General features: G+C 73.2%; 113 protein-coding genes (2 of these 113 only partly in view). 65 read left to right on the top strand and 48 right to left on the bottom strand.

The window, feature by feature from the left end:
- Window positions 1–489, top strand: the 3' portion of a protein-coding gene (locus MICAU_RS05240) for a hypothetical protein (RefSeq protein ID WP_013284249.1). The gene continues 6 nt to the left of window position 1, outside the view; only the last 489 of its 495 coding nucleotides appear in the window; its start codon lies off the left edge, out of view; the stop codon is at window positions 487–489.
- 15 nt (window positions 490–504) lie between these two features.
- Here the strand turns inward: MICAU_RS05240 and MICAU_RS05245 are convergent, their stop codons facing one another.
- Entirely contained in the window at window positions 505–1578 is a 1074-nt protein-coding gene (locus tag MICAU_RS05245) for a GlxA family transcriptional regulator (protein WP_174361697.1), read from the bottom strand.
- Between the two features lie 70 nt (window positions 1579–1648).
- Here MICAU_RS05245 and MICAU_RS05250 point away from each other — a divergent pair, with 70 nt between their 5' ends.
- Window positions 1649–2947, top strand: coding sequence for an MFS transporter (locus MICAU_RS05250; protein WP_013284251.1), 1299 nt, complete (start codon window positions 1649–1651; stop codon window positions 2945–2947).
- 50 nt (window positions 2948–2997) lie between these two features.
- Here MICAU_RS05250 and MICAU_RS05255 read toward each other — a convergent pair whose 3' ends face one another.
- From MICAU_RS05255 to MICAU_RS05265, 3 genes are read right to left on the bottom strand one after another with little or no spacing between them, the layout of a single operon-like run.
- Window positions 2998–3720, bottom strand: a complete 723-nt coding sequence (locus tag MICAU_RS05255; RefSeq protein ID WP_013284252.1) for an RICIN domain-containing protein — start codon at window positions 3718–3720, stop codon at window positions 2998–3000.
- A gap of 58 nt (window positions 3721–3778) precedes the next feature.
- Window positions 3779–4063 carry a DUF427 domain-containing protein gene (locus MICAU_RS05260; RefSeq protein WP_013284253.1) on the bottom strand — a complete coding sequence of 95 codons (285 nt, stop codon included), beginning with the start codon at window positions 4061–4063 and terminating at the stop codon, window positions 3779–3781.
- A 40-nt stretch (window positions 4064–4103) separates the two neighbouring features.
- The gene (locus tag MICAU_RS05265) at window positions 4104–4574 is read right to left on the bottom strand and encodes an aminoacyl-tRNA deacylase (protein ID WP_114921202.1); all 471 of its coding nucleotides are present in this window, start codon (window positions 4572–4574) and stop codon (window positions 4104–4106) included.
- 93 nt (window positions 4575–4667) lie between these two features.
- Here MICAU_RS05265 and MICAU_RS05270 point away from each other — a divergent pair, with 93 nt between their 5' ends.
- From MICAU_RS05270 to MICAU_RS05300, 8 genes are all read left to right on the top strand, one after another.
- Window positions 4668–6053 carry an FAD-binding oxidoreductase gene (locus MICAU_RS05270; protein WP_013284255.1) on the top strand — a complete coding sequence of 462 codons (1386 nt, stop codon included), beginning with the start codon at window positions 4668–4670 and terminating at the stop codon, window positions 6051–6053.
- Entirely contained in the window at window positions 6050–7393 is a 1344-nt protein-coding gene (locus MICAU_RS05275; protein WP_013284256.1) for a class I SAM-dependent methyltransferase, read from the top strand. The genes MICAU_RS05270 and MICAU_RS05275 overlap by 4 nt, the downstream gene beginning before the upstream one ends.
- Before the next feature lie 91 nt (window positions 7394–7484).
- Window positions 7485–8045: a winged helix-turn-helix domain-containing protein gene (locus MICAU_RS05280; protein ID WP_013284257.1), complete on the top strand. Its 561-nt coding sequence runs from the start codon at window positions 7485–7487 to the stop codon at window positions 8043–8045.
- The gene (locus MICAU_RS05285; RefSeq protein ID WP_013284258.1) at window positions 8038–8865 is read left to right on the top strand and encodes an SRPBCC family protein; all 828 of its coding nucleotides are present in this window, start codon (window positions 8038–8040) and stop codon (window positions 8863–8865) included. The genes MICAU_RS05280 and MICAU_RS05285 overlap by 8 nt, the downstream gene beginning before the upstream one ends.
- A 78-nt stretch (window positions 8866–8943) precedes the next feature.
- Complete coding sequence (locus MICAU_RS05290) at window positions 8944–9177, top strand: zinc-ribbon domain-containing protein (protein ID WP_013284259.1); 234 nt, start codon at window positions 8944–8946, stop codon at window positions 9175–9177.
- A gap of 235 nt (window positions 9178–9412) precedes the next feature.
- Window positions 9413–9562: a hypothetical protein gene (locus tag MICAU_RS32355; RefSeq protein WP_157547397.1), complete on the top strand. Its 150-nt coding sequence runs from the start codon at window positions 9413–9415 to the stop codon at window positions 9560–9562.
- A 71-nt stretch (window positions 9563–9633) separates the two neighbouring features.
- Window positions 9634–10704 (top strand): hypothetical protein, encoded by a 1071-nt coding sequence (locus MICAU_RS05295; protein ID WP_013284260.1) that lies wholly within the window; start codon window positions 9634–9636, stop codon window positions 10702–10704.
- Complete coding sequence (locus MICAU_RS05300; protein WP_013284261.1) at window positions 10701–12206, top strand: hypothetical protein; 1506 nt, start codon at window positions 10701–10703, stop codon at window positions 12204–12206. The genes MICAU_RS05295 and MICAU_RS05300 overlap by 4 nt, the downstream gene beginning before the upstream one ends.
- Window positions 12207–12216: 10 nt before the next feature.
- On the opposite strand, the gene MICAU_RS05305 is transcribed toward MICAU_RS05300, so the two are convergent.
- The gene (locus tag MICAU_RS05305; protein ID WP_013284262.1) at window positions 12217–13170 is read right to left on the bottom strand and encodes a S41 family peptidase; all 954 of its coding nucleotides are present in this window, start codon (window positions 13168–13170) and stop codon (window positions 12217–12219) included.
- A 77-nt stretch (window positions 13171–13247) separates the two neighbouring features.
- Between MICAU_RS05305 and MICAU_RS05310 the strand changes: the two genes are divergently transcribed.
- The 5 genes from MICAU_RS05310 to MICAU_RS05330 all read left to right on the top strand — a co-directional run bounded on the left by MICAU_RS05310 (window position 13248) and on the right by MICAU_RS05330 (window position 18095).
- Window positions 13248–13745: an ArsR/SmtB family transcription factor gene (locus MICAU_RS05310; RefSeq protein ID WP_013284263.1), complete on the top strand. Its 498-nt coding sequence runs from the start codon at window positions 13248–13250 to the stop codon at window positions 13743–13745.
- A 129-nt stretch (window positions 13746–13874) separates the two neighbouring features.
- Window positions 13875–16154: a putative bifunctional diguanylate cyclase/phosphodiesterase gene (locus tag MICAU_RS05315; protein WP_225319768.1), complete on the top strand. Its 2280-nt coding sequence runs from the start codon at window positions 13875–13877 to the stop codon at window positions 16152–16154.
- A gap of 130 nt (window positions 16155–16284) precedes the next feature.
- On the top strand, window positions 16285–16917 hold the full coding sequence (locus MICAU_RS05320) for a hypothetical protein (protein ID WP_013284265.1): 633 nt from the start codon (window positions 16285–16287) through the stop codon (window positions 16915–16917).
- Window positions 16918–17024: 107 nt separating this feature from the next.
- Window positions 17025–17783, top strand: a complete 759-nt coding sequence (locus MICAU_RS05325; protein WP_013284266.1) for a MerR family transcriptional regulator — start codon at window positions 17025–17027, stop codon at window positions 17781–17783.
- A gap of 27 nt (window positions 17784–17810) precedes the next feature.
- Window positions 17811–18095 (top strand): putative quinol monooxygenase, encoded by a 285-nt coding sequence (locus MICAU_RS05330; protein ID WP_013284267.1) that lies wholly within the window; start codon window positions 17811–17813, stop codon window positions 18093–18095.
- A gap of 6 nt (window positions 18096–18101) precedes the next feature.
- Here the strand turns inward: MICAU_RS05330 and MICAU_RS05335 are convergent, their stop codons facing one another.
- Window positions 18102–19613: a GntT/GntP/DsdX family permease gene (locus MICAU_RS05335; protein ID WP_013284268.1), complete on the bottom strand. Its 1512-nt coding sequence runs from the start codon at window positions 19611–19613 to the stop codon at window positions 18102–18104.
- Window positions 19614–19635: 22 nt separating this feature from the next.
- On the bottom strand, window positions 19636–21177 hold the full coding sequence (locus MICAU_RS05340) for a gluconokinase (RefSeq protein ID WP_013284269.1): 1542 nt from the start codon (window positions 21175–21177) through the stop codon (window positions 19636–19638).
- 266 nt (window positions 21178–21443) lie between these two features.
- Between MICAU_RS05340 and MICAU_RS05345 the strand changes: the two genes are divergently transcribed.
- A complete protein-coding gene (locus MICAU_RS05345; protein WP_013284270.1) occupies window positions 21444–22598 on the top strand; it encodes a hypothetical protein in 1155 nt (384 codons plus the stop codon).
- A gap of 6 nt (window positions 22599–22604) precedes the next feature.
- Here MICAU_RS05345 and MICAU_RS05350 read toward each other — a convergent pair whose 3' ends face one another.
- Window positions 22605–23177 (bottom strand): hypothetical protein, encoded by a 573-nt coding sequence (locus MICAU_RS05350; RefSeq protein WP_013284271.1) that lies wholly within the window; start codon window positions 23175–23177, stop codon window positions 22605–22607.
- 108 nt (window positions 23178–23285) lie between these two features.
- On the opposite strand from MICAU_RS05350, the gene MICAU_RS05355 reads away from it, so the two are divergent.
- On the top strand, window positions 23286–24485 hold the full coding sequence (locus MICAU_RS05355; RefSeq protein WP_013284272.1) for a phosphotransferase family protein: 1200 nt from the start codon (window positions 23286–23288) through the stop codon (window positions 24483–24485).
- Here the strand turns inward: MICAU_RS05355 and MICAU_RS05360 are convergent.
- Window positions 24482–25342: an AraC family transcriptional regulator gene (locus MICAU_RS05360; protein ID WP_013284273.1), complete on the bottom strand. Its 861-nt coding sequence runs from the start codon at window positions 25340–25342 to the stop codon at window positions 24482–24484. The two genes, MICAU_RS05355 and MICAU_RS05360, sit on opposite strands and share 4 nt — an antisense overlap.
- Window positions 25343–25462: 120 nt before the next feature.
- Between MICAU_RS05360 and yidD the strand changes: the two genes are divergently transcribed.
- Complete coding sequence (gene yidD, locus MICAU_RS05365; protein WP_225319755.1) at window positions 25463–25834, top strand: membrane protein insertion efficiency factor YidD; 372 nt, start codon at window positions 25463–25465, stop codon at window positions 25832–25834.
- Between the two features lie 112 nt (window positions 25835–25946).
- Here the strand turns inward: yidD and MICAU_RS05370 are convergent, their stop codons facing one another.
- The 4 genes from MICAU_RS05370 to MICAU_RS05385 all read right to left on the bottom strand — a co-directional run bounded on the left by MICAU_RS05370 (window position 25947) and on the right by MICAU_RS05385 (window position 28476).
- A complete protein-coding gene (locus tag MICAU_RS05370; RefSeq protein WP_013284275.1) occupies window positions 25947–26681 on the bottom strand; it encodes a YqjF family protein in 735 nt (244 codons plus the stop codon).
- A 32-nt stretch (window positions 26682–26713) separates the two neighbouring features.
- On the bottom strand, window positions 26714–27079 hold the full coding sequence (locus MICAU_RS05375; protein WP_013284276.1) for a VOC family protein: 366 nt from the start codon (window positions 27077–27079) through the stop codon (window positions 26714–26716).
- A 108-nt stretch (window positions 27080–27187) separates the two neighbouring features.
- Complete coding sequence (locus tag MICAU_RS05380; RefSeq protein ID WP_013284277.1) at window positions 27188–27529, bottom strand: hypothetical protein; 342 nt, start codon at window positions 27527–27529, stop codon at window positions 27188–27190.
- Entirely contained in the window at window positions 27526–28476 is a 951-nt protein-coding gene (locus MICAU_RS05385) for a hypothetical protein (protein WP_013284278.1), read from the bottom strand. Before MICAU_RS05385 ends, MICAU_RS05380 begins: the two co-directional genes overlap by 4 nt.
- A 112-nt stretch (window positions 28477–28588) precedes the next feature.
- Between MICAU_RS05385 and MICAU_RS05390 the strand changes: the two genes are divergently transcribed.
- The gene (locus MICAU_RS05390; RefSeq protein WP_013284279.1) at window positions 28589–30748 is read left to right on the top strand and encodes an MMPL family transporter; all 2160 of its coding nucleotides are present in this window, start codon (window positions 28589–28591) and stop codon (window positions 30746–30748) included.
- A 22-nt stretch (window positions 30749–30770) separates the two neighbouring features.
- On the opposite strand, the gene MICAU_RS05395 is transcribed toward MICAU_RS05390, so the two are convergent.
- Both MICAU_RS05395 and MICAU_RS05400 read right to left on the bottom strand, forming a co-directional pair.
- Entirely contained in the window at window positions 30771–31433 is a 663-nt protein-coding gene (locus MICAU_RS05395) for a response regulator (RefSeq protein ID WP_013284280.1), read from the bottom strand.
- Window positions 31430–32623 (bottom strand): sensor histidine kinase, encoded by a 1194-nt coding sequence (locus tag MICAU_RS05400; RefSeq protein WP_013284281.1) that lies wholly within the window; start codon window positions 32621–32623, stop codon window positions 31430–31432. Before MICAU_RS05400 ends, MICAU_RS05395 begins: the two co-directional genes overlap by 4 nt.
- 170 nt (window positions 32624–32793) lie before the next feature.
- On the opposite strand from MICAU_RS05400, the gene MICAU_RS05405 reads away from it, so the two are divergent.
- Together MICAU_RS05405 and MICAU_RS05410 are read left to right on the top strand one after the other, a co-directional pair.
- Window positions 32794–33348 carry an anthrone oxygenase family protein gene (locus MICAU_RS05405; protein ID WP_013284282.1) on the top strand — a complete coding sequence of 185 codons (555 nt, stop codon included), beginning with the start codon at window positions 32794–32796 and terminating at the stop codon, window positions 33346–33348.
- Window positions 33345–33818 carry a hypothetical protein gene (locus MICAU_RS05410; RefSeq protein WP_013284283.1) on the top strand — a complete coding sequence of 158 codons (474 nt, stop codon included), beginning with the start codon at window positions 33345–33347 and terminating at the stop codon, window positions 33816–33818. Before MICAU_RS05405 ends, MICAU_RS05410 begins: the two co-directional genes overlap by 4 nt.
- A gap of 25 nt (window positions 33819–33843) precedes the next feature.
- On the opposite strand, the gene MICAU_RS05415 is transcribed toward MICAU_RS05410, so the two are convergent.
- The 4 genes from MICAU_RS05415 to MICAU_RS05430 form a co-directional block, all read right to left on the bottom strand.
- Window positions 33844–36918: a DEAD/DEAH box helicase gene (locus tag MICAU_RS05415; protein WP_013284284.1), complete on the bottom strand. Its 3075-nt coding sequence runs from the start codon at window positions 36916–36918 to the stop codon at window positions 33844–33846.
- Window positions 36919–37036: 118 nt separating this feature from the next.
- The gene (locus tag MICAU_RS05420; RefSeq protein ID WP_013284285.1) at window positions 37037–37585 is read right to left on the bottom strand and encodes a GNAT family N-acetyltransferase; all 549 of its coding nucleotides are present in this window, start codon (window positions 37583–37585) and stop codon (window positions 37037–37039) included.
- 45 nt (window positions 37586–37630) lie between these two features.
- A complete protein-coding gene (locus MICAU_RS05425; RefSeq protein ID WP_013284286.1) occupies window positions 37631–38530 on the bottom strand; it encodes a phosphotransferase family protein in 900 nt (299 codons plus the stop codon).
- Window positions 38527–39963 carry a helix-turn-helix domain-containing protein gene (locus MICAU_RS05430; RefSeq protein ID WP_013284287.1) on the bottom strand — a complete coding sequence of 479 codons (1437 nt, stop codon included), beginning with the start codon at window positions 39961–39963 and terminating at the stop codon, window positions 38527–38529. The genes MICAU_RS05425 and MICAU_RS05430 overlap by 4 nt, the downstream gene beginning before the upstream one ends.
- Before the next feature lie 310 nt (window positions 39964–40273).
- Between MICAU_RS05430 and MICAU_RS05435 the strand changes: the two genes are divergently transcribed.
- The 4 genes from MICAU_RS05435 (at window position 40274) to MICAU_RS05450 (ending at window position 41958) form a co-directional block, all read left to right on the top strand.
- Complete coding sequence (locus tag MICAU_RS05435; protein ID WP_013284288.1) at window positions 40274–40504, top strand: hypothetical protein; 231 nt, start codon at window positions 40274–40276, stop codon at window positions 40502–40504.
- The gene (locus tag MICAU_RS05440; protein WP_013284289.1) at window positions 40501–40743 is read left to right on the top strand and encodes a DivIVA domain-containing protein; all 243 of its coding nucleotides are present in this window, start codon (window positions 40501–40503) and stop codon (window positions 40741–40743) included. Before MICAU_RS05435 ends, MICAU_RS05440 begins: the two co-directional genes overlap by 4 nt.
- Window positions 40736–40990, top strand: coding sequence for a hypothetical protein (locus MICAU_RS05445; RefSeq protein ID WP_013284290.1), 255 nt, complete (start codon window positions 40736–40738; stop codon window positions 40988–40990). Before MICAU_RS05440 ends, MICAU_RS05445 begins: the two co-directional genes overlap by 8 nt.
- 140 nt (window positions 40991–41130) lie before the next feature.
- Window positions 41131–41958: an SAM-dependent methyltransferase gene (locus tag MICAU_RS05450; RefSeq protein WP_013284291.1), complete on the top strand. Its 828-nt coding sequence runs from the start codon at window positions 41131–41133 to the stop codon at window positions 41956–41958.
- Between the two features lie 32 nt (window positions 41959–41990).
- Here MICAU_RS05450 and MICAU_RS05455 read toward each other — a convergent pair whose 3' ends face one another.
- A complete protein-coding gene (locus MICAU_RS05455) occupies window positions 41991–42758 on the bottom strand; it encodes a hypothetical protein (protein WP_013284292.1) in 768 nt (255 codons plus the stop codon).
- A gap of 164 nt (window positions 42759–42922) precedes the next feature.
- Here MICAU_RS05455 and MICAU_RS05460 point away from each other — a divergent pair, with 164 nt between their 5' ends.
- A complete protein-coding gene (locus MICAU_RS05460; protein ID WP_013284293.1) occupies window positions 42923–44239 on the top strand; it encodes an AAA family ATPase in 1317 nt (438 codons plus the stop codon).
- 213 nt (window positions 44240–44452) lie between these two features.
- Complete coding sequence (locus MICAU_RS05465; RefSeq protein WP_013284294.1) at window positions 44453–44710, top strand: hypothetical protein; 258 nt, start codon at window positions 44453–44455, stop codon at window positions 44708–44710.
- On the opposite strand, the gene MICAU_RS05470 is transcribed toward MICAU_RS05465, so the two are convergent.
- The gene (locus tag MICAU_RS05470; RefSeq protein WP_013284295.1) at window positions 44695–45432 is read right to left on the bottom strand and encodes a hypothetical protein; all 738 of its coding nucleotides are present in this window, start codon (window positions 45430–45432) and stop codon (window positions 44695–44697) included. The two genes, MICAU_RS05465 and MICAU_RS05470, sit on opposite strands and share 16 nt — an antisense overlap.
- 8 nt (window positions 45433–45440) lie before the next feature.
- The gene (locus MICAU_RS05475; protein ID WP_013284296.1) at window positions 45441–46898 is read right to left on the bottom strand and encodes an NYN domain-containing protein; all 1458 of its coding nucleotides are present in this window, start codon (window positions 46896–46898) and stop codon (window positions 45441–45443) included.
- 226 nt (window positions 46899–47124) lie between these two features.
- Between MICAU_RS05475 and MICAU_RS05480 the strand changes: the two genes are divergently transcribed.
- The 5 genes from MICAU_RS05480 to MICAU_RS05500 are packed head-to-tail and all read left to right on the top strand — an operon-like array spanning window position 47125 to window position 53774.
- Window positions 47125–48717: a nuclease-related domain-containing DEAD/DEAH box helicase gene (locus MICAU_RS05480; protein ID WP_013284297.1), complete on the top strand. Its 1593-nt coding sequence runs from the start codon at window positions 47125–47127 to the stop codon at window positions 48715–48717.
- A complete protein-coding gene (locus tag MICAU_RS05485) occupies window positions 48714–51095 on the top strand; it encodes a pentapeptide repeat-containing protein (protein ID WP_013284298.1) in 2382 nt (793 codons plus the stop codon). The genes MICAU_RS05480 and MICAU_RS05485 overlap by 4 nt, the downstream gene beginning before the upstream one ends.
- Window positions 51096–51145: 50 nt before the next feature.
- Window positions 51146–51451 carry a DUF6403 family protein gene (locus tag MICAU_RS05490; protein WP_013284299.1) on the top strand — a complete coding sequence of 102 codons (306 nt, stop codon included), beginning with the start codon at window positions 51146–51148 and terminating at the stop codon, window positions 51449–51451.
- Window positions 51448–52797, top strand: a complete 1350-nt coding sequence (locus MICAU_RS05495) for a hypothetical protein (protein WP_013284300.1) — start codon at window positions 51448–51450, stop codon at window positions 52795–52797. Before MICAU_RS05490 ends, MICAU_RS05495 begins: the two co-directional genes overlap by 4 nt.
- Window positions 52794–53774 (top strand): hypothetical protein, encoded by a 981-nt coding sequence (locus MICAU_RS05500; protein WP_013284301.1) that lies wholly within the window; start codon window positions 52794–52796, stop codon window positions 53772–53774. Before MICAU_RS05495 ends, MICAU_RS05500 begins: the two co-directional genes overlap by 4 nt.
- Before the next feature lie 27 nt (window positions 53775–53801).
- Here the strand turns inward: MICAU_RS05500 and MICAU_RS05505 are convergent, their stop codons facing one another.
- Entirely contained in the window at window positions 53802–54368 is a 567-nt protein-coding gene (locus MICAU_RS05505; protein ID WP_013284302.1) for a snapalysin family zinc-dependent metalloprotease, read from the bottom strand.
- Between the two features lie 116 nt (window positions 54369–54484).
- Between MICAU_RS05505 and MICAU_RS05510 the strand changes: the two genes are divergently transcribed.
- The 5 genes from MICAU_RS05510 (at window position 54485) to MICAU_RS05530 (ending at window position 59828) form a co-directional block, all read left to right on the top strand.
- Window positions 54485–54874, top strand: coding sequence for a globin family protein (locus MICAU_RS05510; RefSeq protein ID WP_244879723.1), 390 nt, complete (start codon window positions 54485–54487; stop codon window positions 54872–54874).
- A 152-nt stretch (window positions 54875–55026) separates the two neighbouring features.
- The gene (locus MICAU_RS05515) at window positions 55027–55740 is read left to right on the top strand and encodes a hypothetical protein (protein WP_013284304.1); all 714 of its coding nucleotides are present in this window, start codon (window positions 55027–55029) and stop codon (window positions 55738–55740) included.
- A gap of 13 nt (window positions 55741–55753) precedes the next feature.
- A complete protein-coding gene (locus MICAU_RS05520) occupies window positions 55754–56014 on the top strand; it encodes a class I SAM-dependent methyltransferase (RefSeq protein ID WP_013284305.1) in 261 nt (86 codons plus the stop codon).
- Entirely contained in the window at window positions 56011–56418 is a 408-nt protein-coding gene (locus MICAU_RS05525) for a hypothetical protein (protein WP_013284306.1), read from the top strand. The genes MICAU_RS05520 and MICAU_RS05525 overlap by 4 nt, the downstream gene beginning before the upstream one ends.
- 44 nt (window positions 56419–56462) lie before the next feature.
- Complete coding sequence (locus MICAU_RS05530) at window positions 56463–59828, top strand: ATP-binding protein (protein ID WP_013284307.1); 3366 nt, start codon at window positions 56463–56465, stop codon at window positions 59826–59828.
- A gap of 45 nt (window positions 59829–59873) precedes the next feature.
- Here MICAU_RS05530 and MICAU_RS05535 read toward each other — a convergent pair whose 3' ends face one another.
- Window positions 59874–60728, bottom strand: coding sequence for an ABC transporter permease (locus tag MICAU_RS05535; RefSeq protein WP_013284308.1), 855 nt, complete (start codon window positions 60726–60728; stop codon window positions 59874–59876).
- Window positions 60725–61738, bottom strand: coding sequence for a daunorubicin resistance protein DrrA family ABC transporter ATP-binding protein (locus MICAU_RS05540; RefSeq protein ID WP_013284309.1), 1014 nt, complete (start codon window positions 61736–61738; stop codon window positions 60725–60727). The genes MICAU_RS05535 and MICAU_RS05540 overlap by 4 nt, the downstream gene beginning before the upstream one ends.
- Window positions 61739–62091: 353 nt before the next feature.
- Between MICAU_RS05540 and MICAU_RS05545 the strand changes: the two genes are divergently transcribed.
- Window positions 62092–62592: a hypothetical protein gene (locus MICAU_RS05545; RefSeq protein ID WP_013284310.1), complete on the top strand. Its 501-nt coding sequence runs from the start codon at window positions 62092–62094 to the stop codon at window positions 62590–62592.
- Window positions 62589–63638: a hypothetical protein gene (locus tag MICAU_RS05550; RefSeq protein WP_013284311.1), complete on the top strand. Its 1050-nt coding sequence runs from the start codon at window positions 62589–62591 to the stop codon at window positions 63636–63638. The genes MICAU_RS05545 and MICAU_RS05550 overlap by 4 nt, the downstream gene beginning before the upstream one ends.
- A gap of 45 nt (window positions 63639–63683) precedes the next feature.
- Here the strand turns inward: MICAU_RS05550 and MICAU_RS05555 are convergent, their stop codons facing one another.
- The 4 genes from MICAU_RS05555 to MICAU_RS05570 all read right to left on the bottom strand — a co-directional run bounded on the left by MICAU_RS05555 (window position 63684) and on the right by MICAU_RS05570 (window position 67940).
- The gene (locus MICAU_RS05555; protein ID WP_013284312.1) at window positions 63684–64667 is read right to left on the bottom strand and encodes an aldo/keto reductase; all 984 of its coding nucleotides are present in this window, start codon (window positions 64665–64667) and stop codon (window positions 63684–63686) included.
- 107 nt (window positions 64668–64774) lie between these two features.
- On the bottom strand, window positions 64775–65629 hold the full coding sequence (locus MICAU_RS05560; RefSeq protein ID WP_013284313.1) for an aldo/keto reductase: 855 nt from the start codon (window positions 65627–65629) through the stop codon (window positions 64775–64777).
- A 117-nt stretch (window positions 65630–65746) separates the two neighbouring features.
- On the bottom strand, window positions 65747–66922 hold the full coding sequence (locus MICAU_RS05565; protein WP_013284314.1) for an endonuclease: 1176 nt from the start codon (window positions 66920–66922) through the stop codon (window positions 65747–65749).
- 40 nt (window positions 66923–66962) lie between these two features.
- On the bottom strand, window positions 66963–67940 hold the full coding sequence (locus MICAU_RS05570) for a LysR substrate-binding domain-containing protein (protein WP_013284315.1): 978 nt from the start codon (window positions 67938–67940) through the stop codon (window positions 66963–66965).
- Window positions 67941–67978: 38 nt separating this feature from the next.
- Here MICAU_RS05570 and MICAU_RS05575 point away from each other — a divergent pair, with 38 nt between their 5' ends.
- Together MICAU_RS05575 and MICAU_RS05580 are read left to right on the top strand one after the other, a co-directional pair.
- On the top strand, window positions 67979–68860 hold the full coding sequence (locus MICAU_RS05575) for a serine hydrolase (protein ID WP_013284316.1): 882 nt from the start codon (window positions 67979–67981) through the stop codon (window positions 68858–68860).
- A gap of 140 nt (window positions 68861–69000) precedes the next feature.
- Window positions 69001–70002 (top strand): MBL fold metallo-hydrolase, encoded by a 1002-nt coding sequence (locus MICAU_RS05580; protein ID WP_013284317.1) that lies wholly within the window; start codon window positions 69001–69003, stop codon window positions 70000–70002.
- 9 nt (window positions 70003–70011) lie between these two features.
- Here MICAU_RS05580 and MICAU_RS05585 read toward each other — a convergent pair whose 3' ends face one another.
- The 7 genes from MICAU_RS05585 to MICAU_RS05615 form a co-directional block, all read right to left on the bottom strand.
- On the bottom strand, window positions 70012–70767 hold the full coding sequence (locus tag MICAU_RS05585) for an FkbM family methyltransferase (RefSeq protein ID WP_013284318.1): 756 nt from the start codon (window positions 70765–70767) through the stop codon (window positions 70012–70014).
- A 13-nt stretch (window positions 70768–70780) separates the two neighbouring features.
- A complete protein-coding gene (locus MICAU_RS05590; RefSeq protein WP_013284319.1) occupies window positions 70781–72595 on the bottom strand; it encodes an alkaline phosphatase family protein in 1815 nt (604 codons plus the stop codon).
- Window positions 72592–73413, bottom strand: a complete 822-nt coding sequence (locus MICAU_RS05595) for a CDP-alcohol phosphatidyltransferase family protein (RefSeq protein ID WP_244879724.1) — start codon at window positions 73411–73413, stop codon at window positions 72592–72594. The genes MICAU_RS05590 and MICAU_RS05595 overlap by 4 nt, the downstream gene beginning before the upstream one ends.
- Window positions 73414–73537: 124 nt before the next feature.
- Window positions 73538–73669, bottom strand: a complete 132-nt coding sequence (locus tag MICAU_RS33375) for a hypothetical protein (protein ID WP_013284321.1) — start codon at window positions 73667–73669, stop codon at window positions 73538–73540.
- A gap of 96 nt (window positions 73670–73765) precedes the next feature.
- Window positions 73766–74470, bottom strand: coding sequence for a YqeB family protein (locus MICAU_RS05605; RefSeq protein ID WP_013284322.1), 705 nt, complete (start codon window positions 74468–74470; stop codon window positions 73766–73768).
- A 2-nt stretch (window positions 74471–74472) separates the two neighbouring features.
- Window positions 74473–75258: a hypothetical protein gene (locus MICAU_RS05610; protein WP_013284323.1), complete on the bottom strand. Its 786-nt coding sequence runs from the start codon at window positions 75256–75258 to the stop codon at window positions 74473–74475.
- A complete protein-coding gene (locus MICAU_RS05615; RefSeq protein WP_013284324.1) occupies window positions 75255–76154 on the bottom strand; it encodes an ABC transporter ATP-binding protein in 900 nt (299 codons plus the stop codon). The genes MICAU_RS05610 and MICAU_RS05615 overlap by 4 nt, the downstream gene beginning before the upstream one ends.
- 132 nt (window positions 76155–76286) lie before the next feature.
- Here MICAU_RS05615 and MICAU_RS05620 point away from each other — a divergent pair, with 132 nt between their 5' ends.
- The 4 genes from MICAU_RS05620 (at window position 76287) to MICAU_RS05635 (ending at window position 80146) form a co-directional block, all read left to right on the top strand.
- Window positions 76287–77522 (top strand): sensor histidine kinase, encoded by a 1236-nt coding sequence (locus MICAU_RS05620; protein ID WP_013284325.1) that lies wholly within the window; start codon window positions 76287–76289, stop codon window positions 77520–77522.
- A complete protein-coding gene (locus MICAU_RS05625) occupies window positions 77498–78190 on the top strand; it encodes a response regulator (RefSeq protein ID WP_222947104.1) in 693 nt (230 codons plus the stop codon). The genes MICAU_RS05620 and MICAU_RS05625 overlap by 25 nt, the downstream gene beginning before the upstream one ends.
- 30 nt (window positions 78191–78220) lie before the next feature.
- Window positions 78221–79540 (top strand): ATP-binding protein, encoded by a 1320-nt coding sequence (locus MICAU_RS05630; protein WP_244879725.1) that lies wholly within the window; start codon window positions 78221–78223, stop codon window positions 79538–79540.
- 87 nt (window positions 79541–79627) lie between these two features.
- On the top strand, window positions 79628–80146 hold the full coding sequence (locus tag MICAU_RS05635) for a hypothetical protein (RefSeq protein ID WP_013284328.1): 519 nt from the start codon (window positions 79628–79630) through the stop codon (window positions 80144–80146).
- Window positions 80147–80386: 240 nt separating this feature from the next.
- Here the strand turns inward: MICAU_RS05635 and MICAU_RS05640 are convergent, their stop codons facing one another.
- Window positions 80387–81166 carry a D-Ala-D-Ala carboxypeptidase family metallohydrolase gene (locus MICAU_RS05640; RefSeq protein WP_013284329.1) on the bottom strand — a complete coding sequence of 260 codons (780 nt, stop codon included), beginning with the start codon at window positions 81164–81166 and terminating at the stop codon, window positions 80387–80389.
- Between the two features lie 257 nt (window positions 81167–81423).
- On the opposite strand from MICAU_RS05640, the gene MICAU_RS05645 reads away from it, so the two are divergent.
- Together MICAU_RS05645 and MICAU_RS05650 are read left to right on the top strand one after the other, a co-directional pair.
- Window positions 81424–82065, top strand: a complete 642-nt coding sequence (locus MICAU_RS05645; protein ID WP_041798825.1) for a DUF6642 family protein — start codon at window positions 81424–81426, stop codon at window positions 82063–82065.
- Window positions 82066–82097: 32 nt separating this feature from the next.
- The gene (locus MICAU_RS05650) at window positions 82098–82562 is read left to right on the top strand and encodes a PPOX class F420-dependent oxidoreductase (protein WP_013284331.1); all 465 of its coding nucleotides are present in this window, start codon (window positions 82098–82100) and stop codon (window positions 82560–82562) included.
- A 31-nt stretch (window positions 82563–82593) separates the two neighbouring features.
- Here the strand turns inward: MICAU_RS05650 and MICAU_RS05655 are convergent, their stop codons facing one another.
- Together MICAU_RS05655 and MICAU_RS05660 are read right to left on the bottom strand one after the other, a co-directional pair.
- Window positions 82594–83235 (bottom strand): NAD(P)-dependent oxidoreductase, encoded by a 642-nt coding sequence (locus MICAU_RS05655; RefSeq protein ID WP_013284332.1) that lies wholly within the window; start codon window positions 83233–83235, stop codon window positions 82594–82596.
- Window positions 83236–83289: 54 nt separating this feature from the next.
- Entirely contained in the window at window positions 83290–84522 is a 1233-nt protein-coding gene (locus MICAU_RS05660) for a serine hydrolase domain-containing protein (protein ID WP_013284333.1), read from the bottom strand.
- Between the two features lie 56 nt (window positions 84523–84578).
- Here MICAU_RS05660 and MICAU_RS05665 point away from each other — a divergent pair, with 56 nt between their 5' ends.
- The 5 genes from MICAU_RS05665 (at window position 84579) to MICAU_RS05685 (ending at window position 89034) form a co-directional block, all read left to right on the top strand.
- Window positions 84579–85172, top strand: a complete 594-nt coding sequence (locus MICAU_RS05665; RefSeq protein ID WP_013284334.1) for a pentapeptide repeat-containing protein — start codon at window positions 84579–84581, stop codon at window positions 85170–85172.
- A 54-nt stretch (window positions 85173–85226) separates the two neighbouring features.
- On the top strand, window positions 85227–85679 hold the full coding sequence (locus MICAU_RS05670; RefSeq protein ID WP_013284335.1) for a pyridoxamine 5'-phosphate oxidase family protein: 453 nt from the start codon (window positions 85227–85229) through the stop codon (window positions 85677–85679).
- 857 nt (window positions 85680–86536) lie between these two features.
- Window positions 86537–87604 (top strand): hypothetical protein, encoded by a 1068-nt coding sequence (locus MICAU_RS05675; RefSeq protein WP_244879726.1) that lies wholly within the window; start codon window positions 86537–86539, stop codon window positions 87602–87604.
- 125 nt (window positions 87605–87729) lie between these two features.
- Complete coding sequence (locus tag MICAU_RS05680; protein ID WP_232236733.1) at window positions 87730–88635, top strand: hypothetical protein; 906 nt, start codon at window positions 87730–87732, stop codon at window positions 88633–88635.
- An 87-nt stretch (window positions 88636–88722) separates the two neighbouring features.
- Window positions 88723–89034, top strand: coding sequence for a hypothetical protein (locus MICAU_RS05685; RefSeq protein WP_013284338.1), 312 nt, complete (start codon window positions 88723–88725; stop codon window positions 89032–89034).
- A gap of 22 nt (window positions 89035–89056) precedes the next feature.
- On the opposite strand, the gene dacB is transcribed toward MICAU_RS05685, so the two are convergent.
- On the bottom strand, window positions 89057–90640 hold the full coding sequence (gene dacB, locus MICAU_RS05690) for a D-alanyl-D-alanine carboxypeptidase/D-alanyl-D-alanine endopeptidase (protein WP_013284339.1): 1584 nt from the start codon (window positions 90638–90640) through the stop codon (window positions 89057–89059).
- Between the two features lie 317 nt (window positions 90641–90957).
- On the opposite strand from dacB, the gene MICAU_RS05695 reads away from it, so the two are divergent.
- The gene (locus tag MICAU_RS05695) at window positions 90958–91239 is read left to right on the top strand and encodes an iron-sulfur cluster biosynthesis family protein (RefSeq protein WP_013284340.1); all 282 of its coding nucleotides are present in this window, start codon (window positions 90958–90960) and stop codon (window positions 91237–91239) included.
- Between the two features lie 2 nt (window positions 91240–91241).
- Here MICAU_RS05695 and MICAU_RS05700 read toward each other — a convergent pair whose 3' ends face one another.
- A complete protein-coding gene (locus MICAU_RS05700; RefSeq protein WP_244879727.1) occupies window positions 91242–92258 on the bottom strand; it encodes a beta family protein in 1017 nt (338 codons plus the stop codon).
- Between the two features lie 279 nt (window positions 92259–92537).
- Here MICAU_RS05700 and MICAU_RS05705 point away from each other — a divergent pair, with 279 nt between their 5' ends.
- Window positions 92538–92942: a hypothetical protein gene (locus tag MICAU_RS05705; protein WP_013284342.1), complete on the top strand. Its 405-nt coding sequence runs from the start codon at window positions 92538–92540 to the stop codon at window positions 92940–92942.
- A gap of 249 nt (window positions 92943–93191) precedes the next feature.
- The gene (locus tag MICAU_RS05710) at window positions 93192–93584 is read left to right on the top strand and encodes a cupin domain-containing protein (protein WP_013284343.1); all 393 of its coding nucleotides are present in this window, start codon (window positions 93192–93194) and stop codon (window positions 93582–93584) included.
- Between the two features lie 48 nt (window positions 93585–93632).
- Here the strand turns inward: MICAU_RS05710 and MICAU_RS05715 are convergent, their stop codons facing one another.
- On the bottom strand, window positions 93633–94814 hold the full coding sequence (locus MICAU_RS05715) for a threonine synthase (protein WP_013284344.1): 1182 nt from the start codon (window positions 94812–94814) through the stop codon (window positions 93633–93635).
- An 8-nt stretch (window positions 94815–94822) separates the two neighbouring features.
- Window positions 94823–95857, bottom strand: coding sequence for a DNA polymerase ligase N-terminal domain-containing protein (locus MICAU_RS05720; RefSeq protein ID WP_013284345.1), 1035 nt, complete (start codon window positions 95855–95857; stop codon window positions 94823–94825).
- 78 nt (window positions 95858–95935) lie between these two features.
- On the opposite strand from MICAU_RS05720, the gene MICAU_RS05725 reads away from it, so the two are divergent.
- A complete protein-coding gene (locus MICAU_RS05725; RefSeq protein ID WP_013284346.1) occupies window positions 95936–96718 on the top strand; it encodes an aldo/keto reductase in 783 nt (260 codons plus the stop codon).
- A 61-nt stretch (window positions 96719–96779) separates the two neighbouring features.
- Here the strand turns inward: MICAU_RS05725 and MICAU_RS05730 are convergent, their stop codons facing one another.
- Window positions 96780–97928, bottom strand: coding sequence for a glycoside hydrolase family 12 protein (locus MICAU_RS05730; RefSeq protein WP_013284347.1), 1149 nt, complete (start codon window positions 97926–97928; stop codon window positions 96780–96782).
- 329 nt (window positions 97929–98257) lie between these two features.
- Here MICAU_RS05730 and MICAU_RS05735 point away from each other — a divergent pair, with 329 nt between their 5' ends.
- Both MICAU_RS05735 and ctaD read left to right on the top strand, forming a co-directional pair.
- The gene (locus MICAU_RS05735; RefSeq protein WP_041798828.1) at window positions 98258–99364 is read left to right on the top strand and encodes an FAD-dependent monooxygenase; all 1107 of its coding nucleotides are present in this window, start codon (window positions 98258–98260) and stop codon (window positions 99362–99364) included.
- 127 nt (window positions 99365–99491) lie between these two features.
- Window positions 99492–101249: an aa3-type cytochrome oxidase subunit I gene (gene ctaD / locus MICAU_RS05740; RefSeq protein WP_013284349.1), complete on the top strand. Its 1758-nt coding sequence runs from the start codon at window positions 99492–99494 to the stop codon at window positions 101247–101249.
- A gap of 235 nt (window positions 101250–101484) precedes the next feature.
- Here the strand turns inward: ctaD and MICAU_RS05745 are convergent, their stop codons facing one another.
- From MICAU_RS05745 to MICAU_RS05760, 4 genes are read right to left on the bottom strand one after another with little or no spacing between them, the layout of a single operon-like run.
- A complete protein-coding gene (locus MICAU_RS05745) occupies window positions 101485–102726 on the bottom strand; it encodes an MFS transporter (RefSeq protein ID WP_013284350.1) in 1242 nt (413 codons plus the stop codon).
- Between the two features lie 39 nt (window positions 102727–102765).
- The gene (locus MICAU_RS05750; protein WP_013284351.1) at window positions 102766–103347 is read right to left on the bottom strand and encodes an isochorismatase family protein; all 582 of its coding nucleotides are present in this window, start codon (window positions 103345–103347) and stop codon (window positions 102766–102768) included.
- A 15-nt stretch (window positions 103348–103362) separates the two neighbouring features.
- Window positions 103363–104649, bottom strand: a complete 1287-nt coding sequence (locus MICAU_RS05755; protein WP_013284352.1) for a nicotinate phosphoribosyltransferase — start codon at window positions 104647–104649, stop codon at window positions 103363–103365.
- A 16-nt stretch (window positions 104650–104665) separates the two neighbouring features.
- Window positions 104666–107338: a LuxR C-terminal-related transcriptional regulator gene (locus MICAU_RS05760; RefSeq protein ID WP_013284353.1), complete on the bottom strand. Its 2673-nt coding sequence runs from the start codon at window positions 107336–107338 to the stop codon at window positions 104666–104668.
- A gap of 223 nt (window positions 107339–107561) precedes the next feature.
- Here MICAU_RS05760 and MICAU_RS05765 point away from each other — a divergent pair, with 223 nt between their 5' ends.
- From MICAU_RS05765 to MICAU_RS05795, 7 genes are all read left to right on the top strand, one after another.
- Entirely contained in the window at window positions 107562–109073 is a 1512-nt protein-coding gene (locus MICAU_RS05765; protein WP_244879728.1) for a P-loop NTPase family protein, read from the top strand.
- A gap of 115 nt (window positions 109074–109188) precedes the next feature.
- A complete protein-coding gene (gene clpS / locus MICAU_RS05770) occupies window positions 109189–109479 on the top strand; it encodes an ATP-dependent Clp protease adapter ClpS (protein ID WP_018786685.1) in 291 nt (96 codons plus the stop codon).
- Window positions 109476–109979, top strand: a complete 504-nt coding sequence (locus MICAU_RS05775; RefSeq protein ID WP_013284356.1) for a DUF2017 domain-containing protein — start codon at window positions 109476–109478, stop codon at window positions 109977–109979. The genes clpS and MICAU_RS05775 overlap by 4 nt, the downstream gene beginning before the upstream one ends.
- Before the next feature lie 55 nt (window positions 109980–110034).
- Window positions 110035–110523, top strand: coding sequence for a M67 family metallopeptidase (locus MICAU_RS05780; RefSeq protein WP_013284357.1), 489 nt, complete (start codon window positions 110035–110037; stop codon window positions 110521–110523).
- A gap of 67 nt (window positions 110524–110590) precedes the next feature.
- Window positions 110591–110929 carry a MoaD family protein gene (locus MICAU_RS05785; RefSeq protein ID WP_013284358.1) on the top strand — a complete coding sequence of 113 codons (339 nt, stop codon included), beginning with the start codon at window positions 110591–110593 and terminating at the stop codon, window positions 110927–110929.
- A 10-nt stretch (window positions 110930–110939) separates the two neighbouring features.
- Window positions 110940–111905: a PLP-dependent cysteine synthase family protein gene (locus MICAU_RS05790; protein WP_013284359.1), complete on the top strand. Its 966-nt coding sequence runs from the start codon at window positions 110940–110942 to the stop codon at window positions 111903–111905.
- A 225-nt stretch (window positions 111906–112130) separates the two neighbouring features.
- Window positions 112131–112367: the 5' end (the start) of an MBL fold metallo-hydrolase gene (locus tag MICAU_RS05795; RefSeq protein ID WP_013284360.1), read on the top strand. It continues 510 nt past the right edge of the window; the window shows 237 of its 747 coding nt (coding positions 1–237); its start codon is at window positions 112131–112133; its stop codon lies off the right edge, out of view.

The following is a 112367-nucleotide window of genomic DNA, read 5'->3' on the forward strand; positions in this document are numbered from 1 at the left end:
GGCATGGACGAGGTGGACGCCCCGGCACTGCGGCAGGCGTACGAGGAGTTGTTCGCGGAGATCGACGCGGGCGGGTTCGGGCCGCCGCCCGAAGGTCAGCTGAGCGCCGAGCAGATCGTCGCGCACCTCGCCGCCAACGACGAGCTGATGAGCGAGGCGACCGAGGCGGTGCTGGCCGGCTCGCCGTTCGCGTACTACGACCTGGACACCATCCACCGGCCGCAACTGGACGCGCTCGTCTCCGAGTGCGGCGGGCTGGACGGTCTGGCCGCGCTGTTCCGGGCCACCAGCCAGAAGTTGTGCGCGTTGGCGGAGCGGCTCGGCCCGGCGGCGGAGACGCCGGTGGACACCGTGCTGCGCGAGGGCTTCGACCTGGACGTGGACGACTCGCTGCCCTGGGGCAGGGCGCTGGACCTGCACATCCGCGTGCACCTGCCGCTGCACCTGGCCCAGCTCCGCGCCCTGCGCCGCCAGCCCCACCTCGCCTGACCGGCAGATAATCGATCATGGAGTTGTGGCAGTGGACAACTCCGACATGCCTGGCCTTCCAGGCGCCACAACTCCAAGATCGACGGAAGCGGGCGCGGGCGGGGCGGGGGACGTCGCAGGGGGCGGATGGCGGAACGTGCGGCGGTAGGCGGTGGGGGATACGCCTACCCGCGCGTGGAAGTGCTGTCGCAGCGCGGCGGTGGTGCCGAAACCCGCGTCCCGGGCGATCCGGTCGACGCTCAGATCCGTCGTCTCCAGCAGCACCCGGGCGTGCTCGGTGCGCTGCTGGAGCAGCCACTGGGCCGGGCTGAGCCCGGTCTCGGACCGGAAGTGCCGGGTGAACGTACGGACGCTCATCCGCGCGTGCGCCGCCATCTCGCGCAGCGCCACCGGCTCGTGCAGCCGCTGCCGCGCCCACTCGCGGGTGGCCGCTGTGCCGTTGTCAGCGCCGCGGGGCACCGGCCGCTCGATGTACTGGGCCTGCCCACCGTCGCGCCACGGCGGCACCACGCAGCGCCGGGCGGCCCGGTTGGCCACCGCGCTGCCGTGGTCCGTGCGGACGACGTGCAGGCACAGGTCGATTCCGGCGGCCACCCCGGCCGAGGTGAGCACGCGGCCGTCGTCGACGAAGAGTACGTCGGGGTCGAGCCGTACGCCGGGGTGCAGGCGGCGGAAGCGCGACGCGTACGCCCAGTGCGTGGTGGCCGGGCGGCCGTCGAGCAGGCCGGCGGCGGCGAGCACGAACGCGCCGGTGCAGATGGACATGACGCGGGCGCCCCGGTCGTACGCGGCCCGCAGCGCCTGGGCCACCTCGGCGGCCACCGTGCCGTCGTGCAGCGGCGAGCCCGAGTGGATGCCGGGGACGATCACGGTGTCGGCGCTGTCCAGCAGTTCCAGCCCGTGGTCGGGGAGGACCTGGAAGCCGGCGCTGCTGCGTATCGGCAGGCCGCCGGGGGTGCAGGTCGCCACCGCGTACAGCGGGGTGCTGTCGTCGGCGCGGGCGGCGCCGAGGACCTGGGCGGGGGTGCCGAGGTCGAGCGCGACCACGCCGTCGAGGGCGAGGACGGCGACCCGGTGCGGTACGGACATGGCCCGATTATTGCGCACGATGGCTTTCCGGCCACTCGTCGCAGGAACCGCCAGGTCCGAGACTCGATTGGTGACACGATCCCGCCTGCACCCGGCCTGGCTCGTCGCCGCCGTGGCCTTCGTCGCGCTCGTCGGTGCCGCAGGTTTCCGCGCCACCCCGGGCGTGCTGCTGCACCCGCTGCACGCCGAGTTCGGCTGGCCGCTGGCGACCATCTCCGCCGCCGTGTCGGTCAACCTGCTGCTGTACGGCCTCACCGCGCCGTTCGCCGCCGCGCTGATGGACCGGTTCGGCATCCGCCGGGTGGTGGCCGGTGCGTTGGTGCTGGTGGCCGCCGGCAGCGGCCTGACCGTGGGGATGACCGAGAGCTGGCAGCTCCTGCTGTGCTGGGGCGTCCTCGTCGGGCTGGGCACCGGCTCGATGGCGCTGGCGTTCGTGGCGACGGTGACCGGGCGCTGGTTCGTCAAGCGGCGGGGACTGGTGACGGGTGTGCTCACCGCCGGGGGCGCGGCCGGGCAGCTCGTCTTCCTTCCGCTGCTCGCGGTGCTGGTGCGCGACCACGGCTGGCGCACGGCGGCACTCGTCGTCGCCGGGGCCGCGCTGGCGGTCGTACCCCTTGTGGTGTGGTTGTTGCGGGAGCATCCGGCGGACCTGGGGCGGCCCGCCTACGGCGCGACCGAGGTCGTGCCGCCGGCCCGGCCGGAGGGCGGCGCGGCGGCGCGGGCGGTCGGCGCGCTCGCCGCCGCCGCGCGGACGCGGCCGTTCTGGCTGCTCGCCGGCGGGTTCGCGATCTGCGGCGCGACCACGAACGGCCTGGTCGGTACGCACTTCGTGCCCGCCGCGCACGACCACGGCATGCCGGAGACCACAGCCGCCGGGCTGCTCGCCGTGGTCGGGCTCTTCGACATCGCCGGCTCGATCGCCTCCGGCTGGCTCACCGACCGGGTCGACGCCCGGCTGCTGCTCGGCGCCTACTACGCGTTGCGCGGGGCGTCGCTGCTGGTGCTGCCGAGCCTGTTCGCCGGTACGGCCGAGCCGAGCATGCTCGTCTTCATCGTCTTCTACGGGCTGGACTGGGTGGCGACGGTCCCGCCGACCGTGGCGCTGTGCCGGGAGTGGTTCGGCGCGTCCGGTGCCGTGGTGTTCGGCTGGGTGTTCGCCGCGCACCAGTTCGGCGCCGCGCTGGCGGCCACCGGCGCCGGTCTGGTCCGGGACCGGCTCGGCGACTACGCGCTGGCCTGGTACGTGGCCGGCGCGTTGTCGATCGGCGCGGCCGGGCTGTCGCTGCTGATGCGGCGCCGTGCCGCCGACGAGCCCGCGCTCGCGCTGCCCGTGGCGGCGGGCCGGCGGGCCTGGAGCTACCGCGGCTGACGGGTCGGCGCTACCGGGGCCGGCGGGGCGGCGCCACCGGGGCCGACCGGTCAGCCGGCCGCCCACTGCTGCTCGGGAGCGCCGCTGCACGGCGCCTGCTCCAGCTCGCGGCCGGGCTCGGTGCCCGCGTCGTCGACCTGCGCGCACTTGCCGCTGTGCACTGCCACAAGCAGCGCCGCACCGTCACCGGCCTGCTGGAACCGCCACTGCTGGTTGGCCTGCCCGTTGCACGACCACTGCTGCACGTCGACGCCGTCGTCGGTCTTCGCCTCGTTGACGTCCAGGCACTTGCCGCTCGCCGCGTTGACGAGCAGGTAGGTGTCGTTCGTGACCGGCGTGACCACCCACTGCTGCTCCGGCCCGCCGGTGCAGTCGGCCAGCGCCGCCTGCGCGCCCTCGGCCTCGTCGCCCGTCACGCCGAGGCAGCGTCCGGACGGCACGCCCCGGATCACCTTCGGCGTGGCCACAGGCGCGGCGGGTGTGCTCGGCGCCGCGCTCGGCGAGGGCGACGACGACGGCGTGGGCTCCGCCGTCGGTTCCGCGCTCGGCTCGCTCGGCTCCGCTGTGGGCACTGCCGCCGCCGGCACCACCGGCCGGTCGTCGCCGCCGCCGAGCACGCCGGTGGCGAAGAAGACCCCGAGGAGTACGCCCGCCACGCCGACGCCCAGCGCGATCCGCATCAGCGGGTCCTGGGGCAGCCGGACACCACGGGCGCCACGGGCGCGGCGGGCGCCGTAGACGGTGCCGGACGGGTCGGAGTGCGGGTCGGCCATGGGGGCATAGTGACCCACCGGGGCCGCCGGGTGCCAGTCGCCCCGGCGGCACGGTGACTCAGTCGACGACCCGGACGTCCTTCCAGAACGCCACCCGGTCGCGGACCATCTCCGCGTCCGGCTTGGGATCGGGGTAGTACCAGACGGCGTCCGGGCTGGTGGCGCCGCCGTGTTCGAGCGTGTAGTAGGAGGCCGTGCCCTTCCACGGGCAGACCGTGTGGGTGTCGGACTCCCGGATCAGGTCGTCGCGCAGCGCGGCACGGGGGAAGTAGTGGTTGCCCTCGACCACCACTGTGTCGTCGCTCTCGGCGACGACGAGGTCGTTCCAGACGGCTTTCGGCATGTCCTCCACGCTATGCCGGTGGGCGCGTGCCGGCCACCGCTCAGCGCGTCGGCTCCTCGTCCGTCACGTCGGCCACCGTCGCGCCGAGCGCGGCCAGCGCGGTGTCCGCGTCGACCGCGACGGCGAGGCCGTGCTCGCCCGCGCCGAGCGTGATCTCCCGGCCGCGCAGCCGCTCGTCGGCGACCACCGGCCAGGCGGTGGTGGCGCCGAACGGCGTGATGGTGCCGCGCGCGTACCCGGTGGCGGCCTTCGCCGCCTCGGCGTCGGGCATCGACAGCCGGCTCACCCCGAGCAGGGCGCGCAGCTTCGGCCAGGAGATCACCCGGCCGCCGGGCGTCAGCACGAACAGCAGGTCGCCCTCGCCGCGGCGGACCACGATCGTCTTGACCACGTCGGGCACCTCGACGCCGCGCGCCGCAGCCGCCTCGGCGAGGCTCGCGACCGGGCCGTGGCGGATCACCCGGTACGGCAGGCCGGCGTCGTCGAGTGCGGTGAGCGCGGGATTCGGCATGGCGGTCACGGTAACGCGCGCGTCGTCGGCCGGTCGCGGAATGGCCACCGTGGACATCCCACGAATTGTCGTACCCGAGCGTAAGGTGATCTCATGCACGCTGTCCGTGATCATGAACGGGCGGTGGACACGCTGCGGCGCTCCTACGCCGCGGTGCCCGCCGGGGAACCCGTACGGCTGGCCAAGCAGACCTCGAACCTGTTCCGGCCCCGCTCCGCGCCGCGTACGCCCGGCCTGGACGTGAGCGGCCTGACCGGGGTGCTCGCCGTGGACCCGGCGGCCCGCACCGCCGACGTGCAGGGCATGTGCACCTACGAGGATCTGGTCGACGCGACGCTGCCGCACGGCCTGATGCCGCTTGTCGTGCCGCAGTTGCGCACCATCACGCTGGGCGGGGCGGTGACCGGGCTGGGCATCGAGTCCACCTCCTTCCGCAACGGCCTGCCGCACGAGTCGGTGCTGGAGATGGACGTCCTCACCGGCGCGGGGGAGATCGTCACGACCCGGCCCCGGGGCGAGCACGCCGACCTGCACCGCGCCTTCCCCAACTCGCTCGGCAGCCTCGGCTACGCGACCCGGCTGCGCATCGAGCTGCAACCGGTCCGCCGGTACGTGTCACTGCGCAACATCCGGTTCACCCGGCTGGAGGAGCTGGTCGACGCGATCGGCGAGGTGGTCGCCAAGGGCGCCTGGGGCGGTGAGCCGGTCGACGCCATGGACGGGGTGGTGTTCAGCCCCGGCGAGGCGTACCTCGTGCTCGGCACGTTCACCGACGAGGCCGACGACGGCCCGTCCGACTACACCGGCCAGGAGATCTACTACCGCTCGCTGCGCCGGCGCACCCGGGACGCGCTCACCGCGTACGACTATCTCTGGCGCTGGGACACCGACTGGTTCTGGTGTTCGGCGGCGTTCGGGGTGCAGCACCCGGTGGTGCGGCGGCTGTGGCCGCGGCGCTACCGGCGCAGCGACGTCTACCACCGGATCGTGCGGCTGGAGCACCGGCACCAGGTGGCCGCCCGGGTCGACAGGTGGCGGGGCCGCCCGGCCCGCGAGCGGGTGGTGCAGGACGTGGAGGTCCCGCTCGACCGCACGCCCGAGTTCCTGCGCTGGTTCGCCGCCAACGTGGGCATGACGCCGGTGTGGCTGTGCCCGCTGCGGCTGCGGGAACCGTCCGGTCCCGGGTCGGCGAAGGCGTGGCCGCTATATCCGCTCCGACCGGGCGAAACGTATGTGAACATCGGCTTCTGGGGAAGCGTCGCCATCGCGGCGGGCGCCGCCGACGGCGACGTCAACCGCCAGATCGAGCGCATGGTGTCGGAGGTGGGCGGTCACAAGTCGCTCTACTCCGACGCGTACTACGACCGGGGGGAGTTCGACCGCCTCTACGGCGGGGACACCTGGCGTGCCGTGAAGGACCGCTACGACCCGGACCACCGACTCACCGGACTGTACGAGAAGGCGGTATCCCGAGCATGAGTCTGACCGACCGAACACCGGGGGCGGCGAGCGCCCCGGCCGGCCCGCCGGCGGGCGGGCGGCGTACCGGACCCACAGTCGCGGACGTGGTCCGCGCGGTCACCACCGGCGACCTGCCCGTCCGGGTCACCGGCTACGACGGCAGCGCGGTGGGCCCGGCCGACGCCGGGATCACCCTGGCGATCCGCACCGAGCGGGGCCTGTCCTACCTGCTCACCGCGCCGGGCGACCTGGGCATGGCCCGGGCCTACGTCAGCGGCGACCTGGCGCTGGAGGGCGTGCACCCGGGCGACCCGTACGAGGCGCTGCGGGTGATCAAGGACGAGGTGCCGCTGCGGATCCCGGCGATGAGCGAGGCGCTCGCGCTGGTCCGGGGCCTGGGCTGGGAACGGCTGCGCCCGCCGCCGCCCCCGCCGCAGGAGGCGGCGCCGCGCTGGCGGCGGCTGATGACCGGCCTGCGTCACTCGCGCATCCGGGACAGCACCGCGATCTCGCACCACTACGACGTGTCGAACGCCTTCTACGAGAAGGTGCTCGGGCCGTCCATGACGTACACCTGCGCGGTCTTCCGCAGCCCCGGCGACACCCTGGAGGAGGCGCAGCGCAACAAGTACGACCTGGTCGCCGGCAAGCTGGCGCTCAAGCCGGGGATGCGGCTGCTGGACGTCGGCTGCGGCTGGGGCGGCATGGTCCGGCACGCGGCCCGCGAGTACGGCGTCAAGGCGCTCGGTGTGACGCTGTCGAAGGCGCAGGCCGACTGGGCGCGGGCCGCGATCGAGCGGGAAGGGCTGAGCGAGCTGGCCGAGGTGCGTCACCTGGACTACCGGGACGCGCCGCGCGAGCAGTTCGACGCGATCTCCTCGATCGGCCTGACCGAGCACATCGGGGTGCGCAACTACCCGGCCTACTTCGGCGCGCTGCGCTCCCGGCTCAAGCCCGGCGGGCGGCTGCTGAACCACTGCATCACCCGGGCCGACAACCGGGCGCCGCACCGCTCCGGCGCGTTCATCGACAGGTACGTCTTCCCGGACGGTGAGCTGGCCGGTCCGGGCCGGCTGATCAGCGAGATCCACGACGCCGGGTTCGAGGTGCACCACGAGGAGAACCTGCGCCAGCACTACGCGCTGACGCTCGCCGGCTGGTGCCGCAACCTGGTCGAGCACTGGGACTTCTGCGTCGGCGAGGTCGGGCCGGGCACCGCGAAGGTGTGGGGGCTCTACATGGCCGGCTCCCGGCTGGCGTTCGAGCGCAACGGCATCCAGTTGCACCACGTGCTCGCCACGCACAACGGCCCGGAAGGGGTGAACGGGTACCCGCTGCGTCCGGACTGGACGCCCTGACGCGACGTACCGACGAAAGGCCGCGCGGACCGCGCGGCCTTTCGTCGAAGCTATTGACAAAGAAGTTTTGTACGTACAAACTGATTTTGCCATGAGAGACGTCCTGTACCTGGAACAGCGCGAGCAGGCCGAAGTCCTGCTCAAGCCGCAGCGCATCGAGGTGCTGCGGCAACTCGCCGAGCCCCGCACCTGCACCGAGGTCGCGGCCCGGCTGGAGCAGACGCCGCAGCGCGTCTACTACCACGTCAAGCAGCTCGTCGCGGCCGGGCTGGCCGAGCAGGTGGCGCAGCGGCAGGTGCGCGGCATCACCGAGGGCATCTACCAGGCCGTCGCCCGGTCGTACTGGCTCTCGCCCCGCCTGGTCGGCCGCATCGGCGGCACCCGCCGGGCCCGCGACGAGCTGAGCCTGGGCTACCTGCTCGACCTCATGGAGGAGGTCCAGGCCGACATCGCGGCGCTCGACCGCACCGCCCCCGAACTGCCGTCCATCGGCGTCTCCGGCGAGATCCGGGTGCCCGCCGAGCGGCGGCAGGAGTTCCTGCACGACCTGCAGACGACGCTGCAGGACCTGTTCACGCGCTACGGCGGCGCCGAGGGAGACGCCTTCAAGCTCGCCGTGGCCTGCTACCCGAAAGGCGACACGCATGACTGAGCCGATGATCATCCGCGCCCGCCTCGCCGCCCCGGTGGCGACCGTCCGCCGCGCCCTGACCGACGCCGCCGAGCTGCGCGTCTGGCTGGCCGAGCACGCCGAGGTCGAGCTGCCCCGGCGGTACGAGTTCTGGGGCCGCTACACGCCCGAGGGCGACGCGCCACACCAGCGGCTGCTGCACGCCGACGACCGGACGCTGCGCTTCGCGTGGACGCTCGACGGGGTGGAGACCACCACCGAGTTCGAGCTGGAGCCCGACGGCGACGCCACCGTACTCACGCTGCGGCAGAGCCACTTCAGCTTCGAGGAGGCGATGAGCGGCAGCAGCATCCGGGGCGTGCTCCAGACGTTCTGGTACCTGGCGATCGCCAACCTCAACGACCACCTCGACGGCCGGCCGCTGCTGCCGCGTACCGACTTCACCTCCGCCGACCTGCGCGGCGAACTGCTGATCGACGCCCCGATGGACAAGGTGTGGACGTCGCTCACCGACTCCGAGCAGGCCGGCGCCTGGTTCGGCTACCCGATCGGCATCGAGCCCTGGGAGGGCGGCCGGTACGCGATGGGCGGCTTCGACGCCGGTGAGGCCGCGAAGGTGTTCGACGTGACGCCGGGGCGGGCGCTGTCAATCGACTGGGGACCGACCGGCGTGACCTCCTGGGAGCTGGACGAGTCCGAGGGCCGGACGAAGCTGACGTTCGTGCAGTCCGGCTTCGACGAGGGCAACCCGCCGTACGGCGCCTGGACCGGCATCGTCTCCGGGTTCGCCGAGCTGCGACGCTTCCACGAGGTGCCGGACTGGAAGCCCATCTGGCTGTAAGGAAGGGCCCCCTCTTAACGCCTCCGGTAGAGGAGGGGGCCCCTTTTAACACGGGCGCTGGCTGGGTAATGCCGGGCGATGTTCTTCATCTTCGGGCTGCGGACCAAGGTCGTCCGGTCCGGCGTCGTCACCGCTGTCTGCCGCAACTGCGGCAACCAGGCCGCCCAGGTGATCACCCGCCGGGTCACCAAGTTCAGCCTCTTCTTCATCCCGCTGATCCCGCTGCGCACCCGGTACGGGCAGCAGTGCACGTTCTGCGGCGCCCAGTACGACATCTCCCGCGCCGAGGCCGAGCGCCTCCCGGTCGGCTGACCGGTGACCCGCTTCCTCTGCTGGCTGATCGGCCGGCAGCCCGCCACTCCGATCGCCCCGCCGGTGCACACCGCTGCCCGTCCACCCTGCACGCCCGGGCGCCGGCACCGCCGCCGGCGTCGTCCGGTGGCGGGAGCGCAGTCCCCGCGCTCGCCCTGGAACCGCTCCGCCGACCGCTGACGGGGTGGCCCGACCGCGGCATCGAACCGGAGAACCATCGCGAGCTGCTCGCTCAGTGCTGCACCGGCCGCCGGCCGCCCGAGCCGACCTGCTGCGCGTCGTCGAGCCCCTCGACCGGGAATTCCGTCGCCGTACCGTGCCGGTGCCCTGGCCGGTCAACGACTGGGAGCGGGGCTGGGGGTGGCGACGCCTGAGGGAGATCTGACCGCCGTGTTAACAAGGGGCCCTTCCTCTACCGGAGGCGTTAACAAGGGGCCCTTCCTTACACTTCATCGGATGGAGGAGCGGCTGGCGCAGATCCGGGGTGGTGGGCCGCCCCGGCGGCACAACGCCCGTACCATCGCCGCGTTGACCGGCAACCCCGGCTGCACCCGCCGCGCCGTGCTGGACAGCGCGGGCGCGGACAAGCCGGCGCTCGCCGAGCGGCTCGGCTTCCCGGCCCGGTTCGGGCAGTCCCGTTTCGCGATCACCCGGGGCAACGCGTTCGAGGCGCAGGTCAAGGCCGACGGCGGGGCGGAACTGCTGCGCCTGGTCGCGGAGCGGCTCGGCGTACCGGTGCCGGAGGCCGCGACCTGGACCGACCTCGGCGCCGACGACGACCGGCCGGAACGGTCCCGGGCGGCGCTGACCGCGAGCGGCGACGGCCCGGCGCTGTTCGACCACCCGCTGCTCGGCCTGGACGTGGCCGGCACCCGGGTGCACCTGGAACCGGACCTGGTCGCCGCGCGGCTGGCCGGCCGGTTCCACGTCGTGGAGATCAAGTCGTTCCCGGTGATCGACGGGCAGGCCGACCCGGGCAAGGTCGCCGCCGCCGCGATCCAGTCCGCCGTCTACGTGCTGGCGCTGCGCGAGTTGCTCGCCGCCGAGGGACGCGACCCGGAGCTGGTGTCGCACGAGGTGGTGCTGGTCTGCCCGCGCGACTTCGCCAACCAGCCGGTGGCCAGCCTGCTCGACGTGCGCCGGCAACTGCTGGTGCTGCGCCGCCAACTGGCCCGGATGGCCCGGGTCGAGGAGTTGCTCGCCGCCGTACCGGCCGGCTTCACGGTCGACCCGGCGGCCGATCCGGCCACGCTCGCCGCCGCGCTGCACCAGGTGCCCGCGCGCTACGCACCCGACTGCCTGGCCGCCTGCGAGCTGGCGTACTTCTGCCGGCACGAGGCGCGCGGGCAGACCGGCGCGCTGGGCCGGCCGGTCCGTGAGGCGCTGGGCGGCGTCGAGGACGTCGCCGACGTGCTGGCGCTCGCCGAGGGCGTAACCGCGCCCGAGCCGGAGCAGGCGGAGGCCGCCGCGCTGCTGCGGGCCGCCGCGCGCCTGCGCGCCGACGCCCTCGCCGGACACCCCGCGTGAGTACGCTCCGCGCACTCGCCCGAGCCCAGGCGGTCGCCACCGGGCGGGCCCAGCCTGTCGCCACGGTCCGCCACCTGCACCTGTCCGACCGGCCGCTGGTGCTGGTGCCGCTCGCGCTGGCCGGTGAGGCGAACGCCCCGCTGGCGGCGATGGTCGGCGCCGCGCCCGACGAGGCCCGGCTGCTCGTGGTGCCGCAGCCGCGCAACCGGGACCAGCGGTTCGCGTTCGCCGCCGAGCTGGCCGCGATCGTGCTGCCGTACCTGGACGAGTTCCGCGACCTGACCGAGGCGGTGCCGGTGGACCGGGGCCGCGACGTCCGCCACCGGTACGTCGACGCGCCGCAACTGCTGGTGCCGAACCCGGCCGGGATCACGTTCCTGCGGCTGTTCGGCCGTTCCACCCGGTTCCGCCGTACCGACGGCGACTATCCGGTGCATCAGTCGGTGCCGCTGCTCGGCCGCTGGCTGACGTTCTTCGCCGAGCGTGCCGAGCAGCCCGGCTCGTCGGCGTTGCTGGCGCTCACCGAGGCGCTGACGTTGCACTGGGCGACCGGGCAGAGCGTGGTGGAGGACCTGCACCTGCCGGCGGTGCTGGGCTGGCTCGACCCGCCGGCCGGGCTGACCGGCGCCGAGGCGGCGGCCCGTGCCGAGGACCCGGCACACTGCCCGCCGGCCGGTCCGGCCACCGACCCGGACTTCGACAACCGCCGGCTCGCCCCGGCGATCGAGGCGTACACCCGGGCCGAGGACGACCCGGCGGCCCGCGCGGCCGCGTACGACGAGCTCGCCGGCCTGCTGCGCGACCAGCTCGCGCCCACCTGGGAGCTGATGTGGCGCGGCGTCGGGCTGTTGCGGGCGCTGTCGGCCGGCGCGCGGGTGGCGGGCCGGTGGGCCGGTGACCGGGACGCGTTCACCGCGCACGCCGAGCACGTCGACGCCGGGGGCGGCCCGCAGCCGCGGCGCGACGGCGCGGTGGCGGCGGCGCTGCGGTTGCAGCGGCTGGAACGGGCGTCGACCGCGTGGGCGGTGCAGCGCGCCTACGACGATCCGCTGGTGATGGCCGAGCACCGGCTGTCCGGGGAGGCGTTCGTCGGCGAGGTGACGCTCGCCGACCCGGCGCGGGTGGACGACTCCGGCAAGCGGCCGGTGCTGCGCCCGCGCATCCAGGTGGTCACCACCGAGCCGGTGCCGATGCCGGTGGGCGCGACGCTGTACTCCCCGGCCCGCCCGGGGCAGAAGGCGAAGGTCGTGTTCGTGACGCCCGGTGCCGACGGCAAGACCGAGGTGGTGCTGGAACTGTCCGGCGGGATGGGCCGGGGGCTGACCGCGCCTCCGGGCAGCGTGCCCGAGGTGGGCGAGCGGATCTGCCTGACCAGTCTGTCCGACGGCTTCCTGCCGGGCGGCGCGTTCCCGGCGCCGGAGGAGACGCCGTGGACGCACGGCGGGCCGCCCGGCACGGCCGTCGCGCCGCAGGACCCGGCTTCGGCGGAGGACTGGTCCTGACCCGCGCGGCTCAGCCCAGGGCGGCGAGAGCCGTCCGCGCCTCGGCCGCCGTCGGCCGGTCCGGGTCCGCCGCGAGCAGCGCCTCCAGGCTCCGGCGGTACGCGACGTCGCGCGCCCCGTCGGCCGGGCTCGCCAGGTCCGGGGTGACGCCGCAGCCCTCCCAGTTGGTGCCGCTCGCCGCGTGCACGGGCCGGGCCACCGGCACCGTCAGTTCCAGGTGCGGGTGCAGCCGGTGCCCGACGCGGGGATGCGCGCCGCCCCGGGTGGGCTCACCGACCACTGTGGCCCGGCCGAACTGCTGAAGGTCGTACGCCAGTTCCTCGCCGCCGGAGAAGGTCGCCGGACCGGTGAGCACGTGGACCGGCTTCTCCGGCGCGTAGCGGGGGACCGGCAGCCAGGCGGCGCTCCAGAACTGGCGGGTGACGCCGGAGCGCTCGTGCATGGTGTGCAGGTGCGTCGGCTCGGCGAAGAACCAGCCGCAGAGCAGCGCCACCCCGTCCGGGCTGCCGCCCTCGGTGCGGCGCAGGTCGAGCAGGAGCGCGTCGGTGCCGGCGAGCAGCCGCAGCGCGGCGGTCAGCGCGTCGCCAGCCAGGTCGGGCGGGAACACGTACGGCTGGATCTCCAGTAGCCCGACGTTTCCCGGCAGCCGTTGCACCCGGGTCACGCCGCCCATGCCGAGCGCGGCGAGGCGCGCGAAGTGTTCCCCGGTCGGGTCGTCGGCCCTGTCGGACAGCGGCTGGTCGTGGTGCTTGAGCCGCAGGTGCAGGTCGCGGTTCGCCGACTGGAGGTCGGCGGTGACGAGCGCGCCGAGCGTGGCGGGGTCGCCCGCCCCGGCGTACGCCCCGGCGCGCAGGCGCTCGCGCAGGTGGCCGGCGACCCGGTCGGCGACGTCGGGCAGGACGTACTCGTCGGCCACCAGCGCGGCGGCCCGTTCGACGATGGCGGTGATCTGGTCCGGATCCATCGAGTCCCCGTTCTCGCGGTGGGGGAGAAGTAGAGCAGCCGGTTGACAAAGCGTCAAGAGAACTAGACGCTTTCGCGGTGACCGACGATCCGCTGGAGATCCGCGACCCGGCCCAGTTCAAGGCGCTGGCCCACCCGTTCCGGCACCGGCTGCTGTTCGCGCTCGGAGCCGGTCCCGCCACGCTCAGCCAGCTCGCCGCCCGTCTCGGCGCGGCGAAGGGCACGGTGGCCCACCATCTCGCGGTGCTGACCGAGGCCGGCATGGTCCGCCCGGCGCACAGCCGTCAGGTCCGGGGCGGCACCGAGCGCTACCACGAACGCACGTTCCGCCGGCTCGTCGGCGCCGACACCGACGCGGGCGCCACCGCCGCGCTGCTCGGGGCGTACGCCGAGGAACTCGCCGGTGACCCCGACCCGCTCGTGCACCTGCGACACCTGCGGCTCACGCCGGCCCAGGCCCGGCGCCTGCGGTCCACGCTGGACGAACTCGTGGGCGAGGCCGAGGAGGCGCCGCCGGGGCAGCCGCGCTACGGCGTGCTGGTCTCCCTCTACCGGCACCCGCCTGCGGTCCGCTGACCGACAGTCGTCGACTCTGGCGGCAGTCCCCGGCGCTGGCTAGGCTTGCGCCGTCCGTCGTCCGGTCCTCGTCGTCGAGGGTGCACGTCTGGAAGAGAGCCGGAGCGCATCGTTGTATCCCAGCACGACGTGAGCCTCGCCGTCGCGGCGCCGGCCCGTCATCCGCTCGTCGGCCGTGTCGGACTTGTCGCGGCCGCTGTCGTCGTACTCGGGGAGATGGCCTGGCTGGCCGCCCGTCTGCCGGGCGCGGCGCTGGTGAGCGACCTCGGCGCGATGGCGGTGTCGAGCTGGGCGGCAGTGCTCTGCGCCGGCGCGGCGCGACGTCAGCCGGCCGTGTTGCGCCGGTTCTGGGAACTGCTCGCCGCCACCATGGCCCTCGCCGCGCTCGGCCGTGCGGTGTGGACGGTGGAACGGCTCGGCGGGCTCGGCCTGCCCCACACGCCGCTGGTGGGGGGCCTGTTCGCCGCCGGCATCGTCACCGGCACCGCCGCGCTGCTCTGCTCCCGCACCGGCCCGCGCAGCGTGATCGGCCGGGCCCGCACCCTGCTCGACGGGGTCATCGTCGGGCTGGCCCTCATCCCGATCGGCTGGGTGGTGGTGTTCCACCGGATCACCGACGCCGAGCTGGCCGACCCGATGCGGACGTTCGGGCTGCTCTACCCGATGTTCGACCTGATGCAGCTCACCATCCTCGTGGCGGTCGCCGGTCCGGGCCGGCCGATGTGGCGGGCGCTCACGGTGATCGGTGCGGGCCTGGCGATCCGGTCCGGCGCGGACGCCGTCTACGTCTCCCTGGTCGCGCGCGGCGACTACACGCCGGGGCACCCGGTCGACGTCTGCTGGCCGCTGAGCTACCTGCTGGTCGGCCTGGCCACCCGCTATCCGCCGCCGAACGACGGGGAGGGCGAGGACGACGTGGTCGACTCGCCGCTGCCGCCGTGGTGGCGGGTCGCGCTGCCGTACCTGCCGGTGGGCGGTGCGATCGTCGCGGTCCTGCTGTCGCGGCAACCCAGCGGGCAGACCCCGCAGGTCGTCTTCGTCGGCATGATGGGCCTGCTCGGGGTGCTGGCGCTGCGCCAGGGGCTGGCCGCGAACGAGAACCTGCGGCTGGTCGGGCGGCTGCGCCGGCTCGCGTACTCCGACCAGCTCACCGGCCTGCCCAACCGGCTGACGTTCGTCCGGCGGCTGCGGCGGGCGTTGCGCGGGGGTGGGCCGGTCGCCGTGGTGCTGCTCGACCTGGACGGCTTCAAGCAGGTGAACGACAGGTTCGGGCACGCCGCCGGGGACCGGCTGCTGACCACCACCGCGGAGCGCATGCGGGACGCGGTCGGCCCGGACGGGATGATCGCCCGTCTCGGCGGCGACGAGTTCGCAGTGCTCGTCGCAGGGGAGCGCCCGGTGTCACCCGAAGGGCTCGCGGTCCGGCTGCTGGCAGCCCTGGAACCGCTGCCCGGCGAGGAGGATCTCGGCGTCCACCCGTCGGCGAGCATCGGCATCGCCGAGTACGGGCCGCAGCACACTTCGCACACCGACCTGCTCCGGGACGCCGACATCGCCATGTACGCGGCGAAGGCGGCGGGCAAGGCCGCGTACCGGACGTGCACGCCGGAGCTGCGCGAGTCGGCGGTCAGCCGGGCCGAACTGATCGCCGACCTGCGCCGCGCGGTGGACGAGGGCCAGTTGCTGATGGAGTTCCAGCCCATCGTCGACCTGGACACCGGCACGGTACGCAGCGCCGAGGCGCTGGTGCGCTGGCGGCATCCCCGGCTGGGTGTGCTGACCCCGGCGCGGTTCCTGCCGCTGGCCGAGGAGACCGGGCTGATCGTGGCCATCGACAGGTGGGTCATCCACGAGGCGTGCCGGGCCGCGGCCACCTGGCGCGAGCACGCGCCGGACGTGACTGTGGCGGTGAACATCGCCGCCGCCCACCTGTGCCGGCCGGACCTGATCGCGACTGTCACCGGCGCGGTCGGCGCGGCCGGCCTGCCGCCCCGCGCGCTCACCCTGGAGCTGACCGAGTCGGCGCTGATCGAGGGCAGCGAGTCGGTGCTCGACCGGCTGTCCCAGCTGCGCGACCTCGGCATCCGCATCGCCATCGACGACTTCGGCACCGGGTACTCCTCGCTGAGCTACCTGCACCGTATCCCGGCCACCGAGCTGAAGATCGACAGGTCGTTCGTGTCCCGGCTGGACGCCGGCGACGCCCGCGCGTACGCCACCGTCGAGATGGTGAACCGGCTGGCCGGCGCGTTCGACCTGGCCGTGGTGGCCGAGGGTGTGGAGACTGTCGCGCAGCACGCGGCGGTCACCGCGATCGGCTGCCGGCAGGGCCAGGGCTGGCGGTACGGCCGTCCGGCCGCCCTGCCGGACCTGCTCCCCGCGCTGTCCGGGGCCGGCGCCGAGCGCTGACCGGCCCGGGTCCACGGGGGCCGAAGGTCCCGGACGGGACAGGGGATTCGACCCTGCTCACCGGCGGTCCGGCACCGCCATGATGGTTCTCGTCAACAAGACGAACACACCCTCCACACGGGAGTTTGATATGAAGCGACGGACGCTCGATCTGCTGTTCAGCATCGGTGGGCTGGGCCTGGCGGTCCTGCTGCTCGTCGTCGGCGTCGTCCTGACGACGAACGCCAACTTCGCCAACGACTACGTACGCGACCAGCTCGGCGCGCAGCACATCACCTTCACCCCGGCGGACAAGCTGTCCGACGAGGAGAAGAAGTCGGACTGCCTGCGCGAGTACGCCGGCCAGAAGATGACCACCGGCAAGCAGGCCGAGTGCTACGCCAACGAGTACATCGGCCTGCACCTGAAGAACATGGCCGGTGGCAAGACCTACGCCGACCTGGGCGAGCCGCAGAGCGCGCTGCGCGAGCAGGTGGCCCAGGCCGAGCAGAGCAACGCCGCCAACCTGGCCGACCTTCAGAAGCAGCTCGCCGAGGTGAGCGCCCAGCGGGAGACCGTGTTCAAGGGCGAGACGCTGCGCGGCCTGCTGCTCACCTCGTACGGCTTCAGCGAGTTCGGCCGCAAGGCCGAGCAGGGCGCCCTGGCCCTGTACCTCGGCGCGGGTCTGCTCCTGCTGCTCTCGATCGCCGGTCTGGTGCACGCCTTCCGCACCCCGGCCAACGCGACCTTCGCCGCTCCCGAGAAGGAGAAGGTCACCAACTGACCGCACCGACGACGCCCCCGGCCGATCCTGGTCGGGGGCGTCGTGCTGTCCGGCTTGACCCTCACGCAGCGGGAGGCGGGAGTCTTGGTCGCGGAAGGGAGGGAACCATGCCGTACACGGTGGGACAGGTGGCGCGGGCGGCCCGGGTGACGGTCCGGACGCTGCACCACTACGACGAGATCGGGCTGCTGCGGCCCAGCGGGCGCACGCCGGCGGGCTACCGCCGCTACGACGAGGCCGACCTGGACCGGTTGCAGCTCATCCGGTACTACCGCGAGCTGGGGTTCCCGCTGGAGGAGATCGCCGAGATCCTGGACGATCCGGACTCCGACCCGGTGGCGCACCTGCGCCGGCAGCACGAGCTGCTGTCCGGGCGGATCGGGAAGCTCCAGGAGATGGTCGCGGCGATCGAACACGCGATGGAGGCGAGGACGTTGGGGATCCAGTTGACCCCGGAGGAGCGGTTCGAGGTGTTCGGTGACTTCGACCCGGACGAGCACGCCGAGGAGGCGGAGCAGCGCTGGGGCGGCACCGAGGCGTACCGGCAGTCGCAGGAGCGCGCGGGCCGCTACTCGAAGGAGGACTGGCTGCGCAACAAGGCGGAGAACGAGGACTGGGGGCGGCGGTTCGTCGCGCTGATGGACTCGGGCGCGCCGGCCGACGGCCCGGAGGCGATGGCGCTGGCCGAGGAGCACCGGCAGCTCATCACCAAGTGGTGGTACGACTGCTCGTACGAGATCCACACCGGCCTGGCCGACATGTACGTGGCGGATCCGCGGTTCACCGCGTACTTCGAGACGCTGCGGCCCGGGATGGCCGCGTACCTGAACGAGGCGATCCACGCCAACGCGATCACCCGGTCCTGACCGGGAGCGGGTGGCAGGATGGCCGGCATGCTCATCGTCGCCGGCACCCTCTACGTCGATCCGGCCCGGCGGGACGCCTACCTGGCGTCCTGTGAGGCCGCCGTCCGCGCGGCCCGGGAAGCGCCCGGCTGCGTCGACTTCGCGGTCAGCGCGGACCTGGTCGAGCCGGGCCGGATCAACGTCTACGAGCGGTGGGAGTCCGACGAGCAGTTGCTGGCGTTCCGGGGCTCCGGCCCGGAGGCCGAGCAGGTGACGGAGATCCTCGGCGCCGAGGTGCACAAGTTCCGCATCTCCGGCGTCGAGGCTCCGTGACCGTCGCTAGATGAAGACGTCGAGAAGCAGGACGCCGAGGAAGCCGACCACCGAGATGATGGTCTCCATCACCGACCAGCTCTTGATGGTCTGCCCGACTGTCAACCCGAAGTACTCCTTCACCAGCCAGAAGCCGGCGTCGTTGACGTGGGAGAAGAACAGTGACCCGCAGCCGATGGCCAGCGCCAGCAGCGCCACCTCGGGGCCCTGGAGCGTGGCGGCCAGCGGCGCGACGATGCCGGCGGCGGTGATGGTGGCGACGGTGGCCGAGCCGGTGGCGACCCGGATGCCGACCGCTACCAGCCAGCCGAGCAGCAGCGGCGAGAGGTTCGCACCGTCGGCGGCGTTCGCGACCAGGTCACCCACGCCGGCGTCGACGAGTACCTGCTTGAAGCCGCCACCGGCGGCGACGATCAGCAGGATGCCGGCGATCGGCGGCAGCGAGCCGCCGAGGAAACCGGAGACCTGGGTACGGCTGAAGCCGGACCGGTAGCCCAGGAAGATCATGGCGAAGATGACGCCTGCCAGCAGGGCGATGATCGGGGTGCCGGCGATGTCCAGCGCCTTGCGGCCTGCGGTGTCCTCGCCGAGCGTCAGCTCGCCGATCGCCCGCAGCAGCATCAGCACCACCGGCAGCAGCACCGTCACCACAGCCGCCCAGAGCGCCGGGGCCCGGCGCGATCGCCGCCCGACCGGCTCGTCGATCGCGCCGCCGGGCCGTCCGGTGCCCGGGTTGACCAGGTCGTCCGCGGTAACCAGGTCGCCGTCGGCGTCGAGCCGGCCGTCACCGGGCCGGGTCGGGCTGCGGTCGACGGCCGCGTCGCGCCGGGTCGGCAGCAGCTCGGCCGGTGCGGTGGCCGGCACGTACCGGGCGATGAAGTTGCCGAAGACCGGGCCGGCGATGATCACCGTGGGGATCGCCACCAGCAGGCCCAGCGCGAGCGTCTGACCGAGGTTGGCGCCGAGCGCGTCGATCGCCACCAGCGGGCCGGGGTGCGGCGGCACCAGGCCGTGCAGCACCGACAGGCCGGCGAGCGCGGGAATGCCGATCTTCATCAGCGGCACGTTCACCCGCAGCGAGACCAGCAGCACGATCGGCACCAGCAGCACCACGCCGACCTCGAAGAACAGCGGCAGGCCGATGAGCGCGGCCACACCGGCCATCGCCCAGGGCAGCGCGGTCCCGGAGACCCGGCCGACCACCCGCTCCACGATGCCGTCCGCCCCGCCGGACTCGGCCAGCAGGCCGCCGATCATCGCGCCGAGCGCGATCAGCAGGCCCACGCCGCCCACAGTGGAGCCGACGCCGCCGCTGAACGAGGTGACGATCTTGTCGACGGGTACGGCGGCGACCACGCCGAGGACCGCCGCGCCGAGGATCAGCGCGAGGAACGGGTGCACCTTGCCCCACGCGATGAGCAGCACCACCGCGGCGATGCCCAGCAGGGCCGCGAGGACGAGTTGGGTGTCACCGGCGTTCGTGAGCGGTTCCGCGGGTGCGGCGAGCAGTGTGACCACGGCTATCACGCCCTTCGGTCGGTCAGCGGGGTGGTGCGGTGGGTGGTGGTTCCGGCGGCAGGCTCGGCGCCATCCGCCGCAGGGACGCGAACGTGGGTACGAGGGCGTCGTACAGCTCGGAGAAGAGGGGGAGCAGTGCGGCGTACGTGGCGGCGGAGGCGGGATCCGGGCGGATCGTCTCCTCGATCCGGACCAGATCGGCGGCGACCTCGATCGATTCGATCAGGCCGAGCGCCTGCATGCCGAGCAGCGCCGCGCCGAAGCCGGACCCCTCGTGCCCGGCGGGGAACCGCACCGGCATGCCGAGCGCGTCGGCGAGGATCTGCCGCCACAGCGCGCTGCGGGCGAACCCGCCGCTGGCGCGGACCTCGCGTACCTCGTTTCCGGCGGCCCGGACCGAGGCGAGGACCAGGGCGAGCTGCTGGCAGACGCCCTCCAGCGCGGCCCGGACCAGGTGTGCCCGGCCGTGGCCGTGGGTCAGCCCGACGTACGCGCCGCGGGGCAGCGCGCTCCAGTGCGGCGCCCGTTCGCTGAGCAGGTACGGCAGCATGATCAGCCCGCCGGAGCCGACCGGCGCCGTGGCGGCCAGGTCGAGCAGCTCCTCCTCGGCGTGCTCGCCCAGCTCGGGGGCGAGCGCGTCGTTCGCCCACTGGAGGACGATGCCGCCGTTGTTGATGGCGCCGCCGACCACCCAGCGGTCCTCGGTGAGCGCGTAGCAGAACACGCCGCCGAGCGGGTCCACGCCGGGGCGTTCCACCATCACCCGCATCGCGCCGCTGGTGCCGATCGAGCAGGCCACCACGCCGGGGCGTACCGCGCCGAGCCCGAGGTTCGCCAGTGGCCCGTCGCCGGCGCCCACCACGAGCGGCGTGTCCGCCAGCAGCCCGGTGGCGCGGGCCGCCTCGGGGGTGAGCCCGGGCAGCACGTGGGTGGTGGGTACGAGCTGGGGGAGCTGCTCCTCGGTGATGCCGGCGAGGCGGAGCGCCTCGGTGTCCCAGGCCAGCCGGTGGATGTCCATCAGGCCGGTGGCGGACGCCACCGAGTGGTCGGTGACGAGCGCGTCGGCGAGCCGCCGCAGCACGAGATCCTTGATGCCGACCCAGTGCGCGACCCGCTCGTGCAGCTTCGGTTCCTGCTCGGCGAACCAGACCAGCTTGGGCAGCGGCGCCATCGGGTGGACCGGGGTGCCGGTGCGCCGGTGCAGGGCGAGCCCGGAGGGCGCGGCCCGCAGGCGTTCGGCCTGCGCGCTCGCGCGGGAGTCGGCCCAGGTGATCGACGGGGTCAGCGGGGTGCCGTCGGCGTCCAGCCCGATCAGGCTGTGCATGGCGGTGCTGAACGACAGGCCCGCAACCGGTACGCGCAGCTCGTCCACCACCGCGCGGATCACGCCGATCACGGCTTCGTGGATGAGGTCCGGGTCCTGCTCGGCCCAGCCCGGGTTCGGCTCCTCCAGGGGGTAGCCGATCGAGTGGCTGGCCAGTTGCCGGCCGGTGGTGTCGAACGCGACGGCCTTGGAACTGGTGGTGCCGATGTCCACTCCCACCACCATGGCCGGGTCGCCCACCGGTGCACCTCCTCGCCGCCCGGGGGCCGCGCTCCGCCCCGCCGTTGCGGCTGACGTTACCGACGTGTCCACGCGCGCGCATGACGAAGCGGGACCGCCGGGAGCCGGTGGCACGGAACGTGAATCGACGCGGGAGTTTCCGCCGATTGTGTAGGTCAATCAGCCGATCGGTCTAATTGGCGACTTTCGCGTGTCTTCGTACCCCTGCCGCACAGTTGACATGAATGACACCCCGATTGGTGGGCTCGCGCGGCGGAGGAGTCGGCGTGACGAAGACTGATTCGACGGGTTCCACATGGCGGTACCGGTGGGCGCACCGGCAGAACGAGCGGCGTCAGCGGGCCTTCCGCGCCGCCGACGAGGCGTGGCGACGCCGCGACGACGAGCTGCGCCGCCTGCGTACCCTCGCGGTGTCCTTCCACGGCTCGGCTCAGGCGGGCGTCGGCCTGCCGATGGAGCTGGCCCCCGGCGAGGTGGTCTTCTGGACACTCCCGGCCGCGCAACTGGTCGAGGTCCGGCACACAGCCGTGCTGCCCGCCCCCGAACTGACAGTCGACCCCGACCCGCCCGCGCTGCGCCCCCGCCGCCCCGAGGGCGTCAAGGTGGTCGACGCCGGGCTCGCCGTGCTCACCAACCGGCGCCTGGTCCTGCTCGGCGGACGCGGCCGGCGCGACTGGGCGTACGGCCGGATGACCGGCCTGTCCCACGACCCCGGCGCGCCGGTCACCCTGATCCAGGTGCTGGACCGGCGGCGTACCTCCGGGTTGCTGCTGCCCACCGGCGCGGCGGCCGACTTCCGGTTCACGCTCACGCTGGCGTTCGCCGACGCGATCGAGCAGCGCGCCGCAGTCGTGGCCGAGCTGGACGAGCTGATCGCGGAGCACACCGCGGCGCGGCCGGAACGCCCCGCAGTGCTCACCCCCGCCCAGGCCCGCGTCACCGCGCTGGTGCCCGGCGGCCGGCGGACGGTGGCGGTCGGCGCGGCGCTCGCGCTGATCGTGCCGGCGATGCTCATCGAGTCCAACCCGCCCACCCGGGCCGGCTCGGAGCGCGCCGCCGCCGCGACCCCGGGGGCCACCGGCACGCCCGCGCCGCCGCACGTCGCGCCCGCCGTCCAGGTCCGGCCCAGCACGAGCCCCGAGCCGTCCCGCGTCCGTCCCGCACCGCCGCGCGGCACGCCGCAGCCGCCGGTCGAGCGTCGCTGCGGCGCACCGGCGAACCCCTTCGGGTACGACTTCTGCGACGGCCAGCGCATCCGCCGGCCGGCTGCCGGGGTGTGCGACTGGTTCGAGTGCGTACCCGGGTTCTGGTCCGACCGCGGCTGGCTGGTGCAGTGCCGCGACGGCTCGATCAGCCGCACCGGCGGCCAGCGCGACGTGTGCGCCGGTCACAAGGGGTTCCGCCGGACCGTCTGGCGGTGACGCCGGTCAGGCCACCGGGCGGGACGTGACGCGCAGCGGCAGCAGCCCGGCCAGCACCAGCGCGGCGCCCACGGGCAGCAGGTTCAGGTTCACCGCGATCGCCAGGAACCCGGCCAGCACCAGCACCGGCGCCCACACCGGCAGCAGCCGGGCCGCCGCCGCCCGGTACAGCAGCACCAGCAGGCCCACCTCGAACAGCAGCGGTCCGCCGTACAGCACAAGGCCGGGCGTGGGCACCGCGTCGGCGAAGCGCGGGAACAGGTCACCGAGGATCACCCAGACGAAGGCGGCGGCGCCGACCAGGCCGGCCGGCGCGGCCACGTCGTCGAGCGTCCGCAACCGCGACGACCGGGTACGCAGCAGGCCGTGCAGCCCGACGATCAGCGCGGCGAAGCCGAGGACGCCGAGCAGGAACAGCGTGTGCCCGGTGTTCCAGGCCCAGGCGCCCTTGTCGCTGTGCCCGTCCAGGCGGTCGAGCAGGCGCAGCAGGCCGTAGCCGAGCAGCAGCACCGCAGACGCCACGGCGACCGGGCGTATCCACTGGTGCGTGGGACGTGTGCGGGAATCGAGGAGGCTCATCGCCTCAGCGTTCCGGGCGCCCGTGCCCGGGACATCGGGGAGCGGTCCCGAACCTGACCCGGATCAATCCGCTCGCCTCCCGTAGGGGTGCCCGGATACCGTCCGGCCGTGTCCCGCACCGTCTCGCTGGTCCTGCTCGACGCCACCGGCCGTCCGCTCGGCGCGCTGCCGCCGTTCGACGTGCCGGAGCCGTGGTGGCAGGAGGTCCACTCGATCGTCGACACCGTCCGGCAGCGCCACGGTCTGGAGGTGACGGTGCTGCGGCTGCTCGACGCCGACCGTTCCGCGCCTCCCGGCGGCCATGTCCGCTACCTGGCGCAGGTAGTCGACGCACCGGCCGTACCCCTGGAACCGGCGACCGTGGACCTCGCGCCGCACCCGCTGCGCCAGCCGTGGGCGGAGGCCGGCGGTCCGGCTCGCAGCGTCGCGTGGGCGACCGGCGAGCTGAGCCGGCTCGGCCGCCGGGTGACGGCGGTGGCGCAGCAGCGCACCTGGAACCTCTCCGCCATCTGGCGCCTGGACACCGACCAGGGCCCGGCGTGGCTGAAGCAGCTACCGTCCTTCGCCCGCCACGAGCCCGAGGTCCTCGGCCGGCTCCCCTCGGTGGCCGGTCTTCCCGGTGACACGAACTCCCTGATCGGCGTGCCGGTGGTGCTCGCCGCCGACGGGGAGGGGCGGATGCTGCTGGACGACGTGCCGGGGGAGGACCGGTACGGGGCCGGAGAGGGGGAGCGGGCCGCCGTCGCGGCCGGACATCACCCGGTGCAGCGGTGGGCGTGCGGGGTCGTCGGCGAGCTGGTCGCGGCGGGGGTGCCGGACCTGCGCGGGGCGCGGCTGGCGGGCTGGATCCGGGAACGACTCGCCGGGCACGACGTGTCGGCCGCAGCCGGCCTGCTCGCCGGGCTCGACCGGCGGCTCCGGCAGGTCGCCGGCTGCGGCCTGCCGGACACGCTCGTGCACGGCGACCTGCACCCCGGCAACGTCCGCGGCGACGGGCGGCGGCGGGTGGTGATCGACTGGGCGGACTCGTTCGCCGGCCACCCCGCCTTCGACATCCTGCGTCTCACCGAGGACGTCGACGCGGACGCCGCCGCCCGGCTGGTCGACGCGTGGGCGCGACGGTGGCGGGCCGACGTGCCCGGCAGCGACCCGCACCGGGCCGTCGACCTGCTCCGGCCGGTCGCACCGCTGCGGCTGGCCGCCGTGTACGCGATGTTCCTCGCCGCGATCGAGCCGGGCGAGCATCCGTACCACGTGCACGACGTGCCGGCCGCGCTGGCGCGAGCGGCGGCGGTGGCGCGACCCTAGATGCGGCGGACCGGGATCCACAGCTCCGCGTCGGCGGTGCCGCCGTCCTCGGCGACCCGCACCCGCGAGATCTCCGGCCCCGGGCGGGTCTCGTACGGGTTGGACGGGAACCACGACGTGAACACGGCCCGCCACAGGTGCTGCACCGCCACCGGGAACGCCCCGGAACTGGAGAACACCGCCCACTCGCCGGCCTCGACCGGCAGACTGCGCAGGTCGTCCGGCACGTCCGCGCCGGTGACCGCCGCGTACCAGTAGTCCAGCTCGGTGCCCTCGTCCCGGGAACCGGCCAGCTCGGCGCTGACGTTGACGATCCCGTGCGGCTCCTGGTCGGACAGCGCCTCGATGCGGCGGACGGTAGCCGGGTCGATGCCCCTGACGAACGCCACGATGTGCGGGTTCATCCCCTCGTGCACGAGCGGCACCCGCGCCGTCAACCCGGCGAGCCGGAAGGCGTCCTTGGTCACGATCCGGTAGTCCATGCTGGTGTTCCCTTCGACGACGAGCCGGAAGGACATCCGGGGCTGGGACCGCAGCACCGCACCGGCCTGCCGGGCCTGCGTCGGCCCGACGCCGTGCACGGCCCGGAACGCGCGGGCGAACGCCTCGTTCGAGCCGTACCCCCAGCGGACCGCCACGTCGAGCAGCGACTCCCGGCCGGCGAGCACGTCGGCGCCCGCCAGCGTCATCCGGCGTCGGCGTACGTACTCCGACAGCGGCAGCCCGGCCAGCGCCGAGAACAGCCGGCCGAAGTGGTGCTCCGACACGCCCGCGATCCGGGCCAGCGCGGCCACGTCGAGCGGCTGGTCGAGCCGCTGTTCGAGGTGGTCCAGCGCGGCGTTGAGCCGATCCAGCACCCGGTCTTCCCTCCTGGTGACGCCTTCGACGCTAGGTTCCCCGCCGCCCACCGACCCGATCACACCGGACCCGGTCCGGTCGCCTCATCGACAGTGGCGGGCGTGTCGCATCATGGCGTGGTGATCTTCCGGAAGCGGCACCACAAGAAAAAGAAGAGCCGGGACTGGTGCAACTGCGACGTGCCCACCTGCGACGGGCCGGGCTGCTGCGACCTGGGACTCTTCTCGATGCTGCTCACCCTCGGCTCGGTGACCGCGGGCGTCGTCCGGCGGCCCGCCGTGGACCGGGCCGGCCGGGCCGCCATCCTCGGTTACCGGCGCTGGCTGTCGCACCGCTGGCCGGCGACCTGCCGCTACACGCCGACGTGCAGCGCGTACGGGCTCGCCGCGGTGGAGCGGTACGGGCTGGCGGTGGGTGGCCGGATGGCCGCGGACCGGGTACGCCGATGCCGTCCCGATGTCCCGCACGGCACCCACGACCCGCTGCACTGACCCGCTCGCCTCCGCGCCGCGCGGACGTGCCGGCGCCACCTCGGGGAAGTGGCGGTGTTCCGGTGTGCCGGATGCCGCCACTGCGGCGACCTGGCGTCGATCAACGTGGCGGTCACCCGACCGACGTGGGGCCGCCGAAGACGACAGGTACGCCGGGGGAGTAGAGCACGCTCACCGGCGGCCCGTCCGGTGCGGGCAGGCCCGCGGCGGTGACCAGCTCGTCGTCGAGGTGCAGCAGTTCGGCGCGGTGCAGCGGCCACTGTGGATGCCAGTTCGGCAGGTGGCGGGTGCGGCCGTACGCCCGGGTGTGCAGGCCCCAGCGGGCGGTCAGGAAGTGTTCCAGCGGCGTCGGCTCGGGGATGGGCGCGCCGACGCGTACCGCCATCCGGCTGATCGAGCCGGCCGGACCGGGCCAGCGGCGGCGGCAGCGGTAGGTGAGCGTGTCACCGGTCCGGTCCAGCCGCATCGCCGACCACTTGTACGGCAGACGCAGGCTCACCTGGGCCACCAGCACCGGCACCAGGCGGGACGCGTCGAGCGAGCGGAACACGACAGCGCGCCGCCCCGAGCCGTCGACCGAGTAGAGCCGGACGTTCGTCTCCCAGAACGTGCCGAAGTACGGCACGCCCGGGCCACGGCCGAGCCCCAGCCCGACCATCCGGAACCCGATCAGCCCGACGTAGGTGAGCCCGTCGAGCGTGTCCGGCCGGGTGCCGGCGGGCAGCAGCGGCGCCACCCGTTCCGGCGGGACCGCCCAGTGCAGGAAGGCGAGATCGTGCCAGCGCTGCGCCAGCCAGGCCCGGCGGATGGCGCGTACGGGAGCGTGCTCGACCGGCTCGATCTCCACCGGTCCATCCTGCCTCCCGGATGCGCCGGGAGTCACTCCGGGCGGTGGCAGACCGCCTCGACGTTGTTGCCGTCCGGGTCGCGGACGAACGCGCCGTAGTAGGCGGCGTGGTATTCCGGCCACTCCTTCGGCGCGTGCAGCACCTCCGCGCCCGCTGCCACCGCCGCGTCGTGGAACGCGCGCACCGTCGCGCGGTCGGCGGCGGTGAACGCGATGTGCACCGGCACCGGCGTGGCGCCGGACGGCGCGGGCTCCACCCAGAAGTCGGGCGCGTCGACGCCGTAGCCGATCGGGCCGGGCTCCATCAGCCGCCGCCCGCCCAGCGGGGCGAGGACCGCGTCGTAGAAGGCGCCGCTCGCCTCCAGGTCGCGTACCGCTACGGAGAAGTGGTCGAGCACGTCGCCTCCCTGCGATCGTCGATGACCGCGCCAGGCTACGAGACCCCTACGACAATCCGCCGTGGTATTCGACGTACCAGTGAGACTGCTCGGCCACGTCGAACGCTGCTACGTCCTCGGGATCGACAGCCGACAGGTAGGCGAGAACCTCGGCCGCCTCCGCCGTGCCGAGCGTCCGCAGGTGAGCGAGCGTCTGCTCCCGCCCCGCCCCGCCCCGCACAGCAACTGCCACTCCACGGAGCACGCGGCGTCGAAGCTGGAGTGCTTGGCCTGCCAGATCAGCAGTACGTCGGCCAGGTCACCGTGCAGGAACAACTGCTCGCAGCCCAGGTGGATGAGGGCGCTGTCGTTATCGGCACCGAGACGGATCTGCTCGCGCAGCATCGACCGCACCGGCTCGACGTCTGCCGGACGCAGTCCGTGCCGCTCGTACCATTCGTCGTCGTTCACGCGGTCATCCTGCCGGACACCGCGACCATCGGACCGGCTCGCCGTCGCCTGGCGGTGTCCGCGACGATCAGCAGGCCGGGCGCCGCGCCGAGCAGCCAGATCACGCCCACCTGCCAGTGGATCACCTCGCCGACCGCGCCCCGGATCTCCGGTACGGCACCCACCACGTAGGACGCCTCCGGGTCGTCCGCGCGGCAGTCGAGCGTCCACCTACCGGGCGTCGGCACCCGCACTGTGGCCACCCAGGAATAGGCGGCGGCGTCGCTGCCGTAGTCGCCCGGCGGGACGGAGACCGGCTCGGCCGTCCGGACCTCCGCGCCGCCGCCGGTGACGCGGCAGTCCGGGTCCGTCGGGGAGAAGCCCACCGCGAAGATCGCGTACGCCCCGGCGGCCGGTGCCGTGAACCGGCCCGCCGACGTCGAGTAGGGGCCGACGCCGCCGTACTCATGCGGGGGTTGCCCGGTCGTGCTGTCCTCGGCGCCGAGCCGTACCGCGGACTGGGCCAGCAGCGCGCCGAACACCATGGCGAGCCCGCCGATCAGATAGCCGCGCCGCGACGCCGGGCGGGCCCGGTGGGGCAGGCGCCCGCCGGCGGCGTACCCGGTCAGCGCTCCGGCCACCGCGAGCGCCGCGCCGCCGAGCAGAGCCCGCCCCCAGCGGGCCTCGCCGGTCAGCGGCACGACCCACCGGAAGAACGCCAGTGACAACGCGAGAAGCGCCGTCGCGACCAGCGTGGACACGCCCAGGGCCACCCCGGGCCGCCGGGGCTGCCGGGCCGCCAGCACGGCGGCGAGCACCGGTGACGCGAGCACGGGCCACCACAGTGCGGTCGAGACCGGCTGGTCCTCCTCCCATCTGTGGGTCCACTCGAAGAAGACCAGCGGAGCCGGCACCGTCGCCGCCAACCAGGCCGTCAGCACTCCGGGACCGGGCAGCGTCGCGCTCATCCGTCGATCCTCGACCACCCGGATCATCGACGAAAGTCCGCGAGCCGTCCGAAAGGGATTGCTCACGCAGCGTAGGATCGCGTGCGACACAGCCGAACACACGGGGGAAACGATGTTCGAGCGCCTGGGCAGATTCGTCGTGGGCAAGGCCTGGTGGGTGATCGGCGGCTGGGTCGTCGCCGCGATCGCGATCATCGCCGCCAGTCCTTCACTGAGCGACATCACCTCCGCGGACCAGGAAAGCTTCCTGCCGCGCACCTACGAGTCCGTGCAGGCCACCGAGCTGGGCGCGAAGTCGTTCCCGCAGGCCGCCACCGCCACCGCCACCGTCGTCGTCAAACGCAGCGACGGCAAACCGCTGACCGCGGCCGACGAGGCGCGCGTGGGGCAGCTGGCCGCCGCGCTCAAGGCCCGGAACATCCCGCAGACCTCCGGCTACCTCACCGGCCCGCAGGCCGTCGCGCCGGACAAGTCCGTGCAGGTGGTCACCGTCGGTCTCGACGCCGACAGCCCCGACGACCCGGGCCTGCTCGACGCGGTACGCGACCTGCGCGCCGCCCTCGGGCCGGACCTGGCCGGCAGCGGCCTGACCGCCGGGGTGGCGGGCGACGTGGCGAGCTTCGTCGACAACGAGGACACGTTCAACGACGCGTTCGCCGTCGTCGGCGTCGCCACCATCGTCCTCATCATCGGGCTGATCCTGATCATCTTCCGCAGCCCGATCGCCGCGCTGCTGCCGGTCGTGGTCATCAGCGTCGTCATGTCCGTCACCACCGGGCTGGTCGCCGCCGCCGGCAAGGCGTTCGACCTCAACGTCAGCCAGGACCTCCAGACCATCCTGCTGATCGTGCTGTTCGGCATCGGCACCGACTACATCCTGTTCCTGCTGTTCCGCTACCGCGAGCGCCTGCGCGCCGGAGACGACAAGCGCACCGCCATGATCGTCTCGGTGCAGCGGGTCGGCGAGGTCATCACCTCCGCCGCCGGTGCGGTCATCGTGGCGTTCCTGGTGCTGCTGCTCGCCTCACTCGGCTTCTTCGGGTCGCTCGGCCCGGCGCTCGCCATCGCCGTCGGCGTCATGCTCGTCACCTCGCTGACCCTGATCCCGGCGCTCGTGTCGCTGCTCGGCCGGTGGGTGTTCTGGCCGTCGAAGGCGTGGCAGCGCCCGCCCAAGGCGACCCTGTCCCGGCGGCTCGGCGCCGTCGTCGGCCGCCGCCCGGCCGTGGTGGCCGCCGCTTCGGGCGCGCTGCTCGTCGCGCTCGCCGCCGGTGTGCTCGGCTACAAGGCCGACTACGACTTCGGCGCCGGCTTCCCGCAGGACACCGAGTCGGCGCGGGCCGCCCAGGACCTCCAGCGCGGGTTCGCCGCCGGGGCGCTCGCGCCCACCGAGGTCTACCTGACCACCGGCAACGGCACCCCGCTCACCGAGCAGCAGGTGAACGACTTCGCCGCCGCGTCGGCGCGCGCACCCGGCGTCGGGCAGGCGCAGCCGCCGGAGCGCAGCGCCACCGACCCGAGCGTCGTCCGGATCAACCTGCTGCTGAACGAGAACCCGATGTCCAACGAGGCGATCACGCTCGTACGCGACGACCTGCGGAAGTCCCTGCACGAGGCGGCTCCGCCGGGCACCAGGGCACTCGTCGGCGGCACCACGGCGATCTTCGCGGACATCAACTCGGCGAACAACAGGGACCTGTCGGTGATCCTGCCGGTGGCCGCACTCCTGATCGCGATCATCCTGGCGCTGCTCCTGCGCAGCCTCGTCGCGCCGGTCTATCTGGTGATCGCCGTGCTGCTCAACTTCGCCGCCACGCTCGGCGCCACCGTCTACGTGTTCCAGGGGCTCCAGGGCAACCCGGGCGTGACGTTCCAGCTGCCGATCATCCTCTACCTGTTCGTGGTGGCGATCGGCACCGACTACAACATCCTGATGATCGCCCGACTACGCGAGGAGGCGCGCGAGGGCCACGAACCGCACCAGGCCGCCGCGATCGGGGTGGAACACGCCGGGCCGACAGTCGCCGCGGCCGGGCTGATCCTGGCCGGCACGTTCGGGGTGCTGATGCTCGCGCCGATCTCGTTCCTCCAGCAGATGGGCTTCGCGGTGGCGATCGGGATCGTGCTGTCCGCGTTCGTCATGTCGATGTTCTTCGTGCCGGCGCTGACCGGGCTGATCGGCCACAAGGCGTGGTGGCCGGGGCACGGCGACGAACGGCGCAACGGCGGCGGCCGGCACGCGGCACCGGAACCTGCGGACGCGGCGTCGACCTGACTGTGACCCGCCCCGGCGCGGCTCAGCCCTCGCCGGGGCGGACCAGCCCGCTCTCGTACGCGATCACGACGAGCTGCGCCCGGTCGCGGGCGTTCAGCTTCTGGAGCAGCCGGCTCACGTAGGTGCGGGCGGTGTCGGGGCTCAGGAACAACGCCTGCCCGATCTCCGCGTTGGACCGTCCGGCGCCCACCTGCGCCAGCACGTCCCGTTCCCGTGCGGTCAGTCCGGCCAGCCGCCCCGGGTCGGCCACCGGTGAACGGGCCGCCGCGGCGAGCACCCGCCGGGTGACGGCGGGGGAGAGCAGCGCGTCGCCACCGGCGACGGTCCGGACCGCGTCCCGCAGCGCGTCGGGCGGGGTGTCCTTGAGCAGGAAACCCGCTGCCCCGGCGCGGATCGCCTCGAACAGGTACTCGTCGTCGTCGAACGTGGTGAGCATGACGACCTGCACGCCGTCCAGCATCGAGTCGGTCAGGATCCGCCGGGTCGCCTCCAGTCCGTCCCCGCCGGGCATCCGTACGTCCATCAGCACGATGTCGGGCCGCTGCTCCCGTACCACCGAGAGGGCGCTGCCGCCGTCGCCGGCCTCGCCCACCACCTCGATGTCCGGCGCCCGGTCGAGCAGCGCGCGCAGGCCGGTGCGTACGAGGTGCTGGTCGTCGACGAGCACGACGCGGATCGGGTTCACGCGGCGACTCCCGTCAGTGGCAGGTAGACCGACACCCGGAAGCCGGCGGTGCCGCCCGTGCCGGTTGCGGCGGTTGCTCCGGTGCTGCCGGTTTGGATGGTGCCGGTTTCTACGGTGCCGCCGAGCAGGGCTACCCGCTCGGCCATGCCGCGCAGGCCCTGGCCCGTCCCGTCCCTGCGCCCCGCGGGCGGGCCGCCGCGGCCGTCGTCCACCACCTCCAGCGCGAGCCGGCCGGGCGTGGCGCGGACCGTGACGGTGACCCGGGTGGCCTCGGCGTGGCGCAGGACGTTCGTCAACGCCTCCTGCACGACCCGGTAGACGGTGCTGCCCACGACTGCCGGCAGCGTGTCCACCGGACCTTCGATCCGCAGGTCGACAGTCAGCCCACCCCGGCGTACGCCGTCCACGAGCGCCGGGAGCCGGTCGAAGCCGGGGGCCGGTTCCCGTGGACCGGGTTCCCGGCGCAGCGTGCCGAGCGTCGCCCGCAGCTCCGCCATCGCGCTGCCGCTCACCGACCGGATGGCGGCCAGCGCGCTCTCCGCCTGCGCCGGATCGCTGTCGGCGAGCGCCTCCCGGGCGACGGCGGACTGCAACGTGATCACCGACATGGTGTGCCCGAGCGTGTCGTGCACCTCCCGGGCGATGCGCAGCCGTTCCGCCTCGACCTGACGGGCCGCCTCCCGGTGGCGCTCCTCGTCGGCCGCGACCGCCTGCCGGACCAGCGCCGCCCGCAGCGACCTGCGGTTGCGTACCGCGTCACCGAGGGCGATGACGGCGAGCAGCAACGCCGCCTCGGAGCCGAGTTCCGTACCGACGACCACCGCGATGTCGTCGCCCTCGGCCAGCCGGGCGACCACGGACACGGCCAGCAGGCTCCCGGCCACCACGGCGGCCGGGACGACACGCCCGCGCTCGGACACCCGGTAGAGGACGGCGGCGGCCGGGGCGGCCACTCCGACGGGCGGCAGGTCCAGCGCGTAGTACCCGAGGATCACGACCGCCGTGGCGACCAGCGCCGGCAGCGGCCACCGCCTGGCGCACAGCACCAGCCCGCCGAGCACCGCGCCGACCACGACGGCGAGCGCCGCGCCGCCGGGCGAGGGCCGGTCGGCCGCCACGGCCACCGCGACCAGGCCGAGCGTGGCCGCCGCGAGCAGCACATCGGCGCGGGTGGGCGAGGTGTCGGGCACGCCTTCGAGCCTAGGTCCGCGCGGACCCTCACCGCTGTCGTCCGCAGGCGTCAGGGACGACCCCGAGGCGTACGCCGAGAAGCGACATCCGGTCGCGCGGCCACGCGGACGACGGCCGGGGAAGGCCGACCTAGCGTCGATGGCGTCCCCGAAACGTGAGGAGAACCCTCGTGGTACGCACAAGACTGACCTGGCTCGCCCTTATTGTCATGGTCTGGGCGGCAATGATGTCGTTCGGCGGGGTCGCCGCCGAGACCGTCATGCTCTACCCGAACATCTTCAGCGACGCGCCCGCCTCGCTCGACCGGGCCCGCGAGTTCCTCGTCCACGGCGGCCCGCACGACTACTTCCCGCCGCTCGGCGCGTCGGTGATCCTCAGCAGCGTCGCCGCGACGCTGCTCACCTGGCGCGACCGCCGGCTGCGCTGGTGGGTCGCCGGCGCCACGGCCGTGTTCGTCGTCTGCGAGTTCGTGTTCTCCGCTGTCTTCTTCTGGCCGCGTAACGAGATCATGTTCGTGGACCCGGTGGGAACGCATTCGCCGGAGTACCTGCGCCAGGTCGCGGCCGAATTCGTCGCCGGTCACTGGGTGCGCTTCGCCGGAGGTGCGGTGACGGCCGTACTCGCGTTCGTCGCGCTGCTGAAGTTCGTGCGCTCGACCGCGCCGGGCTCGGCGTCGGCTCCCGCACCGACGTCGGCTTCGGTCTCGTCGCAGGTGGCGCGATGAGCGCGGGTCGCCGTACCCTCGGGTTCTCCTGGCCGGCGTTGGTTGCGCTCGCCGCGTTGGCCGCCCCGCGCGTGGCGCTGCACGACCTGGACGTCGTGCCGGAGGGCACGGTCGTGGCCGCGCTGCTGGCGGTCGGGCCGCCGCTGTGCTGGGTGGCCGCCGTGCTGTGGCGGCGGCCACCGCGCCCGTTCCTGACGATCGTGGTGATCGGGGCGCTGTACGGGGTGTTCCTGGCGGCCGGTCACCAGGTGTTCTGGGACTCGTCGCTGGGGATGGACGCGCCGGGGCTGGCCGGGCTGGAGCCGGGGGCGCGGGAGGCGTTGTTGCGGGGTGCGGCGGTGATGTCGAGCCTGGTCACCGGGACCATGGTCGGAGTGGTCGCGGGTGCGGTCGCGGTGCTGTTGTCCCGAGTGCTGCCAGCGCCGGCCCGACGTCGTGAGCAGGCCGACGCTTCTCGCCCGCTCGCCTGACTCGGTGAGTGGGCGAGATCCCAGGTCAGGCAGCGATCGCCCGGGCGGCGGCGTACATGTCGGCGGGCAGCGGATGCCGCAGCTCCCAGAGGATCCGCATGGGCCGGTCGCCGCTGTGCTCCCGGTACGTCATCGGACCCGCGTACAGGTACGGCGGTGCGCCCAGGTCGCGATCGGCGATCTTGGTCTCGCGGACGAACAGGTGCACCGTCGAGCCCTGCGCGACGTGGTTGACGTACCGCTGGCCGGTGGCCGAGCCTGATGAGGTGGTGCTCTGCGACTCCCACTGGAACAGCTTGTCCGTGATGGCGCGGTCGGCGTACATGGTGGTGGGGGAGTAGTGCTCCTCGGACTTCACGAGCGTGACGAAGAACAGATCCGCGCGCTCGTCGGGCAGCCACTTCACGCCCTCGCGCAGCGAGCCGGGGTTGGTCATGCCGAATGCTGCGCACGCCTCGTTGCGGCTGTAGCGGGCGTGTACCCGCAGCGGCACCCGGCCCGGGGCAGGTGGCTCGGTGACCCGATGGATGCGGTCACGGAGCACGTCGACTACCTGCGGCAGCTCGGCACAGCGCGCCGGTTCCGCCCACAGCCTCCTGAGCCGGGCGTCGCGTTCGGCCAGCGGCACCGACGACCCCCACAGGCTGAAGTGCATCATGTCGAGCAGCCGCCCGGCGGTGGGGCGCTGTCCGGCGGCGACCTGAGCGATCAGATCCAACCTGTCGACATCATCGGTGTGGAGCATCCGGCCGATGGCCCGGCTCAGGTCACGGTCGTCCGGGCCGCCTTCGTCCGGGTCGAGACCGGCGAGGCGCCGCAGCCCGGCCCAGCCGCCGATGCTCGCCGATCGGTAGACGTCCTCGATTTCCAGGCCGGTCTCGCGCAGGAAGTCGGACAGACTGACGTCACCGAGCTGCCGCAGCTCGGCCACAAGCGCGTTCTTCGACGTCGGGAGCGCCGACTTGAGGTTGGCGAGGACGATCTCCTTCGCCACCCGGTCCAGCTCGATGTGGCAGCCGCTGGGTAGCGAGGGGAAGTCCTCCCGGACGGCCGCTTCGACCGCCCGCCGGCTGACCCCGGCGAGCGCCCGCCAGCGCATGTCGAACCGGAAGTTCGCGTGCTGACCGCCGATGAAGTCGAGCACCGTCAGGCACGGCTTGTCGTCGTCCAGCCGCAGACCGCGGCCGAGCTGTTGTAGGAAAATCGTCGCGCTCTCGGTAGGGCGCAGCATGAGGATGGTGTCGACCATCGGTAGGTCGACGCCCTCGTTGAACAGGTCGACAGTGAAGAGCACCTTCACCTCGCGCTTGCGGAAGCGGTCGATCAGCGTGTGCTGCTCCGGCCGGTTGACCTGCGATGTCACGGCCGCCGCCGGTACACCGTGCCGGGTGAACCAGTCGGCCATGAACTCCGCGTGCCCGATGCTGACGCAGAAGCCGAGCGCGCGCATCCGCCCGACGTCAGCGATCCGCCGGACCGCGTGCAGGATGAGCCGCGCCCGTGCGTGATTGCCGGTGTAGACGCCGTCGAGCTCGCCCTTGTCGTACCCCTGTCCGCGCTTCCACCGCACCCGCGTCAGGTCCACGTCGTCGTGCAGGCCGAAATACTGAAACGGCGCCAGCAACTGCCGTTCGAGGGCCTCCCACAGGTGCAACTCCACCGACGCGCGGCCGTCGAACCACCGGCGCACGTCACGGCCGTCGCTCCGCTCGGGCGTCGCGGTCAGACCCAGGAGTACGCGCGGCCGAAGCCGTTCCAGCAGCGCCGTGTAGGTGGCCGCCTCGGCGTGGTGGAACTCGTCGACGATCACCATGTCGTACGCCTCGGGGTCGATCTCCCGCTGGCGCAACGACTGGATCGACGCGAAGACGTGCTTCCACCCCTGCGGCCGATCGCCGCCCACAAGCGTCTCGCCAAACGTGCCGTCGCCCATGACCTGGCGGAACACCGACCGGCTCTGCCGCAGGATCTGCTCCTGATGTGCGACGAAGAGCAGCGAGTCGACGCGGCCGGCTCGCCGGAGCCGGCGATAGTCGAGCGCCGCCACCACCGTCTTGCCGGTGCCGGTCGCCATCACCACCAGGTTGCGCCAGCGGCCGTGCACCAGGCGTTCGGCGTCGAGGTCGTCAAGAACTTCCTGCTGGTACGGGAACGGCCGCACGTCCAGGTTCGCGATCTCAGTCGGTGCGTCGTCGGCGCGTTCCCCGCGCAACGCGACACGTAGGCGCTCGCCATCGGCTGCCGGGTCGTAGGTCTCGAACGCCGAGTCGTTCCAGTAGTCGGCGAACGTCGCCTCGAACGTGTCGATGATGTGCGGCTGCTCCAGGTTCGAGATGCGCACGTTCCACTCCACGCCGTCGACGAGCGCGGCCTTGGAGAGGTTCGACGAGCCGACGTACGCGGTGGTGGTGCCGTTGTTCCGCCGGAACAGCCATGCCTTGGCGTGCAGGCGGGTGGTCCGCGTCTCGTAGGACACCTTGATCTCGGCACCCAGCTCGGCGAGCCGATCGAGCGCCCGCTGATCGGTGGCGCCCATGTACGTCGTCGTGATGACCCGTACCCGACCGCCTCTGCCGACCAGCTCGGTGATCGCGGGCTCGATGATGCGCAGCCCGTGCCACTTGATGAAGGCGCAGAGCAGGTCCACCTCGTCCGCCGACGCCATCTCGTGGCTGACCTCGTGGCCGATGCGCGGCTGGTGCCGGCCGTTGACCAGGAGCGCGCCGGTGGAAAGCGGCGTCGAGGGGCGGATCGGGAAGACCGGTGCGGCCGGTGGGGTGGGCGGTGAGGCGATGGCGTGCAACAGACGTTGGGCGTCTGCCACCTGGTCGTCGGCGGTGACGGCGCGGGGCTCGGCCTGAGCGATGTGCGCGGCGATGCGGTTTGCCAGGTCAACCTGCCGGGCCAGCTTGTTCTCCCCGCCACCGACGCCGAGGAGCGCCCGCCGCGCGAGGCCCGCGATGTGCCGGGCCAGGACGTCGTGCGCGTCGGCGGCATCCAGCTTCGCATCCCGGACGAGGGCGCTATCGACATGCCTGAGCTGCGTCGCCAGCTTCTCCGTGATCAGGTGTTCGTAGATGCCCTTCTCAAGATCCCCCACGATGGCAAGCTAGCCGCGATGAACGCCGGGCGGAAGCCGGTGCGATAGGTGTTAGGAGCCTTGTCCTGTGGCCTGTCAGATCATTGACACCTAGAGGTGAAGGTCGACGCGTTGTCCATCACCGGCTCGACGCAATGGCTTTGATGCGGACCTCGAACAGCGGTGCTCCCTCCCACGTGGGCCGGAGCCATCCGGCCGGTTGCCAACCCCAGGAGTCATACGCCTGCTGGGCGGCAACGTTGTCGGGTCGTACGAGCAGCGTGGCCCTTTCCTCCCGCCGCGTGCTCAGGAGCCGATCGTGGAGCGCCCGCGCGATACCCCGGCGTTGCCACGATCGCCGCACCAGCAGTTCGCAGACCGCGTATGTCCGTTGCCCGTCTTCGTCCGTGAAGCCGTCCGGTACCGGCTCGTGGATGCCGTCCCACCAATGCGAATCGGATCCGAGCGGGAAGCCGTACACGTAGCCGACCAGATCGTCATCGACCCTGGCCGCCACCAGCTCCCAGCCTTCCCGGGGCATGTGCGCGGCGAGCTGCTGTTCGTACCGCGCGGCCGCGTAGCGCGGGCCGTCGTCGGCGTGTGCGTCGAGGTATACGTCCACAAGCTGCTCCACCAGACCGTCGGCCTCCGCTGCGGTCTGGTGCCGTAGTCGCAGATTCTCCAGCACGAGCACAGGATCCCACCGGGGCGGCAGTCGCTCGCCGAGAGGCTCTCAGGCGAGATCGGCGAATGGCTTCCAACGTAGACCGTGGTCGCCTTGGGAAACTGACTGCAATCGCTTGGCAAATTCGGCCGCGACGCTCGCCGAACTCGCGAGAAGCGGCGTGGCGGCAGCGATCATTTTGAGCTCGCGGGCTTCCCGCAGAAGCGACCAGTTGCGGTCGGACATCACGTTGTACCCGTACGCCTCTGCGAGCGCCCGATGCGCCCCGGTCTTTCCGAACCGAGCCTCGCCCACAGCGACCGCCGCCAGGTCCACCTGCCAAAGGCCAAGACAAGTGGCGTCGAAGTCGCAGAGCAGGATGCCGCCGGACGCATCCCGGAGCAGGTTGCCGACGTGTGCGTCCCCGTGGATGAGCGACTGCTCCACGCGTCGGTTGAGATCGGCGACCTGCGGCTCCAAGCGGTCGCACCACGTCATCAGATAGTCGTGGTCCTCTGCGCTCAAGCCGTCGGCATCCGCCAGGCGTCGACGCGCATCCCCGATCGGATCCCAGACGGCCAGCGGGAAGGGCGGGGGTCCGAGCGCATGAAACCGCCGCAGCGCCGAGCCGAGGTCATCCACCGTCGGAGTAGGCCCAGTGGGTGGCACGTAGGCCCATACCGAGGCGGCCAAGTCACCGACCGCAACCGGCTGCGCCACGCCAGGCGCCAGCCGGATCGTGGGCGCGTCCAGCTCGGCGAACCATCGCGCGAGCTGAACGACCTTCGTCACCCGATCCCGGAGCCGGTGCGTCCGCGCGATGCGGATGACGAGCCCGGAATCCGGCAACGCGAACACGGCGTTGTTCGTCAGCCGCAGGAGGCGGGCATCCTCGGTCGGCACCTCAAGCCCGCTGGCGATCTCCCGCATAGCGCGGGTCATCGCTTCTTCCGAGAACCGTCCGCTCATACCGTGGCCGCAGCTCGTGCGGTGAGTGTCCGATCGAATTCGGCAACGACAGGAAGGTGGCGGTGCCGTCCGAGATCGCGCCGCAGGTTGAGCACTCGATCAACCACTCGACTGGAACTCAGCGCACGCGACTGCTCGACCACGCGCGTGCCGACAGCGACCGCCCGCTCGGGCTCATCGGCGAGGAAGAGCGCACTACACAAGCCGACCTCGTTCAGGACCATGCTGCGCACGTTCGCCGGGCCGAAGGCAATGATCGCTTCCTCGACGCTCCGTACGGCCTGAGTCGCCTGTGTCCCGGTCTGCCGGGCCATGTCGCGGTACACGCGGCCGTGCTGGGCTAGCAGTTCGCCACGGTCGTAGAAGGCCATCCAGGTCGGCTCGCGTTCGGGATCCACACGCTCGAACTGATCACTCGCGCGACCGAGGAGGGTCAGCGCGCTTCGGTGGTCGCCGAGTGCGGCTGTCGAGGCGGCCTCCGCGCCCCAGAGCAGTGCCCTCACCGCCGGGGTCGCCCGCGATCCCAGCTCTGAGTGGGCCAGCCTCAGCGCGGCCAGAGCATCGTGGTTGTGCCGAAGGTGTTGTAGCTGCTTGGCTTGCGAGTAGCGGATCAGGGCCGCCAGCGGGGCATCGTCAGCGGACATCGCGGCTCGCTCGCCGGCGGCGAAATGCCGCTGAGCGTCCGCGTGCCAGCCGGCGTCCAGCGCGGTCCAGCCGGCCAACTGACGCGCCGCCGCGACCGCCGCGACGAGGCGGGGTGTCAGCCCGGGCGCGTGTGACCAGTCGAGCATCCCGTACACCGACTCCGCGAACCGCGCGACCTCCCGATAGAGCAGGCCGCCACCGCATTCGTAGTCGACCGACCGGTAGAGCTCCAAGACCGCGTTCAGCCGAGAGACGTCCGCACTGCCGATAGGCCGGGGCCGGGGCTGCTCGGCAACCCCGACCAGCCCGGCTCCTGCCGACACCGCGGCGATGCCGGCCAGGAGGGTTCGCCGACCCAGGTCTGGTGTTGCGCCGATCCCGTCGGCCGAAGCGCTGGCCGGGGAGTCTGGACCGACTGAGAACCAGAGAGACCCCGGCGGGATGCGGAGCACGGTCGCCCAATGCGTCAACCGGTCGAGATGCACCAGGGCTGGCCCGTTCTCGATCCGGCTCAACTGCGCCTGCGTGATCCCCAGCCACCCCGCGACGACGCTCTGCGGCAGCGGGCTCCGCCCGTGGTACGGGTGGTGACGGTACGCCCGGATCACCTGCCCGAGATGCCGCCGGGCCAGCGCCGTTCGTACCGGTTCACGGTCCCAGAACGAATCGGGTACGGCGGGCGGCGTGCTGAGGCGGTTGCGTTCGGCGGCCTGGCAGGGCGCGCAGCGTCCCGTGCCGTTGTCGCGCGCCAGGCGGCCGCCGCAACGGGGGCAGTTCGCAGGTGTCACCGGCAACCTCGCCGTTCGCGGAGAACCTGTGTCCGAAGTCGAGCCTAACCATTCAACCCGTTCCGGAGCGGCCCGGTATACGCGCCGTGCATATCGCACGGCGTCTCGTGATGGTGACCGAGCGTATGCAGTGTGTGTGGCGGCCACGATCAGCAGGGCATGCGTCTCTTGCCGAGGAGGACTGAGGGTCAGCGCATGGCCCGGGGCGGGTGCCGGGCTCCGGTGGCACCGCGTCCCCCGATCGCGGCTCCCGCCGTCCCCGCCCGCCCCGGCGCCACTCCACGAGACCTCGACCCGGAGGCGCCCGCCGATGTCCGCCGTACTCGCCGACTTCCCCGTCCTCACCCCGGTCACCGACGAGGATCTGCTCGTCGCCGCGCTGGCCGTGCGCGTACACGTGCCCGAGCATCGGCCGCAGGGGCCGCTGTGCCGTAGCGAGCGCGTCCCGTACCCCTGCCGGCTGGCCCGGTGGGGGAGGGCGACGCTCGCCGCGGCCGGGCTGCCCGACGAGGCCGTGGCGGACGGGACGGTGGCGTCGTGATCTACGTGACCGGGGAGCGGGTGCAGGCGTACCAGGTGCGCAGCGCATTCTTCGACACCCGCTGGCGTGGGCTGGACCCGGCGCAGGTGCACGACTACCTGTGCCGGGTCGCCGACGAGATGGACCGCCTGCACCGGGAGCTCACCACGGCGCGCACCGAGTCGGAGCGGATTCGCCAGGCGCTGCGGCAGTGGCAGTCCCGCCACAACGGCTGCCGGCGGCGCGGCCACGATGACTGAGCCGCGCTGGATAATCCACCTGCCGACCACGCTGACGTGCCGGGACGCCGCCGTCGAGCTGGCCGCCGCGCTCGCCCGGTCGCTCGGGCACCTGGATGCCGTCGACTTCGGTGAGACGACGCTCAGCGAGGAGGACGCGCAGCACCTGCGGTACCGGGTCTGGTGTGACGTGCGGCTGCCCGGCAGCGGGCGCTGCGGACACCGGGATGGTCACGACGGGTGGTGCGAGGCGGCGGAGCTGCGATGACCTCGGCGTGTCGATCGATGAACGTCCTGGTGGCGGGCCGGACCGGTGGGAGCGATCCCAGACGGGGCGACCATCCACCCTGTACGGTCGCTACACTCCCCGAAAACGCCCGGAACCGCCCACGGAGCCTGGAGACGCCTGTGACCCGCGACAAGGCCGCACCGCCCGGAATCGACGTCACCGTTCCCAGCGTGGCCCGGGTCTACGACTACTTCCTGGGCGGGAAGGACAACTTCGAGGTCGACCGGAAGGTCGCCGAGCACGCCCTGCGGATCACGCCGGACGGGCCGGCCGCCGGTCAGGCGAACCGGGCATTCCTTCGCCGGGTGATCCGCCACCTCGTGACCGAGGCGGGCATCGACCAGTTCCTCGACATCGGGTCGGGGCTGCCCACCCAGGGCAACGTGCACGAGGTCGCCGTCGAGCACAACCCGGCTGCCCGTGTCGTGTACGTGGACAACGACCCGATCGTCCTGGCGCACGGGCGGGCGCTGCTCGCCGCGGAGGGCACCGCGACGGTGATCCAGGCCGACATCCGCGAGCCGGAGGAGATCCTCAACGACCCGGACGTCCGCCGGTTCCTCGACTTCGACCGCCCGATCGGGCTGCTGCTATTCGCGATCCTGCACCACATCGGCGACGACGAGGACCCGCGATCGGTCGCGGCGGCGTTGATCGACGCGCTGCCGTCCGGCAGTTACGTCGCGATCTCGCACTTCCGTGACCCGGGTGAGCGGGATCCGGAGGGTTCCCGCAAGGCCCGCGAGGTCGAGCGGGTGTTCAACGAGTCGCTCGGCACCGGTCGTTGGCGTACCGACGAGGAGATCCTCGCCTTCGCCGACGGGCTGACGCCGCTGGAGCCGGGCCTGGTGCCGCTGGCCGAGTGGCGTCCGGACCCGGACGCGCCGGCCCCGCAGCAGACCGACACCTACCACACCTTCGTCGGGCTGCTCGCCCGCAAACCATAGGCGGTACGAGGCGGTAAGTGGGTGCGGACACGTCAACCGGACTCCTCCTCGCCCTCCTCGAACCGTCCCAACGCGGCGGACAGGTCCCGCAGGAACGCGTCGACCCGGACGCGGTCGTAACCGTGCGCGACGAGCGGCAACTCGGCCAGGGCGAGTTCCACCTCTGCCTTCGCCCCCAGCCGCCCCAGGAAATCCTCCGACCGCAGCGCCTCCCGGCCCTTCTGCACGAGGGCGTCGACGGCAGCCCGGTCGTATCCGCGCGCTTCGACCGGGAAGCGGGCTGAGTCGAAACGCTGCCGGACGAGCTGGCGGTGGTCGGTGAAACGGCTGCCGCCGTACCGGGCGAGGGCGTCGGCCACCTGGTCCGTCTTCTCCCGGACGTCGTGCACTTCGAGCAGGAGCAGGCAGGGCCGGTCGTCCAACGGGCTGCGGTGGGTCAGCGGGACGTCGAGGGTCGACCCGGGTGCGGGTACGAGCAGCAGCAACGGCGACGGCATCCGCTTGCCGGCCAGCACCGGAGGTGGCTGGTACAGGACCAGGTGGTCGATCTCCGCCCAGGGCAGCAGCCGGTTCAGCTCGGCCGTCCGGACGGTCAATCCTTCGAGGCTGATGTGGAACCGGAACGGCCGGACCGCCTCGACGACGCCCGCGACGCCGGCGAGCATGACGAGTCCGCCGAGGATCAGCCCGCCGATCAGTCGAAGGGTGCTCCCGCCCAGCCCGAACAGCACCATGCAGAGACCGAACGGCAGCAGGACGAAAGCGATGACACAACCGATGCGACTGCGGTGAAGGTCCATCGTCTCACCTGCGATTCCCCCGTCGTCCCTGACGGCGAGTGTGGCAGCCGGGTGCAAGGTGATCGATGGGTGATGAACTCCCTGGCGTCGCCGCGCAGTCCTACCCCGTGGCGTGTTAAGAAGGGGCCCCGCCTCTACCGGAGACGTTAATAGGGGGCCCTTCCTTGCACGAAGCCGAGCAGGTGATCCAGCGTGTGCTGCGGGATCTGCGCGACGGCACGCACCGCGGCGTCGTCGTGGACTCGCCACCCGGCGCCGGGAAGTCCACCCTCGTCGTCCGCGCCGCCGTCGAGACCGCCGCCACCGGCGATCCGCTGATGATCGTGGCGCAGACCAACGAGCAGGTGGACGACCTCATCGACCGGCTCGGTCGCAGGGCGCCGGAGCTGCGCGTCGGGCGGCTCTCCGCCACCGACTACCGGCCCACCGAGCGGGTCACCGCCCATCCGGCGGTCCGGGTCGCAGCGAAGGTCGCCGACCTGGGCGGCCCGGCGGTCACCATCGGTACGGCGGCCAAGTGGGCCACTGTCACCGAGGGGAGATGGCCGTGGGCGATCGTGGACGAGGCGTACCAGATGCGCGCGGACGCGCTGCTGCGCGTGGCGGGGCGGTTCGAGCGGGCGCTGTTCGTCGGCGACCCCGGTCAGCTCGATCCGTTCAGCACCGTCGAGACGTTCCGCTGGACCGGCCTGACCTGGGATCCGATGCAGTCGGCGGTGGCCACGCTGCTGCGGCACAACCCGGAGCTGCCGGTGCACCGGCTGCCGGTGTCGTGGCGGCTGCCCGACTCGGCCGCCCCGGTGGTGTCCGCCGCGTTCTACCCGTTCACCGGGTTCCGCGCCGGGACCGGGCCGTCCGACCGCGCGCTGACGTTCACCGAGCCCGGTGCGGGTGACGCCTACGACGCCTCGGTCGAGGTGGCCGCCGCCACCGGCTGGGCGTTGCACGAGCTGCCGGCCCGGCACACCGTGCGTACCGACGGGGAGGCTGCCGCGGCCTGCGCGGAGCTGGCGTTGCGGGTGCTGCGGCGCGGCGCGGTCGCGGTGAGCGAGGCCGCGCCGGGCGGCGCGCCGGTCACCGCGGACCGGATCGCCGTCGGGGCCGCGCACCGCGACCAGGTCGCGGCCATCCGGTCCCGGCTGGGCGCGGCCGGGGCGGGCATCACAGTCGACACCGCCAACCGGCTCCAGGGCCGGGAGTACGACGTGACGATCGTGCTGCACCCGCTCTCCGGCCGGCGCGACGCCACCGCGTTCCACCTGGAGTCGGGGCGGCTGTGCGTGCTGGCGTCACGGCACCGGCACGCGTGCGTGGTGGTGGCGCGGGCCGGGATCGGTGAGCTGCTCGACGCGTATCCGTCGACCGAGCGGGTGCACCTGGACGTGCCGGTGAAGTTCCCGGACGGCTGGGAGGCCAACCAGACGGTGCTGACCCACCTCGATGCCCACCGGGCCGGACGAGGGGTTGTTCGGATGGCATGATCGGCGTCCCAACTCGTACGGGTGACCGAGTTGACGCTTGCGGAGGGTGACCCTAACCTTGCTCATAGGGGAGATGGTGGCTGGCGACGATGAGCTGACATGTAGTCGTTGTCCGAGCCGTCTCAATACCCGGCCCCAGCCTCGTGCTGGGGCTTTCCCCTTTCCGGCCGTTCGGGTGTTCCGGCGATTGCGGTCGGTGGGCACGATGGCCGGATGCACCCTCACGACCCGTACTACCAGGATCCGTACCAGCCGGATCCGTACCAGCAGCAGGCGCACTACCCGCCGCCGCAGTACCCGCCGCAGGCGTTCGTGCAGCCGCCGCCGGCCCAGGAGAACGGCAGGTGGGCGATAGTCCTCTGGGTCGCGGTGCCGGCGCTGCTGGTGATCCTGTGTTGTGCCGGATGTGTCCTCTCCGGGTTCGCGGGCGGGTTCGTGGAGGGCTTCAACGAGGGCTATTCGTCGTCGTAGGAGTGCTGCCACGCGCCGCGTCCCCGCGGGTCGAACAATGCGGTCGTCCGGCGGGCGTTGGCGAAGACGTCGACGTAGTGCAGGTCGAGCTGGTAGGCGATGGCCGGCCCGGTGTCCCGCGCCACCATCGCCCGCAACCGCTCCGGTGTCGGTCGCCCGTCGTGGCTCAGCACGGCCGCCAGCACGCCGCTCCGGCCCGCGCCGAGCGCGGACACCCCGGTGACCGGGCCGCTGCGGCCGTCCGAGCACCACAGCGTCCCGCTGACCCGCAGCGCCGGCCCCTCGCCGACGTTCTCCACCGGGACGACCAGGCGGTTCTTCGTGATCGCGAGGAATGCGTACGCCGGCTCCGGCGCCGAGGCGAGCGCGAACCGGTCCTCGGCGGGCGGGTGGTGCGTCACCATGCCGCCGGAGTCCGGAAAGGCCACCGCCTGGTGTACCGGGAGCAGCAGCGGGTACCGGCTCAGCACCAGTGAGCGGCGGGTCTCCTCCAGCTGCCGGTCGGTGCGGGCCAGCGCCTGCCGGGAGAGGTGGATCGCCGCGAGCGCGCCGACCGTGGAGGCGATGACGGCGAAGGAGCCGACGATCGGGGCGGCCCGCTGACCGGGGCCGGCGACCGCCACCACCACGGCGGCCACTGCGGCGCAGGTCGCCACCGCCCCGGCGAACACCAGCCCGTGGCGTCCGACGGCGTTGAGGCGGGCCCGGACCCGGCGGAGCACGACGGCCCCTAGGCGAACGACGATCCGGCGTCGCCCCATCGGGTACGCGGAACGGTGACCTTCTCGTCCCGCCAGGTGAGCGCCCGGGACTGGGCGAGAACCCGCAGGATCCGGTGCCGGTCGCGGGAGTCGTAGCCGAACACCGGCTCCGCCCGGGTCCGGTCCCGCACCGTCATGAACTCCAGGATCTCGTTCTCCGGCACCGGGCTCGGGCCGCGATCGGCGAACGCGCGGTACAGCTCGTGGTAGGCGTTCTCGATCGGCCGGACGAACGCCGAGTCGGTGGCGATCGCGTGACGGTCGCCGTCGACCGCGACCGCGTCGATCACGCCGGCCGTGGCGGCGTACCGGATGGCCTGGCTGACCGCGCCGGCGGCGCGTCGGTTCGGCCCCTGTCCGACACCGCCGGCGCCGATCAGCCCGGACAGCTTCCGGTACGGGATGGAACGCCGCTGCTGCCGGAAGGACTCCATGGTCAGGGCCGCGTGCACCCGCCACAGCGGCTCCAGATAGCCCAGTGCGAGATCGTCGGTGGTCACCGAGTACGTGTCGTCGGCGCCCCTGCGCACCAGCCGCACGGCGGTGAGCGCGTCGAGCACGCGCAACAGCCGCGATCCGTCGTCGGACTGGAACGGCCCGCTGCGGAGCTGGGTGGCGGTCAGCCCTTTCGGCCGGGCCGCCAGGCGCCGCACGGCGTAGTCGACGGCGACGAGATCGGTGAACCGGCCGGCGTTCAGGTCGACGTAGACGCGGGTCATCGGGCGGGGCAGGAAACCGTCCTTGGCGCGTACCGCCGCGTCGGTGCGGGTGACCTTCTGCCCGATGGACTCGATGAGCGCCCAGTACCGCAGTTCGTCCTCGTCGGGCAGGACGCCCCACTGCGCCAGCGTCGCGGTGCGCTCGGCCTGTTCCCGTCCGCCGAGGATGACACCGCGTCGTTGCAGTTCGACCAGGCCGAGCAGGGCCTTGCAGTCGGCGGCGGGCGGCTGCCGGAGCGAGTAGATGTCGTCGATGCAGATCGAGTCGAGCCCCGGCAGCGTCAGGATGCTCCGGAACTGCGGGGAGAGCCGGTCCGGATCGCCGTAGACGACCGTCACCCGGCAGCCGTCCCGCAGCAGGCGGCGGATCAACGGGATGAAGTCCTGGTCACCGGTGACCAGCACGAACTGACCGCAGCCCTGGTGGAGGTAGTCCATGGCGAGCACGGTGAGGTGGATGTCGGCCTGTTCCTTCAGGCTGACCACCACCTCGGCGTCGATGAGGTGCTCCGTCATGGCGGTGGTGATGCTGCCGTCGAACCGCACCGCCGCCATGTGCTTGTACTGGAGGTGGCCACCGCACCTGGTGGTCGCGTCGCTCCAGAGCGCGTCGACGATGCCCCGCTCGACCAGGTGGCCACGACCGATGACGGCGCCGGCCAGGTTGTCCCAGTCGACGAGCAGGACGCCCGTGTTCCCGACCGGCATGCGCATTCCTCCCCGAGCTGATCGAGGTGCTTGTATCCGAATTCTGGCCCCCCGTCCTGCCGTTGCCGCTTCATCCGTTCGGGCACGATGCCTGTCAGTTCGGTGTGCGGTGCGTGACCTCAAGGTGACCGATCGTCTACAGAAGACGGTAATTCAGGTGGTGGAATGCCTGGCTGCCGCCCACCGACAATGAGGTTTCCTGTTCGTCTTCCGCCCGGAGGCGGTCTTGGCGCGCTTCTTCCCGCGGCATCAGCGAACGAACGCCACGCGCGGCGAGCGGGTCGTCTTCGAGCGTCTCCGCTCCCTGAACGACTCGTGGTGCGTGCTGCACAACCTGGCGTACGTCGACTCCGGCCAGGCCCGGCTCCGGATCGGTGAGACCGACTTCGTCCTGCTCCATCCCCGGCACGGGCTGCTGATCATGGAGGTCAAGGACGGCGGCTACCGGGTCACCGACCGGCAGTGGTTCGCCTCCCGGCGCGGCGCCGACGTGCCGCTCGGCGATCCGTTCGACCAGGCGGTGCGCAACCGGTACGCGCTGGCCAACTGGCTGCGCCGCAGCACGGGTATCCGGCAGGTGCCGGCCGGGCACTGCGTCGTGTTCACCGACGGGCGGCCGTCGGGCAACCTCGGTCCGCACGCCCCGGACACGATCGTGCTGACCGCAGCCTCGCTGGAGCATGCGCCGGTCCTGGTGGAACGCGTCATGGCCCACTGGGACCAGCGCGGATGGACCAGCCGGTCGGACTTCGAGCAGGCGTTGGCGGCGCTGGCGCCGAGCGCGGTGGTCGCGCGCACCCTGCGCTACGACGTCGACCTGGCCGCTGACGACCTGGACCGCCTGACCCGGCGCCAGATCCAGCTCACCGGGCGGCAGTTGGAGGTGCTGGCGGGCACGTCCCGCCGCCCGGCGTCGCTCGTACTCGGCGCGGCGGGCACCGGCAAGACCCTGCTGGCCCAGGAACGGGCGCGGGAGCTGGCGGCCCGCGGGCTGCGCGTGGCGGTGATCGGGCAGCAGCGTGACCTGCGCCTGGAGATCCGCCGCCAGTTGCGGGTACCGGGGGTGAGCTCCGGCGATCCGCAGGACGTCCTGTGCGACCTGTTCGGGGCCGACCGGATCGGCGGGTACGAGGGCGAGCCGTTGTGGGCCACCGTGCTGAGCCTGGTCGAGGCGTACGGGCGACCGCTGGACTGCCTCATCGTGGACGAGGCGCAGAGCCACGACGAGGACCTGCTGGTGGCGTTGCGCGAACTCGTCCGGCCGGACGGCTCGGTCGTGCTGTTCGCCGACCCGTACCAGCGGGACCGGTCCGGCACGTGGCGTCCGGACGGGGCGTTCAACGAGTTCTGGCTGACCGAGAACTGCCGTAACACGCTGCCCATCGCCAAGTTGGTGGCACGCGTCTCCGGGGCGCACACGCCGTTCACCGGCCCGGACGGCCGGCGGCCCCGGTTCACCGACGGCACGGCGGATCTCGTCGGGGCCTGCGTGGACGCGATCGTGGAGATCGTGAAGGACCTGGCGACCAGCCAGGCGGTCCTGGTGACCGCGACGCAGGGCAGCCATGCCGCGATCCGCCGGGCACTGGCCGGCCAGGGCGTGCGGGTCAGCCCCGGACTGCGCGGTGACGGCCTGGCGGTGTGCACGGTGCGTCAGTTCCACGGGTGCGAGGCCCCGGCCGTGGTCTACGCCGACGACGGGGACGAGGACTGGACGACCAGCTACATCGCGGTCAGCCGGGCCTGCGCGTTCCTGCACGTCGTCGGCGGTCACGACAGATGGGAACCCTTCCGATTCCTGATGGAGGATGATCGATGACGCTCTACGACGAGGCGGTGACGTTCCTCGAGTCGGAGGGGTGGTCGGTTCCCGTGCAGACGCGGGCCGAGGTGGTCCGGGCCCGCCGTGCGGCGTACGCGGACAACAGCGAGCACATGACCGTCTGGTGCCCCGCGGTCCCGGACGCCGACGACCTGCACCGGCGGGAGGCGAGCCTTCTGCAACGCTTCGCCGAGGAGGCTCGTACGCCGGGGGCGAAGTTCCTGCTCGTGGAGTCCACCCAGGGCCTGTCGACGGAGTTCCGCAGGCTTGCCAAGCACGAGTTCAACGTGGACATCCGGGTGCCGATCCAGTTTTTCGACGCCCGGTTCAAGTGGGACGACTCACCGATGTCGGCGATGGCCGGCACCGCCGCGCAGCAACTGTCCCGGGACGGGGAGTCGGCGGCTCGCCGGCGGACACCGCAGCCCTTCCGGGCGGTGGGTACCGGCGCGGTCGGCGACGACCTGCTGACCGAGCTGGCCCGCCGGTTCGACAGCCAGAGCGGATGGGACCGTCCGATCGTCCTGGTGACCGCGCCCGCCGGTTTCGGCAAGAGCGTGCTGTTCCAGTCGCTGTTCGCGACGCTCTACGCCAACTTCCAGAAGGCGAAGAAGCAGCTCCGCCGTGCCTACCGGCCGTTGCCGCTGCTGCCCGACTACGCCGCGCTGGCGAGCGCGCCGGCGTTGGGCCCGATGGTCGACGCCCTGTTGCAGACCGAGGTCGCCCGCCCGGTCAAGCAGCCCACCTTCCAGTGGATGCTCACCCGGGGCTTCGCGAGCTGGCTGCTGGACGGGCTGGACGAGGTCATCGCCCAGGACCCCGACTTCTTCGAGTACATCCGTGAGATCGTGGCCCGGCCGGACAACCCGACCACGCCGCGCATCCTGCTCTGCGTCCGGGACTCGCTGCTCAGCTCCAATCAGGCACTGCGTGACTTCCTCGCGGTGGCGCACGAGTACGTCGAGGAGTTCCGCCTGCTGCCCTGGCGACCCGAGTCGATCCGCACGTTCGCGCGGATCCGCCTTCAGGACGACGACCAACGCCTGCTCGACATCGTCGACGCGAAGCCGCAGCTGATGCGGCTCTGCGGTACCCCGTACTACGCCGAACTGCTGGCCGAGCGGGTCGCGCTCGGCCAGACCGACGGCATTCCGGACGACTACTCGGAGATGGACCTGGTCCATGACGCGGTGGACGCGATTATGGACCGGGAGTACAAGAAGGAGCAGTTGCAGGAGAACGTCGTCAACCGGGCGGATCTCCTCGACATCATCAGCGACGTCGCGGTCGCCGAGCTGGAGAACGACAACCGGGGTGTGCCGGTCCACGAGATCGGCGAACTCGCCGCCTTCGTGCTCCCGGCCGACCTCTCCGACATGGAGCGGGAACGCTGCACCGACGCCATCTGCCGCCTGCCGGTCTTCCGTGCCGCGTCGGAGCGGCAGCGGGTGCGCTTCGCCCAGGACGTCATCTTCGAGCATCAGATCGGCGACCGGGCCGCCCGGTACTTCGCGGTGAACCCGGTGCGATTCGCGCAACTGCTGGACTGCCGGCCCTTCCCGCCGGACTCCTTCGCCATCCGCGTGTTGTGCGCGCGGATCAGGGAACTCGCCGCTGGCGAGGAACTGCTCACCCGGCTGGCGAGCGCGACCACGGCGCCGACCGCGTTCCGCAACATGCTCCAGGTGCTGCTCGGGCTTCCCGACTGCGACCGGCTGCTGCCGCACGCTCCGCTGGAACGGCAGAACCTGTCCGGGCTGACCTTCGCGAACCTGTCGCTGGCCGAGGTCAGCTTCCGCGGCGCGAACCTGGAGTCGACCCGCTTCCAGAACTGCGAGATGGCCGGTTGTGACCTGTCCGACGCGACGCTGCACGGCACTCGCTTCGACGCCTGCCTGCCGAGTCTGGCCGAGGCCGACTTCGGGCAGCTCACCGGCTTCGTCTCGGTCGAGATCGACAGCCGTCCGGCGATCGAGGACGTCAACGACTTCGTCCGCCTGCTCGGCGGTGACGGCCGCCGGGAGCGCCACTTCGTCGGTCCCTGCCCCACCGCGCTGCAACTGCGGTTCCTGTTCCTGAAGTTCGTTCGGCCGGACGGGCACTACCGGCGCGATTCGCTCGACGAGAAGGGCCTGCTGTCGGGCCGTCGCATCGTCGACCCGGCCTCGGTGCTCAACGGCGCGGTGCGGGCCGGTTTCCTCACCGCCATCCCGAAGCGTCGCCGCTACGAGCGCACCCACAACCAGCTCTACGCGGACATGGTGGGCTTTGCGCAGAACCTGCGGGTGACGCCGGCCATCCGCGCGTTGCTGGAGGACACCTGCCGGGTGGAGGGGTGCCCGCACGTGGTCCACGAGAACGCGGGCGCCGGCTGAGCCGCGGCCCTCGGCGCGCGGCGCTGGCGGCGGTGCGTTAGACAGGGATCATGACCGCGAGCGTGCTGCCCTGGCTGGGCGGGGGAGTGGTGGCGGTGGCCGCCGGTTTCCTCGCCGTGTCGCTGCCCCGGCGCCGCGTCCGGGCCGAGGGCCGGCGGATCGCCTGGTCGTCGGCGCGGGCGGCGATCCACGACGCCACAGTGAGCCGGGACGCGTCCCCGGCGACGGTGCCGGAGGCCGAGCGGCTGCTGGCCCACGCCGAGATGCTCGCCGCCGCCCGCGGCGGCGCCGACGCGGCCCGCGCGGCGGCCGAGCACGCCCGCCGCGCCGACGAGCTGTGGCGGGCCGGGCGGTGACGAGGGTACGCCGGGAGCTGCTGCGCTGGTCGCTGCTGGCCGCCGCGGCGGCGGTGCTCGTGGTGTTCCTGGTGGCGCAGCGGCAGAGCGTGGAGGTCAGCTACGGGCGTTCCCCGTCGACGGCCGCGCTGCCCGAGGGCTCGGCCGGGGAGTTGAGCGACGCGAGCGTGCCCTCGGTCGAGGAGATGACGGCGCTCGTGGCCGCCGATCCGGTGGTCCGGCTGCCGGGCGCGGTCGCGCGCTGGGACGAGCAGCGGGTCCGGGCCGCCGTCGGTGACCGGGGCACCCGCATCCTGGTCGCCCCGCCCGGTCTGGACGAGGCCGAACGCCGGCGGGTGAAGGACGTGGAGAACGCCGAGATCCGGATCGTCGGCACCGAGGTCAGCGGCGGGCTCTACGTGGCCTCGCCGGACGACCTGCCGGGCTGGCGGGCCCGGTTCGCCACCGGCGACGTGACCGGCTCGGTGCTCGCGCTGCTGGCCGCGCTGCACGACCAGCCGACCCCGCCGGACGGCGACGACCTGCGCTGGCGGGAGCCGACCGGCCCGGAACTGGCCCCGGTGGTCGCCGCGCTGCGCGCCACCGGCCGGTACGTGGGCACCGGCGCCACGCTGCCCGAGCTGCCGGAGAAGGCGGCGAGCGCCGCGTTCCCGGACGGTGCCTGGTTCGTGGTGCTGCCCGCCCAGCCGTACGGGGAACCGCTGCCCGCGTACGGGCCGGCGCTGCACCGGCTCGCCCCGGACCAGCCGCTGGTGGTGATGTACGGCGACTGGATCGAGTACCACGGTCCGGGTGCGGCGTCGTTCGCCGAGGTGGCCGGCGCGAGCTTCTACGCCCAGTTCGGCGGACGGCTCGGCCGTTACGCCTATCCCCAGCAGAACGTGCTCGGCGCGTATCTGGCCCAGGTCACCGACGTGCGGTACGCGGGGCTGTTCGACCGTCCGCTGCCGTACCGGCCGTTCGACCCGCTGCGGGTGGCGTTGCCGGCGCTGCCCTGGATCTTCGCCGGGTGCGTGGCGGGTTTCGTGGTGCTGTCGATCCGTACCGTGCGGGGGTCCGGCCGCCGTCCGGCCGACGTCGGTCCGGGTGGCACGCCGGCCCGGCTGGCCGGGCTCTCCGCGCTGGCTGTGGAGTTGTCGCTGCTCACCGATGCGCGCAGCGACCCGGCGCTGGTCCGGGGGGTGGGCCGGTTGCGGGCGGCCCGGGACGCGTTCGACGAGGGGTTGCCCGACCGGCACGTACGCGAACTGCTCGCCGACGCGGCGGCCGAGCTGGACGACGTGGCCCGGGACGTGCGGATGCCCGGCTACCGGCCGGACGTCTACCTGCGGGCGAGGCTGTCGTGAGCCGCGTCGCGACCCGTCCCGAGCGGACGGCGACCCGTCGTGGCGTGGCGGCGACCGGCCCGCGCCGGCTGCTCGGCCGCCTGGTCGGCACCGCGTTCGGCCGTGCGGTGCTCGCCTGCCTGGCGCTGGCCGGCTGGGCGCTGTGGACCGGAGGCGTCCTGGACGGTCCGGCCGCCCGGCAGGTACGCGGCTCCTCGGTCTACGCGGCGCCCGGAGTGGACCTGGACCGGGCCGCCGCCGAACGGGTCATCGGCAACCGGCGGCTGGTGGTGCTGATCATGGAGCCGGGCGCCGACCTGCGGGAGGCGTGCGACGACACCGAACGCGCCACCCAGGGCACGCTGGTGCTGGCGATGAGCCGCGACGGCGAGGACTGGGACACGTACGGCTGCTCCCGCCTCGGCGGCGACGGCCCGCGTGACCTCGGGCGGGCCATGGTCGCCGAGACCACGATCAGCCGGGGCGCCGACGCGTTCGTGGACCGGCCGGTCGAGGCGCTGAAGGTGATCGTGCTCAACTACGACCGGCTGGTCCGGGCCGGTCTGGTGCCTGACGGCGCCCGTACCATCAGCCCGTCGCTGCCCCGGTATCTGCTGGCCGGCGGCGCGGTGGCCGGGGTCGTGGCCGGTGCGGCGGTGCTCTGGCTGGGCGGCCGGCGGGCCGGACGCCTGGCCGACGCGCGCCGGGCCGGGCGGGACGCACGCGCCGACGAGCGGGCCGCGCTCGGCGCCGCCACCGCGGTTCTCGCCCAGCAGATCATCGACCTGGACCGGTACGCCGGGCCGGTCGCCCCGGCGCACCGGCGGCTAGCCGCCGACTACGTCGGCCTGCTCGACGAGGTGTCCGACGTGGACGGGAACGCCGAGGCGCTGCGCCGGCTCCGGGAGCGGGTCGAAGGGCTGAGCCGCCGCGCGGCGGATCTCGCCGACGACGCCGCGTCGGGTCGGCGCGGGACGCGCGGACGGGGCCGGCGGTGACCCGCCGACCCCGTCGTCACTGCGTCGTCAGCGCTGGGCGCCCACCGTCGAGGCGGCCGGCCAGCTGCCGGTGAAGACCTGGGCGGGCGTCGCGCTGCGGGCGGCGAAGCCGAACAGCGAGTCGACCCGGGCGGCCTCGGTGGAGCTGGGGTACGGGTTGGTGCAGCTCGTGCCGGCGCTGCCACCGGACATCAGGATGGCGCAGTTGCCGTTGTAGTTGTCCGGCAGGCCGAGGATGTGGCCGATCTCGTGCGTCATGATGCGCAGCGGCGAGTACTGCTGGGCCTGGTAGTAGTCGATCACCACGCGGCCGTTGCCGAGGCTGGTGCGCTGGGCGTACGAGCCGCCGCCGTAGGTGTAGGTGATCCGCAGGTTGGACCCGCACTGGGCCATGTTGATGTTGTTCGTGTAGTTGTTCCAGATCGCCGCCGCCTGCACCGCCGTGTTGGCGAACGGGCCGGCCTGGCTGATGTTGTAGCAGACGTTGCGGACGGCGGCGGAGGCCGGAGCCGGGTTGACGGCTACCGCGCCGAGCGCTGCCAGCGTCGCGGCCGCGAGGGTGGCGAGGATCCGGGACAGCTTGGGCTTACGCATGGTTCACACTCCTTGGGATGGGGGGTGAGCGGAACGCCGCAAGCCTATAGATAGGTATTCATCGATATCAAGGGTTGCGGTGAACTGACCGGACTCGATCATCCGTACCCCTGGTCGTGCGGACCACGGAGGTGGCGACCTGTTCCCGCGAGCCCCGCGACCGGCTCGGCCCGGTCGCCGTGCGCGCGGCGGTGCACCGCTGGCTGCGGCTGATCGCGGCCGACGCGGAGTTGGCGCCGTACCTGATCGGGGTGGACCGCCAGCGGCTCGCCGCGCTGTTCACCGCCCGGCTGGGCGCGGCGCTCGGCGGGGTGCGGCGGGGTCCGGACGGCGACCCCGCGGACGCCGGCGGACCGGCCCTCGGTGGATCGCGGCGCCCGCCGCTGACCGGGGAGCAGCGCTGGCGCGTCCTGGACTACCTGGCCGCCGCGCTCTGGGCGCTCGATCTGCCGGCGGCGACGGTCGTCGACGCGCAGCGGGCCGTCGCCGGGTTGCTCCGGGCCTGAGCGACGGCGGGTCGCGTGAATGCGGCACAGGAACAGTCGTTCACGCCGCCGGGTATCCCCGGTTTTCCTGTCGACCTCCCGTCACACAGGGTGTTTTCCTGATCGCTTCCGGTCGATAACGTCGGGCCACTGCCGTCGACGAAGGGCCGACGATGAACGACAACGGACACCCATTCGACCGTCGGCGACTGCTCGCCGGCGCGGCGGCGGCCTCGGCGGTCACAGTGACCGGCCTGGCCGTCGCCTCCACCACCGGCGCCGCGGCGGCCGCTCCGAGCCGCCCCGCGACGCCGCTCATCACCAGGGACCGCATCGCCACCGCCGCGCTGCGCGCGCCCGACGGGTCCGCGCTCGCGGTCGCCGTCCAGGCCGACTTCCACGCCCGGCTCGCCGCCTGGCTGGCGTTCTGGTCGGCGAACTCGCCGTCGGCCTGGAGCGTGCCGGTGCAGGTGGTCGCCCGGATCGAGGCGGCCGGCGACGCGCTGGTGCTGCACGGGATCCGGCACCGCCGCGACGACGAGCTGCGCGCCGGCTTCGCCGCCGGCCGGCGGGACGCCACCCACCTGGCCACGCTGGCCAGCCTGCACCACCACTTCCCGAGCGTGCGGGTCCGCCCGGACGGCACGATCCGGGTCGCCGACGGACCCGCCGGGTTCACCGGCGCGCCGGAACAGGTCGCCTTCGCGGTCGCGGCCTGCCGCGAACTGTGGGGCGACGCGGCGGCGACCGTCCACCGCTGGGCGGAGCACGCCGCCCGGGTGCTCGCCCGCGCCGGGCACCGCACCGACGCCGCCTCGCACGCCGGCTGGGCGGCCTTCACCCGCACCAGCCTGCGTCGCGGGCTGGGCACCGAATCGTACGAGTGACCGGAGGTAGCACATGGCCCGCAACGAGTTCCGCTTCGTGGTCGACGGCGTCGACCTGAGCCCCGAGCAGCAGACCCTGATCGCCGCGGAGATCCAGAAGGCCGGCCTGGCCGCCCTGCGTACCGCCGACGCCAAGCTGACCAACCCGCTGACCGTCGGTCACGGCAACATCAAGCTGCGTCCCGAGTGGTACGGCCTCTGGGTCATCGACGGCCCGTTCGCCCAGGACCTCGGGCAGAAGATCAACGACATCGGGTTCTGGATCCAGCGGTGACCGACGCCGCCCGGCCGGCCGGCACGCCGGAGCGGATGTGCCCGAGCACCCCGGCGTCGAACGCCACCGTGTTCCTCGGCATGATCACTCCGGCGGGCCGGGTGGCCTACGTGACCCCGGCCGTACCGGCCGAGGTGGCGCTCGCCGGGCTCGGTGACTCCGACGAGCCGATCGAGTCGCGGGCCCGGCTCGCCGGCCCGTGCGTCACCTCGTCCTGCGGCTTCTGGACCGGCTCGCACTGCGGGCTGGGCGCCCGGATGGCCGCCTCGTACGCCGAGACCGCCCCGCCCGCGGAGGAGACGCTGCCGAAGTGTGCGATCCGGCGTACCTGCCGGTGGTTCGCCGAACAGGGACCGGCCGCCTGTCCGGCGTGCGCGCACGTCGTCACCGACGCGCGGATCTGAACGCTCCCCGGTTTGTCGGACCCTTCGACTAGCGTCGTGAGGTCATGGAGCCGAGGTTCGGCCAACACATCATCGGGCGGGAGCATCCCGCTGCGCTGCTGCGCGCCGAGGTGGCCCGGCTGGTCGACAGCCACGGCGGTCTCGTCCTGGTCACCGGCGAGCCGGGCATCGGCAAGACCACACTGGTCTCGGCCGCCGCCGACGAGGCCCGTCGCAGCGGGGCGCTGGTGCTCGGCGCCGCCTGCTGGGACTCCGACACCGCACCCGACTACTGGCCGTGGGTGCAGGTCCTGCGGCGGCTGGCCCGGTCCGCCGACGACCGGCGCGGGGTGCGGGAGGCGGCCGACGCGGGCCTGGCGGCACTGCTCGGCGAGCACGCGGCGGGTGACACCGCGGAGGCGACCGAGCCGGGCGACCCGACCGAGCCCGGCGACACGCACGTGGCCGAGCCGGGCGACGCGGGCCGGGCCGAGTTCGACAGGCACGACGCGGTGACCGCCGCCCTGGTCGCAGTCGCCCAGCACCGCCCGGTCGCCGTGGTCTTCGACGACCTGCACTGGGCCGACCCGGCGTCGCTGCGGCTGCTCCAGTTCGTCACCCAGCACGCCTGGTTCGAGCGGTTGCTGCTGATCGGCACCTACCGGGACGCCGAAGTCGAATCCGTCGAGCACCCGCTGCGGCCGTGGCTGCTGCCGCTCACCGCCAAGGCGACCACAGTCACGCTCGCCGGGCTCGATCGCGCCGAGGTGGCCGCGCTGATGGCCCGCACCGCCAGCCGGGAGCCCGACGCGAGCCTGGTCGCCGAGGTGCACCGGCGCACCGGCGGGAACCCGTTCTTCGTGGAGCAGACCGCCCGGCTCTGGCACACCCACGGCCTCACCGACACCGTCGCCCCCGGCGTACGGGAGGTGGTGCGCCGCCGGCTCGACCAGCTGCCCGCCCCGGTGGTCGAGGCGCTCACGGTGGCCGCGGTGCTCGGCCGCGAGTTCGACAGGCTGACGCTCGCCGCCTGCGTACCCGCCCCGGTCGCGCAGGTCGACCGGTTGCTCGGCCGCGCCGCCGCGGCCCGGCTGGTGCTGCCCCGGAGCGACGGACGCTTCGTCTTCGTGCACGACCTGGTCCGCGAGACGCTCTACGACGGACTGGCCGACGACGATCGGCGGGCCCGGCACGCGGCTGTGGTCCGGGCCGTCGACCGGTCGGACGCGCTCGCCGGCGTGCTCAGCCCGGCCCACCTGGCCCGGCACGCCTGGCTGGCCGGCGCCGAGCTGGAGCCGGAACGCGCCGGTGACCTGCTGCTGGCCGCCGCCCGCGACGCCGGGGGCCGGATCGCTGTGGACGAGTCGGTACGGCACTACCGGCGCGCGCTGGAACTGACCGGCGAGCCCGGCCGGCGGGTCCGGGTGCTGCTGGAACTGGCCGGGCTGTTGCACCACGCCGGCCCACCGGCCGAGGTCGAGCGGCTGCTGGCCGAGGCCGCCGCGCTGGCCCGGGAACTGCCCGATCCCGGCGTGCTGACCCGGGTGGCGCTCATCGCGCACCGGCAGCACTCCGCCACCCGCCGCAGGCTCGACGCCGCCGAGCTGGTCCGGGAGGCGTACCGGCGGTTGATCGCGGAACCGGAGCCGGAGCGGCCGGTACGCGCGCTGGTCACCGACCTGATCACGGCCACCGAGACGCTCGCCCGGCACGGCCGCGACGACGAGGCGCTCACCTTCAGCCTGTGGGCCCGCCACGACACCACCTGGGGGCTCGGCACCGCGCACGAACGAGCCGTGGTGACCGCTGAGATCCGCGAGGTGGCCCGTCGTAGCGGCGACCGGGAGACCGAGCTGTGGGCCACGGCGCTGCGCTGGGTCGCGTTGCTGGAGCTGGGCGATCCGGGCTACCGGCACGAGCTGACCGCGTTCGTGACCGGCGCGCGACGCGGCGACGTGGCCCGGCAGCGGGTGGCGGCGACCGCGGACAGCGCGATCATCGCCGCGTTCCGGGGTGACCTCGCCACCGCCGAGGCGTGCTTCGCCGAGGCGGAGAGCTACCGCGAGTCGGCGCACTCCGACCACGCGTTCATGACGCACCACATGCGCTGGTCGGTGCTGCTGCTGTACGGCCGCCTCACCGAGGCCGAGGCGGTGCTCGACCGGGTGGGCGCCGCGCACCCGCAGGCCGAGCTGCTCCGGGCGATCACCGCCGCCGAGCGCGGCGACGCGGCCACCGTGCTTCGGCTCACCGCCGCGATCGAGGCCGCGGGCACCGCGTACCCCCGGTCGGTGTCGCCGCTGTGGCTGCGCCTGCGGGCGCAGGCGGCGGCCGTGGACGGCGACCCGGCCCGGTGCGCGGAGGTGCGGGCCGCCCTGGCCCCGCACCGCGGGCAGTGGACGGCGGCGCTGTTCGGGTGCGACATCGGTGGCCCGGTCGACCTGTGGCTGGCCATGGCGGACGCGGCCGAGGGCCGGTGGGACGACGCGATCGACTGTTACCGGGCGGCCCGGGACGCCGCGGACCGGCTGGGCGCCCGGCCCTGGTCGGTGCTGGCCCGGGCCGGGCTGGTGGACGCGCTCGCCGGGCGCGACGGGCCGGGCGACGCGGCCGAGGCGTGGCGGCTGCGGGCCGAGACGGTGGCCGAGGCGCGGACGCTGGGCATGGTCCAGGTGGTGGACCGGCTGGGCGCGACGGCTCCCGCCCCGGCGGCGGCCTCCGCCGTGGTCGCGCCGGTGGCGGTCCGGCTCGGCGCGGGCGCCCCGGCTCTGGTCGCGTCGTCGTCGTCGCCCGGCCGCCGCGCCGCGTCGGGTCTGTCCCGGGCGGGTGCCGTCCACGGCAACGCACGGCCGCCCGACCCCGGCGCGGGCGGCGCGGACGTGATCCGGCCCGAGTTCCGGCCGGACGGGCCGGTGTGGCGCCTCGCGTACGACGGCGTCGTGGTGCACCTGCCCGACGCCAAAGGGCTGCACGACCTGCGGCTGCTGCTGAGCCGGCCCGGCACGGACGTGCCCGCCGTCGAACTGCTCGACCCGGCGGCCGGCCCGGAACTCGCCGCCGCGCGCCGCCTCGGCGCCGATCCGGTGCTCGACGACGAGGCGAAGGCCCGCTACCGACGGCACCTGCGGCGGCTCGACGACGAGATCGACCGGGCTGCGACGCGCGACGACGGGCGGCGGCTGGCCGAGCTGGACGCCGAGCGCGCGGCGCTGCTCGACCAGTTGCGTGCCGCCGCCGGGCTGGCCGGGCGCAGCCGGCGTCTCGGTGACCAGGCGGAACGGGCGCGCAAGGCGGTGACCGGGCGGATCCGGGACACCCTGCGCCGCATCGGCGAGCGGCATCCGGCGCTCGCCGCCCACCTGCGCGAGTCGGTCACCACCGGCGGCGCCTGCCGGTACCAGCCGGCCGAGCCGGTGCCCTGGCGGCTCTGACCGGCGAGGTGGCGGGGCCGTGTGGACCCCGCCACCGGTGTCACGTCAGCGACGGTTGTAGCGGTACATCGTCAGCGTGCCGAACACGACCACGAAGAGGGCGCTCCAGAGCAGCATCCACATGGTGCTCGGGCCGTCCATCGAGCCGGCCATCGCCGCTCGGACCGAGGTGACGAGCTGGGTGATCGGGTTGACCTTGACGAACGCCTGCAGCCAACCGGGCATGGTGGACGGGTCGACGAACACGTTGCTCAGGAACGTCAGCGGGAACAGCACCATCATGCTGGTCCCCATCACCGACTTCTCGCTGCGCAGCACCAGGCCGAAGAACGTCCACACCCAGGAGAACGCGAACGAGAAGACCACCAGCAGCCCGATTCCGGCCAGCACCCCGAGCAGCCCGCCGTCGGGACGGAAGCCGAGCACCACGCCCACGGTGAGGATGACCACGGCGGCCAGGACGTAGCGCAGCACGTCGCCGAAGATCATCCCGACGAGCGCCGACGGCCGCCAGACCGGCAGCGTACGGATCCGGTCGAAGACGCCCTTCTCGATGTCGCTGTTGAGCCCGACCCCGGTGTACATGGTGATCATCACGACGCTCGTGACCATGATGCCGGGCAGGAAGAACTGGAGGTACGCACGCGGGCTGTCGGCGAGCGCGCCACCGAACAGGTACGTGAACATCAGCACCATGATGATCGGGAACGCGGTCACGTCGAACAGCTGCTCGGGCACGTGCTTGATCTTCAGCAGCGCGCGCCAGCCGAACGTCAGCGACGCCGACAGCGCGCCGGGCCGGGCCGGCCGCTCGGCCGGGGCGAGCACAGTGGCCAGCGCCTCGGCGGACGGCATGTAGACGGACGGCGCCCGCCCGGTGGTGATCGCGGTGTCGCTCATCGCGCCGTCTCCAATTCGTCGTCCCGCTCGTCCGCCGGGACGGCCGGGTGGTCGGTCAGGGCCAGGAAGACCTCGTCCAGGCTGGGCTGGCCGAGGGAGAAGTCGTCCACCACGATGCCGGCGGCGGCCAGCTCGCCGAGCGCCCGCGCCGCCTGCGTACCCGCCTCCAGGTCGGTGCCGTGCTCGCCGACGCGGGCGGTCAGCGCCGCCGGGTCCGCGGCGAGCTGCACCGGTACGCCGAGCGACGCCCGCAGCACCTGCTCGGCCTGCGGCCGCTGCCCCGGATCGCGCAGCCGGATGTGGACGCTGCCCGCGCCGATCGACGCCTTCAACTCGCCCGGGGTGCCCTCCGCGATCACCCGGCCGTGGTCGACCACAGCGATCCGGCCGGCGAGCTGGTCCGCCTCGTCCAGGTACTGCGTGGTCAGCAGCACCGTCGTGCCGTACGCCACCACAGCCCGCACGATCGCCCACACCTGGTTGCGGCTGCGCGGGTCCAGCCCGGTGGTCGGCTCGTCGAGGAACAGCAGGTCCGGGGTGTTGAGGATGCTCGCGGCGATGTCGATGCGCCGCCGCATCCCGCCGGAGTACTTCTTCACCTGCCGTCCCGCCGCCTCGGTCAGCCCGAACGCGGCGAGCAGCTGCTCGGCCCGGTCCCGGGCGCCGGACCGGCCCAGCCCGAGCAGCCGGCCCAGCAGGACCAGGTTCTCCGCCCCGGTCAGGTCCTCGTCCAGCGAGGCGTACTGGCCGGTCAGGCTCACCCGGGAGCGCACCGCGTCGGCGTCACGCACCACGTCGTGTCCGAAGACCCGGGCCGTGCCGCCGTCCGGGCGCAACAGAGTTGCCAGCACCCGTACGGCGGTGGTCTTCCCGGCGCCGTTCGGGCCCAGCACTCCGTAGACGGTGCCGGCGGGAACCCGCAGGTCCAGCCCGTCGAGTGCCCGGGTCGAACCGAAGGACCGGACCAGGCCCTCGGCCTCGACGGCCAGGCCGGTGTTCCGGTTGCTCATGAATCGCTACCTCTCCTCGTCGGTGTTCTCGACAGCCGTACGGGTGTGCCGCCCGACCGATCGCCTGTTTCAACGAGGCCGGGAAGCTGTGGTGTTGTGCCGGCCTCACCCCGAAGGCGCCAGACGGCCCGCCAGATCCGATCTGGCGGTGGCGATTCCCGGCCGACGACGGCCGCTACGGGAGGAAGGCGGGGTTATGACCGTTCCCGCAGCAGCCCGCCGGATGACCGATCGTGGACAGTGCTTGATCGATCGCCTGCCATATGCTGCGCCGGCATCCGACGCACGGGGGCGCGTCCCGGTTGTGGTTACGCGGACGCCTCTCTGCGCATTGAAACCGAGAGGGGTCCACCGTGTCCATCGTCCGAAGAGTGCTCGGCGCACTCGCCGTGGCGGCCCTGGCCGTCACCGCCGCACCCACCGCCGCCGGTGCGGCGGCGGATCCGGCAGGCGTGCTCCACCTGACCGTCAGCAGGCTCGACGGCAGCCCGGCCGCCGGTAACGTCGCCGTGACGGCCGCCGACAGCAGCTACGACAAGGACCTCCTGCCGCTGGACGAGTCCGGGCAGCTCAGCGTGGAGGTGCCGGCCGGCGACTACAAGATCGCTGTCACCCCGGTGTACAGCGACGGCCAGGACGACGAGGTACTCAGGCAGTGGGTGCCGGGCCGGACCAGCTGGGCGCAGGCCGGAACGGTCCGGGTGTCCGCGGGGGACACGACGGAGGTCTCCGAGCGCCTGCTCGCGCCCAGCGGGTCGACCCTGCGGGCGCTCGACGCGGTCACCGGCGCCGCGGTCGACGGGCTGTGCGTGTTCCTCGACCCCGGCGCAATCCGTGCGGCGACACCCGGGTGACCGTCCCGCCGCTGATCCCCGGCCCGCAGGAGGTGTGGGTCTACACCCGCGACGACACCCACCTGCCCCGCTACGCCACGGTGAACGTCCTGGCCGACGGCAGCGGCACCGCCGTGGTCGTCCTGACCCCGGCCGCGAACGTGGTCTCCCGGGTGGTCGACGCGGCGACCGGCGCGCCCGTCGCCGGGGCCTGTGTGACGCCGACGCCCGCCGGTACCGGCGAGCTCCCCGACAACCCGGGACGGTACTGCTCCGACGCCTCCGGGAACGTCCGCGTCGGCCTGGTCGCGGCCGGCTCCTGGAACCTGTTCGCCCGCCCCGCCGGCGGATCGGCGTACGGCGCGCAGTGGGTCGGCGCGACCGGCGGCACCGGCGACGCGAAGCAGGCCCGGGTGGTCACTCTCCGGGCCGGGCAGACGGTCACCGTGCCCCCGATCCGGCTCGACCGCGCCGGTGTCGTCACCGGCACCGTGACCAGCGCGGCCACCGGCAGGCCGGCGACCTCCGGCGCCGTGACGCTCGCGCCCGAGTCGGGCTCCTTCCTGGACTGGGGTGTGAAGCTGGACGCGCAGGGCCGCTACCGGATCGACTGGCTCGGCCCGTACGCCTGGCCGCTGCTGTTCAGCACCGCCGACAACGCCGCCCAGTGGTCCGGCGGGTTCGCCCTGCGGGGCAAGGCCGTGCCGGTCACGGTCCGGGCCGGCGCCACCACCGTCTACAACCTCGCCGTGCGGCGTGGCGTCCTGGTCACCGGCCGGCTCGTCGACCCGGAGGGCCGCCCGGTGGTCGCCGAGCTGACGGTGCGCAACGCGCGTACCCGTGAGGTCATCGGCTATTCGTTGGATCTGGATCGCGACGGCGAGTACGCGCTGCGCGTGCTCGGCCCCCAGCCGGTCACCGTGGCGTGGCTGTGGACGCCGCCCTACGTCCTGTACGCCGGCTGGTACGACGGCGCGGCCCGCCCGGCCGACGCCACCGAGGTGACCCTGCCGGGCACCGGCACCCTGCGACTCGACGTCGCTGTCGACCGGTTCCCCGCCGGTTGAGCGGCACGGGCCGGGTGGCGTGCGAGCCACCCGGCCCGGCGCCGGTCAGCGCACCGAGTCCAGCCGGGTCCGCTGCTCGGCGGTCAGCTCCAGGTCGACGGCGGCAAGGCTCTCCTCCAGCTGCGCCACCGAGGAGAGACCGACGAGCGGGATCGACGGGATGTCCCCGCCCGTCAGCCAGGCCAGCACCACCTGGTTGACTGTGGCACCGGTCTCGGCGGCCACCGCCCGCAACGCCGCCAGCCGGGCCGGGGTGGCGGGCACCACGTACTCCTCGCCGAGCCGCTCCGGCCGGACGTACGCGCCCTTCAGCAGCGGCGAGTACGCGACCAGCGTGAGCTGCGGCTCCGTGCGCAGGTAGCTGAGCAGGTCGGGGCCGACCCAGCCGACGTCGCCGTCCGGGTCCAGCTCGCTCGGCACGTCCAGCCGCCGGGGCAGGTAGCTGCGGTGGTACTGGAGCACCTCGTACCCGGGCAGGCCGGCCGCGGCGGCGAGCGCACGGGCCCGCTCGACCCGCCAGGCGCGGTGGTTGCTGGCGCCCAGCAGCCCCACCGTGCCCTCGGCGACCAACTCGGCGAAGCCCTCCACGGTCTCCCGCATCGGGATCGTCCGGTCCTCGATGTGGGCGTAGAGCAGGTCGATCCGCTCGACGCCGAGGCGCTCCCGGCTGCGCTCGGCGGACTCGCGGATCACCTTGGCCGACAGCCCTTCCGGGTTGTCCACATAGCTGGTGCCGGGCGCGAGCGGACGGGCGCCGAGCTTCGTGGCGATGACCACCTCGCCGCCGATTCCGCGGCTGCGCCGCCAGCGGCCGAGCAGCTCCTCGCTCTCGCCACCCTGGCCCCCGTTGTGCCAGAAGGCGTAGTTGTCCGAGGTGTCGATGAAGGTGCCGCCCGCCTCGACGTACCGGTCGAGGATGGCGAACGAGGTGGCCTCGTCGGTGGCGGTGCCGAACAGCATCGCGCCGAGGCTCAGCACACTGACCTCGCGACGCGTGGCCGGGTCCGTGCCGATGGTGCGGTAGCGCATGTCTTCCTCCCCGTCGGAGCTCTGCCGGTCACCCTGCCCCTTCGAGTGCGCGCGAAGTCAACAACGGAGGGGCCCCGGGATTCCGGGGCCCCTCCGACGCGTGACGCTCAGCTCGGGATGTAGTCGAACTCGTCCGGGTTCGGGCCCGTCCGGCCGGCCTCGCCCCGGTCCAGCGAGGTGAGCCGCTCCATCGCGGTGTCGTCGAGCGTGAAGTCGAAGATCGCGAAGTTCTCCTCGATCCGCTTCGGCGTGGTCGACTTCGGAAAGACGATGTCGCCGCGCTGCACGTGCCAGCGCAGCACCACCTGGGCCGGGGTCCGGTCGACCTGCTCGGCCACGTCGACGACTGTCGGGTCGTCGAGCACCTTGCCCTGCGCGATCGGCGACCACGCCTCGGTGAGGATGCCGTGCGCCTTGTCGTACGCCCGCACCTCCTCGTTGCCGAGGTAGGGGTGCGCCTCGATCTGGTTGACCGCCGGCACCACGTCCGCCTCGGCGGCCAGCCGCTCCAGGTGGGCGACCTGGAAGTTGGACACGCCGATCGACCGGACCGTGCCCGCGTCACGCAGCTCCTCCAGCACCTTCCAGGTGGAGACGAAGTCGCCGTCGTAGCGGGTGGGCAGCGGCCAGTGGATCAGGAACAGGTCCAGGTAGTCGAACTTCAGCTCCCGCAGCGACTGCTCGAACGCCTTGCGGGCGTCGTCCGGGCGGTGGAAGCCGTTGTTCAGCTTGCTGGTGACGAAGACCTCGCCGCGGTCCAGCCCGGAGGCACGCAGCGCCTGACCCACCTCGGCCTCGTTGCCGTACATCTGGGCGGTGTCGATGTGCCGGTAGCCGACCTCCAGCGCGGTGCCGACGGCTCGCGCGGTGTCCTTCGGCTCGATCTGGAAGACGCCGAAGCCGAGCTGCGGGATGGTGTTGCCGTCGTTGAGTGCGATGTCCGGAATGTCGTTCTGGGCCATGAGAGCCTCATCTCCGATCGTGCGGTGCCCGGGGGCGCGTCCGTGCCGACCGCCCCCGGCCGTGCCAACCGGATGTCTCTACCCGCTCGCGACGCTTCCTCACATCGGGGACGAGCGTCAACCCCAGATCGACCGTGCCCACTCGGGGTGGTCGACGAACGGGTTGCGGTTGCCCTGCCAGCGCTCGTAGATGCGCTGGTTGCGGCGCTTCTCGAAGGCGTCCGGCGGATCCTGGTCGTTCCAGGCCAGCAGCTTCGACAGCCGCCCGAGCCGGGGCGCGGAGCCGTTGGAGACCGAGTCGTTCGGTTCCAGGTCCGGCCAGCCGTCGCCACCCTCGTACCGGATCGCCATGTAGAGGATCATGCGGGCCACGTCGCCCTTGACCGCGTCGCGCGGCTCGAACGAGTCGGCGTCGGTGTAGCAGCCGGGCGCCTCGGCCACCGTGCCGCCGCCCGAGTCGAAGTCCTTGTTGCCGCGCGACGAGTTGACCGACACGTCCTCCGGGCGCAGGTGGTGCACGTCGGTGCCGGGCCCGGTGGCGGTGCCGAAGTCGCCGTGCGACTTGGCCCAGACGTGCTCCCGGTTCCAGTCGTTCGCGCCGCCGCCGTTGCTCGTCTTGCTCTGCGACCGTCCGCTGTAGAGCAGGACCACGTTCGCCGGGTTGGCCGGATCCTGGTCGGTGTCCTTGAGCGCGTCCCACACCTGGTCGTAGCTGAGCTTCGTCTGCACCTTGATGATGCCGTGCAGCGCGGTGCGCAGCGCCGGCCCGGTCTTGCCGGCCGCGCTCGCGTAGTACGCGTCCGGCCCGGCGGTGCCGGTCGGGCTCGGGGTCGGCGTGGGGCTCGGCGTGGCGCCGCCGCCGAGGCTCATCGCGGTCGGGTTCTTCAGCCCGCCGTGGCTGAAGTACGCGGTGAGCGCGCCGGTCGCGGTCACCTGCCGCCCTCGCAGCGACGGGTTGGTGAGCAGCCCGAAGGTGCTCCGCCAGGCGGCCGTCACCTGCACGTACAGCATCCGGCCGGTGCCGGTCTCGCCGGCCTGGTCGGCGAGGGCGATCGCGGTGTCGGCGGTGAAGCCGGACGTGAGCACCGTGTTGGTGGCGGTGGGCTGGCCGATGACGTAGCCGGTGACGGTGGCCGTCCGGCCGTCCTGGGCGGCGAGCGCCTGCGCCACGGTCAGGGGTGTCGCGGCCGACGCGGCGCCGGTCACGCCGAGCGGGATACCGACCGCGACGGCGAGCACGACCGCCGCGATCAACCGCCCGGGGCGCGAGCGGGTGACACGCTTCATATTCATGATCAGCGATGTTAGTCGGATCAAGGTGAACTGCGGGAGGTCAGCGGGCCAACTTTTCGTCCCGGCCGGCCTCGAACAGCACCGGCCACGGCCGGGCCGCCGGGGCGAGGAGCGTCGGCCCGCCCGGTTCGTCGGGCGCGGCGAGCGTCTCGGTGGCGAGGTGGCCGAACATCGGCGCGGCCGGGTGCGCCGCCCGGATCGGCCAGGCCGCGGAGATCCGCCGGACCAGCGGCGTACCGGTGATCGGTCGCCACGCGACACGTGGTTCCCGGCGGGCCAGCGCGGCGGGCTCGACGGCGACCGCGCCGCCGGCCAGGAGCAGACCGAACAGGAACTCCGGGTTGCGCGCGGGGCGGACCCGGGCCGGGGCGAAACCGTGCTGCCGGCACACGGTCAGCAGATGCTCGTGCCAGCCGGGCGCGGTGACCGGTGGCGCGGTGACCAGATCCATGCCGGCCAGATCGGCGAGCGCGATCTCCCGCGGCCGGGCCAGCGGCGAGGCCCGGGGCAGCAGCACACCCACCGGTACGTCCACCGGCTCACCGAAGCGCAGCCCGGCCCCGTCGACCGGATGGTGCAGCAGGCCGACGTCCAGCCGCCCGTCCGCGAGCATCCGGTGCTGCTCGGCGCTCGTCAGTTCGTGCAGATCGAGGGCGAGCCCGGGCGCGCGGGCCGCGAGCGCGTCGAGCAGCGCGCGCAACGTCACGGCCGGGGTCTCCGGGGGTACGCCGGCGCGCAGCACCCCGAGCGCGCCCCGGCGGACCCGCTCGGCGAGGTGACGCAGCCGGCGTTCACCGGCCAGCAGCTCGTCGGCCTCGCCGAGCAGCAACTGGCCGGCGGTGGTGAGGCCGACCTGGCGCTGTGACCTGTCGAACAGGGTGACGCCCAGCTCCCGCTCCAACCGCTGGATCGACTGGCTCAGCGGCGGCTGTGCCATGCCCAGCGTCTCGGCGGCCCGGCCGAAGTGCAGTTCCCGGGCGACCACCACGAAATGCCGCAGGTGCCGCAGCAGGTCCATCCGGGCACCCTAGCGTCGCCGCTGGTTACCGTGTCGGCGTGGATGTGGCGGAACGGATCGGGGAGATCTTCGGGCCGGCCGGGGTGCGGGGTTGCCTGCACGTCGTGGACGTGGACGACCCGGCCGGCGGTGAGGTGGCGCTGCGCGCCGACGAGCAGATCGTCATCGCCTCCGTCTTCAAGATCATGGTGGTGCTGGAGTTCGCCCGGCAGGCGGCCGCCGGCCAGCTCGACCCGACCGAACGGGTGCTCGTCGGTGCCGCCGACCGGCTCGGCGGCTGGGGCGTGGCCGGCTGCGCCGACGACGTGGAGGTCTCCCTGCGCGACCTCGCGTACCTGGCCATGTCGGTGAGTGACAACACGGCGGCCGACCTGCTCCTGCGCCGGATCGGGGCGGACGTGCTGCCGATGCTGGCCGCGGAGCTGGACCTGCCGCGTACCCGGATCGTCGGCGGCCCCCGGCAACTCGTCGAGACGATGCTCTCCGACGTGGGCGCACGCACCGAGGCGGACTTCGCGCGGATCTTCCCCACCCTGTCGCCCGAACGGGTCCGCGCGATGCGGGTCTTCGACCCCGAGCACACCAGCTCCAGCACCGCCCGCGAGCTGACCCGGCTGCTCCGTCTGGTGTGGCGGGACGAGGCCGGCCCGGCGCCCGCGTGCGCCATGGTCCGGGAGCTGATGGCACGGCAGCTCTTCTGGACCCGGCTGGCCGCCGGCTTCCCACCCGGGGTCCGGGTCGCCGGGAAGACCGGCACCCTGCCGGGACTGCACCTCGAAGCGGGCGTCGCGGAGTACCCCGACGGCCGCAGGTACGCGATCGCGGTGGCGGTACGTACCGAACGGCTGGCCGCCCGCCGGATCGACGTGGACCTGGCGATGGGGGAGGCGGCCCGGACAGCCGTCGATTCATTGCGTTGATCCAGGCCGGGCCACCGGCCTGGCCTGCGGTGATATCGGTCCGGATATCGGTCGTTGCGCTCGTCGATCTTGGACATCGACGCCGGCGGGGTGGTGGTCTGGGCCTACCGATCACCGATCCCGAACGGGGAGGACGACACATGCCCGAGAACCGGCCGTCCGGCTACGCCCGCCGTCGACTGCTACGCGACACAGCGGTCGGCGCCGCCGCCGTCACCACCGCCGGACTCGTCGCCGGCGCCCCGGCCCGCGCCGCCGGGCCGAGCCCGGTCGCCGCGCCGAGCCGCGCCGCCGGCGGTACGCGACGCGGCGGCGCGGTGAGCTTCCGCTGGTGGGGGACCTCCGGCTGGCGGATCGACATCGGGGACCGGACGGTGCTCGTCGACCCGTACCTGAGCCGGTACGACACCGGGCTGTTCCGGAAGCCGTTCAACCCCGACACCCGGCTGACAGTGGCCGCCGACGTGGTCGACCGGCTCGCCGACCGGGCGGAGAACATCTTCGTCACCCACACCCACTGGGACCACTTCAACGACGTGCCGCACATCGCCACCCGGACCGGTGCCCGGGTCTTCGGCACGCTCACCGCGTATCACCTCGGCCTGGCGTACGGGCTGCCGACCGGGCAACTGGCCCCGGTCAAGGGCGGCGAGGTGCTCGACTTCGACGGGTACACGGTGGAGGTGGTCGGCTCGCTGCACAGCCGGAACCCCACCTGGTCGATGGCCTTCCCCGGGGTACGGGTCAGCCGGCCGCCCCGTCCGGAGACGATCGCCGACCTGCCCGAGGGCGACACGCTGGCGTACCAGATCCGGATCGACGGCGGCCCGGCCGTGTTCTTCATGGGTGCCAGCGACTTCGACGAGCGCAAGCTCAGCGGGCTCGCCCCGGACGTCGCGATGGTCGCCTCCGCCGCCACCACGGCGACCGCCGACTACGTGCCCCGGCTGATGGCCGCGCTGGACCGTCCGAAGGTCGTGGTTCCGGTGCACTGGGACAACTTCGAGACGCCGCTCACCAACCCGCCGACTGTCGCCGACAGCGACCGGGAACGCCTCGACGCCCTCGTCGCCGAGGTGCGTCGGGTCTCGCCGCGCAGCCGCGTGCTGGTGCCGGAGTACCACACCGCCTACCGATTCTGACGGCGCCGCTCAGGAGGCCGCCAGCCGGGCGTAGACGTCGCCGGAGCGACCGGCCGGGCGGTACGTCTCCAGCAGGCGTACCAGCCCGGCCGCGTCCAGCCACCGGTCGCCGGCGAACCGCATGGTCTCCACTGGCGAGTAGTTGTAGCGGTAGCCGCCCGCCGTCGCGCCCAGCCGTTCCACCAGCTCCAACGCGGCCAGCGCGGCGTCGTGCGCGGGCGGCAGGTACTCGAACGACAGCCCGCGCACCGGACGACTCAGCCCGGCCAGCACGTCGACCTCGAAGCCCTCGACGTCGACCTTGCAGAACGCCGGTACGCCGTGCCGCGCGATCAGGTCGTCCAGCGTCACCACAGGCACCTCGACCGACCGGTCCCAGCGGACCCCGGCGAAGCTCGGATCGGCTGTGACCGACTCGATCCACGACGACGACATGGTGGACACCGTCGGCGTCGCGCTGGACAGCTCCAGCCGCGCGCTCCCGGACCGCGCACCGACCGCCGTCGGCTCGATCGTCACGTCGGGGTCCCGCCCGAAGCCCAGGCGCAGCACCCGCAGGCAGTCCGGCTGCGGCTCCACGGCGACCACCCGCGCGCCCAGCCGCCGCCAGGTACGCACCCGGCCGCCGACGTGGGCGCCGATGTCGAAGCCGAGGTCGCCGGGGGAGAGGAACTGCCCGTAGAGCTGCCGGGCACGCCGGTGCTTGGCCGGCTGACCGTGGTAGACGGCCAGGGAACGGGTGATCCCCCAGGCCCGCGCGAGCATCGTCACGACATCCCTAACTGTGAGTGGTGGACTTCGGTCCGAACGCGTGCAGGAACCGGTCACGGAACGACTCCATCGGCCAGACCGGGGCCTGCGGGTCGGGGTTGAGGCCGTCCTGCCAGCCCCACCCGGCGATGCGGTCGAGCACTGCCGGGTCCTTGGCGACGACTGTGATCGGCACGTCCTTGCCGGCGCCCTCACCGGTGACCGCCCGTGCCGGCTGGTGGTCGCCGAGGAACACGAGCACCAGGTTCTCGTCACCGTACCGCTGCACGTAGGAGATGAGCGTGCGCAGCGTGTAGACCACCGACTGCCGGTACGCCTCCCGGGTGCCCTCCTTGGCGCGGTCGGCGCGCGCGGTCCCCTTGTAGACCGAGCCGTCGCCGACGTCGTCCCAGTCCACCAGCGGCGGCACCGGCGTCCACGGGATGTGGCTGGACAGCAGCGGGATCTCGGCCATCACGGGTGCGTGCCCGGGTCCGCGCTCGCGGCGCTGGAACGTCGACAGCGTGTACTGGTCCGGCGGTGAGGAGAAGCTGAACAGCGGACCCCGGTAGCCGAGTTCCTTCACGCCGTACACCTGGTCGGGGGAGAAGAAGTCGGCCTCCGGCCAGGCCCGGGTGAGCGCCGGCATGACCAGCGTGGTGCGCCAGCCGGCGCGCTTGAACGCGCCGTTGAGGGTCAGGTGGTCGCTGCGCACCAAATTGGTGTAGCGCAACTGGTTGTCCGCCCGGATGCCGCTCATCAGCGTGGCGTGCGCGAGCCAGCTCCCGCCGCCGGTGGTGGACGAGGTGAGGAACGCGCTGCGGCTGCCGTATCCGGCCGCGCGCAACTGCCGGGTTCCCTCGTCCAGGACGGCGTCCACCTCCGGTGCGAGGTCCGGATCCTCCAGCGCGACCCGGCCGTAGCTCTCCACGAACGTGAACAGCACGTCCTTGCCGCGCAGCGCGGTCAGCATCTCGTCGCCCGGCACGTTCTGGAACGGGTCGCCGGCGAGCTGCGTGTTCAGTGTCTCCTGGTCGTTGAGGCCCGCCCGTACCTGCCGGGCCCGGTCGTAGAGACCGGCCGCCACCGTGTCGGCGGCGACCGGGACGCCCGGCACGATCTGCGCGCCGAGCACGGCGCAGACCACCCAGGCGGCGGCGAGCGCGGTGGTCGCGCGCGCGGAGACCACCCGGTGGCCGGCCACGACCCGGGCCAGCCGCCGTGCCGACAGCGTCACCAGCAGCGGTACGGCGAGAACGGCGACCACTGCCAGCGCCACCGCACCCACCTCGGCGGCCGGGCCGTACGACTCGGACAGGAACTCCGCGCCCGCGCCGAGGAACGTCCAGTCGGCGATCAGGTCGAAGGGGCGGTCCAGGACCAGCGAGAACCCGAGGTCGGCGACCTTGAGGACGAGGACCAGGCCGAGCAGCGCGCCGAGGATCGTGGCCACCACCCGGCGCGGACGTGCCGGAAGGACCAGCAGCAGGGCGACGGCGACCAGCCCTTCCACCGGGATGCGCAGGAACGCGCCAGGGCTGAACCCGTTGACGTCGCTCGGGGCGACGAGCGCCACCAGCACGAGTGCGGCGGCCAGCGCGGTGACCGTCGCGGCGAGCAGCCGCCGGGCGCGCGGTCGGCCGGGCGTCGCGACGCCGTCGTCCCCGGCCCCTGTGTGGCCGGGGGTGCGGTCGACCGGGCCGGCGTCGGACGCGGCACTGTCGCCCGGGTCGCTCGTGGCGCGGTCGCTCTCGGCCGTCGTGCCGTCGGTCGTGAGGCCGTTGTTCGCGGTGCCGTTCGGGGCGTCGTCGTCGCCGTCCGCCCGGCGGGACAGGTCGGTCACGGGCGCCGCCCGCCGACCTCGGCGGGCTCGCGCGCGATCCGCGCGCCCGGCGCCCACTCGGAGCGGTGACCGGCGGGCGCGGGGGACACCGGCGCGGCCGGGAGCGCCACCGGGCGCCGCCGCGACGGTACGCGGTGCCGCCACAACCAGGCGACGTCCCGTCCGAACGACTCGACGAGCATCGCGAGCGCGCCGAGAAGCACCGCGACCGCGAGCAGCCGGGGCAGGACGCCTGCCGCCACCACCGCCAGCGCGATGCCCTGCGTGGCGGCGACCACCTTGCGCCAGTAGCGCGGAGGCAGCGAGCCGCGCATCCACGGCAGCACCCAGCCGGCGGCGACGAAGACGTACCGCATCGCGCCGATCACCAGCACCCAGGCACCGACCTGGTCGGCGACGTACCCGCAGAGGACCAGGACCAGGAAGGAGTCGACCTCCATGTCGAACCGTGCGCCCAGCGCGCTCACCGTGCCGGTACGCCGGGCCACCTGCCCGTCGACCCAGTCCAGCGACAGCGCCACCGCGCTCAGGACGACGAGCACCGGCACCACGATCGGCTCGCGGAACGAGTCGACTGTCAGCGCGGCAACCCCGCCGGTGAGCGTCGCCCGGGTGAGCGTCACCCAGTCGGCCGGGCCGAGCCGGTCCGCGCCCGAGCGGCGCAGCCCGTATCCGAGCGCCGCGACCGTCACCACCCCGAAGAGCAGACCGGCAAGCCAGCCGTACGCGCTCAGGCCGACCGTGCCGGCCAGGGCCGCGAGTACGCCGACCTGGAGAATCGCCCCCGCGAATGGATCAGTTCGAAGTGCGGACACCATGCCTCCGAGGTAGACGTCACGAACCACACGTGTGTACGGAGAACATGCCCGAACAGTTCGTTCTGATGCCGGAAACGCGCCAGCGGATGTGGCATGTCACGTCGGCCGGCGGGGCGGCGCGCGGTCAGCGCGCCCGGTCGGCGGTGTCCTCGTCGCGCCGGGCCAGCGCCGAACGGCGGTAGCCGTACAGCGCGTAGACGAGCGCGCCGAGCAGGAACCAGGCGCCGAACCGCCATGCCGGTCCCTCCCGTCGCACCGACGTACTCCGGCCGGGCCGCCGCCGTCCGGCGAGCCGCACCCGCATGGACGAACGTAAATCCTCGGCGCGAAGATCGCAGCCCGGCGGCGGCGGTCACCCCGGCGGCGGGCCGGCGACCAGCCGCCAGTACTGCCGCTTGCCCTCGTCGCGGACCACGACGCCGAGCCGGGCCAGCTCCCCGTGCAGCTCCCGGGTCTCGGCGTCGTGGCCGCCGTCGAGCGCCCGCTGCCGGGCGCGCAGCAGGGCGTCCGCGCCGGACGGCAGGCCGGGCAGCCCTTCCACCCACCGCCGGTACGCGTCCCGGTGCGGGTCCTGCCCGGTCCACGGCCAGCCCTGCCGGGTGAACGCCTCCTGCAGCCGCTCGGCGTCCAGGTCGGACTTCTCCCGGGCCAGCTCGCCACCGGCGGTGTCCAGCAGCACCAGCGCCTTGCCGTCGACGAACACCCCCGCAACGGCGGCGCGCGCCAGATCCCGCCCGTGCCCGTCGCGGTGCAGCCGCACCGTCCGGTGCCCGACCGTGACGGTCAGCCGCTCGCGGACCGCCACCACCGCCAGGAACAGGCCGCCGAGCAGGCCCACCCCGGCCCCGATCGGGTACGCCCGATCGTCCGGCCACCGGTCGAGCAACTCGAACAGGCCCTGGAACGGGAACCAGGCCAGCCCGGCGATCCAGCCGGACACCGCGGTCAGCCCGGCGCCCAGCCCCGCCCCGAGCAGCGGGAACCCCGCCCACATCAGCACCAGCTCGCCGCGTCCGCCGTCGACCACGACGTCCTCGCCGGGTTGCCATGCGGTCACTGTCAGGACACCTCCCGGCGCATGGTGCGCACCAGACCGGCGACCAGCGGCAGGAGCACCCAGACGGCGAGCGAGACGCCGAGCCGGCCCCACTGCCCGCCGTTCATCTCGGCGCCGAGCAGCGGCTCCATCGTGTACGACGTGTCCAGCCAGCGGGCCGGCTCACGCAGCGCGGAGATCATCGCGGCGAGCAGGCTCCACACCGTGGGCAGCAGCAGGTAGGTGACGATCGCCAGCGGCGTGTTCAGCAGCAGCAGGCCGAAGGCGGCGCCCATCAGCACGCTCGCCACCTGGAACACGGCCGCGTGCGGCAGCAGTTGCCAGTCGAACGTCCAGGCGCCCGCCCCGCCGCTGGCGCGGGCGGCGAGCGTGCCGGCGGCGGCGACGGCCAGGCTGACGAGCACCGAGGCGAGCGCGGCGAGCACCACCGCTGCGAGTTTGGCGACGATCACCCGCTCGCGGCGGGGCACCAGCGCGAACGTGGTGAGCGCGCTGCGCTGCGACCACTCGCCGGTGATGGAGAGGATGCCGAGCACCGGCAGCAGCAGCCCGACCGGCAGCAGCGACGGCGTGAAGAAGGCGGTGAACGTCTGGTCCGGCGCGTCGACGACGAACAGCTGCACCACCACGATCGCGGCGGCGATCAGCCCGATCGTGATCAGCAGCCAGCGTCCGGCCCGGGTGTCGGCGAGCTTGCGCAGCTCCACGGCGGTCAGCCGGGCCAGCGAGGGACCGGCGACGGCCGGCTCGTGCCGCGGCGGGGCGGTCGGAACGGCAGTGGTGGTCATCGGACGGCCTCCTTGGTCGACGCGCCGGCGGTGAGGGTGAGGAAGAGCTGCTCCAGGCCACCGCTGCCGGCCGGGCGCAGTTCGGTGAGGACCAGTCCGGCGTCCGCCGCGGCCTGACCGACCTGGCCCGGCTCGGCCCGGACCACGAAGCCGCCGTCGGTGCCGGCGGTGGCGGGCAGCGCGGCCCGGTCCAGCGTCAGGCGCAGGGCGTGCGCGTCGCGGGCGCGCACGAGCGTGCCGGCGCCGGCGAGCAGCTCGTCCTTGCCGCCCTGGGCGACCACCCGGCCGCCGCCGATCACCACCAGCCGGTCGGCCACCGCCTCCACCTCGCGCAGCAGGTGCGAGGAGAGCAGCACCGTGCCGCCCCGGTCGGCGAAGTCGCGCAGCAGGCCGCGCATCCAGAAGATCCCCTCCGGGTCGAGGCCGTTGGCCGGCTCGTCCAGGATCAGGACCCGGGGGTCGCCCAGCAGCGCCAGAGCCAGGCCGAGCCGCTGCCGCATGCCCAGGGAGTACGCGCCGACGCGGCGCCGGGCCGCGGTGTCGTTCAGCCCGACCTGGTCGAGTACCGCCGCCACCCGCCCACGGTCCACGCCCATGGTGCGGGCGGCGAGCGTGAGCGTCTCCCGCCCGGTGCGCCCGGCGTGCTGCGCCGAGGCGTCGAGCAGCACGCCGATCTCCCGTCCCGGGTTGGGCAGGTGCCGGTACGGGCGTCCGCCGACTGTGGCGCCGCCCGAGGTGGGCGGCGTCATCGCACAGATCATCCGCATCGTGGTGGACTTCCCGGCGCCGTTCGGCCCGAGGAAACCGGTCACGGAACCCGGTTCGCACCGGAACGTGACGTCCTCGACGGCTGTGTGCGGACCGTACCGCTTGGTGAGCTGGTCGACTTCGATCATGCCGTCGAGCCTGCCGGGGCCAACCGGTCACGCGCTGCGGCCGGCGGTCTGCGCCGCCGTCGACCTCGGTTCACCGCAGGCGTCGACTTTGGTAGCTGGTAGCCGGTCCGGAGGGCTTCCTAGCATGGACGGGTGACCAGTGCCGCCGTACCCGATCATCCCTGGCTCCTGCCGGGCTCCCTGGTGCCCGCCCGAGCCGCCCGGCGGACACCGCGCGACTGGTTCGTGGACGGCGTGCTGTTCGTGGCCTCGCTGCTCTGGGTGCTGATCGCGCACGGCGACGTGACCAGCGCCACCCCGGAGTTCGGCCTCAACGCCGGTCCGGCCTGGCTGGAGGAGGTCGACCTGCTCGTCGGCCTGCTCGTCAGCGGCGCGCTCTGGCTGCGCCGGCGCTGGCCGGTCGGGCTCGCGGTGGCGACCGCGCCGCTGGCGCTCTTCTCGGTCACCGGCGGTGTCGCGCTGCTGGTCATCGTGTTCACCGTGCTGGTCCACCGGCCGCTGCCGGTGGGCTTGGCGCTGGTGGCCTGGCAACTGTTGAGCCTGCCGGTCTACCTCGCGGTCCGGCCCGACCCGACGCTGCCGGTCTGGGCCTCCGCCGTGTGGACCGGGCTGTTCATCTGCGTGGTGGTCGCGTGGGCGTTGTTCGTCCGCGCCCGCCGCCAGCTCGTGCTGTCCCTGCGTGACCGGGCCGAGCGGGCCGAGGCCGAGCAGCAGCTCCGGCTCGACCAGGCCCGGCAGCTCGAACGCGGCCGGATCGCCCGGGAGATGCACGACGTGCTCGCCCACCGGATCTCCCTGCTCAGCCTGCACGCGGGCGCGCTGGAGTTCCGGCCGGACGCGCCGCCGGAGGAGGTGGCGCGGGCGGCCGGGGTGATCCGGGCCAGCGCGCACGCCGCGCTCCAGGACCTGCGCGAGGTGATCGGCGTGCTGCGGGCCGAGGTCGGCTCCGAGGCCACGCCGGAACGGCCGCAGCCCACGCTGGCCGACGTGCCCGCGCTGGTCGCCGAGAGCCGCGACGCCGGGGTACGGGTCACCGTGGTCGACGAGGTGATCGAGCCGGAGGCGGTGCCCGCGGCGATCGGGCGCAGCGCGTACCGGATCGTGCAGGAAGGGCTGACCAACGCCCGCAAGCACGCGCCCGGCGCGGTGGTCACGGTCCGGCTGGCGGGCGGCCCGGGGGACGGGCTGGCGGTGGAGATCCACAACCCGTGGCCGGTCGGCGCGTCGCCCACCGCCATTCCCGGCGCCGGTACCGGGCTGGTCGGGATCGCGGAACGGGTCACGCTCGCCGGTGGCCGCCTCGAACACGGGCGGGACGCCGACGGCGGTTTCCGGCTGACCGCCTGGCTGCCCTGGGCGGCCCGGTGAGCGCGCCGGTGCGGGTGCTGATCGTCGACGACGACCCGCTGGTCCGCGGCGCGCTGTCGATGATCCTCGGCGGCGTACCCGACCTGGCGGTGGTCGGTGAGGCCACCGACGGCGCCGAGGTGCCGGCGGCGGTCGCCGCGTACGCCCCGGACGTGGTGCTGATGGACATCCGCATGCCCCGGGTCGACGGGCTGGCCGCCACCGAGGCGCTGCGGGCCACCCCGGAACCGCCCGAGGTGCTGGTGCTCACCACGTTCGACGCCGACGAGCAGGTGCTGCGGGCGCTGCGTGCCGGGGCGAGCGGCTTCCTGCTCAAGGACACCCCGCCGGCCGAGATCGTGGCGGCGGTACGCCGGGTCGCGGCGGGGGAGGCGACGCTGTCCCCGGCGGTGACCCGCAAGCTCATCGCGCACGTCACCGGCACCGCGCCGGTGGCGAGCCCGGACCCGAAGCGGGAGCGGGCGGTACGGCTGCTCGACGGGCTCTCCGAGCGGGAGCGGGAGGTCGCGGTGCTGCTCGGCCGGGGCCGGACCAACGCGGAGATCTCCGCCGAGTTGTTCATGAGCGTGGCGACCGTGAAGGCGTACGTGTCGCGCCTGCTGACGAAGCTCGACCTGAACAACCGCGTGCAGGTGGCCCTGCTGGTCCAGGACGCCGGCCTGGTCTGACGCGCAGGACGGCCCGGACGAGCAGTGCTCATGCGAGGACGTCGCCGGGTGGGCAAGTCCCGCCTCGTGGAGGAGTTCGTCGAGCGTACGGGCGTACCTCACCTCTTCTTCACCGCCTCGGCGCAACCCACACCCGCCGCCGACCTGCGGCTCTTCGTTGCGGCGGCGGCCGGCTCGACACTTCCCGGAGCGGGTCTGTTCGCCGGGCAGGCACCGGCCACCTGGGACGCGGCACTCACCCTCCTCGCCGCCGCGCTGCCCGCGGACCAGACCAGCGTCGTCGTGCTCGACGAGATGCCCTACCTCATCGCCACCGATCCAGGTTTCGAGGGCACCCTCCAGAAGGTCTTCGACCGGGAGTTGTCCCGTAGGCCGGTCCTGCTGATCTGCGTCGGCTCGGACCTGGCGATGATGGAGGCGCTCAACGACTACGGTCGGCCGTTCCACCAACGCGCGACCGAAATGGTCGTGCCGCCGCTGAGCCCCGGCGACGTGGGCGAGATGCTCCAGCTGCCGTCGGCGGATGCCATCGATGCGTACCTCGTCACCGGCGGCCTGCCGCTCGTCCTCGACGACTGGGCCCCCGGCGAGACCGTGGGCGACTACCTCGCCAAGGCTGTCCCGGATCCCACGTCCGCACTGATCGTCAGCGGGGAACGGGCCTTCGCTGCCGAGTTTCCGCCGCAGTCCCAGCCGGGCGTGGTGCTGCGCGCCATCGGCTCCGGGGAGCGCACCGCCTCCTCCATCGCGCGGGCCGCCGGCGGAATCCCGCAGGCTTCGCTGCACCGCGCGCTCCGACTGCTGGCTGACAAACGGATCGTGGAGGCCACCCTCCCGCTGTCCACCCGTCCTTCGCGCGAGACCCGGTACGTGGTCGCCGATCCGTATCTCCGCTTCTGGCTCGCCTTCCTCGATCCCTACCTCGCCGAGATCGAGCGCGGCAGAGGGGATCTGACCCTCGCCCGCATCCACTCGTCCTGGACCTCATGGCGGGGACGTGCGGTCGAACCGGTGATCCGGGAGTCGCTGCGCCGGCTGCCGCCGGGGCACCTGCCGTTCGAGACGGCGGTGGTGGGCGGGTACTGGACGCGTATCAACGATCCCGAGATCGACCTGGTCGGCGGTGACCGTAGCCCGGTGGCCAAGCGGATCACGTTCGTGGGCTCGGTCAAGTGGCTGGAGAACGGCGCGTTCGACGGTCACGACCTGGCCCGGCTGCTTCACCACCGCGCCCAGCTACCGGGCGCCGACGACCAGACGCCGGTCGTCGCGGTGGTGCGCAGTGGCCGCGCGGTTGACGGTGTCACGGCGATCGGGCCGGCCGAACTGCTCGCCGCGTGGCGGGATTGAACTGCTGCCGTTTCCCGGCCGTACCAGTGGTCGAGGATGTGGTGCGGCCGTTCCGCCGCACCGCTGCCGAGCTGCGGGAGGCCTGCCGTGCGAGTTGGTGAGCAGTCGACGGATCCCATCGACCAGATCCTGGGCGAGGTGCCGGTACCGGCACCGTTGACCCCCGAGGACGTCCGCCTCGCGGTCCGGGCGGTGGTGGTGCACGCCGCCGAGGAGTGGCCCGCGGGGCCGAAGTGCCGCAACGACGGCTCGTCGTTCCCCTGCCGGTTGCATCGCTGGGGCCGGCGCGTGCTGGAGACACACGGTCTCAACGACCGCCAGATCGACGCGCTGATCCGGCACGGCAACCCGTTCGTGCACGTACCCTTCCCGTTCGTGCTGACCGGCCCGTCCGGCGCCCGTCCGGCCGCCGGCCAGGCCGGACGTCCGGTGCCGGGACAGCCGGCGCGGGCGGTGCCGGGTCAGGCCGTCCGCCCGGCCGCCGCGGCTCAGGCGGCGCGCGGTCCGGTCCCGCGGGTCGCCGCGCCGCCGGTCCGGCCCGGTCTGCGGCCCGTCGCCGCCCGGTCGGCTCCCACCGCCCGGCCCCGCTGGCCCCGGGCGAGCTGACCCCGTCGCCAGGCCCCGGGCGATCCGACCCGTCGCCCGGTCCGGGCGAGGTGACGCCACGCCTCGCCCGGTCCCCGGGCCCGCTCACCCGGCCCCTCCGGCCCGGGGTGAGCCGACGCCCGGCGCCCGGTTCCGGTCGCGTCGACGCCCCGTCGCGGAGCGGCGTCGGTCGTGCCGGAGCATGCCGACGGCGGCCCGGCCGGGGAGCCCCCACCCCCGTGCCGGGCCGCCGTCACCGCGTTACTCGACCCCGCAGTCCGGGGCGGACCAGTCCCTGGTGTTCGCCACCTTGTCCCGGTTGTTCTCCCGCCGCGAGTCCACGTGCGTGTGGTCGTCGTGGTCCGGGTAGCCGGGGCCGTAGATGCCGCTGAAGCCCTGGTCGCGGGCGGAACGGGCGATGTCGCAGAGGCTGCGGTGCTTGGCGATCAGGTCGGCCGCGTTGCCGTAGAGGTGCTGGCTGTCCGCGGCGCCGCCGACCTGCCGGTTGCAGGCGATGCTGCGGAACCCGCTGGTCACGTAGAGCGGCTTGTCGCCGAGGCTGCGCCGCAGCGCCTCCAGCTTCCACATGGTGCGCAGCGCGTTCTCCCGGGTGGCCGACGACGAGAGCGGGCCACCGGCCCACCCGCCCTTGCCGCAGCCGTTGTCCAGCTCGGCGTAGCTGAAGTGCTTCGGCGTGCAGTCGCTGTCCTTCTGCAGGTCGTAGATCTTGGCGAACGTCTTCGGTCCGGCCACGCCGTCGGCCCGCAGCCCGTACGCGGCCTGGAACCGCTTGACAGCGGCGGCCGTCTCCGGGCCGTACACGCCGTCGACCCGGACGATGCCGCCGTACGCGGCCCAGCCGGCCACCCGGATCTGGAGCTGCCGTACGTCGGAGCCGGACTGTCCCTGGGACAGCATGCGGTTCCAGGTGTAGCAGCCGTCGGCGTGGGCCGGTGGCGCGGCCACGACGGTCGCCACGGCGGCCCCGGGCAGGGCCAGCGCGAACGCGACCGCCGCCCGCTTCAGGGTGTTGACGCGCACAGAGTCCTCCCGATGTCAGAGCGGAACTGGGGTTGGACGGGCACATCGACCGGTACGTCCCGTCTCTCTCACCGTGACAGGTGAGAGGATTCTTCGTGGTGATTAGCCGAAATTGTTCTCACATCGGGCGGTTGCTGGATATCGGCTGTGAATAGTGCCTGTTTGCGAATGCGCTGCCGGGTGTCGCCCGTCGGAGGTGGGCGGTAACGTCTGCTCCCGGACCCGGGCGGCGACCTCGACGGGCGGGGAGGTGGGCGTTGGTGCGTGGCGGCGTGTTCTGCGTCGAGGGGCAGTGGCACCGCGACCTCAACGAACGAGGATCCGTCCTGCCCACGCTCGACCTGCTCGAACGGCTCGGCCGCATCCGCTACATCCACAAGGACGCGGCCACCCGCGACGAGCTGTTCTACTTCGTCGACAGGTGGCTGCTCAAGCAGTACGCGGATCACCGGGTGGGCTTCTTCGCCATGCACGGCGAGCCGAGCCGGCTCTGCCTCACCGACTGGGACTCGGTCGAGCTGTCGGACGTGGCCGAGCGGATGGCCGGCCGCTGCGAGGGCCGCCGCCTCTACTTCGGCAGCTGCTCGGTGCTGCGCGCCTCCGACGCCACGCTGCGCGAGTTCCTCGACGTCACCGGCGCGGCGCTGATCTGCGGCTTCACCCGCGAGGTCGACTGGGTCGAGTCGGCCGCCTTCGAGACGGTGCTGCTCGACGTGCTCGCCAACGGTCAGCGCCACAACGCCGCCGAGGTGCGGATGCGCTCGGCGCACTGGGCGCCGCTCGCCGCGTACCTCGGTTTCCGGGTGATCTACGCCAACGGCCGTGCCTGGCGGCCCTCGGCCCGCCCGCGGGTGCCGGAGCAGGTCCCGGCGCAGCGGGCCGCCGGGCGTCCGCGCTGAGATCGACCGGCCGGCCTGGTAGAACCGAGGGCATGGCACGCAGCATCGCGAAGAACACCCGGGTCGACCGGGACGCCCTGATCGAGTTCCTCCGCCCCCGCCACCACGTCGTGCTCATGACCACCCGCTCCGACGGGCGCCCGCAGTCCTCCCCGGTGGCGTGCGGCGTGGACGCCGAGGGCCGCCTGGTCATCTCCACCTATCCCGAACGCGCCAAGGTCGCCAACATCCGCCGCGACCCGCGCGTCTCCGCGTGCGTGCTCTCCGACGACTGGAACGGCCCGTGGGTGCAGGTCGACGGCGTGGCCGAGGTGCTCGACCTGCCCGAGGCGCTGGAGCCGCTCGTCGACTACTTCCGCAGCATCTCCGGCGAGCACCCGGACTGGGACGAGTACCGGTCGGCGATGGTCGCGCAGGGCAAGTCACTGATCCGCGTCACGATCGAGTCCTGGGGTCCGATCGCCACCGGCGGCTTCCCCGCCCGGCTGGCCGACTGAAGCAGTACGCGCCGGATCAGTACGCGCCGGATCAGTACGCGACGGTGAAGCGGGCGTTGCCGAACCGGGGATTCTCGATCTCGTCGACGATCGCCACCGCCAGGTCCTCGTAGGTGAGCACCGACCGGCCCTGCGCGTCGGTCACCGGCTGGTCGGTGCCGGTGCGGTAGTGCCCGGTCCGCTCACCCGGGTGGAACTCCAGCGGCGGTGGGGAGACGTACGTCCAGGTCACCCCGTCCGCGCTGGTGCGGTAGAACTCCAGCGCGTCGGCCTGGCCGTGCGCCGAGTCCCGGTACTCCTCCGGGAAGTCCGGCTCGTCCAGGTAACGGGTGCCCTTCGGCGTGAGCAGCGTCGAGCCGCCGCCGACGTGGATCACCCGAGGTGGGTCGGGCAACTCACGCAGCGTGTCGACCAGCGTCCGCGCGGCGTCGCGCCACAACTCGCGCTCGCCGCCGCCGATGGCCACCACCAGCACGTCCGCATCCTCGGCCAATTCGCGTACGCTCCGCGCCGAGGTGGCGTCGCCGGTCACCGTGCGTACGCCGGGGGGTAGATAGCCGACCGCCTCCGGACGCCGCACCGCCGCTGTCACCCGATGCCCCCGCTCGACCGCCTCAGCCGCGATCCGCGAGCCCGCCGTCCCGCCGGCGCCGAACACGACGATGTCGCTCATGCCTCACAGGCTAGGCAGCCCACGGGCGGGCGGCGGGAGTTCCGCCGAACCGGCTCAGTCGACGATCGCCGAGTAGACGAGCTGGCGCAACTGGCTGCGCAGCGGGTACGTGCTCGACGGCATCAGCTGGGTGAACAGCAGCGCGGTGACCTCCTCCACCGGGTCCACCCAGAACGCGGTGCTGGCCAGGCCGCCCCAGTAGAACTCGCCGACGCTGCTCGGCACCCGCGACGGCACCGGGTCCAGCACCACCGCGAAGCCCAGCCCGAAGCCGATCCCGTCGAGGATCGTCTCGGCGAAGCCCTCCGGCGAGAACGAGGCCAGATCCCGGTTGCCCGGCAGATGGTTGCGGGTCATGAAGCGCACCGTGCGCGGGCCGAGCAGGCGGACCCCGTCCAGCTCGCCGCCGCGCAGCAAAAACTGGGTGAACCGGTGGTAGTCGGCCGCCGTGGAGACCAGCCCGCCGCCGCCGGAGTGCCAGGTCGGCTCCGCCAGCGCGGCCCGGCCCACCCCGTCGGCGCGTACCGCCTGGCCGGTGGCCGGGTGCGGGGCGTAGAGGGCGGCCAGGCGCTTGGAGTCCGCCGCGTCCACCCACCAGCGGGTGTCCGTCATGCCCAGCGGGCCCAGGATGCGCTCGGCGAAGAACGCGTCCAGCGACTGCCCGGAGATCACCTCGACCAGGCGGCCCAGCACGTCGGTGGAGACGCCGTAGTTCCAGCTCGTGCCCGGCTGGAACAGCAGCGGCAGCCGGGCCAGCCCGGCCGAGGCCGCCGCCAGGTCCGCGCCCGCCGGCACGCCCAGGTCGAAGCCGGCCGCCCGGTACAGGCCGTCGACCACCGAGACCTGGGCGAAGCCGTACGTCAGGCCGGCGGTGTGGGTGAGCAGGTGCCAGATCCGGATCGGCTCGACCGCCGGCACGGTGTACGGCTTGAGCACCGAACCCCGGTCGTAGACGCGTACGTCGGCGAACTCCGGCAGCCAGCGGCTGACCGGGTCGTTCAGCTCGAACCGGCCCTCCTCCCAGAGCATCATCGCCGCGACCGAGGTGATCGGCTTGGTCATCGAGTAGATGCGCCACAGCGTGTCCGGCTCGACCGGCGTACCGGCCTCCCGGTCCCGCAGCCCGTACGTCGAGGAGTGGGCGACCTCGCCCCGGCGGCTGACGACGATCTGCCAGCCGGCGAGCCGGCCGTCGTCGACGTACCGGGCGAAGTGCTCGTCGATCCGCCCCAGCCGGGCGGGATCGAAACCGACGCGGCCGGGATCGGTGCTCACCGTGACACTCACGACGCGAACCTACCCGCAGGTACCTCGGCCCCGGAAGTGTCATTAGGGTCGGTGGCATGCCCGAGCCGGTCGAGGACGTCACCTACCGCCAGCAGGACTGGTACGCCGAGGAGCTGGCCGACCGGCACTTCGTGCGATGCGAGTTCTTCCACGTCGACCTGACCGAGGCGGTCAGCCGGGGCGCTGTCTTCACCGACTGCGTGTTCGGCAACGTGGCGTTCAACGCCTCCCGGCACACCGACTCGGCGTTCACCAGGTGCTCGTTCAGCAAGTGCAACCTCTTCGAGGCCGAGTTCACCGGCTGCAAGCTGGTCGGCAGCACGTTCGACCGCTGCGACCTGCGCCCGCTGCGGGTCGACCGGGGCGACTGGTCCTTCGTCACGCTCGCCGGCGCCGACCTGCGCGGGGCGCGGATCACCGACGTACGGATGCGGGAGGTCGACCTGACCGGCGCCGACCTGACCGGCGCGACGCTGACTGGCGTGGACCTCTCCGGCGCCCAGTTGCACGCCGCCAAGCTGATCCGGGCCGACCTGCGCGGCAGCGACCTGTCCGCGCTCGACCCGACGGCGGTGCAGCGTTCCGGCGCGCGGATCGACGCCGAGCAGGCGGTGATGCTGGCCCAGGCGCTCGGTTTCCAGGTGGGCTGAGTCCGCTGGGAAATGTGCCGCGGGTTGTCAGGTTTTCCGGACACACTCGGGCGCATGACATGGTGGTCCGACCTGGTGGCGGCCGAGCCCGAGTTCGCGGCGCGGGTACGCGCCCGATTCGCGGTCCGCAAGCACGGCACGATGGCGACACTGCGGCGGGACGGCTCGCCGCGGATCAGCGGCACCGAGTTCGACTTCGGTGACGACGGGCAGCTGCGGCTGGGCAGCATGGCCGGCGCGGTCAAGGCGCTCGACCTGCGCCGCGATCCCCGGGTGGCGCTGCACAGCCCAACCGAGGACGCCCCGCCGGACGACCCGTCCACCTGGGACGGAGACGCGAAGATCGCCGGCCGGGCGCACGAGGAGCCGCCCGCCGAGGACGGCTCGCACAGTTTCCGGATCGAGCTGACCGAGGTGGTGCTCACCCGGGTGGGCGACCCACCCGACCACCTCGTGATCGAGAGCTGGCACCCCACCCGAGGCCTCGAACGCCGCACCCGCCACTGACCCGCCGCCCCGCCGCCCCGCCGGCCCGCTGACACGCGTCGATCATGAAGTTAGCGGCCTTGGATGCCCGTTTTGCCGCCGCCAACTTCATGATCGACCCGACGGCCTCGGGTGGGCGCGGTCCACCGTGGCTGAGTACGGGAGATCTTGGTACGGAATGGCCCCTGTGGGGGCGGAAATCCTCCAAGATCTGTCCTGCTGGGGTGGTCGGCGCCGGGCAGGCGTGGGAATTGCGAGGGCTGATGCCTTCTGCAAGATCGCGTTCTGTGTCATCCTCCCTACGGCGAGCCACGGGGCCGGGCCGCTCGCCGCCGGTGGCCGAGGGAGGGTCGGTGGCTGAGGACGACATCGCGCGTACCGGGATCCGGGTCGGGGGCTGGCTGCCCACACCGGACGACGGGGTCGACGCGCCGGAGCGCCCCGCCGGTCCACGCCGCCTCCCTGGGGACACGGATCCCGCCACGCCCCGGACGGTGAACCCGCCGGACGGCGAGCACCCAGCGGCCGACGCGGACGATCGGGTCTCCGTGGGGGACCTGGAACCGCCGGGTACCGCTGTCTGGCCGCCTCCGCGTACCGCCGGCCCGCCGACTCCCGATCTTCCCGCCGCGGGCCCGCTTCCAGCCAACATGCCCGTGCCCGGCACGCTCCCCGCAGGCCCTCCCGCGCCCGGCCCTCCTACGTCGACTCCGCCCAGCTCCGGCCCGCCAGCCTCCCGGACGCTCGGGCCAGGCCCGCCAACCTCCCGGACGCTCGGGCCAGGCCCGCTCGCCTCCGGGAGGTCGGCGTCGGCGCCCGAGCCGCGTCCGAGTCCGCCCGGCGGCCGGGTTCCGCTGGTCGGGCCGGCCCCGATCGGGTTGCACCTGTCCGGCCCGTCACCGGTCCGGCCGGGCGCCGCCGACGAGCCGGCCGGCTCGGGTCTGCCTCAGGAGGCGGAGGCGAGACCGGGCCGGCACTCCGCCCGGGAGAGCATCCCGGCGCGCCTCGCCGGCCTGACCGGCGGCCTGTCCGACGTGACCGGCGGGATGGGCGCCCGGCTGCGCGCCGCCGCCCGAGCGGCGAGGACCCGGCTGAGCCGGACCCTCGCCCCGATCGCCGGTCCGATGCGCCCCCCGCCCGACGCCCCGGCCACCCGCGTCGCCGCGGCCCGGGCGCGGCGTCGACGCCGGCGCGCCGTACTGGCGGCCGTGGCCGTGACCGGCCTGGTGGCGGCGCTGGCGTACGCGGCCCGGTCGTCCACGCCACCCCCGCTGGCCCGGGAGACCGCGCCCGTGGCGGCACCCGGCAACCAGGCACCCGGCAACCAGGCACCGAGCGGCCAAGCGCCCAGCGGTCAAGCTCCGGGCGACCAGGCGCCGGCCACCGGCGACCCGGTCGCACCCGGCGGGCCGCTGCTCGACGTGGACCTGGCGCCGCTGCCGGGGTCGTTGTCGCTCACCGACCTCGGTACGCGGGACTGGCGGCACTGGGGCGGGACCGGCGCGGACAGCTTCCATCGCAAGGTGGGCGGTACGGGCGAGATCCAGGATCCGGGTGGCGAGCGGCTGGAGCACAACGCGGGCGCTTGTGATCTCCAGTGGACCGACGGCACGCCGACGGCGCGTCAGGAGGGCACCCGGGCGGGTGTCTTCCAGCGCGGCGCCGGGAAGAGCTTCACGCTCGGCGTGGCCGGGAGTGGGGATGTGCGTACGGTCCGCCTGTTCGTCGGCACGTTCTCGGCCGGTGCGCGGCTCGACCTGTCGCTGTCCAGCGGTGGCGATCCCGCCGTCCGCGAGGTCGCCCTCGCGGCGGGCGACCGCTTCTACCAGTACGTCATCCGCTTCCGGGCGGCCCCCGGGGAGCGGCTGCTGATCAGGTGGCACGCCCTGACCGTGACCGGGGGGCAGAACGACGGGGTGGCGTTGCAGGCGATCACGGTAAGCTGAGCGGCCGGTCCGGCGGGCGGTCGTCAGGTAACGAACTGGAAACGCCCGTCACTCGACATATGGCGCAAAGAGCCGTGCGGTGACACCGTGAAGCCCGTCGCGCACCTGTCGTTTCCGGCGGTGTCGTGACCGAAGTGGAGGGTGTGGTGGGCCAGGAGGACCGTCCGCGTACCGGCCCCGGCTCGCACCGGCACGGCCTTCCGCGTACCCGGTCCGCGCTGCGCCGGCTGCGCCGCCGGAGGCGGCTGATGCTGGAAGGGCTGGCCGCGGTCCTCTGCCTGGCGGCGCTGGCCGTCTACCTCGGCGTCGAACGGCACGACACGCCACGCGAGGAGCACGCCGGGGTGCCGGTGGCGCCGCCCGGCCGGGTCGGGCTGCCGAACGAGGCCGGCGACTCGGTGGTCAACCCGGGGCTGCGTCCCCGGCAGCGGCCGCCTTCGCCGAGCCCGTCGCCGTCCACGCCGTCCCCGTCACCGACGCCGGCGTTGCCGCCGACCGTCACCGTCACCCGCGCCGAGGTGCCCGCCACTGTCGACCTCACCGCCGCCGGCCCCACCGACTGGGTCCACTGGGGGCTCACCGGTGCCGACCGGACGGTCCGCAAGCGGGGCGGCTCCGGCGAGATCCGCGACGAGGGCGGCCGGGGGCGGCGGGAGAGCTTCAGCAACAACCCCGAGGCGTACGCCTGGCGTGACGGCAACCCGGTCGCGTCGGCGAGCGGCACCATGTCCGGCGTCTACACCTGCAACCGGGGCAGCGGGTTCAACCTCGCGGTTGCGGCCGACGGGCAGCAGCGCACGGTGCGTCTGTACGCCGGGCTCTGGATGGCCCGCGGCCGCCTCGACGTGCGCGTCTCCAGCGGCGGCCCGGTGACCACGCTGCGGATGGAGGATCCGCACACCGCGCTCACCGCCGAGTTCACGATCAAGTTCCGCGCCCCGCGCGGCGCGAAGCTGCTGATGAACTGGACGGTGGAGGAGTCGCTCGGCGACTGCGGCAACGTCAGTCTCCAGGCGGTGGCGCTGCGCTGAGCGGGGACAGTTTGTCCGTCGCGTACCCGGCCGGGCGTCGTACGTTTCGGTTGTCCCGTCCGACCATCCTCTGTGGAGGCCCGACCGATGACCGGCCCTGCCCCCGTCGCCCCCGCCCGCCCGCGCACCGACTGTGACGTGCTGCGCGAGATCCCGATGCCGCCGTACGTGACGGTCGAGGACGTCCAGTTCGCGGTGCGGGCGGTGGTGGTGCACGCGCCGCGGGCCTGGTCGGGCGGGACCATCTGCCGCAACGACGCCAGCCCGCACCCGTGCCGCCTGCACGTGTGGGGCCGCCGGGTGCTCACGCTGCGCGGGCTGCCGTCGGCCGAGATCGACGCGCTGGTCGAGCGCGGCGATCCCGCGGCCGACCCGCGTCCGTACCGCCCCGGTGCCTGAGCACCGGGGCGGCACGGGCCGGTCAGCAGAGCGCGGGCTTCACCCAGGAGCACTCCCGGCCCTCCGGCACGCGCGGCGACTCGGGCGCGGCCGGCACCGTCCGCCGGGCGGTCGCCGTCTCCTTCTCGGTGTACGAGGCCAGCGCGATGGCGATCTGGTCCTCCAGCCTTTTCACCGACGAGGTGAGGTAGTTGTTCAGCACGATCGAGAAGGCGAGCAGCCGCCCGTCGGCGTCGGTGACGTAGCCGGAGAGCGCTGACGCGCCGGTCAGGCTGCCGGTCTTGGCGTGCACGTTGTTCGCTGCTGCCGTGCCGCCCATCCGGCTGCGCAGCGTTCCGCCCACGAACCGGTCCGGGTTGCCGGCCACCGGCAGCGCGGCGTACCAGGTGTCGAACCACGGTTCGGCGCGGACCGCCGAGAGCAGCGTGACGAACTGGGCCGGCGGGACGAGGTTGCGCCGGGACAGCCCGGAACCGTCGCGTTGGCGCAGCGTGCCGGTGTCCACTCCGGCGTCGCCCACGTACCCGCTGATCGCTGACAGCCCGGCGGCCCAGGTGCCGGATCCGGAGAGTTGCCGGCCCAGTTCCTTGGTCAGCACCTCGGCGTGACCGTTGTTGGAGAGCTTGAGGAACGGCACCATCAGGTCGGCCAGCGGCATCGAGTCGTGCCGGGCGAGCGGCTTGGCGGTGTCGGGGGTGGCGGTGCCGAGCACGGTCCGGCCGAGCACCCGTACGCCGTGCCGCCGCAGCGCGGAGCGGAACACGTCGGCGGCGTACCCGGTCGGTTCCCACACGGTGACCCAGTCGCTCTCGGCGGCCTGGCCGACGGCGATCTGGCCGGTCACCACCACCGTGTTGCCGCCGTGCTCGCGCTCGAAGGAGATGGTGGTCTCGCCGTCGGCGACCGTCTCGGCCCGGTTGTCGATCCGCAGCCAGCCGTTGTCAGGCGTCATGGTGATCTTCGGCCGGGCGCCGGCCCGGGTGCCCGGCGCGGCGTGGACGATCACGGTGCCGGCGTCGTAGTCGGTGTCCGGGGCCACTGTCAGCGCCGACACCTGGGCGGCGTAGTAGTAGGGCTCGTCGTCCCAGGTCCAGTCCGGACCGAGGCGGCCCCTGTCGTACCGGGTGTCGTCGGCGATCAGATCGCCCGCGACCACGCGTACGCCGGCCGCGGCGACCTGCTCGGCGAGCCGGTCGTAGTCGGCGGCGAGGATGGTGGGGTCGCCGCCGCCGCGCAGGTAGAGGTCGCCGGAGAGCATCCCGGCGCGCCGCGGCCCGTCGGCGCTCACCTCGGTGGTGAAGCGGTGGCCCGGACCGAGGAGTTCCATCGCCGCCGCCGAGGTGAGCAGCTTCGTGTTGGAGGCGGGGATGAGCCGCCGGGTGCCGTTGCGGTCGTAGAGCGTGCGGCCGGTGGCGGTGTCCACGACGACCACGCCCGCCTGTGCCCCGTTGAGCCGGCTGTCGGCGAGGACGGCGTCGATGGTGGCGTTCAGCCGGGTCTGCGCGGGGGTGGGCGCTTCGGCGGTGGCGGTGGTGGTGCCGGCGGCAGCCGCGGTGGCGACCAGCGCCAGCACCGCGAGCGCCCGGGGGAATAGGCGACGATGCATGGGAAGATGCTGCCACGGAGATTTCCTGCGGGAAAGGCTCCGGCGCGAAAGGTTATTTGCGGGCCGCCGATGCGGTCACCGCAAACCCCCGGTGTTCCCGGTACGGCTCGGGGAAAACACCTGTTCACCGGGGAGCGGCCGATCGCCGGGTTCCGTTTGACGGATGACCTGGCAGCGGGCACGGTGGGGGTGAGGGCGGTGGAACCGCCCTGCTTCCAGCGCGGCGAGATCGTGTCTCGCCCGCTTCCGGGTCGCGAGCCGACCGCGTGGGCCGTGTCGCCCGCGAAACCCGACATCCAGCCATGAGGAGTTCAGCCATGCTGACCATGACCGACAACGCCGTCCTGGTGATCCGTGACCTCGCCGCCCAGCAGGACGTCGCCGACGCCGGCGGGCTGCGCATCGCCGCCGACACCGACGCCGGTTCGCTCTCGATCGAGCTGGTGCCGCAGCCGGTGCAGGGCGACCAGGTGGTGGACACCGAGGGTGCGCGCATCTTCCTCGACTCGGACGCGGCCGAGCTGCTCAACGACACGTCGGTGGACGCGATGGTCGACGAGGAGGGCGTGGTCCAGTTCGGGTTCACCGAGAAGGAGTGAGCTCAGCCGGCGCGCTGGTCCGGTTCCGGCCGGACCAGCGCGGCCAGCACGTGCGCCAGGTGGTGCGAGGTGCTCCACGCGATCCAGTTGGCGGGTGAGCCCGCGCCGGCACCCCGCCGGGCCCGCCGGACGATCTCGTGGTCGCCCCACGAGAAGCCGGCCCCGGCCGAAGACCAGTGCGGCGCGGCAGTGAGTGTGCGGCACAGGTCGGCGAAGCGCTCGTCGCCCCGCCCACCCCGCCGCGACCAGCGGTAGACCCACCACGCGTCGTCGGCTGCCCAGCGCAGCGTCGGTGTCCGGTCGCCCGGCTCGTCCGCGTCGCGTACCGCGCAGCCGACGCCGTAGTCGCCGTACCCGAGGCGCAGATCAGCCAGGCGCCGCCAGAGCGACCAGTCGTACCGTTCCAGGCGGACCGGTTCGTCCACCCGCAGCCGGGACAGGGACGGCGGCATCCCGCCGGCCGCCGCCGTCACCGAGCGCCAGGCGTGCCGCCGGGCCCACTGCGCCGCCCGCCGGACCCTCGGCTCGGCCAGCCGGACGTCGGCCTGGCAGCACACGTCCCCGGCGTCGAGCAGCAGGTCGCACTGCTCGGGCAGCAGGCCGGTCACCCGCCACACCCGTTCCGCGGCCGCGGTTGCGGCGTCCGGCCCGGCCCGGTCCGGGCCGACGCGCAACCGGACGACCGCGTGGTGTGCCCAGGCCCGGGCCGCCGCGCCGTGCGCGGCCAGCCGCCGGTCACTGTCCGCGAGACCGATGACCGGCACCAGCGGTACGCCCCAGCGAACCGGGTCGTGTTCCGTGGCATCCGGCAGCGCCGACACGTCGACGGCGGGCAGCAGCCCGGCGGGCAGCCGGATCAGGGAGTCCACGATGGACGTCGCGTCCGCCGGGACGTCGAGGATCGGTGCGAGCAGCGCGGCGGAGGCGTCGTCGAGCCGGGCCAGCGCCTCCAGTTCCCCGCGCCGTGCGGCCAGCACCGGGCGGTAGACCGGAGATCGACCTCGGAGCGGCGGCACCATACTTCAATGTAGCCAGACGATTGCGCTGCGTCATGGCTTCCGGTCGGCTCCGGTGCCGGAGCGGGCGTCGCAGGGGTCGGCGGAGCCGGTCGCGAATCGACCGTAGGACCGACGTTTCCGCAGCTCAGAGCTGTCCACTGTCAGTGATCGGACAGTCCTCCGGCTGGTTGCCGGGCGGCTCGCCGACATAGCGTCGGAATCACCGAGGGGGACCGCCGACGATCGCCCGGACGCGTACGAACGCCTCCTGCCGGCGTACCGGCGGGAGAGAGGATCACCATGCCCAGCCGTAGAGCTAGGAGGGAAACCACCGGCCAGCCGATCCCGAGCATGCGGGAGGCCGCGCGCGCCGACACCGAGATCAACTCGTGTTCGCCGGTCGGGTTGCCGGCCACCGCACGCATGCTGTTCGCCGTGGTCGACGCCAACGGAAGGCTCGTCCGCGGCCTCGGCGCCACCTCGGCCACCCGGCTCGCCGCCGGGATGTACCAGGTCTCGTTCGACCAGGACGTGGCCGGAGCGGCGTACGTCGGGACGGTCGGCCCCGCGACCGCCAACGGGCTGGTCCCGCAGGGTGTCATCACCGTGGCGCCGCGCTCGGGCATCGCCAACGCGGTGTTCGTCGAGACGCACGGCACGAGCGGGCACGCGGACCGCCCGTTCCACCTGGCCGTGCTGGCCTGACCGGACGCGCAGACGAGCGCACGGCGCCGCACGACCTCCGGTCGTAACGTCGCCGCGCTCCGGCCGTCTCCCACCACCGCAGCCGTACGGCGGTACGCCGGCGGGGACCTGGCTCGACCGGCCCAGCCCGCACCGGTCTTGTCGGCAGCACATGCCCCCTCTCAGGGGATCCAAACCGGATCGGCGTGGGGAATTCCACCATCTGCGACTCCCGGCGTGGCGGGCGCGGGATCGGGGTATGAGCGGACCATGGAGCATTTCACGATCGCGACAGTCGCCGAGAAGAGTCCCGACTTCCGCCGCGTGCTCTGGACCGGGGAGCACACCCAGCTGGTCATCATGACCATTCCGCCGGGCGGCGAGATCGGCGAGGAGGTCCACGAGGGCATCGACCAGATCCTCACGTTCGTCAGCGGCACCGGCGAGGCGCGGGTGGCCGGGGAGAAGAAGGAGGTCGTCTCCGGCGACCTGGTGGTCGTGCCGGCCGGCACGAAGCACAACTTCGTCAACACCGGGCCGAACCCGCTGGTCCTCTACACCGTCTACGGTCCGCCGGAGCACGCCGACGGCGCGGTGCACAAGACGAAGGAGGAGGCGGACGCCGCCGAGGAGGCGGGCGAGGACGAGCCGCCGACGTCCTGACGCCCGGTGCGCACGTGTTAAGCGGGGGCCCCTGCTCTACCGGAGACGTTAAGAAGGGGCCCCTCCTTGCACCAGGCCGGGGTATTTCAGGCCGGCGCCGGTGTTGAGCACCACCACGCGCTCCCCGGGCCGGATCCACCCGCCCGCGCGCAGGTGCCGGGCGGCGGTCAGGCAGGCCGCGCCCTCCGGGCAGAGCAGCAGCCCTTCCCGGGCGGCGAAGTCACGCAGGTCGGTGAGGATCTCCGCGTCGTCCACCGCGATCGCGGTGCCGGCGCTGTCCCGCAGCGCGGACAGGATCAGCTCGTCGCCGAGCGGCGCGGGCACGGTGATGCCGAACGCGACGGTGTGCGCGTCCTCCCACGGGGTGACGCGCTCCTCCCCGGCCGCGAACGCCCGCACGATCGGCGCGCACCCGGTGGACTGCACCGCGACCAGCCGGGGCAGCCGGTCCTCCACCCAGCCCAGTTCGCGCAGCTCGTGCAGCGCCTTGTGGATGCCGATCAGCCCGACGCCACCGCCGGTCGGATAGACGATCACGTCGGGCACCTGCCAGCCGAGCTGCTCGACGATCTCGTACCCCATGGTCTTCTTGCCTTCGAGGCGGTACGGCTCGCGCAGCGTGCCGGCGTCGAAGATCCCCCCGTCCGACCCGGCGATCAGCTCGGCGATGTCCCGGCCCGCGTCGTTGATCAGGCCGTCGATCAGCCGCAGGTCGGCGCCGGCGGCGAGGCACTCCTCGCGGCAGATCGTCGGCGCGGCCAGCGGCATGGCGATCGTCGCGCCCATCCCGGCCCGCGCCGCGTACGTGGCCCAGGCCGCGCCGGCGTTGCCGTTCGTGGGCATGGCGATCCGCTTCACGCCCAGCTCCCGGGCCCGGCTCACGCCCACCGACGCGCCGCGCGCCTTGAACGACCCGGTCGGGGCCAGCCCCTCGTCCTTGACGATCAGGTCCGCGATGCCGATCTCGTGGCCGTACGCCGGCGCGCGCCACATCGGCGTCCAGCCCTCGCCCAGCGTGGTGACGAAGCGGGGATCGGCCACCGGCAGCAGCTCCCGGTAGCGCCACAGGTCGGCCGGGCGCAGCCCGAACTGCTCCGGGGCGACCGTGGCGGCCACCGCGGCGAGGTCGTAGCGGGCCAGCAGCGGCGAGCCGCAGCCGCACAGGTTCTGCAACACGTCGGCCGGGTGTTCACTGCCGCAGCGCGGGCACTCCAGGTGCGTCAGGTGCACGGTGGTCCTCAGCTCGCGTCGATGCTCAGCCAGTGCCGGCTGCGCCGGCCCGGCTCGTACGGGGAGTCGAGGCGTTTCGCCACCACTCCCGGGAGCCCCTGCTCACGGGCGGCCCGTAGGGCGTCCGCGCCGACTCCCGGGAACCACGGCGGAGTCTGCCAGTGCGGACCGGTGAGCGCCAGACCGTCGAGCAGGTCACGGCGTTGCGCGTACGGCACGTCGAGGCTGGACACGCCCTCCAGCCAGAGCAGGTCGACGGCGAGGAACTGCCCGTCGCGCCGGGTCGGCGGACGGACCCTCCCGGCCGGGTCGATCCTTACCAGCACGCCGTCGATCACCGCCTCGGCCGGGGCCAGCGCCTCGGCCATCGCCCGCGTCCACGGGTAATCCCCGGTGACCTCCGTGTCGTCGCCGTCGAGCAGCCGCAGCCGGCCGCCCGAGACGTACGCCATCGCGCGCACGCCCGCCCAGCGCAGCTCGTACCCCCAGGCGGCGGCGTCGCGCGGCAGCCGCCCGCCCTCGGCGGGCAGCATCGGGCGGACCAGCTCGGGCATCGGCGTCCAGCCCTCCGGCGCCGGGTCGGTACGCCTGATCATCCAGTCCCGGCCCCGGCCGCCGGTGGCGAACAGCACGTACCGGCCCTTCGTGCGCTCGCCGTCCAGCACCACGATCACCTCGTCGTCGCGCCACTTCTCCGCGCGGTAGGTGCCGGTGTCGTGCACGATCATCCGCCCGCCGCCGTACTCCCCGGCGGGGATCTCCCCGTGGAACGTCAGGTACTCCATCGGGTGGTCCTCGGTGTGCACGGCCAAATGGTTGCGGCCCGGGTCGCGGGGCAGGCCGCGCGGCACGGCCCAGGAGGCCAGCACGCCGTCGTGCTCCAGCCGCAGGTCCCAGTGCAGGCTCCGGGCGTGGTGCTGCTGGATGACGAAGCGGGGTGCGCGCCGCGCCGACCGCTTCCGCCCGGGAGCCCGCTCGGGCACCGGTTCCGGGGTACGCGCGGCGTCCCGTTTCCGCCGGTACTCCTCCAGCCGGTCCGCCATCCCCGCATCCTCCCCCAGACGCGCCGTGCGCGCCGGGATGCCGGTGTGTGTGCGGCGAACCGGGGTAGAACGGGGGACATGGACAGCGACCAGCCCACCCTTCCGCTCGCCGGCGACGTCCGGATCCCGCTGCTCGGCTTCGGCACGTGGCAGGCCACCGGCGAGGCCGGGTGCCAGGCGGTGCTCGCCGCGCTGGACGCCGGCTACCGCCACATCGACACGGCCACGATGTACGGCAACGAGAAGGAGGTCGGGCGGGCGGTCAAGGAGAGCGGGCTGCGCCGGGAGGACGTCTTCATCACCACGAAGCTGCCGCCGGACCGGGTGGGCCGGGAGCGGGAGACCATCGAGGCCAGCCTGGCCGCCCTGGACACCGACTACGTCGACCTGTGGCTGGTGCACTGGCCGCCGTCCGCGCCCGGCGACAGCATCCCGGTGTGGCGGGAGATGCTCGCCGCGCGGGACGAGAACATGGCGCGCACGGTCGGGGTGAGCAACTACTCGATCGGCCAGATCGACGAGCTGATCCAGGCCACCGAGGAGACGCCGGCGGTCAACCAGATCCGCTGGAGCCCGTCGCTGTACGACAGGCACACGCACGCCGCCCACCGGGACCGGGGCGTGGCGCTGGAGGGGTACAGCCCGTTCAAAGCCAGCGACCTGTCCGACCCGGTGCTGGTCCGCATCGCCCAGGCGCACGACGTGTCACCGGCCCAGGTGGTGCTGCGCTGGCACATCGACCACGAGATCGTGGTCATCCCGAAGTCGGTCACGCCGGAGCGCATCCGTGCCAACGTCGACGTGTTCGGGTTCTCGCTCACCGCCGAGGAGATGCGCGACATCGACGCGCTCGCCGGCTGAGACGTACCCGCAGAGAGGGGCGCGGTCCGCAGCGGACCGCGCCCCTTTCCGCGTGCGGTGGTCAGCCGCGGGCGCAGGTGGAGCCGTTGAGCGTGAAGCTGCTCGGCGCGGAGTAGCTGCCGTTCAGCGTCGCCTGGTAGCCGAAGCTGGTCGACGCGCCGGGCGCCAGCGTGCCGTTGTAGCCGGCGTTGCGGGCGGTCACCGCCGAGCCGCTCTGGCTCACGGTGGCGTTCCACGCGTTGGTGACTGTCTGCCCGGAGGGCAGGTTGTAGTTCAGCGTCCAGCCGTTGATCGTGCCGGAGCCGGTGTTCTTGACCGTCACGTCGGCGGTGAAGCCGTTGTTCCACACGTTCGCCGCCTTGTAGGTGACGGTGCACGACGCGCCGCCCGACGGCGGGGGCGTGGTCGGCGCCGACGTGGTCGGCGGCGCCGACGTGGGCGGCGGGTTCGAGCCGGTGTTGACGCTCTGCGAGAACGAGTTCACCGCGAGCCCGACGCCGCCCTGCCACGGCTCGAAGCCGGCCTGGATGCTGGTCAGGTACCAGTCGTTGGTGATCGCACCCCGGTTACGGGTGTCGTTGATGAACGCCATCGCGTCGAAGCTGAAGCTGGGGATGGCCGACGGCGACAGGTACGAGATGACGTTGTTGGAGCCGTTGCTGCCGCGCCAGACCTCCCAGGTGCGGCCGGCGATGCTGGCGGTGCCGACCGGGGAGCCGATGGGCTGGATCGAGCCCTGCCGGTTGAGCCAGATCATGATCTCCATCTGGTTCACGCCGTCGCGCTTGGGCGACGGGTCGAGCCAGATGTCGTACGACGCGTTGAAGATCGCGCCGCTGACGTAGTTGTAGCTGATGCTGGACGGTGCGCTGCTGATGTTCTTCACCTGCACCGGCAGGTTCGTGCCGGGCGAGCAGTTGGTGTAGTGGCAGCCCACGAAGATCGACGGGTACGCGACCGGTGCCCCGTTGGTCGGCGCGGAGCCGTCCGCGCGGGTGATCGAGAAGCCGGTCGAGGTGACGTTGATGCACTGCTGGGCACTGGTGCCCCAGCGGTTGTTCTGCACCACGTACTTGCCGCCGATGGTGGTCGAGCCGTACTGCTCGCAGATCTGGGTGTCGGCGGAGGCGGTGCCGCCGAGCGCGACGGCGACGAGGGTGCCGGCGGCCAGCAGTCCGGCTGCCGCGAGGGCCCTGAGTGGACGCTTCATGATGCTCCTTGGCTCGGCGCGGGACGGCGCCGGTTCGGTCGGTGATACGGGCGGGAGCGCTCCCACGATGCAAGGAATACATTTACATGTCTCAAATCATTGCGCAATTGCGCCGGGCTCGTTAACGCTCCGCGTCCGGCCGGTGGCACGGCGGAGAGCCGCGACCGCCCCCTTCCCCCAGATGGAGGCGGGATTCCTGCCGGTGGGACGGGGTGTGCCGCCGACCGGCGGCTCGCGCCAGGGCGCATGGGCACTTCCGCCGCCTGGTTGCGGCGAGTAATGTCTTGCCTCCAACGCGTTCCGATCCCCCTCCGGAGGCGTACCCCGTGATGGGTGGTTCCCCCCTGCGCATCCTCGTCGTCGGCGCGGGCATCGCCGGCCTCGCCGTGGCCCGGGCGCTGCGCCTGGCGGGGTTCCGGCCCGACGTCACCGAGCGGCTGCCACCCACCGAGTCGATCGACTCCGGCCTCTACCTGCCCGGCAACGCCGCCCGGGCGATGCGCCGGCTCGACCTCGACGGGCCGCTGCGCCCGCTCGGCCAGGTGATCCACCGGCAGCGCTTCCTGGACGCCGCCGGAGCGCCGCTGTGCGAGGTCGACCTCGACGCGCTCTGGGCCGGCGTGGGGGAGTGCCGGGCGCTGCCCCGGGCCGAACTGCACCGGGTGCTGCTCACCGGCGCCGGCGGCGCGGTGCGCCACGGCGCCGAGGTGAGCACCGTCGACCTGCTGCCCGGCCGGGTCGCCGTCGGCTTCACCGACGGCACCAGCGGCGAGTACGACCTGGTCGTCGGCGCGGACGGGCCCCGCTCGGCGGTACGGACGCTCGCCGCGCTCGGCGGACCACCACGCCCCGCCGGGCAGGTGGTCTACCGCGCCCTGGTGCGCGGCGGCCCCCGGATCGCGGACTGGACCGCCCTGCTCGGCCAGCGGGCCGGGTTCCTGGTCGTGCCGCTCGGCGCCGGACGGCTCTACTGCTACGCCGACGAGGCCGGCACCGAACTGCCCGCCGACCCGCTCGCCCGCCTGCACGAGCTGTTCGGCTCGTACGGCGGCCCGGTGCCCGAGGTGCTGGCCGCGCTGGAGACCGTGTCAGTGGAACGCACCGAGGAGGTCGAGCTGGGACGCTGGTTCCACGGCCGGGTGCTGCTCGTCGGTGATGCCGCTCACGCCACCGCGCCGACGCTGTCCCAGGGCGCCGCGATGGCGCTGGAGGACGCCGTCGTGCTCGCCGAGTCGCTGCGGGCCGCCGGGAGCGTCGATGCCGCGCTGCTCGCGTACGAGAGTCGTCGCCGGCCGCGTACCCGCTGGGTGCGGGACCGGACCCGGGACCGCAACCGCACCCGCGACGTGCCGCCGGCGCTGCGCGACCCGTTGCTGCGCGGACGCGGCGGCCGGATCTTCCGGGAGCACTACCGGCTCCTGACCGGCCCGCTCTGAAAGGCGGGAGATCGTAGCCGCCCACCCCACGCGGCGAGGCCACCTACCGGGGACTATCCTCCCTACGGATGACGGCTGCGCCGATGACCAGCGCGCCGAGCGGGACAACCAGAACCGGAGGCCACTCGTGACCACCGTCGCACCCAAGCCGGTCGTGACCCGGCCCTGGCCGGTCCGGGAGCCGGTCAAGGGGTCGGCCATCGCGCGGCTGCTGCGCACCACGGACGCGAAGCAGATCGGGATCATGTACATGGTCACCGCGTTCGTGTTCTTCATGATCGGTGGCCTGATGGCCCTGATCATGCGCGCCGAACTCGCGCGACCGGGCCTGCAGTTCCTGTCGCCCGAGCAGTACAACCAGCTCTTCACGATGCACGGCACGATCATGCTGCTGTTCTTCGCGACGCCGATCGTGTTCGCCTTCGCGAACTACGTGGTGCCGCTGCAGATCGGCGCGCCGGACGTGTCGTTCCCCCGGCTCAACGCCTTCGCCTACTGGCTGTACCTGTTCGGTGGCACGCTCGCCACCGCGGGCTTCATCGCCCCGGGCGGCGCGGCCGACTTCGGCTGGACCGCGTACACGCCGCTGAGCACCGCCGACCACGCCCCGGGCGTGGGCGCGAACATGTGGGTCGTCGGCCTGGCCATCTCCGGTCTGGGCACGATCCTCGGCGCGGTCAACCTGATCACCACGATCCTGACCCTGCGCGCGCCCGGCATGACCATGTTCCGGATGCCGATCTTCACCTGGAACATGCTGGTCACCAGCCTGCTGGCGATCCTGGTCTTCCCGCTGCTGGCCGCCGCGCTGTTCGCGCTCGCCGCGGACCGCCTGATGGGCGCCCACGTGTACGACCCGGCGACCGGCGGGCCGATGCTGTGGCAGCACCTGTTCTGGTTCTTCGGTCACCCCGAGGTGTACATCATCGCGCTGCCGTTCTTCGGCATCATCAGCGAGATCATCCCGGTGTTCTCCCGGAAGCCGATCTTCGGCTACAAGGGCCTGGTGGCCGCCACCATCGCCATCGCCGCCCTGTCGATGAGCGTCTGGGCGCACCACATGTTCGCCACCGGCCAGGTGCTGCTGCCGTTCTTCAGCTTCCTGAGCTACCTGATCGCCGTGCCCACCGGTATGAAGTTCTTCAACTGGATCGGCACCATGTGGCGGGGCCAGATCACCTTCGAGACGCCGATGCTGTTCTCGATCGGCTTCCTGGTGACCTTCCTCTTCGGTGGTCTCACCGGTGTGCTGCTGGCCAGCCCGCCGCTCGACTTCCACCTGCACGACTCGTACTTCGTGGTGGCGCACTTCCACTACGTGCTCTTCGGCACCATCGTGTTCGCGGTGTTCGCCGGCATCTACTTCTGGTTCCCGAAGATGTTCGGCCGGATGCTCGACGAGCGGCTCGGCAAGATTCACTTCTGGCTGACCATGATCGGCTTCCACACCACGTTCCTGGTGCAGCACTGGCTGGGCAACGAGGGCATGCCGCGCCGGTACGCCGACTACCAGGCCGCCGACGGCTTCACCACGCTGAACACGATCTCCACGATCGGCGCGTTCATCACCGGTATCTCGACGCTGCCGTTCATCTGGAACTGCTGGAAGTCGTACAAGACCGGCCCGGTCGTCGAGGTCGACGACCCGTGGGGCCACGGCAACTCGCTCGAGTGGGCCACCAGCTCCCCGCCGCCGCTGCGCAACTTCGACCGGATGCCGCGCATCCGCTCCGAGCGGCCGGCGTTCGACGCGAAGTTCCCCGAGCTGGCCGCCGGGCAGAGCCTGGCCGGTCCGCCCGAGGGTGGCGCGAAGCCGCTGACCAGCGAGGTCAACGGTGGCGCCAGCTACCAGGAGGACACCGCAGGCAACCTCGACCAGCGCTGACGCAGTAGTTCAAGGCCGGGCGCCGCACCCCTCAGGGGGTGCGGCGCCCGCCCTTTTCCCTCCCGCCCCGCCCCCGCCCGCCCCGTCCCCGCCCGTTCGCCGGGGTGGGGGGCGGGGTGCGGCACCAGGTCGGGGGAGTGGGGGTGTCCGGGGTGCGTGGATGCAGCCACTTCCCCGTACGGGCTTCGGCCCCGCCTCGGGGAGACACGGACTCCTTGATCACGCCGGGCGGGGGTCAGCGGGAGGCGAGGGCCAGGTCGGGGTCCACGGGCGGGGCGTCGACCGGGGTGCGGCGGTGGCGCAGCTCGATCGGGAGCACCGCCAGCGCCACCAGCGCGCCGATCGCGCCGGTGACCACGAAGCCCCACGCGGGCGCGGAGGCGTCGATCACCGCGCCGGCCAGCGGCGCGCCGAGCGCGATGCCGACCGTCACGGCGGAGCCGTGCAGGCCCATGGCCAGCCCTCGGACGGAGGGCGGGGCCAGCCGGCTGACCGCGTCGGAGGTGGACGCGATGGTGGGGGCGCAGAGCGCACCGGCCGGGATCAGCGCCAGGCAGAGCAGCCACCAGTGCGACCCGCCCAGCCCGACCGGGATGGTGGTGAGGCTCAGCGCGGCCATCAGCGCCAGCGGGGAGAACGAGCGGCGTACCGCGCCGTAGGCGAAGCCACCTGCCAGCGAGGCGACCGCCCAGGCGGCCAGCACGGCGCCGGTCCAGCCGACCTCGCCACCGGACCGGAGCACGGCTACCACCGCGACGTCGGTGCCGCCGAGCACCAGCGTGGCGGCGAGGCTGACCGCCAGGACGGCGAGCAGGCGCGGGGTGAGCCACTCGCGGCGGTGCACCGGGCGCGGGGGCCCGGCCGGCTCGTCGGCGGCCCGGATCGGCGGGTCGAGCAGCCAGAAGCAGATGCCGGAGGCGACGATCCCGGCGCCGACCGCCCAGAGCGTCAGGCGCGGCGTGACGGCGGTGGCCAGTGCCACGGCGAGTGCCGGGCCGACCATGAACGACAACTCCACGGCCATCGAGTCCAGCGCGTACGCGGGGCGGCGCTTCTCCACCGGCACGAGCGCGGCGATCGACTGGCGGACCATCGAGAAGATCGGCAGTGCGAGCAGCCCGGCGAAGAACGCGGCCGGTAGGAGCACCGGGTACGGCAGCGTGGGCGCGGCGGACCAGAACAGCGCCTCGGCGACGGTGGTGAGCACCAGCACCGGGCGGAGCCCACGGCGGTCGATGAGCCGCCCGAGCAGCGGGGCGCCGACCGCCGCGCCGACCGTCGACGCGGCACCGACCAGGCCGGCGGCGCCGTAGCCGCGGCCCAGGTCGAGCACCACGTAGAAGGTGAGCGTCACCCCGGTGGCGGTCAGCGGCACACGGGCCAGCACCGACACCAGCAGCAACGATCGGAGACCGGGTAGGGCGAGCGCCTCCCGGTAAGGCTTCAGGTTCACGACGGTCCGTACCTCCGGCGCCATCCTGGGGCCGGGGTACGACACCCGCAAGCGATTACCCGGTCAAGCGGCAGTGATCACAGGCTCGCCCACCATTGTCACCCCGGCGCCGTCGAGCGCCCGCAGCGCCACGTCGAGCGTGTCCGGCGCGACAGCGGCGGTCAGGTCCAGCAGCACAGTGGTCCGGAAGCCCTCCCGGGCGGCGTCCAGGGCGGTCGCGCGCACGCAGTGGTCGGTGGCGATGCCGACCACGTCGACCCGGTCCACGTCGTGGCGGCGCAGCCAGTCGGCCAGGCACTCGCCGTCGGGCGCATGGCCTTCGAAACCGGAGTACGCGGCCGCGTGCTCGCCCTTGTGGAAGATCACCTCCACCCGGTCGGTCACCAGCTCGGGGTGGAACTCGGAACCGGAGGTGCCGACCACGCAGTGCCGGGGCCAGGAGTCGACGTAGTCCGGCGGGTCGCCGAAGTGCGCGCCCGGGTCGACGTGGTAGTCCTTGGTCGCGACCACGTGGTCCCACCGGTCCGGCTCGGCGGCCAGCAGCCGGGAGATGCCGGCGGCCACGCCGGCTCCGCCACCGACCGCGAGGGAGCCGCCCTCGCAGAAGTCGTTCTGCACGTCCACGATGATCAGGGCGTTCGCCATCTGACGGGTTCCTCCTCAGCTCGCGGGTACGACGGTCACCGGTACGGCGGGATCCCCGGCGGAGAGCTTGAGCCCCTCCCACGGGATCGAGATCAGGCACTGGCGCAGGTGGTCCCGGGACTCCTCCAGCGTGGGCAGGGTCTCCGGTTCGCCCGACACCACGTACGAGTGCTGGAGCAGCCGGTCGTTGGGCTGCCGGTCCGGTACGCCCTGCGGCACGATGACCTCCTCGGTGGCGGTGCCGGTCGGCTTGTGCCGGCGGACCGCGACCTTCCGGCCGCCGATGGTGGCCTTGTGCTCGGAGCGTTTGACCACCGGCCGCCCCTCCACCTCGACCAGCTTGTAGACCAGGCCGGCGGTGGGCGCACCGGAGCCGGTCACCACTGCGGTGCCGGCACCGTACATGTCCACCGGTTCGGCGGCGAGCGCGGCGATGGCGTACTCGTCGAGGTCGCCGGAGACGATGATCTTCGTCTCGGTGGCACCGAGCGAGTCGAGCAGCTCGCGGGACTGCTGGGCGATCACCGCGAGGTCGCCGGAGTCGATCCGGACCGCGCGCAGCTCGGGCCCGGCCACCGCGATCGCGTTGCGGATGCCCTGGGCGATGTCGTACGTGTCGACGAGCAGCGTGGTGTCCTTGCCCAGCGTGGCGACCTGGGAGGCGAACGCGGCCCGCTCGTCGTCGTGCAGCAGCGTGAAGGCGTGCGCGGCGGTGCCCGCGGTGGGGATGCCGTAGCGCTGCCCGGCGGCCAGGTTGGAGGTGAACCGGAACCCGGCCAGGTATGCGGCCCGCGCCGCGGCGACGGCGGCCTCCTCGTGCGCCCGCCGGGAGCCCATCTCGATCAGCGCCCGGCCCCGGGCCGCGGTGACCATCCGGGCCGCGGCGGCGGCGATGGCGCAGTCGTGGTTGAGCACTGACAGCACCAGCGTCTCCAGCACCACGCACTCGGCGAACGTGCCGGACACGGTGAGGATCGGAGAGCCGGGGAAGAACAGCTCGCCCTCGGCGTAGCCGTCGATGTCGCCGGTGAACCGGTAGTCGGCCAGCCACTGCGCGGCCCGGTCGTCCACCACTCCGGTACGGCGCAGGAAGTCGATCTCCGCCGGGTCGAACCGGAAGTCGCGGATCATCTCGATCAGCCGGCCGGTCCCGGCGACCACGCCGTACCGGCGCCCGGCCGGCAGCCGCCGGCTGAACACCTCGAAGACGCAGCGTCGGTCGGCCGTGCCGTCACGCAGGGCCGCGCTGACCATGGTCAGCTCGTAGTGGTCGGTCAGCAGCGCGGGGCGAAGGGTGCTCACCGCCCCAGCCTAGAGTTCAGCCCGGGTCCGCGCCGTCGTGCCCCGGCATCGACCGTAGTGCGGCCCGCAACTCGCCGCGCCCGGCGACGCCGAGCTTGCTGTAGACGCGCTGGAGGTGGTTCTCCACCGTGCGCGTGGACAGGAACAGCCGCTCGGCGATGGCGCGGCTGGTCACGCCGTCGGCCGCGAGGCGGGCGATCTCCCACTCCCGCTCGCTGAGCGTCGGGCGCAGCAGCCGCAGCGCCGGGGTGGAGATCTCGTCGCAGCGGCGCAGCAGGTCGGCGAGGCGTTCCCGGATCGGCCCGGTGGCGCCGGCCCGGACGTGTCGCGTCCGGTGCAGCGCCAGGGCGGTCGCCTCGGCCGCGTACACGATCAGCTCCCGGTCGGCGAAGCCGTCGGCGACGGCCAGCAGCGCGTCCGGTGAGCCGTCGACGGCGGCCCGGCCGAACCGGGCGACCAGCGGCGGCAGCACGCCGTCGACCTGCTCGGAGAGTTCGGCCAGGCGTTGCGCCACGGTGCGCCGGCCACCGTCGGTGCAGGTCGGGCCGACCGGCGCGGCGGCCTGATCCAGCCGGACCAGGTCGAGCAGGACGAGCAGCTCGTGCCCGGCCAGGCCGTCCTCGCGCAGCCGGTCGGCGAGCGCGCACAGGTGCTTGGTGGCCGCCGGCAGGTCACCGGTGGCGGCCTGGACCGCGCCCCGGGCCTGCTCCAGCCACGGGTAGAGCACGGCCATGCCGGGCGCGTGCGTCCGGTCCGCCTCGGCCATCGCGTCGGCCGCGTGCGTCACGTCCCCGCGCAGCGCGGCGGCCTGGGCGCGCTCGGCGTGCGCGAGGCCCGCGTACACCCGGCTGGTGGCGAGCACCGCGCACGCCTCCAGGCTGGTCCGCAGCGCCTCGTCGCCGCGCCCGCGCAGCCGCGCCGCGTACGCCTGGAGGATGGCCAGGTAGCCGGTGCCGAGCCGGAAGTCGCCGGCTCCGGCCAGGTCGGCGAACTCGTCGGCGACGATCGCGTCGATGCCGGGCAGGTCGCCGGAGAGCGTCAGCCGGGTGCCCCGGGCCAGTTCCATGGCGAGCTGGAGGTAGGGCATGTCGCCCCGCCAGCACGCCGCCTCGGCCTGCACGCGGGCGATCGCTGTGGCGCTGAGCTGGTATTGCCCCTGCGCCGCCTGGAGGTGGGCGAGCGTGCAGCGGGCCAGCTCCCGGGCGGCCATCGGGGCGGCGGGCCGGTCCAGCACCTCCTGGGCCAGCCGTACCGCGACGTCGACGTCGAGCCGGTGCAGCCGCATGGTGGCCTCGAACGCGCGTACGCGGGCCCGGTCGGCGGGGTCGCTCAGCTCCTCGCCGCGCGCGGCGATCTCCTCCACGGTGGACTCACGGTTGAGCCCCCAGTAGCTGACCATGCCCCGGACGGTCAGCCACCGGCTGCGCCGCCGGTCGTCGTGGATCTCACCGGCGACCTGGTCGAGCACGCCGATCGCCTCGTCCGGCCGGTCGCCGAACATGAGGATGGTGGCGAGCAGCTCCGCCGCGTCAGTGCCGCCGCCGGCTTCCAGCGCGGCCCGGGCCAGCCGGGTGGCCAGCGGCACGTCGTACCGGCCGAACGCCTGCACCGCCGCTTCGAGCAGCAGTGCCACGTCCTGCGCCGTACCCGAGTCGAGTCGCCACACCGCGACGCGCAGCAGGTCCTCCCGGCGGCGCTTGCCGACCTGTTCCAGCAGTCCGGCGAGGGTGGCCTGGAGCCGGCGGGTGCGGCTGACCGGGCAGTGCCGGCGCATCACCTCACCGTAGAGCGGGTGCGCCAGGCGGACGTTGAGCCGCCGGTCGTCGTGGACCAGCGCGATGAGCCCGCGTTCCTCGGCCGTCTCCACGTCCGCCGGGTCGGCCGCGCGTTCCAGCAGTTGCAGGCCCAGCGGCTCGCCGAAGGCGACCAGTTCGACGACCGCCCGGACGCCGGCGGTGAGCTGGCCGATCCGGGTGTCGATCAGTTCGGTGAGGCTGGGTGCCAGCTCCAGCCGCCCGGTCCAGGTCCAGATGCCGTACCTGCGGTTCAGCTCGTCGTCGGCGGCCAGCACCAGCTCCCGCAGCAGCAGCGGGTTGCCGGCGGAGAGCTGGAACAGCCGGTCGGAGGAGCCGGCGTCGACCGGGCCGCCCAGGATGGCGGCGAGCAGCCCGGTGGTCTCGCTGCGGCACAGCGGGCGCAGTTCGACCAGGTCGGCCAGGTCGTCGGTCCAGAGTGCGCGGATCGGCAGCGGGACCTGCTCGCCGTTGCGCAGCGTCCCGATGACGTAGGCGTTCTCCGAGCGGGCGACCAGGTGCACGAGCGCCGCCGAGGGCGGGTCGAGCAGATGCGCGTCGTCGATGGCGAGCACGATGGGCCGCCCGGCGGCCTGTTCCTGCAGCACGTCCACGGCCCAGCGCAGGATCCCGGCGGGGGACAGGCCCTGCGGCTGCGAGGCGGGCAGCACCTGGACCAGCCCGCCGAACGGCAACGCGGCTGTGGTGGCGCTGGCCGCGATGGACCAGATCGCGTACCGCTCGGGGGAGAGCGCGGCCACCCCCTCGCGCAGCAGCCGGCTCTTGCCGACCCCGGCGTCGCCGCTGAAGAGCAACCCGCGCCCCTCCGGGCCACCGACCGCCGACAACAGACGGTTGAGTTCATCAGTACGGCCGACGAACTCCCACCTACTCATCGATGCAGCATATCGACCGTGTTCCGTCCGCGTACGCACCGTCACGCAGTGAAGTTGAGTAATCTGTTCATTACCCGTGAGTACCGGATGTGTTGGTTGTCGGATGGCCGACACCCGTACTCTTCCGGCAGTCCCTGCAACCAGGGAGAATCCGCGACCGGTACCCCGGTCGCCCGACCGGGAGGCCCGCCTGATGACGCCAGGTCCGCTCCCTTCGGTCGACGTGCCCGACCCACGCCGGCAGGCCGAGCCCCCCGGATGTGCCCCGCTGCCGACTCGGCTCGGGGTGACCGCGCCCGGCCCGGACGAGCCGATGGCGGTGGTCGTCGCCGGTCCGGCCGGCGCGAACCGGCGCGAGCTGATCGCCGGCCTGCTCGGGGTCGAGGCCGCGACGCTCGCCGTACCGCCGGGAAGCAACCTGCTGGTCCAGCACGCCGCCACCGCCACCCGCGCCGCGTACGTCCCGGGCTACCGCCAGCCGCACGCCTACGGCGCCGACCCGCTCGCCGCCGGCCCGGCACTGGCCCGGCCGCCGCGCCGGGTCGAACTGAGCCTGCCCGATCCGCTGCTGCGGCACTTCGCGGTGGTCGACACGCCTGATACCGGCACGCTCGGCGTCGCAGGCGGCCGGGTGCTGCGCGACGCCGTCGGCCGGGCCGGCGCGCTGCTCTTCGTGATCTCCGCCGACCAGGCGTTCAGCGCGGCCGAGCTGCACCTGCTCGCCGAGGTGGCGCGTACCCCGGTCGAGGTGTTCTTCGCCGTCACGCCCGGCGTGACCGGCCCGGCGACGCCGGGCGACGGCGCACAGGCCCAGGACCGGGCGGCGTCCGGCCGGACCGGGCCCACCCGGCGGCTCGACCCGGTGTCGGTCTCGATCGAGGCGCACCGCGCGGCGCTGCTGGCCGCGGTGCCGGCGCTCACCCCGGCCCGGTGGTTCCCGGCCCGCCGCGCCGAGCTGCCGCAGCTGCGCCGGGCGCTGGTCGGCTGGGCGGCCGACGAGGTGCTGCGTCGCGGCAGCGCCCGCCCGCCGGTGCCGGCCGGCGCGCACGGCCGGGTGCCGGTGCTCGCCGGTGTCGAGCCGGGTGAGCTGGCCGACCGGATCGACCGCCAGGCCCGCGCCTGCGCCCGCCGGATCCGCCAGCACCTCGCCCTGGAACTGGCCAACATCCACCTGCGGGTGGTGCAGGAGATCGTCTTCGGGGTCGGCTGCGCCGGCCTGCCGCAGATGCTCGACCGGGAGCTGGAGGCGCTGTCGCTGCTCGCCACCGCCCAGTGCGACGAGGCCGTGCGCGGCCTGGTCGACGAGGCCGCCGCCCGGGTGTTCGGCGCGCCGCTGGCCGAGGGGGTACGCCGGCGGATCACCCACGCGGTGCGCTGGGGCCTGGCCGACCACCCGGACGGCCCCGAACTGGACCGGGTGCTCCTGGTGACCAGCACGGCCGGGGTCGCCGGGCTGACCGGTGCGGGCGCCCTGGACGCGCTGGCCGGGCTGCCCGGCGCGCAGCGTGACGAGGTGCTCCCGCCGGTCGGTGTCGCCCTCAACGGCGGCTGCTGGCAGCACTGGCGGGCGCCCGGCAACAACGACCCGAACGCCGCCCGTTCCTGGGCCCAGCGCGCGCTGCGCGAGGTCGAACTCGAACTGTCCCGCGAGGTGTCCCGCCGCTTCGAGGTGATCCGTCTCTCGCTGGGCGCGGTGCTCGCCGATGCGGTCGACCACGGCATCCTGCTTGCCTGACCACGCCGCCGGCACACGGCGACCCGGGCTCGCGTACGCGGCCCGGGCGGGTGACGACGACCCGCGCGCCGTTCCGGTTCATCGGTTCCCCGGATCCGGTGGCACGATGGGGGGCATGGCGGCTCCACAGGTTGCGCCGGTCGAGACGCCGGACACCGAAGAGGTGCCGGTCTCCGACCGGCCATGGGTGACCATCGTCTGGGACGATCCGGTCAACCTGATGACGTATGTGACCTGGGTGTTCCAGAAGCTCTTCGGGTACAGCCGGGAGAAGGCGGAGCGGCTCATGCTGGACGTGCACCACAAGGGCAAGGCCGTGGTCTCCAGCGGCGCGCGGGAGCGGATGGAGCACGACGCGGCGCAACTGCATGCGTACGGGCTCTGGGCGACGGTGGACCGGTCATGAGCATGTTCCGCCGCCGGGGCGACCACTACGTGGCCACGTTCGCGGTCGACGAGGTCCGGGTGCTGCGCAAGGTCGCCAACGAGGTGGTCGGCCTGCTGACCGACGGCTTCGACCACGGTGACCCGGTGGTCGGGCGGCTCTTCCCCGACGTCTACCCGGACGACGACGCCGGCACCGCCGAGTTCCGCCGCTACACCGAGGGCGACCTGAAGACCGGCAAGATCGACCAGGCGGGCGCCGTCCTCGCCGCGCTGCCCGACGGTGACGCCGGTGGCGAGGTACGGCTGGACGCGGAGGCGGCCGAGGCGTGGCTGCGGGCGCTGAACGACGCCCGGCTGGCGATGGGCGTACGCCTGGAGATCAAGGACGGCACCGACCTGGGCGAGGAGCTCGACGACGCGGTGGCCGCGGACCCGGGTTCGTCCCGGGTGTTCCAACTGTCGGTCTACGCCTATCTCGGATATCTCCAGGAGTCCCTGCTCAACGCGCTGATCGACTGAGTGGTGACGGTCGCCACCTCGCCGCCCGGGCCGGCCAGGCGCTAGGCTTGGCGGCGTGCTGAGCATCGACCGGTCGATCATCGACGCGATCGTCGCCCACGCGCGTCGGGACCACCCGGACGAGGCGTGCGGCGTGGTCGCCGGTCCCGTCGGCAGCGACACCCCGACCCGGCACATCCCGATGGACAACGCCGCCCGCTCCATGACGTTCTACGAGTTCGACTCGATGGAGCAGTTGCGGGTGTGGCGCGAGATGGACGACCGCGACGAGGAACCGGTCGTCATCTACCACTCGCACACCGCGACGGAGGCCTACCCGTCGCGTACGGACGTCTCCTTCGCCGGCGAGCCGGGCGCGCACTACCTGCTCGTCTCGACCCGCGAGCCCGACACCGAGGAGATCCGCTCCTTCCGGATCGTCGACGGCGTGGTCACCGAGGAACCGGTGGAGATCGTGGATGCCGCCGTGGATCCGAACGCCGTCCAGTCCTACATGTTCGGGCAGAGCCCGGCGACGGTCGACTACGAGTGTTCCGACCGCTGACCTTCAGCGCCGGCACCTTCCTTTTCCCGTCACCTGGCACGATCCCGAACGAGGAGCACGAGACACCATGGCCATCGAGGTTCGCATCCCCACCATCCTGCGCAGCTACACCGGCGGCGCGAAGGTCGTCGAGGGCAGCGGCGACACGCTCGCCGACCTGATCGCCGACCTGGACTCCCGGCACGGCGGCCTGAAGGCCCGCCTGGTCACCGAGGCGGGCGTGCTGCACCGGTTCGTCAACGTCTACGTCAACGACGAGGACGTCCGCTTCCTCGGCGCGCTCGACGCCAAGCTCAACGACGGCGACAGCGTGACCATCCTGCCGGCCGTCGCCGGCGGCGCGTTCGGCTTCGCGGCCGCCGCGGCGATCGCCTCGCACGCGGTCTCCACGCGCGCCGCCCGCTGAGGGGTCCGCGATGGCGCGGTACGACAGCCTGCTCGACGCCTGCGGCGGCACCCCGCTGGTCGGGTTGCCCCGGCTCTCGCCGACGGTTCCGGCCGGGGCGCCGCCGGTGCGGCTCTGGGCCAAGCTGGAGGACCGGAACCCGACCGGCAGCATCAAGGACCGCGCGGCCCTGTTCATGGTGCGCGCGGCCGAGGAGTCCGGCCGGCTGCGTCCGGGTGACACGATCCTGGAGCCGACGAGCGGCAACACCGGCATCTCGCTGGCCATGGTGGCGAAGCTGCGCGGCTACCGGCTGGTCTGCGTGATGCCGGAGAACGTCTCCACCGAGCGGGTGCAACTGCTCCGCATGTACGGCGCGGAGATCATCTTCTCGCCGGCGGCCGGCGGCTCGAACCAGGCGGTCGCGACCGCGAAGCAGATCTCCGCCGAGCACCCGGACTGGGTGATGCTCTACCAGTACGGCAACGAGGCGAACGCCCGGGCGCACTACGAGACGACGGGGCCGGAGCTGCTCCAGGATCTGCCGGGCATCACCCACTTCGTGGCCGGGCTGGGCACCACGGGAACGCTCATGGGCACCGGGCGCTACCTGCGGGAGAAGGTCGAGGGCATCCAGATCGTGGCGGCCGAGCCGCGCTACGGCGAGCTGGTCTACGGTCTGCGCAACATCGACGAGGGCTACGTGCCCGAGCTGTACGACGCCGGGGTGCTGTCCCGCCGCTTCTCCGTGGGCACCCGGGACGCGGTGCTGCGTACCCGGCAGCTCGTCGAGGTGGAGGGCATCTTCGCCGGCTTCTCCACCGGGGCCATCCTGCACGCCGCGCTCGCGGTGGCGCACGAGGCGGTCCGCGACGGCCGCCGCGCGGACGTGGCGTTCGTGGTCTGCGACGGCGGCTGGAAATACCTGTCGACCGGCGCGTACGGCGGCACCCTCGCCGACGCGGAGGAGGCCCTGGAGGGTCAGCTCTGGGCCTGACGGACCGATGGCCGGTCCGGTCGGTGGCGTGCCCGCCGGCCGGACCGCCGGTCTCGTCCGGAGCGGACGTGTATGGGTGTCACGTTGATGACAACTTCCGGCAGATGATTCTTGCTCGACCGGGGCGACGCGTAGGCTGCGCAGCGTGGCGAGCGCGTCGGTAGAGATCATCGGCGGAGCCGCCGCCGGCGCATCGACTACTCATGGTGAGATCGAGGCCACCGGATGAGACTGACCGTCCTCGGCTGCGCGGGCAGCTTCCCGGGGCCCGAATCGCCCTGTTCGGCCTATCTCATGGAAGCCGAGGGCTTCCGGCTTCTGATCGACTTCGGCGTGGGCTCGCTCTCCACGCTCCAGCGCTACGTCGGGTTGCACGCCCCTGACGCCATCCTCCTCACCCACCTGCACTGCGACCACATGTTCGACGCCGTGTCCTACGTGGTGGTACGCCGGTACGCGCCG

It is taken from the genome of Micromonospora aurantiaca ATCC 27029 (genome assembly GCF_000145235.1).
Lineage (GTDB): Bacteria > Actinomycetota > Actinomycetes > Mycobacteriales > Micromonosporaceae > Micromonospora > Micromonospora aurantiaca.

Coding starts and splice junctions, on each gene's coding strand:
- MICAU_RS05555 (WP_013284312.1), bottom strand. CDS start 64,667: ATGCGCTACCGCACCATCGGCACGGACCCGGCCACGCGTCGCGAGGTC.
- MICAU_RS05295 (WP_013284260.1), top strand. CDS start 9,634: ATGGAGGAGCGGCTGGCGCAGATCCGGGGTGGTGGGCCGCCCCGGCGG.
- MICAU_RS05485 (WP_013284298.1), top strand. CDS start 48,714: ATGACGCTCTACGACGAGGCGGTGACGTTCCTCGAGTCGGAGGGGTGG.
- MICAU_RS05700 (WP_244879727.1), bottom strand. CDS start 92,258: ATGGTGCCGCCGCTCCGAGGTCGATCTCCGGTCTACCGCCCGGTGCTG.
- MICAU_RS05570 (WP_013284315.1), bottom strand. CDS start 67,940: ATGGACCTGCTGCGGCACCTGCGGCATTTCGTGGTGGTCGCCCGGGAA.
- MICAU_RS05535 (WP_013284308.1), bottom strand. CDS start 60,728: ATGAGCGACACCGCGATCACCACCGGGCGGGCGCCGTCCGTCTACATG.
- clpS (WP_018786685.1), top strand. CDS start 109,189: ATGGCGGCTCCACAGGTTGCGCCGGTCGAGACGCCGGACACCGAAGAG.
- MICAU_RS05305 (WP_013284262.1), bottom strand. CDS start 13,170: ATGGATCCGGACCAGATCACCGCCATCGTCGAACGGGCCGCCGCGCTG.
- MICAU_RS05730 (WP_013284347.1), bottom strand. CDS start 97,928: ATGAAGCGTCCACTCAGGGCCCTCGCGGCAGCCGGACTGCTGGCCGCC.
- MICAU_RS05665 (WP_013284334.1), top strand. CDS start 84,579: ATGCCCGAGCCGGTCGAGGACGTCACCTACCGCCAGCAGGACTGGTAC.
- MICAU_RS05255 (WP_013284252.1), bottom strand. CDS start 3,720: ATGGCCGACCCGCACTCCGACCCGTCCGGCACCGTCTACGGCGCCCGC.
- MICAU_RS05465 (WP_013284294.1), top strand. CDS start 44,453: ATGCACCCTCACGACCCGTACTACCAGGATCCGTACCAGCCGGATCCG.
- MICAU_RS05530 (WP_013284307.1), top strand. CDS start 56,463: ATGGAGCCGAGGTTCGGCCAACACATCATCGGGCGGGAGCATCCCGCT.
- dacB (WP_013284339.1), bottom strand. CDS start 90,640: ATGCATCGTCGCCTATTCCCCCGGGCGCTCGCGGTGCTGGCGCTGGTC.
- MICAU_RS05270 (WP_013284255.1), top strand. CDS start 4,668: ATGCACGCTGTCCGTGATCATGAACGGGCGGTGGACACGCTGCGGCGC.
- MICAU_RS05760 (WP_013284353.1), bottom strand. CDS start 107,338: ATGAGTAGGTGGGAGTTCGTCGGCCGTACTGATGAACTCAACCGTCTG.
- MICAU_RS05565 (WP_013284314.1), bottom strand. CDS start 66,922: ATGAATATGAAGCGTGTCACCCGCTCGCGCCCCGGGCGGTTGATCGCG.
- MICAU_RS05445 (WP_013284290.1), top strand. CDS start 40,736: ATGACTGAGCCGCGCTGGATAATCCACCTGCCGACCACGCTGACGTGC.
- MICAU_RS05285 (WP_013284258.1), top strand. CDS start 8,038: ATGACTGAGCCGATGATCATCCGCGCCCGCCTCGCCGCCCCGGTGGCG.
- MICAU_RS05320 (WP_013284265.1), top strand. CDS start 16,285: ATGAAGCGACGGACGCTCGATCTGCTGTTCAGCATCGGTGGGCTGGGC.
- MICAU_RS05390 (WP_013284279.1), top strand. CDS start 28,589: ATGTTCGAGCGCCTGGGCAGATTCGTCGTGGGCAAGGCCTGGTGGGTG.
- MICAU_RS05785 (WP_013284358.1), top strand. CDS start 110,591: ATGGCCATCGAGGTTCGCATCCCCACCATCCTGCGCAGCTACACCGGC.
- MICAU_RS05455 (WP_013284292.1), bottom strand. CDS start 42,758: ATGGACCTTCACCGCAGTCGCATCGGTTGTGTCATCGCTTTCGTCCTG.
- MICAU_RS05515 (WP_013284304.1), top strand. CDS start 55,027: ATGAACGACAACGGACACCCATTCGACCGTCGGCGACTGCTCGCCGGC.
- MICAU_RS05745 (WP_013284350.1), bottom strand. CDS start 102,726: ATGGCGCCGGAGGTACGGACCGTCGTGAACCTGAAGCCTTACCGGGAG.
- MICAU_RS05725 (WP_013284346.1), top strand. CDS start 95,936: ATGGACAGCGACCAGCCCACCCTTCCGCTCGCCGGCGACGTCCGGATC.
- MICAU_RS05520 (WP_013284305.1), top strand. CDS start 55,754: ATGGCCCGCAACGAGTTCCGCTTCGTGGTCGACGGCGTCGACCTGAGC.
- MICAU_RS05490 (WP_013284299.1), top strand. CDS start 51,146: ATGACCGCGAGCGTGCTGCCCTGGCTGGGCGGGGGAGTGGTGGCGGTG.
- MICAU_RS05475 (WP_013284296.1), bottom strand. CDS start 46,898: ATGCCGGTCGGGAACACGGGCGTCCTGCTCGTCGACTGGGACAACCTG.
- MICAU_RS05560 (WP_013284313.1), bottom strand. CDS start 65,629: ATGGCCCAGAACGACATTCCGGACATCGCACTCAACGACGGCAACACC.
- MICAU_RS05695 (WP_013284340.1), top strand. CDS start 90,958: ATGCTGACCATGACCGACAACGCCGTCCTGGTGATCCGTGACCTCGCC.
- MICAU_RS05505 (WP_013284302.1), bottom strand. CDS start 54,368: ATGCGTAAGCCCAAGCTGTCCCGGATCCTCGCCACCCTCGCGGCCGCG.
- MICAU_RS05670 (WP_013284335.1), top strand. CDS start 85,227: ATGACATGGTGGTCCGACCTGGTGGCGGCCGAGCCCGAGTTCGCGGCG.
- MICAU_RS05735 (WP_041798828.1), top strand. CDS start 98,258: ATGGGTGGTTCCCCCCTGCGCATCCTCGTCGTCGGCGCGGGCATCGCC.
- MICAU_RS05655 (WP_013284332.1), bottom strand. CDS start 83,235: ATGAGCGACATCGTCGTGTTCGGCGCCGGCGGGACGGCGGGCTCGCGG.
- MICAU_RS05275 (WP_013284256.1), top strand. CDS start 6,050: ATGAGTCTGACCGACCGAACACCGGGGGCGGCGAGCGCCCCGGCCGGC.
- MICAU_RS05705 (WP_013284342.1), top strand. CDS start 92,538: ATGCCCAGCCGTAGAGCTAGGAGGGAAACCACCGGCCAGCCGATCCCG.
- MICAU_RS05330 (WP_013284267.1), top strand. CDS start 17,811: ATGCTCATCGTCGCCGGCACCCTCTACGTCGATCCGGCCCGGCGGGAC.
- MICAU_RS05540 (WP_013284309.1), bottom strand. CDS start 61,738: ATGAGCAACCGGAACACCGGCCTGGCCGTCGAGGCCGAGGGCCTGGTC.
- MICAU_RS05265 (WP_114921202.1), bottom strand. CDS start 4,574: ATGCCGAATCCCGCGCTCACCGCACTCGACGACGCCGGCCTGCCGTAC.
- MICAU_RS05790 (WP_013284359.1), top strand. CDS start 110,940: ATGGCGCGGTACGACAGCCTGCTCGACGCCTGCGGCGGCACCCCGCTG.
- MICAU_RS05720 (WP_013284345.1), bottom strand. CDS start 95,857: ATGGCGGACCGGCTGGAGGAGTACCGGCGGAAACGGGACGCCGCGCGT.
- MICAU_RS05750 (WP_013284351.1), bottom strand. CDS start 103,347: ATGGCGAACGCCCTGATCATCGTGGACGTGCAGAACGACTTCTGCGAG.
- MICAU_RS05630 (WP_244879725.1), top strand. CDS start 78,221: ATGCGAGGACGTCGCCGGGTGGGCAAGTCCCGCCTCGTGGAGGAGTTC.
- MICAU_RS05595 (WP_244879724.1), bottom strand. CDS start 73,413: ATGGTGTCCGCACTTCGAACTGATCCATTCGCGGGGGCGATTCTCCAG.
- MICAU_RS05435 (WP_013284288.1), top strand. CDS start 40,274: ATGTCCGCCGTACTCGCCGACTTCCCCGTCCTCACCCCGGTCACCGAC.
- MICAU_RS05775 (WP_013284356.1), top strand. CDS start 109,476: ATGAGCATGTTCCGCCGCCGGGGCGACCACTACGTGGCCACGTTCGCG.
- MICAU_RS05245 (WP_174361697.1), bottom strand. CDS start 1,578: ATGTCCGTACCGCACCGGGTCGCCGTCCTCGCCCTCGACGGCGTGGTC.
- MICAU_RS05385 (WP_013284278.1), bottom strand. CDS start 28,476: ATGAGCGCGACGCTGCCCGGTCCCGGAGTGCTGACGGCCTGGTTGGCG.
- MICAU_RS05685 (WP_013284338.1), top strand. CDS start 88,723: ATGACCGGCCCTGCCCCCGTCGCCCCCGCCCGCCCGCGCACCGACTGT.
- MICAU_RS05350 (WP_013284271.1), bottom strand. CDS start 23,177: ATGAGCCTCCTCGATTCCCGCACACGTCCCACGCACCAGTGGATACGC.
- MICAU_RS05410 (WP_013284283.1), top strand. CDS start 33,345: ATGAGCGCGGGTCGCCGTACCCTCGGGTTCTCCTGGCCGGCGTTGGTT.
- MICAU_RS05580 (WP_013284317.1), top strand. CDS start 69,001: ATGCCCGAGAACCGGCCGTCCGGCTACGCCCGCCGTCGACTGCTACGC.
- MICAU_RS05325 (WP_013284266.1), top strand. CDS start 17,025: ATGCCGTACACGGTGGGACAGGTGGCGCGGGCGGCCCGGGTGACGGTC.
- MICAU_RS05260 (WP_013284253.1), bottom strand. CDS start 4,063: ATGCCGAAAGCCGTCTGGAACGACCTCGTCGTCGCCGAGAGCGACGAC.
- MICAU_RS05585 (WP_013284318.1), bottom strand. CDS start 70,767: ATGCTCGCGCGGGCCTGGGGGATCACCCGTTCCCTGGCCGTCTACCAC.
- MICAU_RS05650 (WP_013284331.1), top strand. CDS start 82,098: ATGGCACGCAGCATCGCGAAGAACACCCGGGTCGACCGGGACGCCCTG.
- MICAU_RS05425 (WP_013284286.1), bottom strand. CDS start 38,530: ATGAGCGGACGGTTCTCGGAAGAAGCGATGACCCGCGCTATGCGGGAG.
- MICAU_RS05280 (WP_013284257.1), top strand. CDS start 7,485: ATGAGAGACGTCCTGTACCTGGAACAGCGCGAGCAGGCCGAAGTCCTG.
- MICAU_RS05290 (WP_013284259.1), top strand. CDS start 8,944: ATGTTCTTCATCTTCGGGCTGCGGACCAAGGTCGTCCGGTCCGGCGTC.
- MICAU_RS05610 (WP_013284323.1), bottom strand. CDS start 75,258: ATGACCACCACTGCCGTTCCGACCGCCCCGCCGCGGCACGAGCCGGCC.
- MICAU_RS05710 (WP_013284343.1), top strand. CDS start 93,192: ATGGAGCATTTCACGATCGCGACAGTCGCCGAGAAGAGTCCCGACTTC.
- MICAU_RS05615 (WP_013284324.1), bottom strand. CDS start 76,154: ATGATCGAAGTCGACCAGCTCACCAAGCGGTACGGTCCGCACACAGCC.